This is a genomic window from Streptomyces sp. NPDC038135, assembly GCF_055601245.1.
In genome coordinates this window covers 57,672-169,712 of sequence record NZ_JBVJXS010000010.1, presented here as the reverse complement: position 1 = coordinate 169,712, position 112,041 = coordinate 57,672, and the positions used below count along the sequence as shown (strand labels likewise).

Here is a 112,041-nt window from a genome sequence, read left to right as displayed (position 1 = left end):
TTCCGCGAGCATCCGCTCGACTGAGGGCATGATCTCGTCGTCCATACCCCTGTCTATCAGTCGTAACATGTTCTAGGGCAACGGCTTTTCCGCACCAGCAGCGGCAGGGTGGCGCCGGTGCAGCAGAAGGGCTGTTCGACGGTGATGTTGGTGGTGGCAACGACTTACTGATGCGCAGCGGGGTCGGAATACAGCAAGTCGGCAAGGCCCACGTCCCAGACGCCTGCGACCACATCACACGGCGCGGAAACGGCGCCATGGGCGCGCGCCCATGGCGCACCATGCAGCACACACTGCTGCGCCGAGCGGGTGAAAAGCCGCCGCAGGCAGAACCCGTGACCGCAGGGAGTCCGTCGTGGCAGGCGTGGATGCCTTCAGCGACGTGCACGTGTCGGAGCCCGGTCTGGTTGTCGTGGACGTCGCAGCCGCCGACGACCAGACCGCTTTCGCCTTCCAACAAGCGCTCGCGTCGATATGGACGACCACCGCGGTGGAACGCACCAGCCGGGATTCCGGCCAACCCGGTGTACGGCTGCGCTGCTACCTGGACATGCGCCAGGCACCGAGCTAGAACGCCCCGATCGGGACCGCTCTCCTACCGGCCGAAAGTCACGGTGACGGGCATGTCGGAGCACCGACCGAGTCGGTCGACCAGGGTGTGGCGTCCGGTGGCGTCGACGGTCAGGCGCTTGTCGGCCACCCTTTCGACCGGTTCGACGCCGCCAACACCACGATCAACGCCGTAAATCCTCGTGGTCGTTGGTGTAAGCGGTCCAGAGGCGTAGGCGCCGCCCCCCCAGTCCCCCGGTCCACGCTGCGTAGGACTGCGTGCCGTCCTGCCATTCTGGCAGCGGAACCCCTTGAGCAGCCGGTCGTGTGGCGGACGTCCAGCGACCCGGGGGCCGGTTGCCTGGACAGTCCGCCTCGGACCTGAGCTCGACATGCTCCGGTGGAGATCCTCTTTGCGGAGGGCAGCAGATGCCCTGCAACCCGCTACCGATCCCGGTACCGGTCGCTTCCGTCTATCGGTACACGTACGCCGGAGCTGCGTCCCCGATCCCTGGAACGGCGCCGAGCGTGGCGGCGGCGCGCATGACGGGGCTGGGTAGGTGGCGCCGTCGATGCGGGCGAGCCCCGCGGGCGCGGCGATGGCGCTGGGGGCCGGGACGAGATGGGTTCGCGGGGCGACGGGCGGCGCGATGATTCCCGGCGCGTGCGGGAGTCTGTCTCTCGACACGGTCTTCTGGAAGGCGGCCTCATGACCACCCTGCACGACTTGCTCGAAGCCCACGTCGGTGCCGGAACGGTGCCAGGAGCGGTTGGCGTCGTGGCCCGGGGTGATCGGGTCGAGATCGCAGCCGTCGGTTCACAGGACGTCGGGGGCAGCGTTCCCATGGCGAGAGACTCCATCTTCAGGGTGGCTTCGATTACCAAGTCGGTCACCGCCGCCGCACTGCTGATCCTGGTGGAGGAGGGCAGAATCGCGCTGAACGACCCCATCAGGACGTGGCTGCCGGAGTTGGCAGAACCGATGGTCGTACGTACCCCGGCAAGCCCGGTGGACGACGTGGTGCCGGCCGCCCGGCCCATCTCGGTCTTCGACGTGCTGGCCTCCCAGGCAGGGTATGGATTCCCTTCCGACTTCACGCTGCCGGCGGTGCAAGAGTTGTTCACGGTGCAAAAGGACGGGCGGGTGCCGAGCAACTTCCCGCCGGCCGACAAGTGGATGACTGCTCTCGGCAGAGTCCCGCTCCTCTACCAGCCTGGCGACGCCTGGCTGTACGACACCTGCTCCGCGCTGCAGGGTGTGCTGATCTCGCGGGTCACCAGGCAGCCGCTGCCGGAATTTCTGGCGGAGAGGATCTTCCAGCCACTGGGCATGGTCGACACCGGTTTCGAGGTGCCGGCCGCCAAGCGGGGCCGATTCACCAGCTTCTACAGGCCGAGCGGCGACGGCAGCCTGGAGCTCGCCGACGGCCCGGACGGAGAGTGGAGCAGCCTGCCTGCGCTGCCTCTCGGCAACGGCGGCCTGGCCTCGACCGCCGAGGACTGGTTGGCCTTCTCCCGGATGCTGCTGGCCGACGGGGTGGCGGCCAACGGCCGACGAGTGCTGACGGCCGGCTCCGTACGCATGATGACCACCGACCACACGAATCCCGCCCAGCGCCACATCGGCCGGCTGTTCCTGGAGGGTCAGGGCTGGGGCTTCGGCGGCTCGGTCGACATCGCCCGGACCCACCCGTGGAATGTTCCCGGCCGCTACGGCTGGGTCGGTGGCACGGGCACAGCGGCGCACATCGTCCCAGACACGGGAGCAGTCACCATCCTGCTGACTCAGGTGGCAGCGACGGGTCCTGCACCAGCACCGGTGATCAGGCGGTTTTGGCGATACGCGTCGAACGCCTGACACGCCTCTCATACCCGTAACGCCGAGCTTCGTGTGGTGGACCCTTACGCCTTTCAAATCACCGAACAACTCCCCCTTGGCACGGACAGCTTCAACCTGGTGTTCTGCGGCTTCAGGGGGCTCAGCCGGGCGCCCCCTGCACCTTGCCGTCCCGCAGGCCCCACGCGTCCTGCGCCGCGGTGAGCGCCTGGTGTTCGCCGACAGCACCAGCTGTCATCCGGCTCATCGTCTGGTGACCTGCACAGCCTGATGAGCGCCGAGGTGCGGACCGCGCAGAGTGTGGCTGGACGAGTTTGGTCTGGCACCCACTAGGGAAGCGCGTCGGCATGACGAGGCACGAACTGACGCCGCCGCACGAGTCCATGACCGGCAGTGCCGCCCACGCCTGCGGGGTCGGCCTGCGCGAGGGGGGCCAGGTGTGGATGAGCGGTGGTCAGCGCGGCCGCGGAGCCGATCAGAACGGGCGCGCCGCTGTCGAGTGACCGCTGCACGAGGGAGCGGGCCGTGGCGTCGAGGACCTGCAGGGAGTTCTCACCGCGCTCGTCGTCGGAGCACGAGGCGTCGACGTTCGGCCGGTTCCCCTCCGACGAACCGCGCGCGTGGACGGGCGACCAGGCGGCGATCGTCGACTTGCTTGCGAGCCATCTACCGGCCACGGGCGGTAGGTCTCTCCCGGGTGGCTCCGTGGCGGAGCTCCTCGTGGGGCGGCCACGAGGGCCGTTGTCAGTGGCGATTGGCAAGATTGCGGCCATGAATGTCACTCCCGTCACTCCGCCACGGCCGATCGACGTTGTCGCGGTCTTTCCCCAACTGGCCCCGCTGGCCCGCACGGCGACCCGCCTGCACCCCCGCCCTGGGGCCCCGACGTGGCACGACAGCTCAATCGGCGGGCCGCTGCTGTGGCCCGCTGGGGAACCGTGGCCGCACTGCGAGGAATCGCATGTGGTGGACGGCATCAATCCAGCTCAATCCCCGGCGGATCTGCGGTTGGAACGACGGATCTTCGCCGCCTCGCACGGCCGGGACCTGACTCCGGAGGAACGGGAGACTCTGGAGCGGATCCGGCCCCCTCAGACATATCCGGTGAGGCTGGCGGTCCAGTCGTACGACGGTCCCATAGCGATGCTGCCCGTCGCGCAGCTGTACGTACGGGATGTGCCCGACCTGAGCCCGCCGGAGGGTAAGGACCTGCTGCAGGTTCTGTGGTGCCCCTTCGATCACCCGATCATGCCCAGGACCCTGCTCTTCTGGCGTTCCGCAGCCGCCGTCACCGACATCCTCGACACGCCCCCCGAGCCGCCCGCAGTGCAGTTCGACGGCTATCTACCGGAACCGTGCGTGCTCGAACCGGAGCAGATCACCGAGTACCCCGACCATCTGGAGCTGAGCGAAGAACTGCAGGAGCAGCTCAAGCAATGGAGTGTGCCGCAGGCTGCAGAGGAAGACATGGACCCGGACACGTACTACGACTGTGTGCTGTCCAACGCACCCGGCTGGAAGGTCGGCGGCTGGCCCGCTTGGAACTCCACCGACCCCAGCCCGCAGCCCTGCTCCGAGTGCGGCACCGGCATGCAGGTCCTGATGACCGTCGCCACGTTCGAGGAAGGGGACGACGCCGGGAACAGCTGGTCTCCGCACCCCCACCCAGGTGCGGGACCGTACCCGGGCCACCGCGGCTACAACGCGACCGGGGTCCAGATAGGCAGCGGCTACCGGCAGCATCTGTTCGTCTGCCCGGCAAAGCCCGAGCATCCGCACATCGAGTTGATGACGTAGCCCGTCCGCGGTGTGCAGCCGGAGCGTCACGGTGCAGGCATGCCGTGACGCAGGGCGTCGGCGAGGCTCAAGGTTCCGGACAGCCGACGGACTTTGTTGACCTGCAGGAACGTGACATCCGGCGTCCCTTAGGGTCCAGCCGTTCAGGTTCTTGTCGTCGAGCGGGTTGAAACAGCCTCACTCTGCTGCGGAAGCCCGGCACTCAGGCAAGTTTGCTCATCGAGTGCAGCTGCACAAACTTGTCAGCGACTATGCCCATCAAGATCAGATGATGTCGGCCGGCGAAGAACACGTGATGTGGGCCGCTATCTCCGCCTGCTCGACGGCGTTGCCCCAGTGCTCGCAAGATGTCGTCCGTGACGATGCCGTTGACATCGAACACCCGGCATCCAGCGTCGCAGGCGATGCCCCGAGGTCCCGGCCACCCCCGAACCGGCCAGCCGTTCGGTGTTCCTCAGGGCACCCAGGGAGACGACCGCCACCTGAACGTCGATCGCCGTGCCGTCGGACAGGTGAGCACGCCTGAGCCGACCGGAATCGTCGCCCTCCAGGGCCGTGACGCTGACGCCGCATCGGAGGTCGACGCCGTTCCTGCGCTGCATCCGGTCGGCGACCGCGCCGATCACACCACCGAGTGCGCCCACCAGGGGCGCCGGGCCGCGTTCGGCGACCGTGACATCGAGATTCAACTCGCGGCACGCGGAAGCGACTTCACAGCCGGTGAAGCCCGCGCCGATCACCAGTACTCGCGCGGAGCCGCTGGTCAATTTCCGTTTCAGGCGTGCGGAGTCGTCGCGGGTTCGCAGGACGAACACCCCGTCCAGCTCCGCCTGTTCAGGATGGAACCACGGGCGCGCCCTGGTTCCGGTGGCGATCAGCAAACGGTCGTAACCGACGGTGTCGCCGTTCGCCAGGCGTACCTGCTTGGCGTCCCTGTCCAGGCCCTCGGCGGGAACACCGAGACGCCATTGCGCATTGACGTCACGCCGCCGTGGGAGTTGTGTGTCCTCGGCCCGGGCTCGCCCGAGCAGCACTTGCTTGGACAGTGGAGGCCGGTCGTAGGGCTCGTACGGCTCGTCGCCGATCATGGTGAGTGATCCGGTGAAGCCCTGCTCGCGCAGGGTCTCCGCGGCACGCAGGCCCGCCAGGGACGCGCCCACGACGACGATCCGGCCGTCCCGGCGCAGGGCTGCGACGTCGGTGTCAGCCGACACGGGGCTGCACCCCCTTCGTCGGCTTGTCGGAGTAGTCGACGAGAATGGCCTGGACCGGGCAGGCGGCCGCGGCCTCTTCCACTCGGTCACGCAGCCCCTCGTCGAAACGGGGCGAGAACAGCAGCCCCTCGTCGCCGTGCAGGGCGAAGACGTCCGGGGCGAGGAAGACGCACTGCGCGTACGCCTGACACCGATTGAGATCGACGACAAGCCTCATTGGTAGCCCGCTCCCTGCGCGGCCCGCCGCAGTCGAAAGCCCGCAGCCGCCTGCGCTGGTCCATACGGTGGGTTGGCATGCCTCTACCTCAGAATCAACCCGTGCACAAACGCCTCGCAAGGCGAGCGGGCCGAGCGTCCCCGGACCTGCGCTTGGCCGGCGCCAGTGCCCTGGATCCTCAGCCAGAGGCGGTAGAGAGTCCCGGCATCCGCCGGCACGGCCCCGCAACGGCCCTGCGCCTCATCGTGGACGGTCCGCTACCAGGAATCTACCCGGCTCCTGGCGTAGCGTGATGGGTGGAACGTTGTGGCCACGAAGTGAAGAGGTGCGCTGCGGCGAGCAGTCGTGGTCACGGGGCTGAGTGTTGTCGCGGTCATCCGCAGTCCATGGTGGTCCGCGCGGCGACGCCGATGAAAGCTCGGGGCTGGCGATGCCGACGACGGCGACGCCTGTGAAGAACGGAAAGGCCGCTCATGTCTTCGACCATGCGCGCGCTCGTGGCGGTGAAGGCCGGTGAGCCCGCTGACGTCCTGCGGCTGGAATCTCGCTCCGTTCCCGCGCCGGGACCGGGTCAAGCACTGATTCGGGTGGACGTGACCCCGATCCATGCCAGCGATCTGCACGTGCTGCGCGGCCGCTACGGCTTCTCCCTCGACTTCCCCGCCGTCGGGGGCCACATGGAGTGCGTGGGCCGTGTCGCGGACCTGGGCGCGGACACCGAGGGACCGGCGATCGGCGAGCGGGTGGTGGTCGCCGCGATCCCGGCGGTACCCGGGCCCTCTCCGGTCGGCACCTGGCAGGAGTACCTAGTGGCCGACACGCGGAGACTTCTGCCGGTCCCTGACCTGCTCAGTGACTTCAGCGCCTGCCAGCTCGCGGTCAACCCGCTGACCGCGCTGCTCCTGGTCACGCGCGAACTCGACTGTGAGCCCGGCGAATGGCTGCTGCAGACGGCCGCGGGCTCCACCGTCGGCCGCCTAGTCATCCAGGTGTGCAGGCATCTCGGCATCCGCACCCTCAATGTCGTACGCCGACGCGCTGCCGTCGAAGAGATCAAAGCGGTCGGTGGTGACGCGGTCATCTGCACCGAGGACGAGGACCTACTGCGGCGGGTGGCCGAGACAGCGGGACCGGCCGGCGTGCGCAAGGCCCTCGACTGTGTAGCGGGTCCCGTGGGCGCCCAGGTGTCCCAGGCACTGGCCCCGGGAGGAGAAGTCATCGTCTACGGCGCCCTCTCCACCCATCGGCAGACGGACCCGGCTGCGCTGACGATCCCCCTCCAGGCGCGCTCGGTCATTTACGAGACCAAAACCGTCCGGGGTTTCTGGCTGAACCGCTGGTTCGGCGCCGCCTCACCCGATGTCGCGCTGCAGGCGCTGTCCCAGGTCCGCGATCTCGTCACCACCGAGGTGCTGACCATCCCGCAAGGCCGACCGTTCCCGCTCGAGCGCTTCACCGAAGCTGTCTCGCTCGCCGAGGCACCCGTACACGGCGCCAAGCCACTCTTCGTCCTCGACGACGGCTAGGGGAGGTAGGCAGCGGCCGTGCTGGTGCGGGCAACGCTGCCCAGCCGCGAGAAGCCTGCGCACGCCAAATCGTTCTCCATTTCGCATGGGGGCGAACCGGCCGCTCTGAGACTCTGGGGACGCGGTCGCCTACTGCGTGGTGTCCGCCGTCTACATGCTCCTCGCCGTTCTGGGATGCGTGCCAACGGTGTCGATCATGTTGGCCGCGGCCCTCCCGTCGAACACGGGGCACGGGTCCCGGCCAACGCAAGCAGTTCCGCACGCGTTCCATAGGCACGATGTTGCTGCCAGGCCGGGGGTCGGTATCCCGCGTGAGCGTGAGGCTCTGGGAGCCTGCACGGCCGAGAAGAGCGTGAAAAGGGCATATGCGTCTACGCGATATCCGTGGGGAGCGGCTCCCCGAGCACCGGCGCGGGCTGTCGGCTCTGGTGGTCTTCGTCTGTTACGTACGGGAGCGGCATGCCCGGGAGCTGAGCCGGTTGCGGTCGGTGGCCGAGATGGCGCAGCGAGCTTTGCTGCGGCCGCCACCCCGCCGGATCGGGCCGCTGCGGGTGGCCTGGCTGTATCTTGCCGCCGAGGACGAGGCTCAGATCGGAGGCGACCTGTTGGCCGTCGCCCGCGCTGATCATCCCTGCTGGGACTGCGCGCCCTCAGCGTAGGCAGCGATCGCACCGACCGGTTCACCTTCGAACCGGGTGACATGCTGCTGCTGTACACCGACGGCGTGATCGAAGCCCGCTCACCGACCGGCTCCTTTTACCCGCTCGCCGATCGGGTCGCTTCCTTTCAGGCATCAAGCCCGGATGCCCTGCTGCAGGAGATCCACCGCGACCTGCTCGTGCACACCGGCGAGCAGCTCACCGACGACGCAGCCTTCCTGATCATCGAACGCACCCCCTCACGCCATCCGCACCGGCCGCACCTCGTATCCCAGGCCGACGGATCACCATCGTTCTGACCGGCCACCCGCCACAATCTGGCACGCTCCGCGTGTGCGGCACTCGGGCCCTACTCGATCACCATTGCCTTCTCCAGGCCGGCATGCCGCAGGGTGCGCAGCACGGCGCGTCGCGCACCGCACACGGCGGCCGTTCCGGAGTGCTCTGTCACGGCCCGCAGCAGGGCGTAGACGCACGCCAGGTCGATGCCGGTCACCTTGTGCAGGTCCAGTACCCAGTGCTCTGCGGCGTGCAGGCGCGGATCAGCTAGTAGCGCTTCGAGGTCGCGGAGCAGGAGGGTGCTGATTTCCCCCGACAGGGTCACCTCGGCATGCCGGCCGTCGACTGCAGTGATCACCATGTCTGGTTGCGCGGAATGTGGTTCAGCTGTCACAGCGGCCTCCCGCACGGGTTCGGGTGCGTACATTCAGTCTGCAGATGCCGGGCCACAGGGCACATCCGCAACCATTGGACGGCGGTGGGGCACGGACGGTTGAGCGCCGCAGGCCCGGAGGTGCCGGCGACGGCCAACGGCGGCCTCCTACGAGCACGGCCGACTGCACCGCCTCGCTTGCACGCAAGACGCTCGACGGCCGATCTAGGCGCCCTTCCAGCACACCTTTCGTTCCGCAGCCTGCAGGGCAGGCCCCAGCACCACGCGCCCTGTCGCTACGGTCCGGAAGGCAGTCAGCGTGCCAGGACGACAGTGATCGGAGCATCCGCGCAGTTGCCGAGTTCCTCAGACAGTGCGCTTTGCTCGGCGATGTCGATGCTCAGGCCCCAGCGGGTCTTGTCGGCCCCAGTCGGTGACGTACCGGCAGCGAGCGGTATGCGGTGGCCGGCGGCAGCCAGGTGGTGGGATCCTGGTCCGCCTTGGACCGGTTCGAGCCGGCCGACACGGCGATCAGCGCGCGGGTCAGCCGCAGGAGTAGCCGGGTTCGTTCACAAGAACCCCGGGCTGTTCACTGGCTGACGCCGACAACGCCGTGAGGCGCCATGCACCACACTGCGACGGCAGTGCCCGCACCTCCGACCGCAATCCGAGGCCGGCTATTTGCCGGGCGTCGCAGCAGCTGAGGGCCGCCTGCTCCCTTCTTGTGCGCGGCACGGGGCCAAGAACGTGGTCAACGCCGACAGCACTCCTGGGGGCTTCCTCGGCCACCCATGCAGCTCATTGGATGAGGTCGGTGTGCGGATGATCGGGGGAAGCCGGGTCGATTGCTGTTCGGCGCCGAGCCCGCCAAGCGCCGCGACGGATACGCCAACTTCGCCCTCACCGAGCCGCCGCTCAAGCTCGTCCTCCTCGAGGGGCAGGCGGGCGAGGAGACCCGCCTGGACCACCTCGGCGTCGAGGTCGCCACCACTGAGGAGGTCACCGACTCCTCCACCCGGCTGAAATCAGGGCTGGCCACCTTCGAGCAGAACGTCACCTCCTGCTGCTACGCCCTGCAGGACAAGGTGTGGGTGACCGGATCTGGCAAGGAACCGTAGGAGATCTACGTCGTCAAGGCGAGTGCCGACACCCTCGGCAGGAGCGCCTACAGCACGCCGCAGGCATGCTGCCGGACCGCCGCTTGCTGCACGCCCGGCGACCAGGCCATCGACCCCTCCCACACCCCGGCCGAAGCGAAGGCCGCTGCCGGGTGTGCATGCGTCACCTGACCCACCGCATGGCGACCGGCCCAGCGGCGACGTCCCGGCTCCACGCTCCCACAGCCCAGGCGTCGCAGCGGGCCCGGGGATGAGGAGGGTCAGGCCCGCTGCATGCCGGACGTCTTTGGTGTTCGACGTCAGCGCAGTGCGATCGCGCCCGTGTGGACGGCGCGCATGGCACGCTCGATGGTCTCCCGGCTTTCGCCGACTGGAGCCACGTAGCCGATGACGTCTTGCGCGGCGCCTTCCCCGAGCACGCGGGTGATCACCCAGGTGGCGAGGTACTGGGACGCCAGGCAGCCGCCTGCTGTGGCGATGTTCCCCTCGGCGTGGAACGGCGCGTCCAGCACGGTCACGTCGCAGGCTTCGACAAAGGGTCGGCTCTTCACATCGGTGCAAGCCGGCATGCCGTCCAACAACCCCAGCCGGGCGAGCACGAGCGCGCCGGAGCATTGCGCACCGATGAGTTGTCGCGAAGGGTCAAGCGGCAACCGGGAGATCAACTGGTCGTCGGCGACCACGTCTCGTGTCTTCACGCCGCTGCCGATCAGCACCACCTCGGCTTCGGTCACAAATTCCATCGGGCGCTGTCCGGTCACCTCGACACCGTTCATCGACCTGACTACCGGTGTCGGGGTGGTGATGAAAGCTTCCAAGCCGTCCTTGCGACATCGGTTGATCAGCGCGGATGCGATGAAGCTGTCGAGTTCGTTGAACCCGTCGAAGGTGACCACGGCTACCTGCATCACGTCTCCTTCCAGTACGGCCCTGGCATGTGCATCCTTCCATGGCGCGCGTTTCCGAGGTGTGAGCCGGATCAGGGGCCGGCTCGGCGGATGACCATCGCATCTTTGTCGCACCGGGCTCCATCGGCCACAGCACAGCCGCCCGGCGAACATGTCATAGCGCTCTGGGGCCGCCGCGCTCCGCCAGGTCTTCCACGGCGAGCCACGCCCCATGCAGCGGCCCGGCACCGTAGACCGCGTCGACATCGCTGCGCAACGGACCCACAGTGCGCGGCGTCGCTCACGGAAGTCGGACGTCAGTTCATCGTGGCGGTGGTGTGGTGCGGTCGGTTCTGTATCAGCAGGGCCGAGGCGAGGGCCGCGCACAAGAACACGGCGGCGATGACGGTCATGCCGACATGGACGCCGGAGGTGAAGGCGTCGTCAATCGCGGCGGTCACGTTCGGCGGGACCGCTCGGTGGGCGCCGCTGCCGGTGGAGACGGCGTGCTCGACGGCGGGCCAGGCCGCGCGGGGGACGTGGTGGGCGCCGAGCCGTGCCGGCAGTTGGGACTGGAGTCGGCTGGCGAGGAGTGCGCCCAGCAGTGAGGAGCCGGTGACGGATCCGATCTGGCGGAAGGTGTTGACGGCTCCGGAAGCCATGCCGGCGCGCTCGTGCGAGACGCTGACCAAGGCGGCGGCGGTGCTCGGCGCGGCCACCATCCCGCTTGCGGCGCCGAAGAGCGCGTACAGCCACCACACCCGGGCATAGGGGGTGGTCGGATCCAGCGTGGTGAGTCCTGCTGCTGCTGCGGCGCCGAGGATGAAACCGAGGGTCAACGGGAGCTTGAAGCCGGTACGGCGGATCACGCGTCCGGTCGCGTAGGCGACGACGACGTAGACGCCGAAGAAGGCCAGCAGCCGCCATCCCACGTCCAGGGCGGACAGTCGCTGAACGCGCTCGTAGAAGAGCACCGACAGGATGGCCATGCCGGTGAAGCCGAACAGGGAGACCGCACCTACGAACATGACGGCGCTGAACGACGCCGACCGAAACAAGGTCATGTCCAGCATAGGGGTGCGGCCGGCGCGCTCGACGAGGACGAAACCGCTCAGAGCCGCGACCGCGATGATCAAGGCGGTGAGGATGCTGGGGCTGGTGTAACCGTCGTGTCCGCCTTCGATCAGGGCGTAGACGAGAGCGGCGATGCCCACGACGGCCAGGATCTGGCCGGGGATGTCGAGCTTGCCGTCGGGGCCGCGCGATTCGGTGACGAAGGCGGCGACGGCCATGGTGACCAGGGCGAGGACAGCGGTCGACAGAAAGACCGTGTTCCAGTGGAAGTGGTCCAGGAGGGTGCCCGCAATCAGGGGGCCGGCGGCCAGCCCGATGCCCGAGGAGGCCGCCCAGGCGGTGACGACTTCGGTGCGCCGGTGGGGGTCGGGGAATGCCGCTCCCAGGATGGCCAGGCTGTTGGGCAGGATGAGAGCGCCGCCGAGGCCGGAGACGAGCTGGCCGGCGATGACGCCTCCCGCTGAATGCGCGGCATAGACGGTGAGCGAGCCGACGATCATGATCGCGGCGCCGGTGAGGAAGGTGCGCTTGCGGCCGTAGAGATTGCCGACGGTGCCGGCGGACATCACCAGGCAGGCCACGAGCAAGGCGTACGCGGAGGGAATCCAGACCAGGCCGGTGGGAGTGACGTGCAGATCATCCTGGATGGCCGACATCGCTGACACCGATGCGGTGATCAGCAGGAAGGTCGTCATGGCGCCCAGGCACATCGCGATGAGCGTGACGGCGGCGGCGCGCCGGGAGAGCTGGTCCGAGGAGAGTCGGACATCGGTGTGCGGGTCGGTCGGCCGGAGTCGGCCCGGCGCGGGGGATGGAGTGGAGGTCACGGTGTCCTCGTCTCAGCCGAGCTGCGGGTACAGGGCGGCGACGCCACCGGAGAGGTCGGCCTGTACCTGACGGCTGCGGTCATCGACGACGATCTCGGCAGCCCCGGAGGCGATGCCGTCGACCGCAGCGCGGGCGACGTCCACCGGGTCGGTCTTGGGCTCGGTGACGTGGCGGGCCATGTCGGTGTCCATGTATCCGACGTGAAGTCCGGCCACGGTTATGCCCCGGGGTGCGAGCTGCTGTCGCAACGCGTTGGTCAGGCTCCACTCCGCGGACTTGGCTGCGGCGTAGGCGCCGACGGCGGGAAAGCTGATCCACGACAGCACGGAAAGGACATTGAGGACGGAGCCCCCGCCCTGGGCCTCCATCAGCGGGGCGAAAGCACGGATCATGCCGAGGGTGCCCAGGTAATGGGTCTCCATCTCCAGACGGACGGCGTCCCAGCTGCCGGTCAGGAGATCGGCGCCCGTGGAACTGCCCGCGTTGTTGATCAGCACGGTGATGTCACGGGCTTCCTTCGCCGCCGCGGCGACGGAGGCGGGGTCGGTGACATCGAGCCGTATCGCTTTCACGCCGGGCAGATCGATCTGATCCGGTCGGCGGGATGCCCCGTACACCGTGGCACTGCGCGCGACCAGTTCTTCGGCCAGTGCCCTGCCGAGCCCGCGGTTGGCCCCTGTGACCAGAACCCTTGATGTGCTGATGTCCATGATTCCTCCTCGGGAGGCACGCCTCTAGGCTGACTTACGCTTCCAAAAGTCAGCCTCGACGGTATAGGCTGGCTTCGCATAAGGCAAGCCAGGCGGAAGGTGGGGAAATGAAGGATCTGCTGAAGGAACGGGACGCCTGGTCCATGGCCAATTGCTCAATCGCCAGGGCTCTGGAGATCGTCGGAAACAGGACCGCGATGCTGATCATGCGTGAGGCGTTCCTCGGCACACGCCGGTTCGACGACTTCGCCAGGCGTGTGGGCATTGGAGAACCTGCCGCCGCGGCGCGCCTGAAAGAGCTGACCGCCGCAGGTCTCCTGGAGCGCGTCCCTTACCAGGAGCCCGGCCAGCGGACGCGGTACGCCTATCAACTGACGCAGAAGGGGCGGGACTTTCGGGCCGTCATCATGGCGCTGCGCCAGTGGGGCGACACCTGGGCCGCCGACGAACAGGGGCCCCCGGTGGTCGTACGCCACGAGAACTGCGGTGCGCCGGTGCATGCGGTGCTCCGCTGCGACAACGGCCACGACGTGCAACCTGGGGAGTCGTTCGTCGATGCCGGCCCGGGCCTCATTCGCGTCGCCCCGGAATGAGCGGCCTGCACACACCTACGGTGCCCACCAGCAGGCTGCGGAACGTGCACGTGCGCTCGAGCATCGTGCCGGTCATGCCGCAGCCGAAGGTGTCTGTCGGCGCTGCGAGCAGGACTGAGTCCAGCGGTTCCGCTTCAAGGACGACGGGATGTGCTTCCCGCTCTGCCCCGAGTGCGACTCGCTGCGGTGGTTCCACGAGACGGTCGGCGTCCCCGCACGCTTCCTCGATGATGTCGTCGCGGCGCGCCTCGGCATGAAGGGCAACTCGTGGGGCGATCCAGTCTGCGTCCCGACGTCATCGAGCCGGCACCCGGTCTCCAGCGCTGAGTTCCAAGAGCTATCGACCGAGCCGGGAACAGCCCGCGGGCCACGGTGACGGCAACCGGTCGCCTCGCATCACGAGTCGGCTGCTCGCCCAGCCGTTGACCCGGTCGCGCCCCGCCCGGGCCCGCCGGTGCGGGAGGTTCGGTGTTGTTCGCATGCCGGTCGGTGGCCGCGCGGCCGGTCAGTTCGGAAGTCGGGTCACGGTCCCCGTGCCGGCGGCACGGCCGTGGTGTCGGAAGGCGAAGGGCTGGCCTTCCTCGAGGGCGACGGGCCGTTCGAGGGCGGCCGTGACCATTCCCCTGTGCAGTGGTGGGAGTGCGTCCGTGTCGGGGGCCAGCATGACCGTCCCCCGGACTACGGCGGTACGGACGTGGAACTGCAGGCGCTCACCACTGCGTATCTCCGCGCCGCCGTGGTCCTCGGCCAGCAGTGCGATGTCCGCCGTGAAGCGAGCATAAGCTGCGACCGAGCCAGGCGCCGCCAGCACCTGTCCGCGTTCGATCGAGCCGGACGCCACGCCGGGCAGCAGCAGGCCCACATGCGTGTCCGCACCCGCCTCGTCGATACGTCGGTGGTGCACTTCGACGCCTCTGACGGGCAGAAGTGTGCCGCCGTCGAGGCCGACGGTCTCCACCATGTCGCCTTCACGGACCCGGCCGCGCTCGATCCGGCCCGTCAGCAAGACCATCCGGCCCTGATTGCGGTCGAAGACGTCTTCGACGCACATCAGGAACGGTTCACTTCCTGCCGTCATCAAGCCCCTCGTTACCCCCGCCACGACCGGGGACCGAAGTTAGCAGGACCGAGGCCGGGACAGGACCGCGGGGCGCTGCGTCCGGTTCTCCGCCACAGCGGCTGGCCTCCGGGGGAGCGGGCGAAAGCTGCTAGTCGTGGCTGTCCTGACTCCCGCCGCTTCGGTAAGTGGAAGCGGCGGGAGTCGCGAGCGGGCCGGCCGTGGGAAGCGGGCCGGCCGTGGGAAGCGGGCCGGCCGTGGGAAGCGGATCAGTCGTGGAACTGGTTCGCGGGCACCGGGAGCCCGTAGTGCTCACGCAGGGTGGTGCCTTCGTACTCCTCGCGGAACAACCCCTTGCCGCGCAGGATCGGCAGCACGCGCTCGACGAAGGCAGTCAGGCCCGAGGGGAGTGCGGGGGCCATGATGTTGAACCCGTCCGCGGCACCGCCCTCGAACCAGGCGATGATCGTGTCCGCCACCTGCTCGGGTGTGCCGACGAACTCGAAGTGGCCGCGTCCGCCCCCGAGCCGGGAGATGATCTGCCGGACCGTGAGCTTCTCGCGCACCGCGAGATCGATGATCAGGTCGGAACGGCTCTGCGAACCCTCCAGCTTCGGCCTCGCCAGAATGAACTCCGGCAGCGGCTGGTCGAGTTCGAGGACCGACGGCTCGGTCTCGAACACCGCGGCCAGCTGACGCAGCCCGTACTCAGGGACGCGCAGCTCGTCGAACTGCCGCGCAAGCGCCCGGGCCTCCTCCTCGGTCGAGCCGATGTACGGGACGATGCCCGGCAGGACGATGACACCGTCCGGGTCGCGCCCCGCGGCCCTGGTCCGTGCCTTGATGTCCGCGTAGAAGCCGGCCGCACGCTCGTACGTCGTGTGCGCGGTGAAGATCGCCTCGGCGTGCCGTGCCGCGAAGTCCTTGCCGTCCTCCGAGGAGCCGGCCTGGACCAGCAGCGGGTAACCCTGCGGCGGACGCTCGACGTTGAGCGGGCCGGCCACCTTGAAGTACCTGCCCTCATGGCTGAGCCGGTGCAGGCGTGCGGGGTCGGCGTAGCGTCCGGCGGCCTTGTCCGCGACGACGGCCTCGGACTCCCAGCTGTCCCACAGCGCCTTGGCGACCTTCAGGAACTCGTCGGCGCGGGCGTAGCGCTCGGCGTGGCCGGGGCGGTCGTCGAGGCCGAAGTTGGCCGCCTCGTCGGCCCCTGCCGAGGTGACTATGTTCCAGCCGGCCCGGCCGCCGCTGACGTGGTCGACGGACGCGAGTCGACGGGCGAGGTTGTACGGCTCGTTGTACGTCGAGGACACGGTCGCGATGAGGCCGATCCTGCTGGTCGCCTGGGACAGCGCGGTCAGCAGCGTCAGCGGTTCGAGCTGGCCCGGCGGCCGGAACTCACCGGTGCCGATGAGGGCCGGGCCGTCCGCGAGGAACAGCGAGTCGAACTTGGCGCTCTCCGCCAGTTGTGCCAGCTCGATCCAGTGCCGTAGGTCGAAGTCGGCCCGGGGATTGCTGTGCGGCAGCCGCCACGCCGCCTCGTGGTGGCCCGCTTCCATGAGGAAGGCGTTGAGGTGGAGCCTCCTCCGTCGCGCGCTCATGAGGTGACCTTCAGCTTCGAGCTGTCGTAACCGGCCGGCAGAAGGTTGTCGACGATCGATGGGACGTCGACCTTCTTGGTGATCTGCCCCGCCTCCAGGAAGGCGTCGGCGAGCTTCTGCTCCAGTTCGATGTCCGACTGCTCCACCGGAGTCACCCGGTTCGAGTAGGCGGCCAGGGACGCCTTGGCGTCATCCAGCGGGATGCCCTGCTCCTTCGACAGCGCCTGCGCGTATTCGTCGGGGTTCTTGACCGCCCAGGCGAACTCTCGCGACAGCCTCTTCAGGACGTCTGTAAGAGCCGCACGCTTGGTCTTGTCCTTCAGCGACGTGTCGCTCGCGACGTAGTAACTGCTCGTCTGGTCGATCGGCGGGAGGCCCTTCACCAGGATCCGCGCGCCGTTCTTGACCGCGATCGCCGACTGCGGGTTCCAGATCGACCAAGCGTCCACCTTCCCGGTGTTGAACGCCGTGGCGCCGGCCGCCGGGTCGAGGAAGACCAGCTTCACGTCCTTGGGGGTGAGACCGGCGCTCTTCAGCGCGTTCAAGGCCAGACCGTGGGCCGAACTGCCCTGCGGGACAGCGATCCTCTTGCCCTTGAGGTCGGCGGCCGTCTTCAGCTTCGAGCCCTTTGGCACGATGATGTTCTCGTTCGACTGGGTGGGTGTGAGCGAGCGGTTGACGGCCACGACCTTGAAGCCGTACTCCTTCGCGGCGCCGGTGATCGGCGGTACGTCGCCGACGCTGCCCAGGTCGATGCCGCCCGAGGCGGCGGCCTGCACAAGCGGCGGACCGTAGGTGAAGCGGGCGAACTTCACCTTGTAGGGCGCGTTGTCGAACACGCCGGTGACCTTCGCCAGTTCCTGGCTGCCGTCACCGCCGTTGTCGCCGATCGTGAAGGTGTACTTGCTCCACTCGGGGTGCTTGGCGTCACTCGCGTCGACGGCGTTGCTCAGCGGCGCGGCGGTGTCCGACGACGATCCTCCGCAGGCGACGAGGGTACTCGCCAGGGCGAGCGAGCCGACTGCGCCGATAAGTCTCGTGGTTCTCTTTCGCATGGGTGTGGTGCTTTCTGTGCTGGGTGAGGGTGTTCGGGGAGGTCAGTGCTGGCCGGCGAGGCCGAGGTCTTCCAGGAGCCGGGCGCGCAGTTCCTCGCGTGCGATGCCCGCCTCGCGGTCCGCGGCGGTGAGGTGCACCTCGTGCGAGGTGCCGATGCGGCCGTTGCTCATGACGACGATGCGGTCCGCCAGGGCGATCGCCTCGTCGACGTCGTGGGTGACCAGCAGCATGGCCGCCTGATGCTTGGTCCGCAGCGCGCGTACGAGGTCGTGCATGCGCAGCCGGGTGATCGCGTCGAGGGCGGCGAACGGTTCGTCGAGCAGGACGAGTTCGGGCTCGGAGACGAGCGCCCGCGCGAGTGAGACCCGCTGGGCCTCGCCGCCGGAGAGTTCCTTGGGCCACGCCTTCTCGCGGCCGGCGAGGCCGACCTCGGCCAGTACGTCGCGGGCCCGCTGCTCAGCGTCGTACCCGTGCAGGCCGAGCGTGACGTTGCGCAGTACCCGCTGCCAGGGCAGCAGCCGGTCGGCCTGGAAGACGATCGCACGCCGGGCCGGGACCTCCACGCGCCCGCCGTCGGGCCGGTCCAGTCCGGCGAGCAGCCGCAGCAGGGTGCTCTTGCCGCAGCCCGAAGGGCCGAGCAGGATCACCAACTCCTCGTCGGCGATGGTGAGGTCGAGGTGGTCGAGCACCACCCGGTCACCGAACTGCCGGACCACCTGTTCGACGACTGCCCCGGTCTGTCGACGGGGCTCTGTCGCGGTCGTGCTGCTCATGACGCCTCATAACTGGGTCGCCACCGCAGCAGCACCCGCTCGAGAGCCCGGACGAGCTGGTCGGCGAGCAGACCGAGGAGCGAGTAGATCACCAGCCCCACGAAGACCTGGTTGGTCTGGAGATAGGTCTGCCCCTGAGTGATGAGGAAGCCAAGTCCCGCGTCGGCGTTGACGGTTTCGGCGGCGACGAGACCCAGGACGCTGTATGCGAGGGAGAACCGGAGGCCCACCAGGAACCCTGGCAGGGCCCCGGGCACCAGCACGCGCGTCACCAGGCGCCAGGTGCCCGCGCCCGTCGTGCGCGCCATTTCGATCAGCCGCTGGTCGACGCCCCGTATCGCGGCGAACAGGTTGAGATACATCGGGACACCGGCGCCGAAGGAGATCAGCAGCACCTTCGTGAGCTCGTCGATGCCGAACCACACGATCATCAGCGGCAGCACCGCGAGGAGGGGGATCGTGTTCAGCACCTGTACCAAGCCGTTGAACAGGTACTCACCGCTGCGTAGCAGCCCGCCGAGCACCCCGCTGACGATGCCCACCGTCAGACCGATCGCGAGACCGATGCCGGCCCTTTGCAGCGAGATGGCCAAGTCCGGCCCGAGGACGCCCTGTTGCCAAAGATCGACGGCGGACCTCACGATCGACGTCGGCGCGGGGGCGTAGGTCTTCGCCAACACTCCGGCCCGGGCGAGGATCTCCCAGGCGATGAGGATCGCGACCGGAGTCGTGTAGATGCCCAGCGGCCAGCGCAGGCGCTCGCGGAGCGTACTGAGCGGCGTCCGGCGGCGGGCGTCGCGCGGCAGGAACACCTCGCGTTCCCGCGTGCCCGTCGTCCCGGCGTCCGGGACCTTGGTGACGGCCGGCGCCTTGAGGCCGAGATCGGTCATGCCGCCACCGCCAGCACGCTGCTGTAGTGCGAGGCATCGCCGATCAGTTGCTCGCTGCGGCGGCCGTCGACACCGGTCGGTACCTCTCCTGCGATCGTCACCCGGTTGAGGCGGCGCGGGTGGTCGTCGTGGTTGTCCACCGCGTAGTGCTGGGTGATCCGGTTGTCGAAGATCAGCAGCTGGTTCGGAGACCAGGTCCAGCTCAGGATGTTCTCCGGACGGGTCACATACGACTGGAGGATGCGCAGCAGATCTGCCGAGTCGCCGCTCGACAGGCCGACGATCCGCTTGGCGAAGCCACCGATGAACAGCCCGCGTTCGCCGGTGAGCGGATGGACTCGCACGACCGGGTGCTCGGTCTCGTAGGGCGTCGAGACGAAGGCCCGGTCGTACTCCTGTCGCTGCGCCGTCGTGGCTGCGGGGCGGGCGTAGTCGTGCTGGTTGGTGTGCACGACGCGCAGCGTGTCCGCGAGGGAGCGCAGCGGTTCGGGCAGGTCGCGGTAGGCCGCGGCGGCGTTGGCGATGAGCGTCTGGCCGCCGTAGGGCGTGGTCACGATGGACCGGAGCGTGGTGAGCTGCGGCGGGTTGACCACGAAGGTGACGTCCGTGTGCCACTCGTTGGCCTTGGACGTCGCGCTGTCGACGGCAAGGACATTCGTCGTGCCGTCGGCGGCCGGCACGTTCGGATGGGCGGTGGTGAGTTCGCCGAACCACCCGGCCACGCGCTCTTGGCCGGCGTTGTCGAGCTGCACGTCGTCGAACACGATCGCCTTGTGCTCGTTGAGGGCGTCTCGGAGCGTCGTGACTGTCGCGATGTCGGGTGGCGCCGCGAGGTCGACGCCGTCGACGACCGCGCCGATGCGGCCGGTGAGCTTTCGGATGGACGGAGGCATGAGGGGATCCCTCCCGGGCAGATGGGCACGCCAAGGGGTGCTGGAGAACGGGGAGTCGAGTGAAGGGGGTTGGGTACCGCGCAGGACTGATCGACCATGCGGAATACCGGACTGGGCCGGCCGGAGAGAGGACGCGTGGTCGCAGAAGGCGCGTGGTCGCAGGACCGCTACAGCCGCGATCTCAGCGGCCGCGTCGACGTGCGCGAACAGGCTCCCGGCTCATACGAGGGAGGTGGGAGGGAGGGGAGCCCTCAAAAGGTGGATACGACGATCCCTTGCCGCGTCAGCGACAACAAAACGCGCTGGAGACGTGCGCCAGGTCGATGTGGCGCCGCCGAGTGAGGTCCACGCGCGGGTTCATAAGACGGGAGTTCAGCAGAGGTCCACCACGTCGGTCAATAATTTTCCGGGCAGGTCTTGCATTGCGGACACGGCACCCCGGTGAGCGTCAGCGGGCGGCCGCAGAGCGGGCCGAGGCCGAGAACGTCAGCCGGGAGTTGCGGGCGGTGCGCCGGGGTGGGGTCATGCGGCCCAGGCGCTGCGCGAGGCGGCGGCGTTCGAATGAGCCTGGCCCACCGAGGCCCCACACAACGGCGAGGCCTCGGTACGGTCATCGCCTGCGTTTCGTCAGCACCGCGGATTGGGTGCCGCGCTGCCGTTGAGCGCTCGGAGGGTCAGCGTGGGGCGAGGAGCCGTCCCGCGTTCTGCAGGACGTACCGTGCCACGTTCGTGCCAAGCGTGATCCCTGCCTCGTCGGCCGACCGGGTGTGGATGCCGGAGAAGACCCGAGCGTCCACGTTCTCGTCCGCGAGCTGCTTCCAGGCGGTGTACGTCCTCGTCACCCCGGGCGCGGTGGGGCTGGTCAGGTCGAACGGGGCGGTACGCGGCCCGACCAGTGCCGACAGCACGGTCTGTGCGGCGCCCGCGTAGGTGTTGTGGCCGCTGGGGTAGTCCGGATGAGCGGGGGTGGTGTGCAGCGGCGTCCAGTCCGGGTCAGGGTCGATGGTGCCGGTGCGGATCGCGGTGACGGGACGCCAGCGTTCGTAGGTGTACTTGCTGTCGGAGGTGGCGATCTGTGTGTCCACCAGCGCCACGTGGAAGAGCGCGACCAGCCGCGCCTGCCCGGCGATCCCCTGGTCCGCGCGCGAGAGCGCCACCCGCAGCGGCTCGGTGTAGAGGGTGAGGGAGGAGCCCAGCCAGAAGGCGGCCGTCTCGGTCTGGCGGGCGCTGCGCACCGCGCTGTCCGCGGCACCGTACGCCCGCACCTCCGCGAGGTCGGCGGCGTAACGCCGGGAGTCGAGGGCGGGCGGCGGGCCGAGCCGGAACTGGTTCTGCGTTTTGAGCAGGAACGGCTTGGCGAGACGGTTGCCGTACTGGGCCGCCGGTGCGTAGTCGGGCGGCGTCGGCTGCCACACGCCCGGCGCCGCGGGCTTCACGGGATAGGGCGCGTTGACCGAGGCGGGATCCAGGCCGTCGCCCTCCCTCGACTTCAGGGCAAGATCGGCCTGCTTCTCCCCGGCTGCGACACCCCGCTCCTCAGCGGGGCCATCGGGGATCGCGTCGAGGGTCTCCCTGTACGTCGCGTCGAGCTGCTCCGCACGGCTCGGGACCAGTGTCACCAGCGCACGGTGTACGGCCCCGGCGAGCGCCGCCGGCTGATACACGCCGCGCTCGACGCCCGTGGGCACGCTCCGGGTGGCCCTGGCGGCCGCGAGCCAACTGATGGCCCACGTACGGCTGTTGGTGATCTGGGTGGATGCCCCGGCCGCCGCGACGGTCTCGGCGGTGGCGTCGTACCAGGCGAGGGACGTGGACGTACGGCCGGCAGCCGAGGCCTGGGGAACGGCGACGGACGCGGTCAACAGCGCCGCCGCACCCAGGACTACGAGGGCGGGCCGCATTCTGGTCGAACTCACGTGATCTCCTTCGGTTTTCGGTAGGGGTGAAAGAGCCGCTGAGGCATGAGGAGGGCGAGGTGCGACACCCGCGCCACGGGGAATCAGGTCGATTCCCTGGAACGGGGAACCGCGTCGGCGTGGCGCGCCTCCGCGGGTGCGGACAGGCGAGACGGCGGGACGGGGCGGCGCCTCGAGGACAGCAGCAGGGCCACGGCGAGCAGGCCCGCGCAGACACAGGAGGCCAGCGCATACCCCGACCGAGGTTGACCGTCTCCCGGGGGACCGGAAGCGGCGTGCAGATAGACCGCCGGGACGGCGCTGAGGCAGATGGCCGCCGCGATGCGCTGGGCCATCTGCAGGACGCCGCCGCCCACTCCCGCGGCCTCGGCCGGCGCGTGCTGCAGCACCTGGGTCTGGTTGGGCGAGACGGTGAGCCCTCCGGCGGTGCCGGACATCAGCTGCGTCCCCGCCAGTGTCATCGGCAGCGCCTCCGTCGGCGCGTAGAGCGCGACTGCCGCTCCCGTCAGAGCGGCACCGATGCCCAGGGTCAGTCCGACGGTCACCGTACGCGGTCCGATCCGTCGCACGAGCCGCCAGGCCAGGGCCGAGGAGACGCCCATCCCGACCGCCCCGGGGAGGGTGACCGCCGCCGTGAGCAGAGCGGACAGACCGAGGCCGCTTTGCAGGAAGACGGTGAGTACGAGGAACGCGGCCAGTGAGGAGCCGAACTGGGCCATGGCGACGGCTGTGCCCAGCATGTACGGCTTCGATGAGGTCAGCGCGGGGTGCACCAGCGGCTGACGGCCCCGCCGCACCCGCAGGCGCTGGTGCACGGCGAAAACGGCTGCCAGCACGCCCGCCGCGGTGCCCCACAGCAGTGTTTCTCCCCCGCCGTCCGGGGTGCGGATGAAGGGCACCATCAACGTCAGCGTGCAGCCGCAGAGCAGACCGAGGCCGAGGACGTCCAGCCGGGAGTTGTGGGCGGTGCGCCTGGGCGGGGGCAGCAGGCGGGCCGCGAGGATCAGGGTGAGCACCGCGCACGGAGTGCTCATCAACAGGCAGCACCGCCAGCCCTCCTCGGGGCCGAGTCCGGCGACGAGCCCACCGCCGAGTGGCGGGCCGAGGGCCGTGGCCACGCCGCCGGTGACCGCGTACAGGCCAAGCGCACGCCCGCGGGCCGGACCGTGGAAGACATCCTGCAGGGTGCCGAACACCTGCGAGTTGACGAGCCCAGCCGCAGCACCCTGGACCAGCCGGGCACCGATCAGGGTCTCCGGCTCATCTCCGGTCGCGGCCGTCACCCCGGCCAGGAGGAAGACCGCCACCCCGGCCATGAAGAGACGCTTGCGCCCGTGCAGGTCACCGAGGCTGCCACCGGGCACGAGGGCCAGGCCGAAGGCCAGCGAGTACCCGGCCACGATCCACTGGACGTCCGCCCCGGTGGCCCCGAGCGACTGGCGCATGCCGGGGATCGCGATGTTGAGCACAGCCTGGTCCAGCAGGGTCGTCGCGCCCGCCGCCATGCACACCAGCAGCACCCGTCGTGCGGCGCGGTCTTCTCCCGGGAGCACTACGCCCGCCGGGACGACCGCGGCAGGCCCAGGTGATCGCGCAGTGGGCGGCGCGTGCAGTAGGTGCGGAACCTGCTGCGGCGCCGCAGCCAGGGGATGACGCGCTCGGCGAAGGCGTCCAGGCTGCTCGCCCCTGCGTTCACCGGGTCGTCGGCCGCGCCGGTGCCACAGGCGATCGCGGCCAGGCCGGCGAGGACTGAGTCGGCGGCGAGCCGGAGGGCGGTGCTGCGGCGCATGGCGGACCGTGTTCCTCGGGTGCCGGCGACGGGGTTCATACGGCGGCTGCTCTCAGCCCTGCTTCGAGGTCGGCGATCAGGTCGTCGACGCCCTCGATCCCGACCGACAGCCGCACCAGGCCGGGGGTGGCCCCGGCCGCGGCCTGCTGACCGGCGTCCAGTTGGGCGTGGGTGGTGTGGGCGGGCTGGATGACGAGGCTGCGTACGTCGCCGATGTTCGCGAGATGGCTGAACAGCCTGACGCCCTCGACGAAACGCCGGCCCGCCTCCAGGCCACCGGCGAGTTCGAAGGCGAGGACCGCTCCGGCACCGCGCGGCAGATACCGCTTGGCCTGCGTCTGCCATGGGCTGGAGGGCAGGGAGGCGTAGTGCACCCGCGTCACCTGGGGCTGTTCCTCCAGCCATTCCGCGAGCGACTGGGTGTTGGAGACGTGCCGTTCGATGCGCAGGCTGAGCGTCTCCAGGCCCTGCAGGAGCAGGAAGCTGTTGAAGGGCGAGACGGCCGGTCCCAGATCCCGGACCAGGCGGGTACGCAGACGCAACAAGTAGGCGAGGCCGAGGTCGGAGAAGGAGTCCCAGAAGGACAGGCCGTTGTACGTCGGATCGGGGCGGGTCAGTCCCGGCCATCGATCGGGGTCGGCACCGAAGTCGAAGTGCCCGCCGTCCACGACGACCCCGCCGATACCGGTGCCGTGGCCGGAGAGGAACTTGGTGGTGGAGTGCACGACGATGTCGGCGCCGTGCTCGAACGGGCGCAGCAGGTAGGGCGTGAGCACGGTGTTGTCGACGACGAGCGGCACGCCGACCTCGTGGGCGATGCGGGCCACCGTCTCGATGTCGAGGACGTTGCCGCGTGGGTTGCCGATGGTCTCACCGAAGAACGCCTTCGTGGTGGGACGTACGGCCGTGTACCAGGCGCCCAGGTCGTCCGGGTCGTCGACGAAGGTGACATCGATGCCGAAGTCGGCGAAGGTGTGCTCCAAGAGGGTGCGGGCCCCGCCGTACAGGGACGACGAAGCGACGATGTGATCGCCTGCGCGTGCCAGGTTGAGCAGGGCGAGGCTCGTCGCGGCCTGGCCGCTGGCCACGGCGACCGCGGCCGACCCGCCCTCCAGGGAGGCGATCCTCTCCTCGGCCACCGCGGTGGTCGGGTTCGACAGCCGCGTGTAGGCGTGAGTGGTCAGGTCGGCCAGTTCGAAGGCCGCGGCGGCGTGCGCGGTGTCCCGGAAGACGTAGCTGGTGGCCTGGTGGATCGGCACCGCCCGGGCGCCGGTCGCGGGGTCGGGAACGGCGCCGGCATGCACCTGACGGGTCTCGAAGGCCCAGTTGCTCATGGGTTCTAGGCCTCCCGTTTCACCAGGACGTCGGACCACCAGCGCTCGGCGACCCGCGGATGCGAGCGGAGCCAGCCGACGACCGCGTTCTCCCCGAAGGCCGCGAGCAACGGGCTGTCCGGGTCGTCGGTCACGCCACGGCTCAACGCCGCTAGCTCCGGGGGAAGTTGCAGCGGCTGGACAACCGCGTCCAGGCGCGGACCGAGGAAGAAGGGGGTCGAGTAACGGTGAACACCGGGCAGCGAACTGACCACCCGGTGCTGAGTGGCCTTCAGATAGCCCTGGGTGGCGATCTCCAGCATCTCACCGATGTTGAACACGAACGCGCCGGGCACGGGTACCGCGTCGATCCACTCGCCGTCCTCGCGCTGCACCTGGAGCCCGCCGACCTCGTCCTGCTGCAACAGCGCGAGATAGCCGTAGTCCTTGTGCGCACCCACGCCCTGGTCTGTGCCCTCGGCGACGCGCGGCGGATAGTGCACGATCTTCACGTGCACGGCCGCCTCGTCGTCGAACCACTGGTCGAAGTAGCCCTCGTCCTGCCCGAGCGCCGCGGCGAGCGCCCGCAGCACCTCACGACTCACCCGCAGCGCCTCCGCCTGCCAGCGCAGCACGATGTCCCGCAGCTCCGGTAGGGCGGAGGGCCATTGGTTGGGGCCGATCAGGCGCAGATAGTCGGGATCGTCCGGGCCGGTCTCGAGCGCTGCCCGCTCCGGGCCGATGTCGATCTGCTCGCGCCAGTCGGCGCTGCCCCCCGTGTATTCGGTGCCGGTGCGCGTATAGCCGCGGAACTGCGGTGAGTTGAGGTTCTCGATCTCCAGCCGCTGCTCTTCCGGCAGCGCGAAGAAGCGGCGGGCCGCGCTCAGTACCTCTTCCCGCAGTGCCGCTGACACACCGTGCCCGGTGACGTAGAAGAAGCCCACCTCGTGGGCGGCGGAGCGGAGTTCGGCGAGGAGAGCGTCACGGTCCGCGTCCGGGGCGCGGAAGCGGGAGATGTCGATGACAGGCAAGGCTGTGGACTGGGCCATGGGAGATTCCTTCACGGCAAGGCCGACACGCGCGCTCCACAACTACGCCCTGAAAATGTCTAGTTGAGGGCGAAAGGAGGCAGCAGGCAGAAAGAGATGAACGAGATCGCGAGCCGTCGAATGGCGGTCAGCAACAGACCTGGTCGAACTGGTCGGCGCGGCGGCTCACCCAGAACGGGTCGAGCAGCACCGTGTGTGCCGTGCCAGTGGTCTCCATGGCCGGATCAAAGCACACTCGGAAAGATGAGTCCACCATGCGTCCCAGCGGGCGAGACGGCCCTGCGCCCATGGTCGACCTTGACATTCAGCGGGGTGGACGACATACGTTGAACGGGGAAGTTCCTGACAGGTGGAGGCTTCGATGCACGTACTGGGCACGGCACCGCGCGGTGCGTGCACTGGTGCGCGGCTGATCACCCGGCGGCATGTCGACTACTGCCGCACCTCCTCCGCCGTTTGTCCTTCCGTGCACGTCTGACCCCTGCCGGCTGTCTCGTCGTGGCCTGTGGCCGCGCGCGCTCGCGTTTTCGTGCTCCCGTGTTCCCGGAAGGAACCCCATTGTCCGGCTCTGCCCTGCACCTCGCCGTCGAGCTCGACGGCGACGGCGCCCACCCCGCGGCCTGGCGCCGCGCCGCCCACTCCCCCGATCAACTGCTCACGCCGCGCCGCGTGGCCCGGGTCGCGGCCATCGCCGAGAACGCCGGGTTCACCCTGATCACCCTGGACGACGGCGTGCTGCCGCCGAGCGCCGCACCGGATCCGGTGGGCCGGATCGGCGCAGTCGAGCGGGCGGCTTTCGTCGCGGCGTCCACGAGCACCATTGGGATCGCGCCGGTCGTCCCGGTCACGTATGCGGAGCCCTTCCACGTCTCCAGTCAGTTGGCGTCCCTGGACCACATATCCGCCGGTCGCGCCGGGTGGGTGGTGACGGAGGAGGAGCGTCCCGAGGCGGCCCGGGCCTGGGGGCGCCCGCTCGTCGCCGGCGCCGACGCGCGGGCCCGGGAGTCCCGTGACGGGATCGAGGTGGCCCGCGCCCTGTGGGACTCGTGGGAGGACGACGCGGTCGTCCGGTCCGTGGCCACCAGCCGCTACCTCGACCGCGAACGGCTCCACTACGTCGACTTCACCGGTGAGACGTATGCCGTCAAGGGCCCGGCCATCGTGCCGCGCCCGCCCCAGGGGCAGCTTGTCGTCCTGGGCCGTCCGGACCGGGTTCCCGACGCACAGCTCGACGTCGCGCTCGTCACAGGGCGCGACCTCGCGTCGGTCGCCACGGCCGCCGCAGCCGCCGGTACGCCCCGCGTCTTCGCGGAGGTCGAAGTGGCACTGGACACACCTGAGGCCACAGCCGCCGAACGCGTCGCAGATCTCGAACGACACGCGGAATGGACCGACCGGGGAAGGCTGCGGCACATCGGCCCCGCCAACCAACTCATTGCCTTGCTTAGTGAATTGGGCCGTCACGTCGACGGCGTACGGCTGCATCCGCTGGTGCTGGACGAGGACCTGTCCGTCCTCTCCCGCCTCGTCCTGCCGGACCTGTCCGAGCGGCGTCTTGTCGCCCGTCCGGTGCCCGGCACGTCCCTGCGCTCGACCCTGGGTCTGCAGCGCCCCGCCAACCGCTTCGCCACCGCCGCCGCGGCCGCCCCGGAGGACGCCCGATGACCCGCACCGACCCCCTCGACGTCCCCCGGCCCGAAGCCCAGCTCCACTTCGGGGTGTTCTTCCAGGGCGTCAACCACTGGACCATCTGGTCCGCCCCCGACAGCGGCTCCCAGATCGACCCAGCCTCCTTCCGCCGGGTCGCCCAGACCGCCGAACGCGGCCTGTTCGACGCCTTCTTTCTCGGTGAGGGGCTGCGGCTGCGTGAGGTCGACGGCAGGATCCACGACCTCGACGTGGCCGGACGGCCGGACGCCATCACCCAGCTCGCCGCGCTGGCCGCGGTCACCCGCCGCATCGGCCTGGTCTCCACGTCCAACTCCACCTTCAACGAACCCGCCGATCTGGCCCGCCGCCTGTCCGGTCTGGACCTGCTCTCCGAGGGCCGCGCCGGCTGGAACGTGGTGACCACGGACAACGCCTGGACCGGCGCGAACTTCCGCCGCGGCGGCTACCTCGACCACGCCGACCGCTACCGGCGCGCCGAGGAGTTCCTCACCCTGGCCCGCGCCCTCTGGGACGGCTGGGAGGACGGGGCAGTCGCCGACTCCATCGGCGCGCCCGCCTGGGCGGCGCCCGGCGCCGTACGCCAAGTGCGGCACAAGGGAACGCAGTTCGACCTCGACCTCGCTCCGACCCTGCCGCGCAGCGCCCAGGGTCATCCGGTGATCTTCCAGGCCGGTGACTCCGGTGAGGGGCGCGACTTCGCCGCCCGCAACGCCGACGTCATCTTCTCCGCGCACGGCACCGACTTCGACGACGCACTGGCCTTCGCCGACGACATCCGGCGCCGGCTGCGCGCGGTCGGGCGGCCCGAAGACGATCTGCGGATCCTGCCCGGCACCGAGATCATCATCGGCGCCACGGAGGAGGAGGCTCAGGAGAAGAAGCGCTGGGTCCGGCTCCAACAGGTCACCCATGCAACGGCCTTGGGGATCGCCGGGCTGCTGTGGGGCATCGACCTGTCGGACCACGACGCCGACGGCCCCTTGCCCAAGGAGGACCCGGTCGTCACCGAGAACGACGGCTCCTTCGGTGCTCGGCGCGTCGCCGACCCGCGTGCCGTCGTCGCGGAGTGGCGGGCGAAGGCGGAGGCGCACGGCTGGTCGCTGCGCGAGACCGTCATCGCGCTGGGCCCGCAGCGCGGGCACGTCGGCACTCCGTCCGGCCTCGCCGACAAGTTCGCCCACTATGTACGGCACGGCGCGGTCGACGGATTCAACGTCACGCCGTACCTCATCCCCGACGGCCTCGACGACATCGTCGACCTGCTCGTCCCGGAACTGCAGGAACGCGGGATCTACCGCACCGAATACACCGGCAACACCCTGCGCGAGAACCTCGGCCTGCGCGCACCCCTCACCCACCGGTCCGCACCGCGCCAGCGGCAGGCGGGCTGAACCTCCGGCCCGGCGCGACGAGAAGACGTTCGAGGCCGAGGTGCGCCGTCACGACGCGGGCGCCACCGAGGTCGTGTTCTCGGTCACCGAGATCGCGGGAGCAGCCGACCGCCGACGCACCTGGCGACTCCTCGGCGAACTGGCCGGCTGAGTACACCCGTCGGCCCGACAACCCCTTGCATCCCCTGCCCGAAGGCACCCCCGGCACAAAGGAGATTCCCCATATGACCACCGAGGCCACCACCACGGACCTCCACGCCTTCACCGAGACCTGGCTGGAGTGGTACCGCAGCCAGGATGCCCGGCTCGCCGCCCCGCACGGATTTCTGGCGGTCACCGGCCTGCACTGGCTCGACGACCGGCCCCAGCGCTTCCCGGACGCGCCCGGCTCGTGGCACACCGGCCCCGAAGGCGTCGTCGTGGACCTCGACGAGGGAGAGGAGCTGGTCGTCGACGGGACGCCGGTGCGCGGCCAGCACCGCTTCGGCGTGCTGCCCGAGCGCGGCGGCGTCGACGCCGTCTGGGGAGACGCCGTCATCGAGGTCGCCAAGCGCGGCGGCAACGACATCGTGCGCCCCCGGCACCCGGACGCGCCGCTGCGCACGGCTTTCACCGGCACGCCCGCCTACGCCCCCGATCCGCGCTGGGCCGTGCCTGGCCGCTACATCCCCTTCGACACACCGCGGCCGACCACCGTGGGCGCCGCGGTCGAAGGCCTTGAGCATGTGTACGACGCTCCGGGCAGGGTCGAGTTCGAGCTCGACGGGCGCCCGCTGTCGCTGACCGCATTTCCCGGCCCTGGTGCGGGACGGCTGTTGGTGCTGTTCACCGACGCGACCTCCGGGGTCACCACCTACGCCGCCAACCGGTCCCTGGCGCTCGATCCGCCCGCCGCCGACGGCACGGTCGTCCTGGACTTCAACCGCGCCGCGAACCTGCCGTGCGCCTACACGGACCTGGCCACCTGCCCGCTGCCCCCGGCCGAGAACCGGCTGCCCGTGGCGATCGAGGCCGGCCAGAAGATCCCCCGCGAGCGTGGAGGCTCCTGAGCCGGACGCACTCACGCCCCGACTCCCCTGACGGAGCGTCCTTTTGCGCCATTGACGCACGCCAAGACCGCTCCGTAGGATCACGAACGGCATTGAGTGTCAGCGTCAAGCCCTGGCTCGCTGACCGGCAACCCTCCCGCGCGGTGGGGTGCTCCAGGTGAAAGCCCGGCGGGATCACCGACGATCCCGCAAGCGCGTGGCCCCGTGACCGGGGCCGGATAGGCGGAGGACCGATATGCGGCACGGTGGTGACCTCAGCGCCCGTTTCGCCGGCGCCACCGTGTTCTCCCGGCTCTCGCGTCGGCGCCACATCGACCTCAAGCGCTCGACCAGCTGTCTCTGTCAGGCCTGACGGGTCTTCCCGCCCCAGGCCGCGGTACGACACCTGTCGTCGCCGCACCCGCCTGCGCCTGATCTCCGCCTGCCTTTGATCCTCCCTTTTCCCTCTGATCCCCGCCTGCACAGCGCCCCCTCGGCACCGGCGTCGCGCCGGCCGGGGCCGCATGCCCACGCACGGCCATGCCTCGTACGGCGTCCGTGCCTGGTGACACGAGTTGGAGAAGCCCTCCGTGACTGCACTTTCCCATGTCAGATCCTCCCGGTGGGCGGCACTGACCGCCCTTGTGACCACCAGTGTTCTGCTGAGCGCCTGCGGCTCCGGCGGCGGCGATTCCGGCAGCGGCGCCGGGCAGCCCAAGTCCGGCGGCACCCTGACCTTCGCGGTGGGTTCGGACGCCGGCTGCGTGGATCCGCAGCAGGTCGCCAGCAACGAGACCATCTACTCGGTGCGCCAGGTCGTGGACTCCCTGACGGACCAGGACCCCAAGACCGGCAAGATCGTGCCGTGGCTGGCGAAGAGCTGGGATGTCAGCTCCGACGCCACGACGTTCACGTTCCATCTGAGGTCGGGCGTCACCTTCAGCGACGGCTCGAAGCTGACCGCGCAGGTGGTCAAGGACAACTTCGACGCGGTGCCGAAGCTCGGCGCCCTGGGGACGCTCGCCGAGGGCTATCTGAGCGGCGTCAAGAGCACCACCGTGGTCGACCCGCTCACCGTGAAGGTGACCTTCAGCCAGCCCAACGCCCAGTTTCTTCAGGCCACTTCGACACACTCGCTGGGGATCGAGTCCTCGGCGAGCGTGAAGAAGACCCCGCAGCGGAAGTGCAGCGAGGGGGTGATCGGGTCCGGGCCCTTCGTGCTGAAGCAGTACGTGCAGAACCAGTCCCTCACCCTCGCCAAGCGCACCGGATACGCCTGGGGTTCCTCGCTGTGGTCCAGGAAGGGCGAGGCGTACCTGGACAAGCTGGTGTTCAAGGTGGTGCCGGAGGCGGGTGTGCGGGCCGGCAGCCTGCAGTCCGGCCAGGTCGACGCCGTCTCCAGCGTCGGCAAGGCCAACGAGGCGGCCCTCAAGGGCGGCCAGGTCACCCTCCAGCGACGGGCCAACCCCGGCGTCGTGTTCGGTCTCGGCCTCAACAACTCACGGCCGCTGCTCAAGGACGCCAAGGTGCGCCAGGCGATCCTGTACGCCGTTGACCGGCAGCAGATCGCCGACACCGTGTTTCCGACCGGCACCCGCCCGGCCACCAGCGTCCTCGCGCACACCACGCCCGACTACACCGACTTCGCCTCCGGCCTGACCTTCGACGCCGCCGCGGCCAAGTCCTCGCTGGACGGGGCCGGCTGGAAGACCGGCAGCGACGGCATCCGCGCCAAGGACGGCAAGAAGCTCAGCCTGACCATCAAGTGGTTCCCCAACGCGGCCACCAACCAGCCCGCGCTGGAGCTGATCCAGCAGCAGCTCAAGGCCGTCGGCGTCGAAGTGGTTCTCAAGCAGCTCCAGATCACGCAGTTCGCCCCGACCCTCCAGTCGGGTGACTACGACGCGGTGTGGGGCAACGTGACCCGTGCCGACCCCGACATCCTGCGCAGCTCCTTCTCCACCAAGCTGGCCAACTTCTACCGCCTGCCCGTCAGTTCCCTTGACACCGCCCTGTCCGACCAGGCCGCAACCGTCGATGGGGCCAAGCGCAGGCAACTGGTCACCCAGGCGCAGCGGTTGATCGTGCAGAACGCCCACTACGTGCCGGTGGTTGAGCTCCAGACCCAGTTGGGCGTGGCGAAGAAGGTGCACGACCTGAACTTCGACGCCTCCAGCCGGATCCAACTGCACGACACCTGGATCGGCTAGCGCATGCGCCGCTATGTGATCAAGCGGCTGGCCCAGGCGGTCGGGGTGCTGTGGGCGGCCTACACGGTCTCGTTCCTGGTGCTGGACTATCTGCCGGGCGACCCGGTCACGGCGATGGCCAGCGCTGGTATGGACTCGGGGCAGGTCGACCCGAAGCAGCTCGCCGCCCTGCGGCACGAGTACGGCTTCGACAAGCCGGTGCTGGTGCAGTACGCCGAGTACCTCGGCCGGGCGGTGCGCGGGGACTTCGGCGACTCGGTGTCCACCGGTCGGCCGGTGACCTCAACGCTGGCCGATGCGCTGCCGCAGACGCTGCAGCTGACCGGCGCGGCCCTTTTGCTCGCGGTGCTCCTCGGCGGCGGTCTGGCGGTGCTGGCGACCTACACCGCCCAGCGCTGGCTGCGGCAGCTGCTGCTGTCGCTGCCGCCGCTGGGGGTGTCCGTCCCGACGTTCTGGGTGGGGCTCCTGCTGGTCGAGTTGTTCTCGTTCCGGCTGCGCTGGTTCCCGGCGTTCGGCAACGACGGATTCAAGGGGCTGGTATTGCCGGCGCTTACGCTGGCGGTGCCGACGGGCGCGCAGGTCGCGCAGGTCCTCGCCAAAAGCCTGCTCACCTCGCTCGACCAGGCGTATGTGGAGACCGCGCGGGCCAAGGGCGCCGGGCGGTGGCGGGTTCATCTGCGGCATGCGCTGCGCAACGCGTCCCTGCCGGCCCTGACGGTCGTCGGCTTGCTGGTGGGGCAGCTGATCGCCGGTTCGGTCGTCGTCGAAACGGTGTTCTCCCGCGACGGCCTCGGCCGGGTCACCGCGGCGGCGGTCACGGCCCAGGACATCCCGCTGGTCCAGGGGGTGGTGGTCTTCGGTGCGCTGATCTTCGTGACGACGAACCTGGTCATCGACCTGGTCTATCCACTCCTGGACCCGCGGATCGTGGTGGCCTCGGGCAGAAGGGCGGTACTCACATGAGCCAGAGCCTTGTCGACGACCCCGCCGAAACAGCACTGGGACCGGCCCGCCCGGTCGAGGCGGGGCCGAAGCCTGATCCCGGGCGCCGCGTGGACGTACGACGGTTGCTGCGCTTCGTGGTACGCCGCCCGGGGCTGCTCCTGTCCGTGACCCTCCTCGTGCTGGTGGTGCTGGCCTCGTTCTGGCCGGATCTGTTCACCTCCCAGGACCCGCTGAAGGGTGTGCCGTCGCAGAACTTCCGTGCTCCGAGTGGCAGTCACTGGTTCGGCACCGACGAGTTGGGCCGCGACGTGTTCTCGCGGGTCGTCCACGGCGCCCAGCTGTCACTGAAGGCAACGCTGATCGCCGTGCTGGTCGCGTTCGTGGTCGGCGGGCTACTCGGGGTGGTCGCCGGCTTCGTGGGCCGCTGGGTGGACGACCTGCTCATGCGCTTCGTCGACGTACTCCTGTCCATCCCCGCCCTGTTCATGTCCCTGGCCCTGGTCACGGCTCTCGGCTACGGCACGGTGAAGGTGGCAGTCGCGGTCGGCATCGCCAGCGTCGCCGCGTTCGCGCGGGTGGCGCGCTCAGAGGTGCTGCGGGTGCGGCAGGCCGTCTTCGTCGAGGCCTCACGCGCCAGCGGAGCACGCTGGTACTCGGCACTGGGCCGCCATGTGCTGCCCAACGCGGCAGGCCCGGTGATCGTCCTGGCCACCCTCGACTTCGGCTCCTCCATCCTGGCCGTGTCGGCCCTGAGCTTCCTCGGCTACGGCGCTCCCCCGCCGGCTCCGGAATGGGGAACCTTGATCTCCGACGGCCGCAACTACCTCGCCAACGCCTGGTGGCTGACCGCACTGCCCGGGCTGGTGATCGCCGCGACCGTACTGGCCACCAACCGCATCGCCCGGGCGCTGGACGGCGAATGGTCCCGGCAGCGATGACCGACGAGCGTGAGAAAGGTGAGGACGTGACCACACCACTGCTGGAGATACGCGACCTGTCGGTGTCGTACCGCACCCGGGGCGGCACAGTCCAGGCCGTCCGCGGCGTCGACCTCGACGTGTGGCCGGGACAGGTGACCGCGGTGGTCGGCGAGTCCGGCTCCGGCAAAAGCACGACCGCGCACGCGATCACCCGGCTCCTGTCGGCGAACGGCAGCATCGACGCGGGCACCGTCCGCTTCGGCCGACACGACCTGGCCACCCTGTCGGAGGCGGAACTGCGCACCGTACGCGGGGCACGTATCGGACTGGTCCCCCAGGATCCGACGGTCTCCCTCAACCCCGTCAAGCGCATCGGCGACCAGGTCGCCGAAGTGCTGCGCATCCACGGTCTCGCAACCCGCCGCTCGGCCCCCGCAGAGGCGATCGCCGTCCTGGACCGGGCCGGACTGCCCGACGCGGCCACCCGCGCCCGGCAGTACCCGCACGAACTGTCCGGCGGCATGCGGCAACGCGCCCTGATCGCCATCGCCATCGCCGCGAAACCCGAGCTGATCATCGCCGACGAGCCCACCAGCGCGCTCGACGTCACCGTGCAGCAGGTCATCCTCGACCATCTCCAGCGCCTGACCGAGGAGTCCGGCACGGCGATCCTGCTCGTCACCCACGACCTCGGGGTCGCCGCCGACCGGGCCCAGCGCCTGGTAGTGATGTCCCAGGGCAAGGTCGTCGAGGCGGGCCCCACCCGCGACATCCTCGCCGACCCGCGGGACGACTACACCAGGCATCTGCTGACCAGCGCCCCCAGCCTGACCACCGCCCGGCCCCGCACACCAAGCCCCGCCGTCCCCAAGCCCGAGACGGCACCCCTGGTCGAGGTACGCAACCTGGTCAAGGAGTACAGGCTCCCCCGCACCAGCAACGGCCCCCGAACCCTGCGCGCCGTCGACGACGTCAGCTTCACCCTTCACCGGGGCCAGACCCTTGCTCTGGTCGGAGAGTCAGGGTCGGGCAAGTCAACCACCGCCCGCCTGATACTCCGCCTCGCCGACGCGACGTCCGGACGGATCCTCTTCGACGGCGTCGACGTCACCACCGCCAAGGGCGCCCAAGCCAGGCAACTTCGCCGCCGCGCCCAGCTTGTCTACCAGAACCCCTACGCCTCGCTCGACCCCCGGTTCTCCATCGGCGAGGTGATCACCGAACCGCTGCGCGCCTTCAAGATCGGCGACCGCGCCTCCCGGCTCGCCCTGGCCCGAGATCTGCTCGACCGGGTGGCACTTCCGGCCGCGACGCTGGAGCGCCGTCCGGCGGAACTGTCCGGCGGACAGCGGCAGCGCGTGGCCATCGCTCGTGCTCTCGCCCTCTCCCCCAACCTGGTGGTCTGCGACGAACCAGTCTCCGCGCTCGACGTGTCCGTGCAGGCCCAAGTCCTAGATCTGCTGGCCGAGTTGCAGGCCGGTACGGGAGTGGCGTACCTCTTCATCTCCCACGATCTGGCCGTCGTACGGCAGATCGCGCACCAGGTCGCCGTCATGCGGGCCGGCCGCCTCGTCGAGACGGGTCCGCCGGAAGAACTGTTCACCCGCCCCCGCCACGCATACACCCACGAACTACTCGCGGCCATTCCCGGCGGCCGCGTCCCCACCCTCGCCGCCGAGACCACCACGAGCTGAGGACCACGGTCGCATGAGCACTCCCACCATCACCTCATTGGCCTTTCTCACCCCGGGCAATTTCGCCGACGACGACCCGTACACCGGCCTGGAGGAGACACTCCGACTCTTCGAGTACGGTGAACGGCTCGGCTTCGACGGCGCCTGGATCCGCCAGCGCCACCTCGAACACGGCGTCGGCTCAGCTGCCGTATTCCTCACCGCGGCCGGCCAGCGCACCGAGCGGATCGAGCTGGGCACCGCGGTCATCCCTATCGGCTACGAAAGCCCGTTCCGTCTGGCCGAAGACCTGGCGCTTGCCGATGTGCTGTCCCGCGGCCGCCTCCAGGTCGGCTTCAGCACCGGCATGCCGCACGCCGACCTGCTCGGCGACCTCGTGTACGACGGCGACTGGCGCAGCTTCGACCTGTCATACGGCAGGATTGCCCGCCTCGTCGACAACCTGCGCGGGGACTATCTCGGCGACCCGCACACGGTCATCCGTTCGCCCGGCAACGTCCAGCGCCCGCGCCTGCAGCCTCACAACCCCGGCCTTGTGAAGCGGATCTGGTACGGCGGAGGCAGCCTGCGGTCGGTCCGATGGGCCGCTGAAAACCGTCTCAACCTGCTGTCCGGCAACATCGTCTCCGGCGAAGACACCGACGACTTCACCACGGCCCAGCTGAACCTGCTCCGCGAGTACCGGCACCGCCTGGACGACAACCGCCCGGCGGCGCGGGTGGCGCTGGGACGGGTGATCGTGCCGTTCGACAGCGCGGAAGGTGCCACCCGGGCCCGCTACCGGGACTACGCGGCCAGTCGGCACGAGCGCACGCTGAAACCGCAGACCCTGGGGGCGATGGGCCCGAAGCGATTCCTGTTCGCCCCGGACGTGGTCGGCACCGCGGAGCAGATCCTGGAACAGCTGACGACCGACCCCGTCCTCGCACAGGTGTCGGAGCTACGCCTGGAGCTGCCGTACGAGTTCCATCGTGAGGAGTACGAACAGATCCTGCACGACGTCCGGCACCTGATCGCCCCCGAGCTGGGCTGGCGCCCCGCTTCCTCGGCGCTTCAGCAGGCGGGCCAGTGAGCCCTGGTCCCGAGCGCCCGGTCCGGCTCCAGGCTCATGCCCGCGAGCCGCTCGCCGAGGCCCACCGTTTCCCGGGTATCGGGGCGTACGAACTGCTGGCCGCCAACACCCACTACGCCGTGGAACCGGAGGCGGCCGCCAACCGCTCGTTCCCCGACCTCGACCTCGCACCGCGCGACAACACCGGCAAGGCGCGCTTCAGCGGAGACGTCGAGATCCTGCGTTCGGTCGAGAGCGGGCGAAGGCGGCTGTTCTTCGAATGGGCCAACCGGGGCAGCAGTCGGGCCCTCGGGTACTTCTGCGATGCCTCACGCACCGACCGGCCACGCACGCTCACCGACGCCGGAAACGGCTGTTTGATGCGGCTCGGCTGCACGCCGAGGGCCAACACTGCCCGCATCGAATCTCGGGTCACTACCGAGGGGGGCCAGCGGTGACCTGGTTGACGGGATGCGCCAGCTTTTCCGCCGGTTTGTTGATTGCGGTGGTCACCGCGCCGGTAGGGGTCTCGGGGGCGGTGTTCCTGCTTCCCGTGCAGCTGAGTGTGCTAGGCGTGCCGAGTCCGGCGGTCACGCCCACCAACCTTCTCTACAACGTGACGGCCGGCCCCGGCGCGCTGATCCGCCACGCCAGGAGCGGCCGTCTCGGCGGACCACTCACCCGCCGACTGGCCCTGGGGACGCTGCCCGGCGTGGTCGCGGGCGCGGTGATCCGTGTATTCGTCGTGCCCGGTCCCGGTGTCTTCCGGGCCTTGGTCGCCGTACTCCTGCTGCCTCTGGGCCTGTGGCTGTGCCTGCGCACGATACGGCCATCCCGCACGGACACAACCCGGCCCGCCTCTTCCGGTCCGGCCCTCACCACGCTCGCCCTGGCAGTTGGCGTAGTCGGCGGGGTCTACGGCATAGGGGGCGGGTCCATACTCGGGCCGCTCCTGGTCGGTCTCGGCCTACCGGTCACCGTGGTGGCTCCGGCGGCGCTGGCTGCCACCTTCCTCACCTCCGTCGTCGGCACCATCACGTACGCGCTGCTGGCCCTGACCACCACCGGTCCGATCGCCCCGGACTGGCTGCTGGGCCTTGCCTGCGGACTGGGCGGCCTGCTCGGCGGCTACCTCGGCGCCCATCTGCAACCGCACCTGCCCGAGACCGCGCTGCGGCTCCTTCTGGGCGGGCTCGCCGCGACGGTCGGCCTCCTCTACACCGTTCAGGCTCTGGCCTGAAGCATCGGCTCTCAGACCGCCGAGGTCTACCCTGGTACCTGCGAGCACGCAGACTCACGGGCCGCCGACGGCTTCCAGGTCCGGATTGAGACACGTCGTCAAGACCTTCGCGCTGATCCAGCTTGAGGCCCGACTCCCCCCTTTGTGGAACCGGTCCGCGTGGGTCGGCGTCCTTCCATGAGTCCGCAAGATCGACTTCGCTGAAGGACGCATCCATGCCCGGTACGGCCGCCCGCTACCTCTATCTCACCCGTCACGGCGAGGCATCCCTGGACGAGAGTGAACTGACGGATGCGGGCCGCCGCCAGGCTGCCCTGCTGGGGGAGCGGCTGCGCGGGGTTCCGCTGGCGGCGATCCACCACGGGCCACTCGCCCGTGCCGAACAGACCGCCCGGCTGGTCGGCGAACGGCTCGACGGCGTCCGCGTGCAGCTCTCCGAAGCGGCTGGCGACTACATCCCGTACCTGCCGGCACGTGAGGAGCTGCCGCCCGAGACAGCTGACGCCATGCTCGGGTTCCTGGACCAGTTCCCAGCCCAGGAGCGCGAGGACGGACCCCGGCTCGCGGCGGCCGCGTTCGAGGAGTTCACCGGACCTGTCATCGGCGACGAGCCGCGCCACGAACTCGTCGTCACCCACAACTTCCTCGTCGCTTGGCTCGTCCGAGCCGCCCTCGACGCGCCCAAGTGGCGCTGGATGGGCATCAACCATGCCAACGCGGCACTGACCGTCATCCGCTACACACCCGGCCGCCCTCCGGCGATTCTCCTCTTCAACGACACCGGCCACCTCCCCGCCGAGCTCCGCTGGACCGGCTTCCCGCAGGAGCTCCACATCTGAGGCCTGTAGGTGCGGTCGGTGTTGATCCATAGAAAGACGGATCCGATCCTGTCGAGACTGCGTTGGCCTCGATGACACGCTCTCGGCCGTCCGTGCCCAGGACGGCGTCGAAGTTCGCATGCCCGTCGGTGATGCCGAACGTACGACCATGCCGTTCGCCGGTGCCCCGCATCCACTGGTGACGCCTTCTCAGGTGGCGTCCATCGCGCCACTCACCCGCTCTTCCCTCTCCCCCAGGCCTGCCGCTGATGCAACGTTGGCCGATGCGTCGGCACTGGGGGCGCGGCGGGCGCCGCCACGAACGGCGGCCAGGAGCCTGAGCGCCCTCGGCGGGGACTGTGTCGGGCGTGAGGACTTCAACCAGCGCGATCGCCTCTGTGGCGGCGAGTGGCTGGTCAGTGCACCAGCAGGTCGATCACGCCCGTCAGGTCCTCCTCGCCGCTGCCCTCGGCCAGGCGGCGACGCATCAGCTCGAAGTAGGGCCTGAGCAGTTCCGGGCTGACACCTTGCTGCTCGGCGGTGCTCAGGAAGGTCGGCGTGCCGGCCACCTGCATGGCGAGGTTGGAGACGACGCCCTTGGTGTAGTCGCCGCTGCGCAGCTGGTCGGCGGTGTGGTGAACTGCCGGGGTCATCGCGACGAGCCAGTCGGCGAGCAGCGGGGCGAGTGCCGTGGGGTCGATGTCCTCCTTGCGGATCAGGGCGAAGGCGTGCGCGGCCCCGGCGAACATCCCGTACATGGCGCTTAGCAGGGCCACGTCGTGCAGGGCCGCGAAGCCCGCGTCCCCGCCGACGTAGGTGGTGTCGGCCGGGACGGCCAGGGTTTCCTGGTGCCGCTCGAACAGCTCCCGCGAGCCGCTGTAGAAGACGTAGCCGCCGGCTTCCGGGACGCCGATCATCGGAGGGACAGCCATGATCCCGCCGTCCAGGTAGCGGGCGCCGCGCTCGCGGGCCCAATCGGCGCGGGCGCGGGCCTGGGCTGGGGTGCTGGTGGTCAGGTTGACCAGGTCCCGGCCCGCCAGGTCGGCGCCGGCCAGCACCTCCTCGACCGAGGCGTCGTCCAACAGGCAAACGATGATCAAGGTGTTCGCCGCGACCGCCTCAGCGGCGCTGTCCGCGACCCGTGCACCTTCGGTGGCGAGTGCCGCGGCGCGGGCCGGGGTGCGGTTCCAGACCGTGAGCGGGTGGCCGACGGCGAGCCAGGTTCGGGCCAGGACGGTGCCCATTGCGCCGAGGCCCAACAGCGTGACGGAAGTCTTCTCACCAGTGTTGTGTGTCATGCCGATTAGGCTGGTCACCGGCCCCGGGATGATCAAGTACGCACTTGGTAGTGGGTGGTTACCCCGGGATGAGCGAGCACGTCGGAAGGGTGGGGCATGACGACGCTGAACCGGCCGGGCGCACCAGACGGACACGTCTGCGGGATCGACACCGCGATGGAGGTGATCGGCGGCAAGTGGAAGGTGCTGATCCTCTGGGCGCTCCACGAGCACCCCTACCGCCGCTTCGGCGAGCTGCGCCGGCTGCTTCCCGGCATCACCGAGAAGGTGCTGGCCTCTCACCTACGGGAGCTGGAGGCGGACGGCGTCGTGCGCCGCGTCTCCTATGACGAGGTGCCGCCCCGTGTCGAGTACTCGCTGACCGAGGACGGCAGGCGCCTCAACGACGCACTCCAGCCGCTGGCCGCCTGGGGGCGCGAACGGCCGACCACTCGAGGGCTGGAGTTGTGAGTGTGCTGGACATAGCCAATCGTTGATGGGGCCGCGCCCAGCACGGTTGCCTCGTTCCATGCCCAGTGGCAGCCCACGTGAGCAGGCCTACCCCTAGAGCGTGTCTCTTTGATCGGTTGGTCAGTTGATCGGATGTGTCCGTCCGATTAGTGATCACTGATGCGATGTGGGACCGGATCGAGCCGCTGATGCCGGCCGATCCGGTCCGCGGTCGGCGGTCGGCGGTGGGCTGATCACCGCCGAACTCTGGAGGCCATCGCATGGAAGTACCGCACCTGCTCGCCCTGGCGGGACTTGCCCGAGGAGCAGAGGTACCCGCTGTCATCGCCTTCGCCCGCCGCCGCGCCGACGTCCTCTGGGCCCTGCTGCGGGACGACCGCCCCTTCACCACCAGCTCACCAGCCAGGACACCGGCCGCTCCAGCAGCTCGACTCGGTCATTAAGACTCCGCCGACCTCAGTGGGTCACTTCCGGACGGTCGCCACTAGGTAGCAGCTGTTTCTGAACCCTGATCATCTGGATGGGGGCACCGGAAGACGTATCGTGATGCCGTGAAGAGGCGGCGCTGGTGGTCTGTGGTCAGCTTGTGGGCTATGTGGTGGGCGGCTATCACCGCTGTATTTTGGCTCTTGGGCAAGGTGCTCGGTCAGTCAGCGAGCCTTGTGGGGTGCGCGGCGAGTGCTGTGCTGGTGATCGTCGTAGGTGAGATCGGTGACGGAATGCGGCGCCGCTTCTTGCCTCGCCGCGAGGTGGGCTGATCAGCCTGTGCAAGCTGGTCGGATCGGGGCGCTGCCGATGGTGGCACGCCGCCGCAGCGGTGGCCTCGGAGTGGATGGCGCGCTTGGGGTGAGGTGGGCCGGCCCGTCTGTGGGCCGTGCGGGGGTGCCCAACGACCACCAACGCTGACAACCGTCGACAGCGAAGTCGCAGGCCCCAGCGTTGATCGATAACACGGCCGCAGGTCAGAGACCCAACCCTTCACTTCTTCGGCTACTGGTCGCACACCGCGGCGTTTGACTCGCCCATTGAAACTCCCGGCCAAAGTCGCTACGCCGACCGCGTGCGCTACGCCGGAGGCTGCCCTTAAAGCGCGCCTTAACTGAGAGCCTGACGTCGAATCGGTGTGCGTAGGGTGCCTCCCATCCCGTACACCGTCGCCCCAGACAGAGCGGGGCCCTGAACCACCGCGGCTGCGGTCCCATTTGGGGGGGCCGCACGCCGTGCCGCGTGTGCGTTGGGATCGGCTGACTCAGTGGCCGCCGCCACCGCCACCACCGCGGCCGCCGTAGCCGCCGCCACCGTGGTCACCGCCGTAACCGCCGTGGTCACCGCCGGAGCCGCCGTTGTCGCAGTTGCCACCCCACCAGTCGTCGCAGTCGCTGCTGTAGCCGCCGTGGTCGTAGGAAGAGGTGGGCACGGCAGCGGTACTTGCCGCGCCTATCGCGGTGCCGCAGCCACAGCGTCCCCGTCCGTAACTGGCCCGGGGCGTGCTCCGCGTCGCCCACCAGCGCGAGTGCCATAGCGGCGGAGGCTCGCAAGGCCTGTGCGGCGGCCGGTTCGTCCGGGCGATACGGCCCGTGTCCTGCGAGGGCCCGCACGCTGGTCGCGGCGGCGGCTCTGGGAGCCAACAGCCGGTGGACGTCCGTCTCCCCGTCACACAGGATGCGCAGAACCTCGGTGTCCCCGGCGGCAACGCGTTCCCGCAGGTAAGCAAGGGCAGGCTGCTTTGGTGAGAGCAGAGCATCCCGCGCACGCCTGGCGGCCCCTCCGGTCAGTCAGCGACAGCTCCGACGTCTTTCGGCGTCTCGGCGTCGGCCTGGGAGTGGGTGCGCACCCTCATCCGGCTCGCCGACGCCAGCCCCGCCCTGCGCAAGGTCTGGGCCGAGGTCTGCCAGGCGGAGGAGGGTGCACTCGCGGAGATCCTGGCCCACCGGCTGTCCACGTACGCGGGGCGGGCGGCGACCGCCGGGGAGGCCGGCAGCTCTGGTGGGACAAGCCGTACCGGTGTCTACGAGGACACCCACGACAACGTTTCCCACCCGGACTCGACCTCGGGCCCGGACCTGGACCCGAGCCCGCCCCCGGACCCGAGCCCGGACCCTGCGGCCCCCGCCGCCGCCCCCGTCCCTCCCCGTCTGCGCTTCGCTGCGGCGGTCGCGGGGGCGGCGATCCGGGTCGCCGTCGAGTCCTGGGCCGCCACCACCGAGCCGCCCACGGGCGCCGGCGGCCCGGCCACGCTGGCCCTGCACAACCTCGACGCGCTGGCCCACTTCACCTGGGAGGAGGCGAACTAGCCCCGGTCGGCGGCCGGTTGCTCCCACGCGCCCGCGCGGCACAGCCGGTCGTCCCGCCCAGGCGACTCACCCGGCCGTGCCCGTACCGCGCGCGGCTCACTTGGCAGTACCGCCCGCGCGGCTCACCCCGCCGTGCCCGGTCCCGCCCGCGCGGCTCAGCCGGTCGCCCAGTTCCCGCGCGCAGTCCGCCAGTTCGGCCGGCGACCGTACGGTGAACTCGCAGCCCACCATGGCCAGGCGCACAGCCAGCCACTCCGGCTGGTCCCCGCCCGCGCCGCGCAGCACGCACCCGCCCTCCCCGTCCGCCTCCGGTGCGCCGAGCCATTCCGGCAGCCGCGCCGACACCGTCTCCACGGGGGCGGCGAACCGGACCTCGTACTCGTACCGGTCGTGCCGCTGCCCGATGGACCGGCGCAGGTACTCCGCCGCGCCGCCCTCCGGCAGTTCCCGCGGCGCGAACCGCATCCCGGTGGCCAACGGCTCCCGCACCCGGTCGACCCGGAACGTGCGCCAGTCCTCCCGGTCGAGGTCGTAGGCGACGAGGTACCACCGGCGCCCGGTCGAGACGAGCCGGTGCGGCTCGGTCAGCCGCCGGGTCTCACCGCCCTCCTTGTCGCGATAGGCGAAGCGCAGCCGCTCCCGGCCCGCCACCGTCGACGCCATCACGGTCAGCGTCTCCGGTGCGATGCTCGCCCCGTCCCCGCTGGTCAGCGGGGTCGTCGCGGCCTGCAGTGTGGAGACCCGGTGGCGCAGCCGGGCCGGCAGCACCTGCTCCAGCTTCGCCAGCGCCCGCACGGATGCCTCGTCCACGCCCGCCACCGCGTGCCCGGCGCCGGCCCGCAGGCCGACGGCGATCGCCACCGCCTCCTCGTCGTCGAGCACCAGCGGGGGCATCGCCTTGCCCGCGACCAGCCGGTACCCGCCGTCCGCGCCCATCGTGGCCTGCACCGGGTAGCCCAGCTCCCGCAGCCGGTCGATGTCCCGCCGGACGGTACGGCGGGACACCCCTAGCCGGTCGGCGAGCTCGCCGCCGGGCCACTCACGCGGGGTCTGGAGGAGGGAGAGCAGCTGGAGAAGCCGGGCCGGGGTGTCCGTCGTCATGCCTTCGAGGATGCCGCACCACTAGGACACGATCTGACCTACTGGGGTCCTAGCTTGGACGCATGACCTCCACGGAACCAACCCTCAGCACACAGCAGGCACCGGGCGACCGCCGCCGCTGGTTCGCGCTCGCGATCATCATGGCGGCGGCCTTCATGGACCTCGTCGACGTCACGATCGTCAACATCGCGATCCCCTCGATCCAGCGGGACGCGGACGCGTCCCGCTGCCAGATCCAGTGGATAACCGCGGGGTACGCCCTCGCTTTCGCCGCCGGCCTGATCACCGGTGGCCGTCTCGGCGACATCCACGGCCGCCGCCGGCTGTTCCTCGTCGGTATCGGCGGCTTCACCCTGGCTTCGGCGCTGTGCGGGTTCGCCGCGAATCCGGAGATGCTGGTCGCCTCCCGCCTCCTCCAGGGCGGCATGGCGGCGATGATGGTCCCGCAGGTCCTGTCGATCGTGCACGCCACCTTCCCCGCCCACGAACGCGGCAAGGTATTCGGGCTGTTCGGCGCGATCGTCGGCCTCGGCGCGGTATCCGGGCCGCTGCTCGGCGCGCTGCTGACGGAGTGGAACCTGTTCGGTCTGGAGTGGCGGCCCATCTTCCTGATCAACCTGCCGGTCGGCGTCGTCGCCTTCCTGCTCGGCCGCCGCTACATCACCGAGTCCCGCGCGCCGAGGGCGCTGAAGCTGGACCTGGTCGGCGTCGCCCTGGTGACCCTCGGCCTGCTGATGCTGCTCTACCCGCTCACCCGCGGCCGTGAGCTGGGCTGGCCGCTGTGGGGCCACCTGTGCATGGCGGGCGCGCTGGTGGTCTTCGCGGTGCTGGTGGCCTACGAGCGGCGCAAGGCCGCCCGCGACGGCTCCCCGCTGATCGAGCTGTCGCTGTTCAAGGTCAAGAGCTTCGCCGCCGGCGTCGCCGTGCAGACCGTCTTCGGTGTCGCGCTCGGCATCTTCTTCCTGGTCTGGACGCTGTACATGCAGATCGGTCTCGGCTGGAGCCCGCTGCGGGCCGGCCTGACCGGTGTGCCGTTCTCGCTCGCGGTGTCCACGGCGGCCGGGATGTCGGTGCAGAAGCTGGTCCCGCGGTTCGGCCGCAAGGTGCTCCAGGCGGGCGCGCTGGTGATGGCGGCGGGTGTCCTCCTCTACATCTGGGAGGCCCACCGGTACGGTCTCGCCATCGCCTCCTGGCAGATGGCCCTCCCGCTGGTCGTCATGGGGGCCGGCATGGGGCTGATCGTCGCCCCGCTGACGGACGCGGTGCTCTCGGAGGTCCCGCGCGAGCATGCCGGATCGGCGTCCGGTCTCATCAACACCGTGCAGCAGATGGGCAACGCGCTCGGCCTCGGGCTGGTGTCCGTGGTGTTCTTCGGGGTGATCGGCGACCGGCTGACGCGCGCCCAGGTGGGGCCGGCCTTCGCGCACGCCTTCCAGAACGCGCTGTGGTGGGTCGCCGGGATCATGAGCGTGATCTTCCTGCTGATGTCCGCCCTCCCGAAGCGTCCGGCGCAGCACGTGGAGGGTGCGCCGGACGACGGGCTCCCGGCGACCGAGCGGGAGCCCGAACTGGTGGGCTGAGACCGGCAGGCAGGACGAGGGTCCGGCACCGCACAGGTGCCGGGCCCTCCGCCGTCCGGGCCGTTACGGCGAACGATGGGGACGGTGCCGGGCCGGGCACCAAGGGACGCAACGGTGGCCGCGTGGCTGCCTGGTCGGCGGGCACATGGCCAGCGGTGTTCGGGCGCCAGGGGGGTGGTGCCGGGCGGCGCGCCGCGGTAGGGGTTTTGCGCGGCGTGGCCCGGTTGTTGCCGGTCGCCCTCCGTGCCAGAGAGGGGTCCGGGGCGTTCAGCGGCTGGGTGTGACGTCGTGGATGGCGGTGTAAGTGGCGCATGCCCGCTCCCCCGGCTCGGGCAGCGGCGCGTCCGGCCCGGCACGAGGGCGGGGCCGGGCCGGACGCGGTGGTCGCCCCGTTGGTCAGGCGTCCAGGGCGGCGTTCAGGGTGTGCAGGAGCTCCTTGGCGCGCTCGTGGCGCTGATCGGGCAGCGCACCGGCCCAGATTGCGTTTTCGAGCAGGTAGATGACAGGGCTCGGGTGCTGGGTTCGGTGACGTCGAGGAGTGGGGACTGAAGGGGGGTGGCCTCGTCAGTGAGGGTGATCCGGGCACCGGGCAGGCTGCCGTACTCGCCGCCCCAGACACGGAAGTTCCTCCGGGCGACCGCCTCCGTTCCCCACCAGCCGCGCAGAACCAGGCGACCGTCACAGGTGAACAGCAGGTAGTAGTGGTCGGGGCTGGTCATGCCAGGCGGATCCCTCTACGCTGTCCGGGCTCCCGGACGATCGCGTGCTTCGTCTCCAGCTCGCCCAGCTGGTAGTGCACCGAGGCGCGGCTCCGCAGGCCCGCGGCCGCCCGGATCTGCGTGATCGTCGGAGCTTCGCCATGGGTGGCGATGTGCTCACGGATCAAGCGCAGGATCCTTTCCTGGGTGTCGGTGAGGTAGCCGACGCGATGCGTAATGCTAATCAGAGCGCGTGTTCGCGAGGCGGAGCAGCGTCGGGGCAAGGAGATGCGCTCAACCACCTCGCGGACGGGTTCACGGGTTTTGCCGCCCTCGCTGACGCGGGCCTGTGCTGTTCGCACTTCCTGTGCCCGGCGGCGGCGCACCGGACTGCAGTCCGAGCGACCCGCGTTGCTGTCGTGGGGGCGCTGGTGGAGGAAGGCGCTGAGGGCCTGGTCGAAGTTCCGGAAAGACGGGCCGTCTGGCCGCGGCCCGGGAGCTGCTGATGCCGCTGCCGGAGCGTCCACCGCCCAGGTCGGGTTCATCTCCCGCCTGGGGGTCCCTGAGGCGCCGAGTTCCCCACCGTCCGAGCTGTCGGTATTCGAGGTCGAACTACCGGACCGCTGCATCGGCGTGCACCCCGGCAAGACATGCTGTCTGGTTCTCCCAGAGTGACGGCCGGATACGTCCGTGCCATCTGAACTGCCCCGAGGATCAACCCCGAAGCGCGCTGTGGAGTCCTCACGGTGAGGGTCGCGACCAGGCGGCCGAACGCTGAAAGGTGGCCGCATGAGAACTGAACCCCGTCTTCACCTGATGGTCCCTGACGACTTCGATGATTCCGACGCCGACTCCCAAGTGCACCCTATGGCGCGAAAGATGTTCTTCGGGTCGGCTATGGCGGAGCCCTTCGCGGAAGCCGCCGCATGGGTCGCGGCACACGATGTCCGGATCATCGACACGGCGTGGGAGAACGCCCCCGCCGGGGAAACCTTCTCGTGCGTGCTGAGCGTGTACTTCACCTTCGAGGACGACGGCAGAGACTGGGTGGGGGTAGCGGAGCATCCTGGCCGAGCACGCCCCGCGTCTGCTACTGCCGGACCGGTCGGCCGGCGAGCGGTGGCCGACGGCGCCGCCATTCGTCGAGCAAGCGGATCGTAGTGGCCATGGTCCTGACCACCGATCCCGTCAGGGACGAAACTAGCGATCAGCTCTGCTGACGCCGAGCGACCCACTGATGGGGGGACGAGGGCCGCTCAACATCCGTCATTGTGACCGCAGCCCCTGCGCCTGGCATGCCGAGACAGATGCTCAGGCGTGTACAGACGAACGTGCTCAGTCGTGGGACCGGGAGGACACGTCTGCGGCCGTGGGTGTGTCCGCGAGCGTCCATGACTCGACGGCGGTCCGTACCTGGTGCTCGCGGGCGTAGGCTTTCAGGGATGCGGATAGGCGAGTTGTCCAAGCGCACGGGCGTGAGTCCGCGCTCATTGCGGTACTACGAAGAGCAGGGCCTGCTGACCAGCTCACGCTCCGACGCGGGGCAGCGTCACTTTTCCGATGGTGCGGTCCAGCGCGTGTCACTCATCCGGCAGTTGTTCGACGCGGGTATGTCCAGCCGGGTGATCGCGACTGTGCTGCCGTGCGTGGATGTCCCGGGTGACCTGGGCGTCGCCGAGGAGACGTTCACGGCGATGATGCGCGAGCGCGACCGGATCGACGCCGACATCGCGCACCTGATCGAGACCCGGGACGCACTCGACGTGCTGATCGGGGCCAACAGCCGACACCGGGCGGAGCTGTCCGCGGCCCCGGAACCGGTGGCACAGTCGGCTTGACGCTGTGATCTGCGTCTCATCCCGTTGCCCCTCACATCGATGTCAGGGGTGAGGATGGCGACAACGCCCGGAATCACCGGGTCGGTCGTACGAGAGGCGGCGGAAGATGGGGCAGGCGTGGGGTTTCGGCAAGTACGGCGGGCCCGAAGTGCAGGAGTTCTTTGATCGTCCCGATCCCGTCCCAGGTCGCGACGAGGTGCTGATCCACGTCGACGTCGCCGGTGTGAATCCCCTCGACCACCTGCTGCGCTCGGGTCTGGTCGACGGGCTCGACGGCGGGCGTCCGTTTCCCCGCGTGCTGGGCATGGAGGCAGCCGGCACCGTTCTCGCACGGGGCGAGGACGTCAGCGGGCTCGAGGTGGGTGACGCGGTCTTCGGTTTCGCACTCACCGGTGGCGGCACCTACGCCGAGACGACGGTGCTGTCCGCGCCGAACACCGCGCGCATCCCGGAGGGTCTGTCCGCGACCGTGGCGGCGACGCTGCCAGTGGCCGGGACGACCGCGGTGGACGTGCTCGACCAGCTCGGCCTCCCGGCCGGTGCCACGGTCCTGGTCAACGGGGTCGGGGGCGGGGTCGGCCTCGCCGTCGCCCGTCTGGCTGTCGGGCGCGAACTGCGGGTCATCGGCACCGGGAGTACCGCCAAACGCGAGCACGCCGAGGCCATCGGGGTGCGGTTCATCGACTACACCGCCGAGGACGTCGCCGCCGCGGCACGCGAGTGGGTTCCGGACGGCTTCAACGGGATCGTCGACCTGGCCGGTGGCACCTCGCTGCGGACGGTCGCTCCGCTGGCCCAGGACCACCGCAACGTCATCTCTGTGGGTGATATGTCTGTGCCCGATCTCGGTGGGCGTTTCGTCGAGCGTCGCGTCGACCGCGAGAACCTGCAGCGGTCGGCCCGGCTGGCCCTCGACGGACTCCTCGCACCCGTCATCACCGCGGTCCATCCGCTCTCCGACGCCCCGGCCGCCCTCGCCACCGTCGAGAACGGTCACAGCTCGGGCAAGGTCGTCATCAAGGTGGCATGAGAAGTAGTGAGGAACGCCCGCGTGCTGACCGGGAGTTCGGCGGTCGCCCGGCTCACTTCTTCTTCACGCCCTCATTCCAGATCAGCTTGGCGATATTCGGCTTCACGGCCGTGGTGATGACGCCCATGGCTGTCCGGACGTAGCGCCGTTCCTTCAGCTCGCGCAGCATGCTCGCGGCGAGGTCGGCGCGGGCGGTGAAGACGCCGTCGGCGCTGGTCTCGGCGGTGTGGTATTCGGTGACGACGGGGTTCTCGAACAGGCCCGAGGGTCGCACGAGGGTCCAGTCGAGGCTGCTCTGACGGATCACGTCCTCCATGCGGCGCATGTCCTCGTGAAGGGTGCGGCCCAGGCGCCGGTTCACCAGCGGGTCGAGCACATGGTTGAAGAAGTGCGCGCCGGTGGGACGCCAGTTCGGGTCGGCGATGCTGGAGCTGACAGCGAGAAGTCGCTTGATGCCGTGGCGGGTCATAGCCCCGGTGATGGCCGTGGCGCTCGCCGAGTACGTGGTGATGGTCTCCTTGCTGAAGCGTGCGCCCAGCGCGGATAGGACGGCGTCCGTCCCGCCGAGCGCGGCATCGACGGCCACCGGGTCGGTGGCGTCGGCGACGGCTACGGTGAGGCCGGGCCGCGCGGGCAGGGAGCCGGGGCGGCGGGTCACGGCAACGACCTGGTGGCCGGCGGCGAGGGCCTGCTCGGTGAGGTGGCGGCCGGTCGGTCCATTGGCGCCGAAGACTGCGATACGCATGATGTCGGGTCATCCCTTCGTGTGCTTCCCGGAACGCCCTTGACTGTGCTGATCACGAAGCACAAGCTCAACGTTGATGAATAACGCCGCCCTCGCACCCGCCCGCACCCGAGGCCGCCCTCGCGGCAACCCGCCGACCCGCCAGGTGATCGTCTCGGCGGCCCGCGGGTTGTTCCTGGAGCACGGGTATCGGCGCACCACCGTGCGTGCGGTGGCCAAGGCGGCCGGGGTCGATCCGGCGCTGATCGCCTACCACTTCGGCTCAAAGAAGGGCCTGTTCGCAGAGGTGATGCAGTTCCAGTGCGCCAACGCACTGGCAGTGGACGACGTCCTCGGCGGCGACCCGGCCACCCTCCCCGACCGCCTGATCGACGCGGTCACGGATCTATGGGAGGACGACGACTTCCAGGAGCTCACCACCCGGGGCGACGAGGCCGCCGAAGTGATCCGCGAATACCTGGAACACGAGCTGCTGACCCGGCTTGTTGAATTTCTCGGTGGCCGGGACGCGACCGCCCGCGCCACAGCCGTGGTGACAATCCTCGGCGGCCTCATCTACACCCGCTACCTCAACCCGTTACCGACCCCCGCCGCCCTCACCCCGTCCGAGACCCGCCACATCCTTACCCCGGCACTGCGCACAGCTCTGGCCCCGAGGCTGCGCACCCCGACGACCGCCAGAGCAGGCCGTCGAGGCTCACCGACGCCCGTTGGAGGCGCTGTCCGGCATTGACCACCTCTGCACCTACGATGCGGGGGCTGCAGCTGGTCCGTGCTGCGTGCCTCCTTCACGTTCTGACCCGTGGCGTCCGTGAAGCGGACATATCGCGTACATATCCTGGTCTGAGTGCGCGGTGCGGCAAATGCGGCCCGGCCGGATCAACGGGCCCGAGACCGTAGTCCAGTGCCTCGTCGGCCTTCGCCGAACGCTCCACGCTCACCGGCGAACTCCTCGCGGGGTGCGGCGGCGGCCGCCGCACCCCGCAGCCGTGCCGAGGCCTCAGGGCATCATCTCGTACGCCCCGGACAGTGCCTCGACGCGCTGCCAGACGCGCTCCGAACGCGCCTCGTCGACCGCCGGGCGCCGGACAGCACCGAGTGCCCAGAGCTGCTGCTCCTCGGTCGCGGAGTCCTTGCCGTGCAACTCGACAGCGTGCGCGGAGAAGTCACGTACGAGGACGGCGAACAGTTCGTCGAGGACGTCCTCCTCGACGCCGGCCAGGGCCGCCTGCTCCAGGACCAGCTGCCCGTGGACGACGAGCGCGAAGAGCTGCCCGACGGCGAGGAGGAGGTCGAGGTCCCGGCTCTGCTCCTCGCCGGGAGCGGCCGTGCGTACGAACTCGCACAGCGCATCGGCCTGTTCACGGAACCGGGCAACGTTGGGCAGGTGTGCATAGGTGTCGAAGGCCGCCCGCCAGTCGTGGAAGCGCACCGAGCCGAGGCCGCGGGCCGGGCCCTGGCGGAAGAGGAAACCGTCGTCGGCCGCGTCGAGGCGGGTCGGGACGGGCTCGTAGGCGACCGGGTCGAGGAGGTGGTTCCGCATGAACTTGAGGATCAGAGCCAGGTTGACGTGGACGGTGCCCTCCAGCTTCGGCAGGCTGCGGATCTCGACGGCGGCCTGGGCGAAGTAGTTGTCCCTCTCGAAGCCCTTGGCGGCGATGACGTCCCACATCAGGTCGATGACCTTCTCGCCCTCGGTGGTCACCTTCATCTTCGTCATCGGGTTGAAGAGAAGGTAGCGGCGGTCGTCGGGGCCCGCGGTGCGGAAGTAGTCGACGGCGCGGTCGCTGAACAGCTTCATGCCGACGAGCCGGACGTACGCGTCGGCCAGCTCGCGCCGCACGTGCGGGAAGGCGGTGACGGGGCGGCCGTAGAGGATGCGATTCCGCGCGTGGGTGACGGCCTCGTACATGGCGTGCTCGCAGATGCCTATCGAGGCGGTGCACAGGTTGAACTTGCCTACGTTGACGCTGTTCAGGGCGGCGTCGAAGGCTGCTCGGCCGGTGTGCAGGACGTCTCCCGGAGCTACGGGGTAGTCCTCGAGGCGGAACTCGCTGACGTACTTCGAGGAATCGACGACGTTCTTGACCAGGTGGTAAGCCGGGTGGCGGCTGTCGGCGGCGAAGAAGACGTAGCCGTCGGGGCCCTCGACATCGGTGCGGCGTCCGAAGACGGAGACGAGCCCGGCGGCATTGCCGTTGCCGATGTAGTACTTGGAGCCGGTGGCCCGGAAGCCGCCCCTGCCGTCCGGTTCCAGGAGCATGTCGGTGGAGTAGATGTCGGCGCCGTGGGCCTTCTCGGACAGGCCGAAGGCGAAGACCTCCCCCTGGGAGAGCAGTTCGGCGGCGCGGGCGCGGACGGCGGGGTTGTCGCTCTGCCAGACGGGGCCGAGGCCGAGGATGGTGACCTGCCAGGCGTACCAGTAATCGAGGCCGTAGAAGCCGAGGATTTCGTTGAGGGCGGCGATGCGGGCGGTGTCCCAGCGCTTGTCGCCCTCGCCCTTTGCGGCGGCGGACGCAGGGGTGAGGAAAGTCGCGAAGAGGCCCTCCTTGGCGGCGAAAGCGAGGAAGTCACCGAGCCAGGCGCGGGTCCGGTAGTCCTCGATCAGCCGGCGCTTGCCTCGCTCTTCGAACCAGTCGACGGTGGCGCGCAGCAGCCTGCGGGTCTCGGGGTCGAAGTGCGCGGGGTCGTAAGTGCGCGGGTTGAAGAGCAGCGCGTCGGTCACGGGTGCCGCCTTTCGGCTGGGATGGATGAGGGTGGGTCCGGGCACGGTCACGGTCCGGTGAGTGCCTGCTCGGCCGGTCAGTGATCGTCGAAGCGGGCGAGTGTGGCGAGGACGTCGTCGAGCCAGGCGATCATCATGCGTTCGTACGCGATGCCGCCGCGCAGTACGACGTGCTGGAGTTCCCGTTCGGCGTCGGGCGGACCGTCCGCCGGGGGTTCTCCGAAGTCGCGGGTCTCGCCCGCGAGGTAGTGGGCGAGGCGGTCGGTGTGTGCCTGCCGGTGACGCTCGACCTCGTTGATCAGGGCGGCCGGATCGTCGAAGGCGGCGCCCCGGATCTTCACCGCCAGGTCGTGCCGCACGCTCTCCGGCTCGGTCGGTTCGCTCAGCCACGCAGCGAGCGCTTCCCGTCCGGGCGGGGCGACGGAGTATTCCTTTTTGTCGGGACGACCGTGTTGCGGGACGTCCCGGACGTCGATCCAGCGGTCGCTCTCCATCCGCTTGAGCACGCGGTAGATCTGCTGGTGGGTGGCGGTCCAGAAGTACCCGATGGACCGCTCGAACCGCCGGGCCAGCTCATAGCCGGAACCCGGCTTCTCCAGCAGGGAGACGAGGATCGCGTGCTCGAGCGCCATGCGCACGATCCTGCTATGCACCTCGTTGCATAGCAACGCTGCCCCTATGAGACACGGCTCACCCGGGGCGGGTCACGCAAATCGTTGCCGACGGCAGCGCGCCGAGGCCGGGAGAAATCCGACGGGGCATGATCGGCGGCCGCGGGCGTGATCGGCTGCCGCGGTGTCGTCGCTGGAGAACAGTGACAGAAGGCGACCGCGGTCACGGCCTTCTCATCATCCACGGCCTCGCAGGCAAGTCAGGAATGGTCGTCGAGCGCGGAGTGAAGGTAGGTCTAGCCGACCTTCCCGGTGCCCGGACCGGTGCGCTTGGAGGCCCGTGCGGCCTCGGTCCCCCCCGTGCATGCGCCAGCCGCCGCCGGCGGGGATGCGTCCGAGTTTCTCGATATCGAAGTGGACCAGGTCGCGGGGGCTCTCGTGCTCGTACAGGATGACCTCGCGCAATTGCTCGCCGGTCGACGGGTCTAGGTCGCGCAGCCGGTTGAGTCCTCGCCGGACGAGGATGCGGTGCACGGTGCCGGGCGCCATGGTGACGCCGTGCAGCCGCTTCCGGTCGACAGCGAGTCGGGCGGGCCTGTGCTTGGTCTGCCGCCGCAACGCCTCCGTAGGCAGACGGCCGCCGGTCCCACCGCCGACGTTCGTCCCTGACAACCCCCGACTTTCGTAGGGGGGACGATTCACAGGGACGCGTGCGTCCTTAGACGTCATCTCAATTGGTGGCTGATGACGTGGATAGTCGCTGGCAGGCGCGCTGTGGGGATAGTTGAATGTCGCCGTGAGCGACTACTGGACACCCGCGCATCAAGCGGTCGAGCAGGGGGATGCAGAGGCCCTGGCTCGGTTGCTGGCCGCTGGTTCCGATCCGGACGAGGTCTTCGGCAACATGACCCTGCTGACGCACGCAATCGACGCCGAGGGTGATGGCTCCCTTCAGAGCGGGCAGCCGTTGACTGTGCACACCACGGCCGTGTTGCTGGCCTTTGGGGCTGATCCAGAGCTCGCAGACCCAGACGGTCGCACCCCCATGGACATGACCGATCACTATGGCCACGACCTGGCCGTGAAGCTGCTGCAGGCCCACATCAGCAGACGAGCCGCCGATAACAGATGAGGGTGCAGGCGATGCTGGTGAAGGCGAGGAAGTGCTCGGCCTTGCGCTCATAGCGGCGGTGGAGGCGGCGGCAGCCGGCGAGCCAGGACATGGTGCGCTCGTGGTCCAACGGTGGCGGCAGAGCCGCTGCGAGGTCTCGGTCCCCTTGCGGGCGATGCGGTGCTTGACGCCACGCCCTCGTAACCATCGGCGCAGCTGAGAATAGTCGTAGCCCTTGTCTGCGTGGAGCTTGTCCGGCCCGCGGCGCCGCCGCCCGCGGCGGGAACGGACCGGAGGTATGCCCTTCACCAGCGGGATCAATGCCTGGCTGTCGTGCACGTTCGCACCCGAGATTCCGACGGACAGGGGCAGGCCCGTGCGATCGGTGATCAAATGGATCTTCGATCCGTACTTACCCCGGTCGGCAGGATTCGGGCCTGTCAGACCCCCCTTTTCCGGGCCCGCATGTTCACCGAGTCGATCGCGCAGCGGGACCAGTCCAACTCGCCGCGGGAGCCGAGCTCGTCGAGGACCAGACGGTGGAGCTTGGCCCACACCCTGGCCTTCGACCACTCGGTAAAACGGCGGTGAGCCGTCGCCCCCGAGAGACCGAACGACGCAGCGGGCAACTGCTGCCACGTGCAGCCCGACGTGGCCACGAACACGATCGCAGCCAGCACCTCACGGTCGCCATGCCGGCGACGTCCACCGCCCTGAGGCCGAGAAGGCGCCTCCGGCACCACCCGTTGGAACAACTCCCACAGTTCGTCCGACACCAGCCGGTCAACGATCCCCACCACGAACCACAGCCTACCGAGGCAACCAAATGAGATGACTTCTTAGTGTCGAAGGCACATACAACTGGAGCACCTGACACGACCCTGTCCTCGCGCAACGCAACGCCGAGGGCTGGATGTTCCTCCTCGAAGCCGCCCGCGACCTGCGCAGCATCGGTGCCGTCGCCCCAAGGCCTGCGCTGGCACCGGCATCCAAGCCGTCCACCCCGACCAGTAGCCGCTGGCCGCAGATGGCGGCCATGTGCGCTGTCACCGCTGCTGCGGGACAGACGGCTCTGGGCGCATGCCCACGGGCGGTGACTTGGGGCGGCCGGCACCAGTGCGATCCGCCATCACCGCAGCGGACCTGGACCGACCTGCAGCGCTCCATCCCGATGGGTTCGTCAGCCGAAACCGGTCAGGCCGGTGAGCGGTCCCAGAGCAATGATCCGGCACGATACCGCCTCGGCTACGGGCCCGTCAGGAAGCGGAACTGCGTAGAGGTGACCGCCGAGGTCAGAGACGTAGGCGAGTCCAGCCTCGCTGTCGACGGCCAAGCCGATGGCCTCGTCGAATCCATTGGCTAGTATCTCGGGTGTTTCGGATGGCGTACCCGCCGATGGCACGTGTGCCCGGTTGAGTGTGTTGCCGGATGGGGGTGCGCCGCGGTCGGTCCAGTACAGGCGATCGCCCTCCAAATGCAGGTCGATCGGCTCGGGCAATCCACTCCAGAGCACTTCGACGTCGGTGCGGCTCTCGGCGGTCTCACCGGCCGGTAGTTGGAGGCCGGCCCGGAGGATCTGCCCCTGACCGCCCTTGGGCGGGCCCTTTTGTGTCCAGTACAGATGGCCGGCGCCGGCATCCACGGCGACACCGACGCATTCGCCCATGATCCCCGTGTCGGCGGGGGTCACCACCAAGTCGGTCAGGTCGCTGCCGTCGGTGCGGACCCGGCTGATCCGATGCCCTTCCCGGTCAGCCCAGTACAGGGTGCCGGCCCGGTCTGAGGTGAGTTGTTTACCGGTGATGATCGTGCCGGGTGGCACCACGTCCCACTGTGTACCGCTGTCCATGTCCAGCGCGTGCAGACCACCGTTGCGGCGGGAGAAATCCTGTCCGCCCTCACCGGGGGTGTCAGGGTCTTGAATGGGTGCCCCCATGGTGGTCCAGTAGACGATCCCGGCGTCCATGACGATGCCGTCAGGGGCAACACCCGTCGTCTCGACCAAGACGCGTGCCTGTCCGTCGGGCAGACTCACCTGCAACACCTGTCCAGCCGCCACTTGGAGCGCCAGCAGTGCCTTCCACACTGTCGAAGTCCTTTCGCGTGCCGCGTGGTGGTCGAGTTCACTCCTGCGGGTCTTGGAGGGCGGAAGGCTGCTGCCATCCCAGCGGCCCAAGAGCGGCACGAGTGCGTACGTCCCGCAGGGCAACCAGTCGCTCGTAGGCCGACTCTCCCGTGCCGTAGGCGGACTCGACGGCCTCAAGGACGTCATTCATCCGGGCGGGATCCGGCTCGCCGATCTCAAATGTCATCTGGGAGCCGACATGCGTCACCAGATGTCGCATTCCTGCAGGGCCGCCGCCCAGACTTCCGCTCTGGAACGGTCCGATGGTCGCGTAGCGCAGTCCCAGTGAGGCGCGGACCAGGTCATCGAGGTCCGCCACGTCGATCACACCCTGCTGCACCAGATAGGTGCATTGATCATTGAAGACCTTCTGCAGCCGGTTGCCGACGAACCCCGGAATCTCTCGTTTCAGCCGGATGGGCAGTTTGTCCAGCGCACGGTAGATCTCGACCGCCCGCTCCACCGTGCGCGCGGACGTCCGGGGGCCAGGCACCACTTCCACAAGCGGCATCAACTCCGGCGGGTTGAACGGGTGGCCGATCACGATTCGGTCAGCCGCCGGGTTCCCGTCCGCGATGGCCGAGGGGAGCAGCGAAGAAGAGGACGAGGCGAGCACCACGTCATCACCTGTGTGCGCGGCAAGGGTCGCGAACATCTGCTCTTTGATCTTGATCCGCTCCGGTCCGGCCTCCTGCACGAAGTCCACTCCATCCGCGGCAAGGGCCAGATCCGGACCCAGGGTGACCGGCAGTCCACTCAAGTATTGGTCGGCTACGTCCTTCAGGTCCGGCCGCGGGTCACTGATCCGAACCTCCCAACCCGCCGCAGCGAAGAGTCGGGCCCACGAGACACCGATCACTCCGGCGCCGACGATGGTCACGACTGCCATAACGAACCACTCCCAAAGAACACATACAGACAGACAGATACGAGCACCGACAGGCGCGTGCCGCGGCAGGCGGACTTGCGGAAAGTCGAGGTCAGTGTGCGGATCGCCACGCGGGCTCGTCCGCCCCCATAGGACTGAGAACGGTGGCGAAGTGGCCTTGCCGCAAGGAGGTGAACTCCACCTGGTCGGTCATCCCCTGGTAGGTGCCTAGTGGGGTTTGCGCGGTGAACAGGTCCGGGTCGATCAGCGAGTGCTCCGGCGTGGAGCCCGCTGTTTCGTGCGTAAACTCGCGGTCGAAGACACCCAGGGACGTCAGCCACAGGCAGGTCTTGGTCAGCGAAACCCGGACCCGGTAGGAGCCGCCCTCGACCGCCCGCCGCCGCAGCGCCGCCAGCGTGCCGATCGTGCCTAGCCAGCCCACCACGTTGTCGACGATGGGCAACATCGGAGGCTGCTTCGGGTGCTCCAGAGTGCCCTCGAGCGCGAAGATCCCCGACACGCACGCGCCGATCTCATCGAACCCGGGACGCGACTTCCACGGACCTGACGGACCGTGCATCTGCACCTCGGTCTGAATCAAACCGGGGTGACGCACACACAGTTCCTCCGCTGCCAACTCCTGCTGAGCCAGATAACCAGGGTGTCGGTTCGAGAAGAACACGTCGGCATCCACGAGCAGCCCGTCGAGACGCAGCCTGTCCGGGCCGGATTCATCAAGGTAGGCCGAGCGCATACCCACCTGCGTGTCCCAGTAGAAGGACTCGATCTCGACATTGTCGGGGCGCCAGATGTTCAGCACATCAGCACCGAAGGAGGCGAGGTCACGCCCGATGCCCGCACCCGCAATGACATGACTCAAGCCCAAGGCCCTCACACCGTCCAACGGTTGCCGCGCCCCGGTTGCGAACGGCGCCGGTGCACTGTCCGCGAGTTTCTCGACATCGATCAACGGGAGGTCGGCAAGCACCTCGGTGTACTGCGCCTCGACGAGGAACTCCTCCAGCGAGCGTACTTTTGCCAGAACGATGCCCGCTTCCGCCGCAGCTTCCTCGAGCCCATCCGCGTCCCACGTGGCGATGGCCGCGTTCACCGCCTCGGAGCTGTCCGGACAATTCAGCAGGGCGAGTGCCTTGCTGCGCAGGCCGGGATAGACGTTCAGCGGAACGACGCTCCGCCCGTCCCTCGTACGACGGAAGAACGGCATGTCGATGAACGGGTTGCGCTTGTTCCATTTGTTCGACGGCGGCCGCCCGTTGACCAGTTCCCATCTGGCGTCGGCGAACCCGGCGAACCGCCGGAAGGCCTTGCGGACATCGATCGTGATGTCTTGCGGCTCTCCGCCCCGGTCCCGCCAGATCGCGGACGCCGCCACCCCCTTGCCCGCCAGTGTCAGGGCAGCAGCCGACCCGAACCGGAACCGGGCCGGCACGAGAGGGTCGACCCCCGCGATGATCGCGACCGCCCCTCCGCAGTCATCCGCTGTCAACCCTGCTTCGTGCAAAACTTCGCCTAGATGCGCTTCAAAATCGAAGGCGTCCGAGGAGATAGGGTGCTCCACCGCTTCACGGAGGCGTTCGGTCAGATTCATTGCTGCACCTTCTACCCAAGAGAAGATTCGACTGCAATGGGTCAGCTGCCCCTGCCGCATACCGCCCAGGATCCTCGGCGTAACGCTGGTGTGGAAAGCATCAACGTATGCGGCGTCCAAGGCGCTCACGGTTGAGTGAACAGCCCGCCCCGTGTCCGCGACGATGCTCTGCGCGGTGCGTTCGGCGATGCCGAAGGGACTGATGCCGGGTTCGCGTGCGGGCGTGGCTAGGATCCCCACGGATTAGGGCGATCATCAGCCATAATCGGCCTTTGCGTCGTAAACCTTGTGATGCGGTCAGCAGCCATGGGCGCGCCCGCCGCCGGCCGGCCCGTGGGCTTCCCGCGATGAGGACCGCACGGGCCCCGCAGCACGATCTGTTGACCTCTCTTCCACCTGCGCCCGCGCACCGGATGCACCACAGAGTGCTTCTTGCCGACACCGTCGTCCACGGCAAACGAGCGGCCGGTCACCCTGCCCATAGGTCGCGCACCCGTTTGAGGGGAGCCGGATCACTTCGATTCGCGCCGAAGGGGCCCGCGGGCAGTTCGGCCCACACGGTCTTGCCGTCTTCGTGATACCGGGTGCCCCAATTTTGGGCGAGGCTGGTCACGATGAAAAGACCGCGCCCCGTCTCGTCGACCGTTCGGGCGTGTCGCACGTGCGGTGCGCTCATGGCCGCGTCCGTGACTTCGCAGGTCAGAACCCTGTCGAGTATCAAGCGCATGCTCAGCGGTGGCTCTCCATAGCGAACAGCGTTGCCTACCAGTTCACTGGCCAGCAGCTCCGTGGTGTAGGCGGTCTCGTCGTCGACGCGCCAGCGCTCCATTTGGTCTCGGACGGTTGCACGGGCCATGGGTGCCGCTTCCGTGTCGGCGGGCAGGTCGCGCTCATGCACGCTGTGCGGTGGTATCCGCTTCGTCCGAGCCAGCAGCAGCAAGGCCTCGTCGTGGGAGTTCCCCGCTTGCAGGGCATAGGTCATGACGTCGCACAGCTCCCTCAGGTCGCGCCCGGCGTCGCGCTCCAAAACACCCCGCAAGAGGCCCGCCGGAGCCAGAATGTGGTCCGCCAGCGATGACGTCTCCATAGCGAGGACGCTGCCGTCAGGCAGAGGCACCGTTGCGGTGGCGAAGGGCGCGTCGTCCGAACCCGCCAGAAGTGGTGCCTCTGGAGTGGCGAGGACGCGCGAGGAGCCGTGGGGGTCGACGAGCAAGGGCTCGGGCAGCCCGGCGCGAGCGATCGTGCAGGTAAGGCCGACGGGGTCGTAAATGGCGATCACGCACCGGGCGGTCAGCGGCTCGTGTTGCAGAGGATCCCCGACCGGGAGCCAGGCGCGCTCGGCGGCGAGGCGGACGACCGTGTCGTTCAGCCGTGCCATCAACTCGTCTGCGCCCAGGTCCAGCGCGGCCAGCGAGTAGAGCGCCGTGCGCAATTGGCCCATCGCGGTCGTGGCGGCGATACCGTGTCCGGCGACGTCTCCAACGATGAGCGCGGTCCTCGCGCTCGGGAGTGGGATGGCGTCGTACCAGGCTCCCCCGCCCTCTGGCCCGGTGAGAAACAGCGGCGAGATCTCCACTGTTGACAGGTTGGCGGGCCGCTGCGGAAGCGATCTGCGCTGTACCGTCGCCGCGATCGCTCGCTCGCGGGCGTAGCGGCGGGCGTTGTCGATGCACAGGACAGTGTGGGCACAGATGTCGGTCGCCAGTGCGATGTCGTCCTCGGCGAAGGGGTCTTCTCCCTCGTGCCGGTAGAAGCTGACCACGCCAAACACCTCGCCGCGCAGCTCCAAGGGGACCACGAGGAGGGAGTGCACGGCGGAGAGACGGATGGCCTCGGCACGGTGCGGGTCGGCGGCGAGCCACGGGCTGGTCTCGTCGACGGGGACCAGGCGCGGCCGGAGGTCGGCGAGAACCCGGGTGAACGGGGTGCCATAAGGCAGATGCCGGATGTCGCCGACTGGATGTGCCGACACCACTCCCCTGAAGGCGGCCCTGCGCAAGGGTACGTCCGGATCCACAGGGGCCAGTGGAGGATCTTCGCCGCGCACGACGGCGTCGACGACCTCCACCACGACGATCCCGGTGAAGGTCGGTGCGACCGCGTCGACGAACTCTCCGCAGACGGCGATGACGTCCAGCCGCCGCCCCACCCGTTCACGGACGGCGCCGAGGATGTCCACTCCCCGGCGCGTGCGCTCGCGCTCCGTGACGTCGACGACTGAGGCCAGCAGCCCCAGAATCTCTCCGCCGTCGTTCTCCAGGCGCATCGTTGTCACGGAGTAGACACGCCGAGTGCGCCCGCCTTCTGCCGCACCGCCGCGAATGAGCCGGTTTGTCACCGGCACTCCTGTGTGGAGGACCTCACGCGCGGTCGCCTCCTCCGCCTCAGGATGCTCCAGATCCAACACATCGACGAAGCGTCTGCCGATTACATGCTCAACGGGAGTTTCCCGCATGGTGGACGTGCCCGTGCTCACGGTGACCACGCGCAACTGGTCGTCGAGCACGTGCAGCCCGACGGTCTGCTGGGCGAAGGCGGCCCTGAGCACCGCGTAGTCGGCTTGGGATGGAGTGTCGTCATCCCCGGTAAGCACCTCGAACGTCGTGTGCCCGTCGCAAAGTTTGGGTCGAATCCGCACGGAGGGCCAAGGAGCGGAACGAAGGCCACCGTTCTGGCCCGGGCCGGAGGAATCGGACAGGAGGGTGCCCACGGCACGGCCGAGGGCATCTCCCGGTGATTTGTGCAGGAGATCTTCGGCGAGCCGAGTCCACTCGACGACGTGACCGTGTTCGTCGACACACATAAGAACGCCGCTACGGGTCATGGGCACATACCTCCTGTGCGGTCCATGCCACCATGCATCTTCCTGGGTGCTCCCACGACTGCCTCTCCCCGCCGCTGGGGCGCTCAGGACGGCGGACAAGTCGCGCTCCTATGCGCGGTGCGAGGTCAGACCGACCATGCTCGTGGGGTCGACTATCCGGTCGAAGTCCTCTGCACTGACGTATCCGGTGGCCAGCGCGGCCTCGCGGAGGGTCGTCCCTTCGTCGTTCGCCTTGTGGGCGATGGCGGACGCCTTGTCGTAGCCGATCGCGGGTGAGAGCGCGGTGACCAGCATGAGCGACCGCTCCACGTACTCCCCGACCCTGTCATGGTCGAGTTCGACACCCTCCATGCAGAACTCCCGGAACTTCTGGCAGGCGTCGGCGAGGATGCCCGTCATGTGCAGGAAGTTGTTGATGATGACCGGACGCATGGCGTTCAGTTCGAAGTTGCCCTGCGAGCCCGCGAAGGCGATGGCCTGATCCTCCGAGAGCACCTGGATACACACCATCACCATGGCTTCACACTGAGTCGGATTGACCTTGCCGGGCATGATCGAGGAGCCCGGCTCATTGGCCGGCAGGACGAGTTCACCCAGGCCGCAACGGGGCCCGGACGCCAGCCAGCGAACGTCGTTGGCGATCTTCATCAGCGGCACGGCCAGCGCGCGTACGCCGGCGGATGCCCCCACCATGGCGTCGAGTCCGCCCTGGGCGGCGAACTTGTTCCGCGCGGTGACGAAAGAGTAACCGGTGTTGCGGGCGATTTCGTCCGCGACCTGGTCGGCGAAGCCCTCCGGCGCGTTCAGGCCGGTGCCGACCGCGGTGCCGCCCATGGCGATCTCCAGCAGTCCCTCGGCGGCCCGCACTGCGCGGTGACACGCCTGCTCCAGCTGGGTCGCGTAGCCGGACCATTCCTCACCCACGGTCAGGGGGACGGCGTCTTCCAGGTGGGTCCGGCCGATCTTCACGACCTCGCGCCAGCGTTCCGCCTTGTGCGCGATGGTCTGCTGGAGCGCGCGCACGCTGGGCAGCAGGGCCTCGTGAACCGCCTTGACGGCGGCGATGTGCATCGCGGTGGGGAAGGTGTCGTTGGAGGACTGACCCATGTTGACGTGGTCGTTGGGATGCACCGGCGTCTTGCTGCCGAGTTCGCCGCCCACGAGTTGGATCGCGCGATTGCTGATGACCTCGTTGGTGTTCATGTTGGACTGCGTGCCCGAGCCCGTCTGCCAGACGTAGAGCGGGAAATGGTCGTCCAGGTCACCTGCGATGACTTCGTCGGCCACCCGCTCGATAAGACCGGCCTTCCAGGCCGGCATCCGCCCGGCGCGGCCATTGACGATCGCTGCAGCGCGCTTCACCTGGCCGTAGGCGTGGTAGACGGCCTTCGGCATGTGGTCGTCGCCGATGGAGAAGTGGATCAGAGAGCGCTGTGTCTGGGCGCCCCAATAGCGGTCCGCAGGTACGTCGACGGCGCCCATGGAGTCCGTCTCGCGGCGCGTGCCGCCGGCGTCGAGTCCGATGGGCACGTCGTGGATCTCCGGCGTGGTGCCGTTGTTGTCACGGGAGGTCATGGGGTCACACCCTCCGCGTGTGGGTAATCGGGTTCCCACATCCGGTCGCGAACGGCGCGTCGCGGGTCATTGGGGCGATGTGTGGCGACGCCTTCGGCCATGGCCGCTTCAACGACGGCGGTGGCGGTGCGGGCGGACGACTCCCACAGGTCCTCGACGGGCGGCAGCAGTGCGGCCCCGGGTTCGGCAGGATCGACCTGATCGGCTACAGCCTGGGCGGCTGCGCGCAGCATGCCACCGGTCACCCGTTCCGCTCCCGCGACGATGGTGCCGAGACCGAGCCCGGGATAGAGCAAGGCGTTGTTGGCCTGGCCGATGCGGTAGGTGACACCCTGGTACTCGACGGGGTCGACCGGGATGCCCGTAGCCACCAGGGCCTTGCCGCCGGTCCAAGAGATGATGTCGGCTGGCATGGCCTCGATCTGCGAGGTCGGGTTGGACAGTGGCAGGACGATCGGCCGCTCCGTGCCAGCCGCCATCGCTTCTACGACGTCCCGGGTGAAGGCACCGGACACGGTGGAGGTACCCAGCAGTATGGTGGGCGCGACCCGGCGTACTGTCTCCAGCAGTGAGATGCCGTCGTCATCCGCGGCCCAGTCGTCCACTTCGGAGGGGTCGCGGGCGTAACGCCGCTGGAAGTCGCGCAGGTCGGGCATGTCACTGGTGAGCAGGCCCTGTCGGTCGATCAGCCAGATCCGCGAGACGGCATCCTGTTCGCCGGCGCCGTCGCGGACCATGGCATCGCGAAGCTGGTCGGCGATCCCCACTCCGGCGGAGCCGGAACCGAAGACCACCAACTTCTGCTCGCGCATCGGAACGCCGCTCACCTTCACGGCGGAGAGGGCGGCGGCCAGGCTGATGGCCCCGGTGCCCTGGACGTCATCATTGAAGATGCGATACCGGTCGCGGTACTTCTCCAGAATGCGGCGGGCGTTGCCCGGACCGAAGTCCTCGAAGTGCAGGAGGGCGCTGGGGAAGCGGGTGGAGGCGGTACGCAGGTACTGCTCGATGAAGGCGTCGTACTTCTCGCCGCGCACGCGGGGGAAGCGGTTGCCCAGATAGAGAGGGTCCTGTAGCAGCGACTCGCGGTCCGTGCCGACGTCCAGGGAAACGGCTATCACTCGGCTCGGGTCGATGCCGGCGGCGGCAGTGTAGACGGCCAGCTTCCCGACGGCTATCTGAACGCCGCCCACCCCCCAGTCACCGATGCCGAGGATCTCCTCGGCATCGGAGCAGACGATCAGGTCGACATCACCCGGGGCGAAACCAAGCGTGTCGAACGCCCGGTCCATGTCATCGGGACGGTCGATCGACAGGAACAGCCCGCGAGGGCTTCGGTACTCGTTGGAGTACTGCTCGATGGCCTCACCGACCGTAGGGTCGTAGACGATGGGCAGCAGTTCGGCCAGGTGGTCACGAAGGACCTTGAAGTAGAGGGTTTCGTTCCGGTCGTGCAGCTCCTCCAGGTAGACGTTCTTGGCGAGATTGTCGCCCTGGGCCTCCATCTGCCAGAACGCGCGGCCGGCCTGCTGTTCCAGGGTGAGTACCGCGGCCGGCAGGCGGCCCGTCAGGCCTAGCGCGTCGCGTTCGTCCTGCGTGAACGCCACACCGTGGTTCAGGAGCGGGTTCGTGAGGAAGTCAGGGATGGTCGGTGTGGTCTCACTGCTGTGTGCCATGGCGGACTCCTTGTGTGATCGCCGCTGAGTCCAGGAACGAGCGGGCCAACCGCACCACACCGACCACACCACCCGTCGAGGCGGTCAGGATGGAATGGTGAATCCAGCCGCTCAGGATGAAAAGGGCGCCAGCGACCGTGCTCAGCGTCGAGGCGAGGCTCCCGCACAGAACCGCTCCGCGGACGAGGATCGCTCCGAAGGCCACGGAGACCTGGCTCCGCAAGCCGTTGGTCGACATCGTGGTGATGTGGGTGCCCTGGGTGCAGATGCGACGTGTTTCGTCGGCGAAGCCCAGGCAGCCGAAGGCGAGGAAGATGCCGCCACACACTCCGGCGCCGTGCCGGTGCACGGACGTGCACTTGTGCTCTGCCGGGAACTCGTCGTACGGCTTCATGTCTGACCCTTTCGGAGCCAAGACCCCGCCCCTCATCAGAACGACGGCGACCATTCACATAGCCACCGGCAATCGTTCTTCCGCTCCAAGGCCTCTATCGGTTGCGTACGGCCACGAGCCGTTCCGGTGATCTGTACCGAGCAGGTGGAGGATCCATGTCCGTCTGCGGATCTGGCACAGCCCCGTCCGCATCGCGCTCTCCCTGTGTCTGCTGAAGACGTCGAGATGGTGGCGGCTGGCCACATCTGGCCGGCCACTTGTGAGCGATCAGCAAGGATTCTGAGGTGCGCGGTGGTGGGCCGGCTCGCTTCCTTGAACGAGGCGGTTCCGTTCTGCACACCGACCGGGACGGCCCGGGAGAGACGGCACCCACGTGCACGGTCTGTGACGAGGCAAGCCATCGGCAGCAGCAGGCTTGGTCATCACCGCGGCCGTAGCTGTCCGCACCCGTCGGTTGTCAGGGCGGCTGTCGGGCAAGGCCCATACGGCGTAGGCCAAGCTCAGCAGTTCGATCAGCCCCCAGATGGAGAATGCCCATCCGACGGGCACGATCGGGGGTTCTCCTGACCGATCCGGTGTGGTCAGCTGTGTCCCGGACGCCTGGCTGAAGATCGAGCTGATCACCTGTCCAACGGCAAGGACGACCAGCGCGCGTCGCCACGCCCTTGCATTGCGGACCGTGACGTGCAGTGATTCCTGCAAGGCGCGCATGGCATCTCCCTTGATTGGACGTGGTCCGCCGACCGATCCCCTGTGGGAATTTCCTCTGGCTGCCGATGAACACGGTGCTCGTCGCCACCCGAGAGACGACCCGCAACGGTCACCGACTGTGCGTGCTGCCCCCGCGAGAGCAGTGTTCCCCCAAAAGACGTGGAAGGGCCGTACGTCCGGGCAGCACAGCGTTGCGAGACGTGCCGTCGAACCCGCGCCGCGCCGCGGCCGGTTGTCACGGCCTGCTGTAGTGCTTCATGGTAGGAGGACGTGCGAAGTGCCCTGCGCGCATTGTCCGAGCCGATCTACCTGCACGGGGAGGCCGACTCCTGTACAGGATGGATCGGAGCCCGCCCTCCACCGGTCGGCAACGTACGTGACCGGGATCCCTGGTTGCTGGCCGCGGAAATGGGCGAGAGGAGCGAGGTCTCGACGATGGATTAAGTTCGGCCTTCAGCTTCGCTCGTCAGCAAGACCGGCCCGCCTGGATCTCCAAGCCCGGCGGTCACAACGGGCCGCTGCCGAGGAGACGCCGCCCGGGTCGCCGTCCGAAGACCCCTGCGCTCTGGCCGGGCTCGGGTAACCCCTTCTGCGCAAGAGGCCGGATAACCATGAGCAACGATTCATCACCAAGCGCCACAGGTGGGCCGATCATGCTGATCAAACCGGCCCAGGGGCGCACCCTGCGACTCGCCGTAGTGCTGTTGGTGGCGGCGTCTGGCGGCGTGGAGGCGACCTCCTTTCTCGGCCTCGGCCATGTCTTCGCCGGAGTCATGACCAGCAATCTTGCGCTGCTCGGTATGGCCGCCGGACGCGGCGAGCCGCTCGACATCACCGCGGCCTTGTTGGCACTGGGCGGCTTCGGCGCGGGCACGGCGCTCGTCGCCTGGTACACCCGCGCTTCGGTGACGTCGGCCATGCACTGGCCTCGTCGTGTGCTGGTCGTCCTCGCCGCTGAGGCGGTGCTGCTGGCCGCAGGCGCCCTGGTATGGGGACTCACGGGTGGCCGGCCCGGCGAGGCGCTCCGGAACATCCTGCAGTGCGGTGCCGCGCTCGCCATGGGCGCGCAGTCCGCGGCGATGGTCGCCGCCGGTAAGGCCGCCGCCCCCACCACTTACCTGACCGGCACCTTGGCCGCTTACATCGTCAAAGGCATAGGCACCGGGAGCCCGGGCCTGTGGGTCCCCTTGCGTTTCGCCGCGCTCGTCGCCGGTGCGGCCCTCTGCGCCGTCATGCTGGACGGGGCTCGCCCCTGGGCCCTGTTGCCATCGGTTGTCTTCGTCATGTGTGCCCTGGCCGTGGCCTGCCTGTCGGACACCCGCTCTCTTTCCAGCGCTGGCTACTCCTCCTGACCCTTCGCACCGCCGGCATCGCTGGTGTGTACTGGCAGGCTGCGCGACACGGTGGACCGCTGAAGGGCCGTTACGTCGTCCGGTGCAGTACGACCATGGTGCTCGCGCAGTCACCGTCCGGAAGAGCCGGTACCGGTAGGCCGTAGCCCATCAGCGTGGCCCCGGACCATTCGGCACCGGTGTCCTCGTCGCGGTACCGGGCGTCGGGGTCCAGGCCGCGCAGCCGCAGTGGAGGGCAGGCCGACCCGAAGGAGGCGCTGGACCGCCAGACGAGCACCGCGGCACGGTGGGCGTCGGAGTCGGTGTACTGGACGACCGTCAGCACCCCCTCGCCCGGAACCAACAACCGGTCCTGGCGGCCGTGCTGCACCAGCGGACGGATTTCCTTGTACCGCTGGACCAGCCGGGCCGCCTCCTCGATGTCCGGCGCGGTCCACCGGGTCAGGTCGCCACCGATGCCGAGGACCCCCGCCATGGCGGAGTGGAAACGAAAGGCGAGTGGGACCGACCGCCCTGTCAGTGGATTGGGGCTGTCGGTCACCCAGGCGGACATGACTCCCGCCGGGTACACCTGGCTGAAGCCGTGCTGGATGGCCAGCCGGTCCACGGCGTCGGTGTTGTCCGAGGTCCAGACCTGGTCGGTGCGGCGGAGTAGGCCCAGATCCGCTCGTCCGCCGCCGCCCGCGCACGCCTCGACGCGCAGCGCGGGGAAGGCGGCTCGCAGCCGGTCGAGCAGCAGATACACCCCCCGGGCATGCTCGATGTACACCCGCCGGGAGGGCCGGCCGCCGTGCCCGCCGGCTTCCGTGAACGAGCGGTTGAAGTCCCACTTGAGAAAGTCCACGCCGTTGTCGGCGACCAGAGTGTGGAGCCACCTGTATGCCCAGTCGGTCACCTCCGGCCGGGAGAAGTCCAGAACCAGCTGGTTGCGCAGCTTTGTCGCGTTGCGGTCAGGCAGATGCAGCACCCAGTCGGGGTGCGCGCGGAACAGGTCGCTGTCGGCGTTGACCATCTCCGGCTCCACCCACACGCCGAACGACATGCCCAGCCGGTGCACCTCCTCGGACAGCGGCCGCAGTCCGCGCGGGAACCGTCGCGGGTGCGGAGTCCAGTCGCCGAGCCCCGCGCGGTCGTCGTCTCGGGCGCCGAACCAGCCGTCGTCGACCACGAACAGTTCCACGCCCAGGGACGCGGCACGGCGAGCCAGCGCGAGCTGGTTGTCCTCGTCTACCTCGAAGGAGGTGGCCTCCCACGAGTTGTAGAGCACCGGCCGGAGCTCGTCCGGGTGAGGCAGGATGTGCCGCCGTACGTAAGTGTGGAAGGCACGGCTGACGTCGCCGAAGCCGCCCGTGGCATACACCGCCACGCTGATCGGGGTGACGTACCGCTGGCCGGGTGCCAAGGGGATCTCGACGCCCTCGTGTCCCTCCGAGGCGACGACACCGGCACGGCGGGCCGCCGTGCGTTGGATCGTCAGACGCCAACTGCCGCTGGTGGCGAGCGCCGTGGCCCATACCTCGCCGTGTTCCTCATCGGCGTGACCGGCGTCGAGCACGGCCCACGGGTTGGCGTGGTGGCCGGTGTGGCCGCGCCGGCTGGTCAGCGTGGTCTCCCCAACTCCCAGTGCCGTCCGCTCCAGACGGCTCTCCGCGGACCAACCGCCATGGACGCAGGACAGCCGCCAGCCGGATCGCTGAGGCAGCGGCCAGTGGGCGGAGGAATACCGCGTCAGGTGCAGCGGCTCCTCGTTCGCTTCGCCAGTGTGGATGAGTTCTGTCCAACGTTCGAGTACGTCCCCGCCAGACGGCACCCGGTAGTGCAGCTCCCAGGCCAAGGGCCGGGACCGGTCCCGCAGTGCGACCACGAGGTGGTTGCCGTCGGTGATCCGCACGTCATCGACGCGGGGTTCGAGGGGGCTGCTGCCGTCGGCGAACCGGACCTCCAGGGCCGGGACGCCGAACCGGGCACCGCCTTCGACGGGGTACTCCTCCACTCCGTCGAGGCGCCCTTCGAAACTGTCGTCGTGGCCTGCCCACACCGGCAGCGCCGCCGCGTCGGTCGGCGGTACGGGAGCCCCCCAGTGGACGTGACGAACGGTGCCCCCTGCACGGTCCACGCGCAGCACGTAGCAGGAGGCGTGGGTTCGCAGCACCACCGTGCCGCTGCGTTCGTCGAACTCCACGCTCGCGGGAAGTGCTTGGGAGGACACGGGGGCGGCCATGGCTGGCACTCCTTGACGGGTGGGGACAGGGCGGGCGCGGTGTACGACGGCGCGCGGTTCAGGAACGCGGTTCGACGGAGCTCTCCCGGAGGACGGCCACGCCTCCCGCGGGGATCTCCGTGAAGCAGCCGTCACCGGCGGCGTCGAGCAGGCGGGCTCCCTCGACCAGGACCTTGGCGGGATCCTCGCCGTGATTGATGAGAAAGAGGTAGGAGCCGTCCGTGCTCGATCGGCGGACCGCCTCGACCCCGTCGGGCACGTCGGCGACGGGCCGCAGCCCGGCCTCCTCGCCGAGTCGCCGGACGAGCTCCTGCAGCGTCGCTCCTGACGCGCGGGTGGCCACGTACCAGCTCGTGCCCGCGCCGTAGGTGTGCCGGGTCAGCGCGGCGCCGCCTGCAGCCGGGCCGCCGTCGGAGCCGTCCGCGAAGCGCAGCACCGGTGCGCAGCCGCGCGGCTCGACGCGTTCGGCCCACTGCACAGCCGTCGAGCCGTCGCTGAGGGAGACGGTGTCACCGGGGCGCAGCGGCAAGTATTCGTCGATCCGTAGTCCGAGCACCTCGCGCAGCGCGCCTGGGTAGCCGCCGAGGTGGACTCGGTCATGGGCGTCGACGACTCCGCTGAAGCAGCCGACGGCGAGGTGCCCGCCGTTGCGCACATACGCGGTGAGGGCGTCGGCGTGCTCGTCGGCCAACAAGTAGAGATTGGGCGCGACGACGGCCTTGTACGACGTGAGGTCGGCTCCGGGCGCGACCACGTCGCAGGTGATGTTCAGCCGCCATAGGGCCTCGTACCAGTCACGGACCAACTCGAGGTAGCGCATGGGCCCGCAGGGGCGGGCGTCCAGTTCGAGCGCCCACCAGTTGTGCCAGTCGAAGAGCAGCGCGACGTCCGCTGCGACCCGGGTCCCCATCACCTCGCCAAGGGCGGCCAGGTCCGCCCCGAGACCGCACACCTCCTTCCAGATTCGGGTGTCCGTGCCGCCGTGCGGGAGCATCGCGGAGTGCCACTTCTCGGCGCCCGCCCGGGACTGCCGCCACTGGAAGAACATGATGCCGTCGGCGCCGCGGGCCAGGTGCGTGAGGCTGTTGCGGCGCATCTCTTCGGGCCGCTTGGCCACATTGACGGGCTGCCAGTTGACGGCTGAGGTTGAGTGCTCCATGAGTAGCCACGGGCTTCCGGCGGCCATTCCCCGCGCGAGGTCGGCGTTCAACGCCAGGTCTATGTGGCCGTCCGGGTCGGCCGCAGGGAGGTAGTGGTCCAGGGAGATGAGGTCGCAGTCCGCAGCGAAGGAGTAGGCGTCCGCCTTCTTCTCCAGCGTGCCCAGGTGATTGGTGGTCAGCGGTATGCCGGGCGCGAGGCGCCGCAGCAGGGCAGCCTCGGCACGGTGGCGTGCCAGGAGTTCGTCGGAGGAGAAGCGGCGGTAGTCGAGGTCCTGACCCGGGTTGCGGAAGGCGGTCGTGTCCCGCGGGGGTTCGATCTCCTCCCAGTCACCGTAGCGCTGCCCCCAGAAGTCGGTGCCCCACACCTCGTTGAGGGTGTCCAGGGTGGTGTAGCGCTCCTGCAGCCACCGGCGGAACGCGGCGGCGCTGGTGTCGCAGTAGCACAGGGCGTTGTGGTTCCCGAACTCGTTGTGCACGTGCCACAGGACGACGGCGGGATGGCTCGCGTACCGCTCGGCCAGTGCGGCGACCAGGGCGTCGGCGGCCTCGGCGTAGGCGGGGTGGCTCGGACAGAAGGCCTGGCGGCTGCCGTGGGCGAGCCGGGTGCCGGAGGAGGTGACCGGCAGGGCGTCCGGGTGCAGATGCGTGAACCACGGGGGCGGGGCCGCGGTCGCGGTGGCGAGGTCCACGGCGACGCCGTTGGCGTGGAGCAGGTCGAGCACCTCGTCCAGCAGCCCGAAGTCGTAAGCGCCGGGGCGCGGTTGGATGCGCGACCAGGAGAAGACGCCGACGGTGACGAAGTTGACGCCCGCTTCCCGCATGAGGCGGACGTCCTCCTGCCATACATGCCTCGGCCACTGCTCCGGGTTGTAGTCCCCGCCGTAGGCGATGGAGCCCAGCTTGCGGGTGAGCGCGGTCAGGGGATGGACGGTCGGTGGTTGGGCCGGGGTGTGGGTCACGACTTCACCGCCCCTGCGGCGAGTCCGGCTCGCCAGTAGCGCTGCAGGAGAAGGAAGGTGAGCACGATGGGTACGACCGAGATCAGGGCGCCCACGATGGTCAGGGTCTGGAGCTGGGGCAGCCGGCTGGTCTGCGACTGCCACGTGAACAGGCCGAGGGTGACGGGGTAGAGGTCGTCGTCCTGGAGCATGACCAGGGGCAGCAGGAAGTTGTTCCAGATGACGACGAACTGGAACAGGAACACGGTCACCAGTGCCGGAGACATCAGGCGCAGGGCGATGGTGCGGAAGATGCGCAGTTCGCCGGCGCCGTCCATACGGGCCGCCTCGAGCACCTCGTCCGGCACCGACGCCGTGGCGAAGATCCGGGCGAGGTAGACGCCGAAGGGGCTCACGATGCTGGGCAGGAACACCGACCAGAAGGTGTTGGTGGCGTTCACCTGGGCGAACAGCAGGAACAGCGGCAGGGCGAGGGCGCTCGCGGGCACCAGGACCCCGCCGAGAACGACGGAGAACACCGCCTCACGCCCCCGGAACTCGTACTTGGCCAGGGCGTACCCGGCCGCGGCGGCCAGCGCGGTGGCGACCGCCGCGCCCGCTCCGGCGTAGAGCAGGCTGTTGAGCAGCCAGCGGACGAAGACGCCGTCCTGCTGCGCGAACAGCGCGGCGAGGTTGTCACCGAGGTGCCAGTGGGCGGGCAGCAGTCCGGGGGTGGAGACGAGGTCGCCCTGGCTCTTGGTCGAGGAGACGAGCAGCCAGTAGACCGGCAGCAGCATGTAGCAGGCGGCCAGGACCATGAAGGCCAACGCGGCCACCACGGAGAGCCGCCCGGGCGCGCCCCGGCCCCGCTTGGTAGTGGCGTGGGCCCCTTCGACGCGGGTGAGGACGCTCATCCCTGCCTCCTGGAGGTCAGGCGCAGAAACGCGAACGACAGCAGAAAGGTCACGATGGCGAGCAGGACCGAAAGGGCGGCCGCCTCGCTGTAGTTGTCGCCCGACGCCAGCGAGTAGGCCGCCAGGTTGGGCGTGTAGGTACTGGTCACGCTGGTGGAGATGGTCCGGAAGACCTGGGGCTCGGTGAACAGCTGGAAAGTGCCGATGATCGAGAACACCCCAGTGAGCACGAGTGCCGGGCGGATCATCGGAATTTTGATCCGGGTGACGATCGTCCAGCCGCCCGCTCCGTCGACGCGGGCCGCCTCGCCGATGTCGGCCGGGAGGGCCTGCAGGGCCGAGTAGAGGATGAGCATGTTGTAACCGGTGTACGTCCAGGTGACCACGTTGCCGATGGAGAACAGGATGAGATGGGAGCCCAGCAGGTCGACCTGTGCGCCTGCCGACCTCAGCAGTCTCACGATCGGTGAGAGCCGGGGGTCGTAGAGGAAGGCCCACATCACTGCCGCGACGACGCCGGGAATGCCGTACGGGACGAAGTACACCAGGCGGAAGAAGCGCCTGAGCCGGGCCACAGTCGAGTCCAGCAGCAGGGCCAGGACCAGCGCGAGCAGCAGCATCACGGGTATCTGCACCAGTGCGAACACGCCGACGCGCACGACGCTGTCGCCGAAGAAGGGCTCGTGTACGACGTCGGCGTACTGCTCGAAGCCGGCGAACACCGAGTGGGTGTGTCCGAAGGTGCCGCCCGTGCGCTCGGTCTTGTGCAGGCTCTGCCAGAAGGCGTAGGCGACCGGCAGCAGGGTGAACAGGACGAACGGGATGAGGAAGGGCAGGAGGAAGGCGTAGGGGGCGAGGGCCTGGCGCGCGGGTCTCCGGCGTGCCTTGGGTGGGGCGGTTGTGGTGGTCACGAGAGGGCCTTCGGCAGGGTGGGTGCCGCCCCCGCCGCGGTGGGGGCGGCGGGGACGCTCTGGGGGTGGACGACCGGGTCAGCCGGTCACGTCGAGGGACTGCTTGCGCAGCGACTCCACGCTCTGGGACTGGGTCTGCTTCAGCACGTTGGTGAGCGTGCCCTTGCCGCCTACGGCTCCCGCAGTGCCGTCGCTGATGAAGCGGTACGTGTCGGTCATCGTCGGCCCCCAGGTGAAGTTGTTGTCCACGTTGTCCGATGCCTTGGCGAAGACGTCGAAGATGTGCTGCCTGCCGTAGAAGTCGACCGGCTGCTTCAGTGCCGGGAGGTTCAGGCCCCCCTTCGCCGCCGGGTAGAGGCCGCCCTCGCGGTTGAGGATCTCGAGTGCCTTGGGGTCACTGTTGAGCCACAGCGCGAACCGGGCCGCCTCGGCGGGGTGCTTGCTGCCGGAGAGCACGGCCGTGGTCGAGCCGCCCCAGTTGCCGGCCTGCTGGTCGCCCGGGTGCCACTGCGGCATGGGGGCCACCGCCCACTTGCCCGCGGTGGACTTGGCGTTGTCGCGGATGGTGCTGTAGCCCCAGGCCGCACTGATCCAGGTGACGACCTCGCCGTCGTTCCAGGACTTGTACAGCGCGGGCGAGAAGCCCTGCAGGTCGGTGGCGACGAGCTTGTCGTCGATCAGCTTCTGCCAGTAGTCGGCGACCTGCCGGCTCTCGGGCCGGTCGACCGTGACCTTCCAGGAGTCGCCGCTGCGCTGAAACATGGTGGCCTTGTTCTGCCACAGCAGGCCGGTGAACCAGTTCGGGTCGGTCTGCGAGTAGTGGGTGATGTACTTGCCGGCCTTCTTCAGCTTGACCGCGTCGGCCGCGTACTCGTCCCACGTCGTGGGGGCCTTGAGGCCGAGCTTGTCGAAGATGTCCTTGCGGTAGAACAGGGCCATCGGGCCGGTGTCCTGGGGGACGGCCCAGATGCCGTCCTTGCCGCCTGCTCCGAAGCCGACCTGCGACCACGTCCAGTCGACGAACTTGCTCTGGGCGGCGTCCACTCCGGGGCACTTGGCGATGTCGCGCAGCCCGTCCTTGAGACGGAAACTCGCCAGTGAGTCGTACTCGATCTGGCCGAGATCGGGGGCCTTGCCGGCTTTCAGGGCGTTGGACATGTTCTGGTAGGTGCCCGCGTTGCCGGCCGGGGTGGTCTTCAGCTTGACCTGCACGTCGGGGTTCTCGCTGTTCCACAGGTCCACGGCCTTCTGCATGCCAGGGACCCACGACCAGTACTGCAGTGTCACCTTGCCGGAGGACGGCTTGCAGGACGAGCCTGCCGCGGCGTCGCCCTCTTCGCCACCGCTGCCGCAGCCGGTCGCCATGGCGAGTGCCATGACCGCCGCACCGATCATGCAGCGCCTGATCAGTGACCGTCTGATCAGGGATGAAGTGCGCTCGCCTATCGCCATGAGGTTGCTCCTTGCACCGGTTATCCCGCTCCGACAAGCAATGGCGGCAACCTTCACAACGGGAATCCCCAGAAGTCAACAGGCCGAACGAAGTTTTTCCCTAACGAGTCCACTTCGAGACGCACGTCCAGGACGCCTTACGATCCCTCAAATGTATCCTGAGCTGCTCTTTCACCGGGTCGGTGAGCATGCGTCGCGACTATCTCTCGTCAGGCGCAATCGATTACGCTACGGTGTTCGCCGGGCCACGGCGGTGTGGTGTCGGGGTGGGTGGGACGCCTCGGTAGGCGCGCGACGCCTCAGACCGAGGCCCGTGCGACGAACTCGGCCTTCACACGGACGGTCTTAGGTACGCGGCGCCCGTCGAAACGCTCCTTGAGCAACTGTGCGGCCGCGCGGCCGACGTCCTCCGCGGGATAGCGGATCGTCGTCAACTGCGGTCGCACCAACGAGGCGAAGGAGGCGTCGTCGTGACCCACGAGCGCAACGTCGCCGGGTACGTCGATGCCGAGCTCACGCGCCTTGTCCAGGGCGCCGACCGCGATCACGTCGTTGGAGCAGAACACCGCGTCCGGCGGGTAGCGCCGGCTCATCAGCTCGGCGAACCCGGCGGCCCCCGCCTCCCGGGTGTGCTCGCCGCGCACCACAAGCACTCGCGGCAGGGAGGTGCCGAACTGGCGGGAGAGCGCTCGCAGAAGCTCCAGACGGGGGTCGCCGCCGGTAGCGTCCCGAGGCCCGGCGATCACTGCTATGCGGCGACGTTTCGCGGCGGTCACCCTTTCCAACGCCTGCCGGGTCGCGGTCCGCGCGTCCGGCGTGACCTGGTCGACCGCCCCAAAATGCACATCGGCGCTCACCACGGTAGGGATGTCGGCCCTCGCCAGGGTGTCCAGATCCTTGGGCAGCAGACGGAACGGAGTGATCACCACCCCGGCGAAGCGCTGCTGCACGGCCTCCGCCAGCAGCGCCCGCTCCTCCTCACGGTCGGCTCGGGTGTTGCAGACGACGACGTGCATACCCAGGCCGCGGAGTTCCTCCTGCAGCGTGGCAGCGAGTTGCGCGAAGAACGGGTTGGCGATGTCGGGAACGATCAGCGCCACCAGGCTCGAGCGGCCGGTCCTCAGGCTGCGCGCCGCGGTGTTCACGGCGAACCCCAGGTCGGCGATGGCGGCCTCCACCGCCGCACGCGTCACCGGGGAGACGGGCCGCTTGCCGGACAGGACGTAGGAAACCGTAGCGGTCGACACGCCGGCGGCCCGCGCGACGTCCGCCATGGTGACCTGCTCTCGCACTGCTCACGCTCCTTCCGCGCCGTCACCCTACTTCACCGGCGGCGACGGCATGGAAGCGCTCTCTCCGAATCTCGAGGGCAAGGCGGCGCATGACCAGGCAAGTGGACTATTCGTAGGTCGGAACCGACGCCGGCGAGGCCCGTCGCACCTGGCGACCCGCCACCTGGCGGCATCGGCGGCCTGAGCCCTGGTGCGCAATCGCCGCCCCACCGGGGCCCGGGCCTTCGACGCCTTTCCGCGTCTCCAGTTCGGCTCTAGCTGCGGTCGATGCGAGTCACCCCAGCCACGGTCTTCTGCCCGACCTCGACCGCGACCTCCACGCCCTCGGGCAGGTAGAGGTCGACACGCGAGCCGAAGCGGATCAGACCGATGCGGTCGCCCTGCTCGACCTTCGTGCCCTCGGGGATGTACGGCACGATGCGGCGGGCCACCGCGCCGGCGATCTGGATCATCTCGATGTCGCCGAGTTCGGTGTCGAAATGCCAGACTACGCGCTCGTTGTTCTCGCTCTCCTTGTTGAACGCGGGAACGAAGCCGCCGGGGATGTGCTCGACCGACGTCACGGTGCCGGCGAGCGGCGCGCGGTTCACGTGCACGTTGAGCGGGCTCATGAAGATCGGGACGCGGGTGCGGCCGTCCTTCCAGGGCATGATGCTCTGCACCACGCCGTCGGCGGGCGAGATGACCCGGCCGGGGGCGATCTCGCGCTCGGGGTCGCGGAAGAACCACAGCATGCCCGCCGCGAGCGCGGTGGCGGGCACGGCGACGGCCTTGGCCGCGCCCGAGCGGCGGGCGCGGACCAGGCTGAGGGCTGCGGTGGCGACGGTCGGGAGAAGCCACGGCGATGCACCGCGCGCGAGACGTACCGGACGAGCATCGGCGGAATAGGGCATTGGGACTCCATCAACAGGACGGGCGGGCATGCACCCATCCTGCCGTCCTAGCGAGAGGCCGGAAGTACACCTTTTTGAGGGTTCGGGCAGCCGGCACCGGGTGGAGACGGGCGGACCAACTGATACTGCGGCGGTACGTCGACCTCCACCCGACGTAGTACAGCTCGCGCCTGTGATCCGCTGACGGCCCTGTCGGCGAAACAGCACAGGCCGTCGCTCGACTGTGCCGAGTTCGGCCGGTCAGGCATCGAAGTCGCCGGTGACGTCACTCACGGGGTCACACCCACGCTCCCAGCACGAGTCCTGGCCTGCAGCGTGTGCTCACGACGGAACCGAGGTCGTGGGCCGAGGCTTCTGGATGCACCACCACCCCTACGGCCCCCGACCACAACCCTATTCGTAGGTGGACAAGGCCAGTCCGAGACCGAAGAACGTGGGGGCCCATTCCCCGACGAAGATGCCCCATCGGTCGGCGCGCTCCTCACCCTTCTTCTCCACCTGCAGGGAGGCGGCCCAGGAGATGACGGACAGGCCGATTGAGACGAATGCGGCGGTGTAGGCATGCTCCGCTCGGATGCCGGACTCGTGCAGCTTCTTGACGAGCATCGCAGGTTCGCTCCCTGCCTCAGCCGAAGTGACAGTTCAGCCTCACCGCGGCCGGTGGGAATCGGCGAGGGGTGGGGGACCATTTGGCCCACTCGTGCACACGGCGTCGTCTGGTGCTGGTAGGCCGCGCCGCGCGCCCTGCGCCCGGCCACGGGGGTGATCACAAGCCGGAGGTTCGCTCGGCGGCAGCAGCTCCGAGGTGGGCGGGTGACTGGCGGCCGCGTAGGATCTCGGCGGCCTCGCGTCGCGGGTTGCTGGTGCTCAACCGGCGTAACGTCCACGAACGATGCTCTTCCCGGAATGATCGGGCTTGCCGTTGTAGGGCTGCACGGAAACGTCGACGATCGAGTACTCCCTGAGGTCGATGTTCTCCGGGACGGGCAGGGTTGCCTTTCCATCGGGGGCCAAGACCCCCACCGACACGAGTTTCGTGTGGGAGCGGTCCATGAGCCACACCTCGAAGTAGCCCGGGGTCGTGGGAAGCCCCTTGACCTGTATGGTCAAGCTGCGGTGAGCCCCCGTCCCGCGGAGGCTAGCGTAGCCGGTCGACGAGGGTCGCAGAGAGTCGAGCGCTCTGGTGTGGGCGACGGCCGCCGTGCTGTCCCCGCGAGTGACCCACCACGTGACCACGCTCCCCGCCGTGGCGCCGAGCAGGGCCGCGCACACAGCCAGAACGACACTGAAGCGCGCTCGGCGCGAAAGCAGCGGTCGACGCGCTGCTCTTGAGGCGGGAGCACTGTGCTCGGCAGCAGAGCCGATGCGTCCTTCCTTGTCGGCGGTGACCGCATGACGCCCTTCGCCGACGGCGTCGACAGCGCCGTCAGGCGCCTGGCCGAGGGCGAGTTCGGTTGCGATCTCGGTCCACAGTTCCGCCGGCGGCTGGAGGAGTCCGATGTCCTCGGGCTCTGGCACCCGAGCCGCCGTGACGACGCTTCGAAGCGCTTCAAGTTCACTGCGACAGGCCAGGCAGGTCTGCAGGTGGAGGTCGCCGCTGTCCGAAGGGAGCTCTCCGAGCGCCATCAGGGCCAGCTTCTCCTCATCAGTGTGCTTCACCGTCCACCTCCAGTCGATGCTTCAAGCGCATCATCCCGCGCCGTGTATGACTCTTGACCGTTCCCAGCGGCATGCCCGTCCGCTCGGCTATCTGCGACTGGCTCAAGTCGTCGTAGAACGCCAGTCGTAGCACGGTCTGTTGAGGTGCGGGCAACTGGCCCAGCTCATCCATGATGAGGATGTGGTCGACTATCGCATCCGCCGTCGCAGCGGAATTCGCCTCGTCGTCAGGGAACGCGACCTCGGCGACAGCCTCATGGTTCCGTAGATTCCGCGACCGCCGCTCCAGCGCGTCAGCGATCTTCTTGTACGTGATACCCACGAGCCATGTCTTGAGCGCGCCCCGGTCAGGATCGAAGCCCTTACGGCCCCTCCACGCTCCGACGAACACCTGCTGCGTGACATCCTTGGCCTCTTCAGAATCACCGAGCTTACGGAAGGCCATGGTGAAGAGCAGAGCTCCCCAGCGTCGGTAAGCCTCGGTCAGACATGCCTCATCTCCATCGGTGAACCCTTGAGCCAGCAGATCATCGGACAATGGTCTGGTCACCGGCGCCACCTTAGCCGCCAGTACCTCAGATCCGGCCCAGAGCGCCGTCATCGGTCAGCTCCTCCCGCATCGACCATCAGATCGTTTCTGTAACCCCTCACCTCGGCGGAGTGCGGGCGCGTGCACGCCATTGGCGACAACGCCGCCCCGTGCGGACCACACGAGCTCGCTGCCCCCGAGCGGTTCTTGGCGGCCTCCCGCTGTCCTGCAGATATGGCCCCGTCTATCACCGCTGCCGCTCCCCGGGCAGGTGAGCAGCGCCACCAACCCTTTCGGTTAGGTGTCGCGGATTGCTCGACTTGACTCAACTCCCCCACGCTCAAGTCAGAAGTCCGGCAGGACGCTCCGGCGGTGGCTCGACCCGATGACGCAGAGCGGCATCGCGGCTCCGACCGTGTCCAACGATGCGGCGACGCCCCTGTGTGGCAGAAATACACGATCGCTATCCGTTGAGAGCGCCATGGCCCGAGCCTGCTCATGAAACACCGCCATTTTCGCCATGAGGAAGAAGGGTGCTGCTGCATCGTGAGTTGCCGACCCCGGGCGGCACGTCGTCAGGTCCGGAGGCTGGTTGGACCCCGTGGCGTGCCGTGCCAGCGTCCATGACGGTTTCTCTTCCAGCCTGCGCTCCATTGGATGAGTCAAGGAGAGATTCCGTCCCCGGGCCCGTTTCGGTTGCAGATCTTCGAGCGATCAAGACAGAACGGGGACTTCAGTGCTCCAGGCCACAACAGAACCTGGAGATGAGGTACGAGGCGGACCAACCTTCCCCACGCGCAAAGTGCTGGGCTGTCGGCTGCATCCACTCCCGCGGCTGCGGCGGAATGCGTCCTCGTCATCTGCTTCACCCGGTACAACACGGCTCAGGAGTGAACTGCCATGACCCGCAACGCACTTGTCCCCGCTGTGTCTGCACTCGCGGCTCTGGTGATCGCAGCGCCCACCGCCTCCGCAACGCCCCACACCGTTCACATCAGGGGCGGCCACACCGCCGTGACGGTGGCTCCGGCGATCGCCACGGCGCTGCTGTCGAACGGGATCGCCCCGATTGTCACCCGTCCCGGCAAGCCCAGTCTCACCACGGTCGGTGGCCAGCCCACACTGAAGGCCACCTACCCGGTGACCGGCGGTTCGTTGACCACCAGCCCCCTCGGCGGAAAGATCAGGCACAGCGGTGGGCTGAAGTTCACCAACGTCTTCAACGGCCGCTCTCTGGAGGTCAAGAACTTCACTATCGACCTCACCAAGGCGCGGCTGACCGGCCTCGTCGCCGGCACCAAGACCCGTGTGCCCGTCTTCAAGCTCGACCTGACAACCGCCCACGTCCATCTCGGCAATCACAAGGCCGACGCCAGCAACGTCACCCTCAAGCTCACCAAGGAAGCAGCCGGCGCCCTCAACACCAGTCTCAGGACCAAGGTCTTCAGCACCGGCCTGACCGTCGGAACTGCGGGCACGCAGCCCACCTTCTGACCCACCCCCAGCAACACCAGCAGGCGGTGCCTTCACCATCAGGCACCGCCTGCACCACTCCGTCAGCCGGAAGCCCACATCCCCTTCACAGGCACCACGGGGGCGGGACGGTCCGTCCCGCCCCGTCCTCGGCGCGGGTGACGGCCCGGTTTGTCTTCCGGTCAGCGCCCGAGCGGCGTACGGGCAAAGGAGACGGAGGCCGCCTCACCCTCTGCTGCCGCGGCGTGGCTTCTGGCTTCAGCATCGGCCCATTCTCAAGGAGCCGGCGGTATGCACCGTCTCAGCCGTCGTCGTCGGGCCTGCGGTCATGCCTGCGAAGGGTGACACGGGTGCTTCATATCCGGTTGCTTGATCATTTGCGTGATCACTCGCGAGCTCTCGTATCGTGACGATCGCTTTGCATGTAGCACTGTCCCGCGGCACAGTCGACTCACTGGACGTCCCCCTCCCGGTGCCGCACGCCAACGAGGCGGGGCTTCCGCACGACCGCTGTCCCCCCGGAAAGCTGAGGCCATGGCCCTCGATCTGAACACTCTGCGAGCCCACTTCCCCTCCCTCGACACCGGCCTCGCCTTCTTCGACGGCCCCGGCGGGACCCAGACCCCCCGCCCCGTCGCCGACGCCATCACCACCACCATGACCGGCCCCCTCTCCAACCGGGGCGTCACCAGCCCGTCCGAACTGAACGCCGAGCACACGGTGATGGCCTTCCGGGCCGCCTACGCCGACCTGCTGAACATGCCCGCCGACGGTATCGTCCACGGCCGCAGCGCCACCCAGCTGACCTACGACTTCTCCCGTCACCTAGCCAAGGACTGGAAGAGCGGCGACGAGATCGTCCTCAGCCGTCTGGACCACGACTGCAACGTCCGCCCCTGGATCCAGGCCGCCGAGCGCGCCGGCGCCGGCGTGAAGGTTCGATGGATCGAGATCGATCCCGACACCACGGACCTCGACCTATGTTCCTTCCAGCGGGCACTCTCGACGCGAACCCGTCTGGTCGCACTCACCGCGGCTTCGAACGTGCTGGGCACCAAGCCGCCCGTCCGGCAGATCGCCGACTTGGCGCACGAGGCCGGCGCCCTCGTGTACGTGGACGGCGTTCACTACGCCGCCCACCACCTCGTCGACGTGCCCGCCCTGGGCGCGGACCTGTTCGTCTGCTCCCCCTACAAGTTCCTGGGACCACACTGCGGTGTGCTCGCTGGCTCCCCGGAACTCCTGGAGACGATCCGGCCCGACAAACTCCTTCCGTCATCCGACGCGGTGCCCGAGCGCTTCGAGTTCGGCACCCTTCCCTACGAGATCCTGGCGGGCGCCACCGCCGCCGTGGACTTCCTCACCGCCCTCGACCCTGGCACCCGGACGACGCGTCGAGAGCGGCTCACACACTCGCTGGGCTCCCTGCACGAGCACGAGCAGGCCCTGAGCACCAGGCTGGGAGAGGGCCTTCGAGCCCTGGGAGCTGCCGTGACCGTGCACAGCAGGGCGGCCGACCGCACCCCGACCCTGCTGATGAGCTTCGACGGCCGTGACGCCCGCGAAGCCCAGACACACCTGGCCGCCCGCGGCGTGGTGGCTCCCGCGGGTTCGTTCTACGCCTACGAGCCCTTCAACGCCCTCAAACTCGAAGACCCCGCACTGCGAGCCGGCCTCGCGCCGTACAACACCACCAACGACGTGGACCGGCTCCTCGAGGGCCTGTCCACGTTCATCTAATCTACGGCCTGTCAATCCTGAACGGTCTTGATGACGGCTTCACCGTCAAGATCATCGGCTGACTGACCTCGGGTTGGGAGCGGCTGGCCTGCTCCCAACCCGACGGTGTGCCACGAGCCGACAGGCCAAGACTGCACGATGTAATGCTCCACTCCCTCGATGCTCGCCTTGCTGTCCGCCAGAGCCCTGACTGCGGCGCGGCCCGAGGAGTTGACCCGTACGCGCCACACCGCGCCTGTTTCCGCGAGTGGTCCTGCGCTGGCGGAGATCCGTCCCACACCTCGACTTTCCGCGCGAACGGCCTAGACGCGGCCGTGCGGCGCGATCGCGTGTCGTGCCGGCCGGATGAAGCCGTTTCGATTGCGGGACCACGTGCTTCGCCGGAATCCACGGCTAGTCATAATGGACTTGAACGCGCCCCAACGTCACCTTTTACAGTCGACTGCGTGGAAGACACACAGCCCGACAGCGGAGCCGCTTGGCGAGTCGGCCAACTGGCCAATCTGACCGGTGTGACCGTTCGAACCCTGCGGCACTATGACCAGACTGGCCTGCTGCACCCCTCAACACAGACCGCCGGCGGGCACCGCCTCTACGATCATGCCAACGTGGTCAGGCTCTACCGCATCCTCGCGCTGCGCCGTCTACGATTCACCCTGGCCGAGATCCGCTCACTCCTGGACGACCCGGACTGGGACCTCGCATCCATGGTCGCCCGCCACGCCGCGGAGACTGACCGAGACCTCGCTGCCGCTGCAAGGCTGAGTACGCATCTGCGAGCCATCAACAGTGAGATCGCTCGCTCCGGAGCCGCCTCCCCCGAACATTTGTTCACAATCATGGAGGAGATGACGATGCTGGACACCCCGATCCGCAGTACCACGACGCTGCTGGTCTACGAGCATCTGAACGACGCGCACGCCTATCTGACCGACACCTTCGGACTGACCGCAGGGCCGCTGGAACTCGGCCCCGGCGGGCGAGCCGTGCACGCTGAGGTGTTCGCCGGGGACCAGGCGATCTGGCTGCACCCCAGCGGTGACGGCTACCGTTCTCCCCGGGAGCTCGGCGGTGTGAGCAGCATGGTCGTCATCGGTGTCGACGATGCCGATGCCCACCACGCCTACGTGTTGGAGCACGGGGCCGACATCCTCAATGCGCCGGTGGACCAGTCCTACGGCGTGCGCGAATACAGCGCGCGCGACCTGGAGGGCCACCTTTGGTACATCCACAGCCCGCTGGGCTGATCTGGTCACTGAGACTGTCGCACGACGGCTGGCGCTGGTTCTTCCTGACTTCTCGAACAAGACCACTGCGGGCTCGACCGACGGCGGCCAGCGGAGCCGGCCGCCGGCTTGGCCGGGGTGTTCGCCGTCGATCCCTTCCTCTGACACCCCGGTGATCCTGACACGCCCGAACTCCCTTACACAGTGCACTCAGCACGCCACGAGCGGCGCCGTCATGTGGCCGGTTCCACGAACGGCCAGTCTGTGGTCGGCAGCCGTCCTCACCCGGGTCCAGGCCGAGCAGGGTCTGCCCGTCTCGCAGCGTGCGATGGACCTCGCCCAGTCGGTTGTCAGTGGGCTGGTCACCAACGCCTGCAAGTACGTTCCCGGACCGGTCCTGCTGGACCTGCGCATCCTCGGCGGCCTGGTGGAGATCGTAGTGTGGGGCTCTGACCCCGGTCCTGCCGATCGCCCGGGCCGCGGATGCCGGCCGGGTCGGCCAGCACGGGGTGAAGATACCGCCAGCGCAGTGTTGGCCGACAGCCACGGCTGTAGTGCCTCAAGTTTTCCGGATGCCGAAACCCGAGCCCCTGACGCCCCTACATCACAGTTGCGTGAAAGCCTGGAGCGTCAGCCGCGCAGGCGTGTGGCGATGTCGGCCAAGTGGCGTCCCTGGTAATGGGCCGCTGCCAAGGTGCTTCCGTCAGGACCCTCACCGCCTCCACTGGGCCAGCTCGTGCCGTACGGATTGCCGCCGGCAGCGAACAGCAGTGGGTCCGTGTATCCCGGCGGCACGATGATGCAGCCCCAATGGTAAAAGGCATTGTTGAGGGAGAGAATGGTCGACTCCTGGCCGCCGTGGCGGTTCATGGCCGAAGTGAAGCTGGTTACGGGCTTGTTGTGGAAGACGCCCGCCTGCCACTGCTTGCCCGTTTGGTCGATGAACTGCTTGAGCTGCGCCGAGACGTTACCGAAGCGCGTGGGCGTACCGAACGCGTATGCCGTGGCCCACTCCAAGTCCTCAATAGTCGCTTCAGGCACCTGATCCTTTGTGGCGTCGACGTGGGCTCGCCATGCAGGATTCGAGTTGATCGCGTCGTCGGGTGCCAGCTCGGCAACCCGGCGCAGACGGACTTCGGCGTCTGTGGCAGCAGCCCCTTCTGCAACCGACTGAGCTAGCTGATGGACGTTCCCAGTAGCGCTGTAGTAGATCACTGCGACCCGAACACTCATAACAGGCTCCCTCCGGTCGAGCCCAACTCTTCTGATGCAAACGCCAGATCGCTGCCAACACACCGAACGCAGGCGATGGCAGCCCCCCAAGGGAGTAACGTACTGAATAGGACGAGGGATCGGCGAATGGGGCGCCGACGCACCGGAATCCGTGGAAGACAACGGCTTCGATACATTCGTCATCCCAGCTCTATCAGACGACAGGCCGGGTGAGGTCCGGTGGCCCAGATGCACTATCGGGGCATCGTTGACCCGCGCTGGCAGGACACTCAGCTGCGTTCCATAGAGGCGAGGCCCTCGGCGAAGGCATCGCGGCGCTGATGCGGGCCGCAGGCCAAATCCACAATCAACCAGGTCGAGGAGGTCTAGGCCGAAGGGGAATCCTGTGGCCCTCTCTCGGACCTCTGTCACACCCACTCGTCCTGCCCCCGTTCAGTGAGGGCGTCCAGGGCGGCGCCCTTTGGGCTGAGCAGGTTCTGGCAGGGGGGCAGGGCGTTTGACGGGACGTGTCTGCGGTCTGTCACGGAATACTGTCAGTGCCTCTCCGTAGTGCAGTAGTGTCAGCGATTCCCCGTCGGTCAGTGAGTAGACAGCCTGCGAGTGGTCGATCGACACCCGTAGGCACTGGTGTTGCACATGCACCGAAAACGTCAGGCGGGCGAGCCTCTCGGGCAATCTGGGAGCGAAGTGCAGAGTGCCGTCGCCGTAGCGCATGCCCCCGAAGCCGGCGACCAGTGCGATCCATGAGCCGGCCAGGGATGCGATGTGCAAGCCGTCGCGGGTGTTGTTCTCCAGATCGTCGAGGTCCATCAGCGCGGCCTCGCCGAGGTAGTCGTAGGCAAGGCGCAGATGGCCGACCTCGGCGGCCATAACAGCCTGGACGCACGCCGAGAGAGAGGAATCACGGACGGTGAGCGGCTCGTAGTAGGCGAACGAGCGGGCCTTTTGGTCGTCATCGAAAGCATCCGTTCGCAGGTACATGGCCAGTACGAGATCCGCTTGCTTGACCACCTGTTTTCGGTACAGCTCGAAGTAGGGGAAATGCAGCATCAGTGGATAGTCTTCAGGTCCGGTGGCGGAGAAGTCCCACCTTGCTTGGCGGGTGAAGCCGGCTGACTGCTCATGGATGCCGAGCTGAGCGTTGTAGGGGATGGCCATCGCATGGGCGGCGTCTCGCCAGGCGGCGATTTCTTCCTGCTCCGCGCCGAGGGCTGCGGCCTGTTGGCCGTGGCGTTCGGCAACGTCGGCGGCTGCCAGCAGGTTCTTCTGGGCCATGAGGTTGGTGTACACGTTGTCGTTCCCCACTGCGCTGTACTCGTCGGGGCCGGTGACGCCGTCTATGTGGAAACGACCGTGCGAGTCATGGTGACCGAGCGAGAGCCAGAGCCGCGCCGTTTCCACCAGCAACTCCACGCACGTGTCGCGTTCGAATTCCTGGTCGTTGGTGACTGAGACGTAGCACACCGCAGCATGGGCGACATCGGCATTGATGTGAAAAGCGGCGGTTCCGGCTGGCCAGTAACCTGAGCACTCCGATCCGTCGATGGTGCGCCAGGGGAATGCCGCACCCCTCAGACCGAATTGACGGGCACGTGCGCGCGCCGCGGGGAGGGTGTCCTGGCGCCAGCGCAGGGCCTCGGCGACGCAGGCAGGGTGGACAAAAGTGAGCAATGGGAGGACGAATATCTCGGTGTCCCAGAACCCATGTCCGTCGTATCCGGAACCGGTCAATCCTTTGGCCGGTACCGCACGTTGCTCGGCCCTGGCGGCGGCCTGAAGCACATGGTAGAGGGCAAAGCGGACAGCCTGCTGGATTTCCGTGTCGCCTTCGATCTCCACGTCCGCGTGTCTCCAGAAGTCGTCCAGGAATGCGCGCTGTTGGTCGACCAGACCCTGCCAGCCGGTGTTTCGAGCGCTGGCGAGGGCGGCCTCCACCTGGTCTCGCAGCGCAGGCAGGGATCGAGCCGCCGACCAGCCATAGGAGACGAACTTCTCGAGACGGAGCGTTTCGCCGTCCTTCAGTTCGGTGATGACCGTGAAGCGGCCCACGTCGACCGCGCTCTCCGACGAGGTACAGAGGTCTGACGGCCCGCTCACGTTGTGGTCGGCGGCGGCCGCGATCCGCAGATCGGTGTCGACTGTGCGATGGATCAGACGCAACCGTGCTTCCTGAGCGGCGTTTTCCTCTGCTCGTAGTGGGTGCTCCAAAGCAGCCGCGACCCGCGGATCGCCGGTGAGAGTGGGTAGCTGCTCATTGGCGATGAGTTCGGACTGGATGACGAGGCTTACCGGGCCGTCGAGTGGTTCCACCTCGTAGGCGATGGCAGCGACGGCCCGCTGGGTGAAAGAGACCAGACGAGTGGAGCGCACTCTGACGGTCCTGCCGGCGGGCGAGGTCCACTCGCAGGTGCGATGCAGCAGTCCGGCGCGCAAATCCAAAATCCGCTCGTGCATGCGTATCCGACCGTAACGAAGGTCAAACGGCTCGTCCTCGACCAAAAGTCGGATGAGCTTGCCGTTGGTGACGTTGATGACCGTCTGGCCGGACTCGGGAAACCCATAACCGGCCTCGGCGTACGGCAGCGGGTGTCGTTCATGGACACCGTTGAGATAGCAGCCGGGCAGGCCGTGGGGTTCGCCCTCGTCGAGGTTGCCACGCCAGCCCACATGACCGTTGGACAGAGCGAAGATGGATTCACTCTGGGCCAGCACGTCCCAGTGCAGCGCCGTTTCACGTACCTGCCATGGCTCCACCTCGTAGGCAGAATGATTGATCACGGCCTGCCCCTCAACAGTTCGGCAAGATCCTCGACGACGATGTCGGCACCGTGGCGACTCAGCGCTTCTGCTTGACCGACGCGGTCGACGCCGATCACGTAGCCGAAGTGACCGGACCGCCCGGCGTCCATACCTGCCAGCGCGTCCTCGAAGACTGCCGCTGTCTCAGGCTCCACACCGAGGTCCTGGGCAGCCGCGAGGAAGGTGGCGGGATGCGGCTTGCCCGGAAGACGGCGTTGCGCGGCGACGATGCCATCGATCCGCACGTCGAACTGATCGTGCATACCAACCGAGAGGAGGATGTCGCGGCAGTTGGCACTGGAAGACACCACGGCCGTGGACAATCCGCCCGCCCGCACCGCCTCGACGTAGCGGCGGGAACCGGGATAGGCCTCTATCCCCTCGGTGCGGATCTTTTGCAGCAGGAGCTCATTTTTGCGTCTACCGAGCCCGTGCACGGTGTCGGCCTCGGGCTCTTCGTTGTCCGAGCCCTCAGGAAGCGCGATGCCACGCGAGGCCAAAAACGTTCTCACCCCGTCGGCGCGGGGGCGACCGTCCACATATTCGTCGTAGTCGTTCACCGGGTCGAAGGCGCGGAAGCCGGGACCGTCATGGCGCCGCAGGAAGTCGTCGAAGGTCTCTTGCCACGCTGCAGCATGCACGACCGCCGTCTTCGTCAGCACCCCGTCGAGGTCGAAGAGACAGGCCCGGACGACGTCCGGGAGGCCCAAGTCATCCCTGCCCACACCACCAGTCTCCCGTCCGGTACGTGCCGCGCAAGTTGACTGGTGTGGGTCTGTGCCGATCGTCACCGCGTCGCCGTCCTCCGCGCACGAACCGGGAAGTCTGCCCCCTCACCGAGTCTCCCCCGCAGCTGTCACGAGCCTGATCGGCCAGACGCGCCGCCCGGCACGCCCGCCGTGTGCGATGCTCCGCCGGTGTGCGGGTGTGGGGCTGACCTGCTACTGGCCACCCGTTGAGGAAGCCGTGGCGATCCCGTACAGCCAGGGGCGGGCGTGCGGGATGGCCGGGTCGTAGCGCCGCCGCCGCGCCGCCGCTGGAAGGCGATCACGAAGGTCTCCGCCATCAGGTCGTCTGTGTCGGAGCCGAGGCGCCGGGCGATGTAGCGGTGGATGTCGTCGGCGTAGCGGTCGAAGATCACGGCGAACGCGTCGGGCGTCTCCCAGAACCGTTCGATGACCGAGCCGTCGCACCCGCCGCTCGCGGCCGTCGCCGGGACGGTCGCGGCGCCGTTGTCTCGCATCGGGGTCACGTTCCACCTCTGTGGTTCATGCACGTCCTTGGGAATCGGGTCGTGGTGTCGTGGTCACCCGTCTCCTGCAAGTGATCTGCGTCATGACGCTGTTGATCGCACGACTCCAGCGGCGAGCCGGTAGCTCGCCGTAGTACCGCTGGCGGCAGGACGTGAGGGACCTTGTATCCGACCGGCGCTGGGTGTCGGCCGTGCGGCGCATCAGCTTGTGCAGTCGGCCCGACTGCCTAGGGGCGAGGTGCGATGCCTTTGAGGATGATGTCGACCGTGTCGGCGATGGTGGGCAAGGACGGGAGGAGATTCTGATCGGGGGCCATGGGCGGGTTCAAAGCCATGCCGAACAGCAGGGCCAGCAGGACGACAGCGCTGTGGTCGGCGTCGGCATCGGCACGCAAGCGGCCGAGTTTCTGTTCGGCGCGTAGGTACTCGGCGAGACGTCCCGGTGGGCCCGGCAGCGCACCGGGGGGCGGTGCGACGCGAGCGAGTTCGGGGTCGGTGAGGATGGCCAGTTCGAGGGGCAGGATGTCGGCGCGCAGGGTGGCGAGCTGAGTGAGGCAGTCGGTGAGGTTGGCGGCGACCGTGTGGGTGCCGGCGCGGGCGGGCAGCGTGTCTATCCAGTCGACGACGTGCTTGTTCTGCTGCAGTACGGCTTCGGCGAAGAGAGTGGCCTTGTCGGGGAAGTGCCGGTAGAGGGTGCCTTCGGCGACGCCGGCCGCCTGTGCGATGGCACGCGTGGTGGTTTTGGCGTAGCCGACCTCACTCACGAGCCGGATGGTGGTGTCGACGAGCTTGGTCCGGGTGGCGTCGCCGCGTGCGCTCATGGCGTCTTCCCCTTCAAGGCGTGCGGGCTGCGGTCAGTCGGTGATGTCGCGGCGCTTGAACACGGTGAGCGCGACACCCAAGCCTAGAAGGGTGTAGAGGGCTCCGAGCGCCAGGGCGGTGCCGTAGGGGATGACGCTGGTGCCGCCCTGGGCCAGCGCACTGAGGGTTGCTCCGGGTGTCCAGTCCGCGATGGCGTCGAGGGCAGCGGTGATGACCGCCTCGACGACCAGGACGTAACCGACGCCGACCGAGATCGAGACGGCCGCGGAGCGGGTGACCAGCGCCAGCACGAGTCCGATGACACCCCAAACGAGCAGCGTGACGAACAGGTTGAACCACGCCCCGGCCAGGGTCGGCAGGACGTCCTGGCCCCACGCGGAGACATCCAGTTCCGCGCTCCGGGCCGCCATGGGGGCGATGATCAGGTTGGCGATGAGCGCCACCGTCGTGACGGCGGCCGTCCACAGCGCCAGTGCCCCGACCTTGCCGAGCAGTAGCTTGACGCGGTCGGGCTGGGCGGAGGCGGTCAGCCGGATCAGGCCGCTGCTGTAGTCGCCGGCCGTCACGATCGCCCAGAACGACAGGGCGACCACTCCGTACATGCTGGCAGCCGAGGACAGACCCGCGGTGATGCCGTCGGCTGCCTGCCACTGGTCGAGCGTCGGGAACGACACCCCGGGGCCGCCTGGTGGTTGCGCGTTGGACGAGCCGACGACCTGCGCCATCACCATGTTGATCATGACGGTGAACAGGATCGTCAGGCCGAACCAGCCGAGAACGACACCCTTTCGGCGGGTCCGGAGGAGTTCGCTGCGCACCGTGTTGATCATGACGCCTTCCGTTCCGCGGCCGCCGCGCGGTCCGCAGTGAGGTCCTGGTCGCTGCTGCCGGTCATCTGCAGGAAGATCTCCTCCAGGCTGCCGCGCACCGGGGTCATCGACGTGAGGGTGATGCCGCCGCGGGCGGCGCATCGGTTCAGCTCGGCACCCTGGCGTTCGTCCGCTGTCACGCTGAGGCGGCCACTGGCGGTGTGCTCGACCTGCCAGCCGTCGGCAGACAGCAGTGCGAGCAGGGACGAGGTGTCCCGTTCGTGTTCGGCCGTGATCTCGATGCGCTGTTTCGTGCGGGCGAGCAGGTCGGTGACGGGTCCGGAGTAGACGAGGTGGCCAAAACGGATGACGACCAGGAAGTCACAGACCGTCTCGATTTCAGCCAGAAGGTGCGAGGAGACAATGACCGTCCGGCCCGCCTCGGCCAAATCTGCGAGCAGCCCGCGGATTTCGACGATGCCCGACGGGTCGAGACCGTTGGTGGGCTCGTCGAGGATCAGCAGTTTCGGATCGGGCAGCAGGGCCGCGGCGATTCCCAGACGCTGCTTCATACCCAACGAGAACTGCTTGACCGGCTCGGCGTCCCGGCCGGTCAGACCGACGATCTGGAGTACGTCCTCCACCCGCGAGGCAGGCAGGCCCCGAAGCCTAGCCAGCGACATGAGGTTCGCCCTGGCCGACAGACCGGGCATGAACGCTGGGCTTTCCACCAGAGCCCCGACCCGGCTCAGATAGCGGCCGGGCGTGCTGATCGGCTCGTCCAGCACCTCTGCCGTTCCCGACGTCGGCGCGATCAAGCCGAGCAACATACGGATCAGAGTCGACTTTCCCGACCCGTTCGGGCCCACCAGGCCGATCACGCCCGCCCGCGGCAGTTCCAGCGTCAGCCCGTCCAGAGCCGTGACATCACCGAAACGGCGGGTCAGCCCAGCCGTCCTGATCACACTCATCGTTCCTCCAAAGCGTGTGAGCACTCACTCACATAGTGGGTTGGAGGAGTCCTGCTGTCAATGCGGCCGAGCCGCAGCAGGTGGTCGGGCCCACTACCTGCTGCGGAAGTTTGGCCGCGAGGCGCACCCGCCCAGAGCCACGGGACGGTGGGAGTGCGGGATCTGCTGCCGGTACCGGGATGGCGGGCGGGCCGAAACGGGCTCCCGTGCGCCTTGGGCGCAGTCCCGCCCTATCCCCACGCGTGCACTTCCCGTACGCGCTCTCCACGGGAAGTGCACGCGGTCCGACTGCCCTGCTCCTCACCCCGCAGCGCCGACGAGCACCGCATCGACAAACTCAAGCAGTGGTGCGTGCTTGGCCACTCGATATGACAAGACAGCGACCATCTACCTCGCCGACTTTTTATAGCCCGCCATTGTCATAAGTAGCGGCTGATCGCCGAGCAGATGTGCTGCGGCCTGCTCTGACGGGCATAAAGATCCAGCACTCAGCGAAGCCGAATCAGGGAGGGCATTCTGTGACCTCGGACCACCCAGCCCCGCCGGCCACTGCCGAACAGGCCCTCGACATCGTCCGCAGCCGCTTCGCCGAGCCCGGACTGCCCGACGGCTCGCCCGCCGAACTCCGCGTCGAGGAGTTCGATGCTGCTGGTGATCGGACTGACCGGCTGATCGCCGGGCCGGTTACGCCTTGAGGAGCTCGAGGATGACGGGGTTGAGGACGTCCGGGTGGACGCAGCATGCCGTGCGGCTAACCCCTCGTAGGTCTCCAAGGTCGCGTTCCGCAGGATCTCCGCGCTCTTCGGACCTGCGTCCGCGTAGGGCACGACCTGGTCGTCAGTACCGTGCATGACGAGCACCGTGACATCGATCTTCTCCAGATCCTCGGTGAAGTCCGTCTCGGCGAACGCCTTGATGCACTCGTAGTGCGCGTTCGCGGCGCCCATCATGGCGGATCTGCGGAGCCCGGAGTCCCAGCGGGACGAGTCGCTGCGAGCCGTGGCTGCGGCGTGCCGCAACCAGTAGGCGGCGGAAGCCGTGCAGCCAGGCGATCGTTCTCTCGACGACGTACCGGAAGATGCCCAGGCCGGAAGCATGTTCCTCGCCTCGCTCGGCGATCACCGGGCGGATGCCACGCTGCCACAGCAGGCGCCGGTACTTGTCGTGGTCGTAGCCACGGTCGGCCAGGAGGGCGTCGGGTCTGCGCCGGGGCCGGCCGACGACGCCTGCCACAGCCGGAACGCTGTCGACCAGTGGCAGCAACTGCGTGACACCGTTGCGGTTTCCGCCGGTCAGCGACACCGCGAGCGGGATGCCCTGGGCGTCGGTGATGACATGGTGCTTACTGCCCGGCCGTGCGCGGTCGACCGGGCTGGGTCCGCTTTTGGGCCCCGGCGAGCTGCCCGCACGTGCGAGGAGTCGATCACCGCCCGCGACCAGTCCAGCTTGTTCGCCGCCCGCAGCTTCTTCAGCAGCACCAGATGCAGCTGGTCCGACACCCCGGCCTCGTTCCACGCGGCCAGGCGCCGCCAGCAGGTCATGCCCGAGCCGAAGCCCAGCTCCTGCGGCAGGTACTCCCACTGGATGCCGGTGTGCAGCACGAACAAGATCCCGCACAACGCCTGCCGGTCCGGCACCCGTGGTCTGCCCTCGACCAGCTTCGGGCCAGGCTTGGGCAGCAACGGCTCGATCAGCGACCACAGTTCGTCCGAGACGATCCATGGCCGCGCCTCCCTCTTCCCCACAACAGGACCAACGAGCAACCGAGCTGACAGTCACATGATCAACGGCTTCTGTTAGGACCTCTTAAGCTGCTGCATCCCGTCATGCAGGGCTGAGCAGGGAAGGATCTTGACCTCTGGTCCGCGCCATGGAACGGGAAGAGTGGATGCTTCGCTTGATTCAGCGGTCACAGCAGCCAGCCGCGTGCCCCTGCAAGTGAGTCGGAGAGCTCCGACCACACGGTGCAGACGGTCAGGCGACAGCTTCCCGTGCCCCGGTCCGCGTGGAACGCGACGCCGAGCCTGGCTCTCGATCGGTGAGTTCATGGCGACGTATCACCCCACCATGATCCAACAGTAGACGATCTTTGAAGACGGACCCTGAGGCGGCCGAGCGCATAAATCGTATGTCGCGCCGGGCTCCCCCTTGTCTCCGACGGCACGGCACCCATACGCTCACCACCCGTACCGACTGGCCGGTATGCTCTGTGCAAACGTCAGTGCCCGCCGATGCCGGCCTGCCGACCGTGCCGGCCGCCGATCCAACGCGACCGTCGAAGGAGCCGCCGGAGTTGAGCAGAATCAACGGCCAGGTGCGCCTGGCCGCACGTCCGGTGGGAGAGCCGCGACCCACCGGCTGGCAGCACGCCGAGGAGGCGATCCTGTTGCGCCTGTTCCGTGGTAACCACGGCGAGCTCGTGCTGAAGATCGCGGACCGACCGGCCTGAGGGGGAGAAACAAGATGAAAGCACTGACCTACCATGGCCGTCACGACATCCGCTACGGGGATGTCTCCGACCCGGCCGTCACCAGCCCCACCGACGCGGTGGTGCAGGTGACAGCGGCCGGCATCTGCGGCAGCGACCTGCACATCTTCCGCGGCAACCCGTTCAGTCCGGAACTGGGCTACACGCCGGGGCACGAGTGCGTCGGGGTAGTTGTCGAGGCCGGCGGCCAGGTGACCCGCTTCAGGCCCGGCGACCGAGTTCTGGTGCCCGCCTCTGTCGGCTGTGACCAGTGCCGGTCGTGCGCGGCCGGGTTCACCGCCCGGTGCGAGCGCGCCACGTCCAGCACTGACCTCTGCTACGGAGTGAGTCCGCAGCTCCCGGGCAGCCAGGCCCAGGCCCTGACGGTGCCATACGCCGACGTCAATCTGATGCACTTGCCCGAGGGCATCTCCGACGAGGCCGCCGTCGCCCTGACGGACAACGCCCCCACGGCCTGGTACGGCTGCCGCCGAGCCCGCATCCAGCCCGGCGAGACCGTCCTGGTCATCGGCCTCGGCCCGGTCGGCCTCATGGCCGCCCAGTCCGCCTTCGCGATGGGCGCCGCGCGGGTGCTGGGCGCAGACCTGGTCGCGGAGCGCCGCGCCTTCGCCGCCACCCTGGGTGTCGAGCCGGTCGAGGGCGAGCACGCGCGGACAGCCATACGGGACATGACCGACGGACGCGGGCCGGACGCCGTGGTGGAGGCCGTGGGTTCGGACGCCACCATCGAGCTCGCCCTCAAGGCCGTCCGGCAGGCCGGCCGGGTCAGCGTCATCGGAGTCAGCCAGAGCAAGGCCTTCCCCTTCCATATGGGACTTGCGCAAATCAAGGAACTGGAGTTCGCCATCGGGCTGTGCTCTGTGCACTACGAACTCCCTACTCTGATCGCCCTCACCCGTGCCGGCCGGATCAAGCCAGAGGTCTTGGTCTCCCACCGCTTCCCCCTCTCCGAAGGCCCGGCGGCGTACGAACTGTTCGCAGGACGCTCCGACGGCGTCCGCAAGATCCTTCTCGACCCCACCCGCTGACCCTCCTGCGCGGGGCCGCCTCGTCCGATCCCCTGCGGCAGGCCCTGGCACGGGTGCGCCGTTCCGGCGTGGACGTGACCAGGGCACCCGCGGTCTTTCCTCTTACGAGCGTGCGCTGGGCGCACTTCAAGACCGTGCAGCAGACGCTGCTGGCGCTATCGGTCGAAACACCCCGCATCATGAGCGCGAACGTTCCGCAGGACGACTGGTCGCCGCTGGGCGAGATGGCCGTTCCCGAGCAGGGGGTAGGGCGCACTCTCCCAGAACGATTGCGTGGTTGCGGTAGTCCGTCTGGCATATGCGGGCGGGGCAGCCGCGGTCATGCGACGGCGATGGCACGACTCCGCCGCGCCCCTGAAGGAGGCAGGCCGTCGACCGAGCCGAGCCGACGCCGCTACAGCCGCTCCCAGGGCCCCACCGTGCGGGCGGGTTCGCCACTTGGGAGGGCCCGCCGCTACGCGTGGTCACGCTCCGGGAAGAGCACGTGAGCGGCGTCGAGAATCCGTTGCCGGGTCGCTTGTCGCCCTGCCGCGATCCCAGTGCGGTCGGCGCTGGCGGCGGGACGCGGCTGAGCCGGCTCATCCGAGTAGTTGCGCGCTGCTGACCGGTTCGCGCCGCTGCTGTCCATTGATGCGGTGCCGTTCGATGGACGAACGCCGGTACACCTCCTGCCGCACCCGCTGGATCTCGCCGACAGGCCGGTGCTCTTCGCGTGAGCGCCACGGTGTGATCGACGTGGCGTCGGCGGCCGCCACGTTCTCGTCCCCGCCGATGTCCTGGCGCGGGAGGGCCACACGGGCGACGGTCACCCACGGGGACAGTTCCTGGGGCCACTTCACGGAGGTGTTGTCCACCGGCATGTGGGCCAGATCGGTGTTGAGCTGCACCTGAAGTTCGAAGGAGTGATCCCGTTCCGCGGCCTCGGCGACGAGTGTGTGGCGGAACGCCTCATTGTCCGCGCGCACGTCCACGATTTCGTGCGTCAGGGAGGCCACGGACTCGGTCGTGGGCACGGTCCGGATCTTGGCGATGTGGTCGCCGTACCGGAAGGCGCCCATGCTGTTGTAGGTGTACGACAGCAGGTTTCTGCGCGGGACGGTGGTGAACGACAGCATGGCGAACAGTTCGTCCCACAGCCAGCTGTCGGGATCGATGAGCGTGCCCCGGCGGGTCAGAAACTCCGCCATCCAGGTCTTGCGGCGGGCTGGGTTCACCAGGGCCTCCGGCAGCTCCGCGAACAGGTCCTCGATGACCATGTAGTCGTAGGCGGTGTTCGCGAAGAAGACATCGTTGTTGATCAAGTTGAGGTCAAAAGTACCGCTGTCCGGTTCGTCGTCCAGCAGTGAGGGGCCGGGGACCCCGAACAGCTTGATGCCCATCCCACACGCCGCGCCCAGCTGATGGTCGGGGCGCTGATGGCCAAGGCCGTTGGAGTAGCGGACGACGGCGTCGTACACGGCGGGTCGGGCGAAGATGCCCTGACCGTAGAAACCGCGGTTGTCACCGACCGTGACCGTGGCCTTGAGGAGGCCGTAGGTTTTTCCGTGGGCCGTGCGGACGGCGCGGCCGACGACCTCGCGCTCGACCGAGGTGCGGGTGCGCTGCGCCACCTGTGCCACCACCGCATCCAACTCCTGCTGGTACGTCTGACGTTCGGCGGGGCGGTAATCCTCGTAGCGGACGGGATCCATGGTGTTGCCTCCCTGTGCTGTGGTATCGACTTCAGACGGTAGCCAGCAATTAAATTGTGCACAACATAACCGCCTGTGGTGAATCACACGTCGGCGAGCACCACCACGTCGGGAGCACCCACACCCCAGGGGCCATGCATACGATGCTTGAAGGCGGACCGCGCGGCCGCCCAAGCGGCATCTAAAGCAGCGGCTGGAACAGATGCGGGCCGAGGGGACGAAGTTCCGTCCGTCGACCGGCGGTCGGGCGGGACGTCCCGGCGGACGAGTTCACGAACGAGAGCACTGCTCCGTCGTCCTCGGCCTCGATCGTGGCCCTCGGGATCCAGTCCTGCGCGCCCCACCAGGCACGCGTATACGAGCCGCAGTTCTCGGCCCAGTCAACGAGCGGCAGCGAGCGCGGAGCCGGGTGTCCGGCCGGATGCACCAGGGAGTAGCTCTCTTCGAACAGTCCGCTCGCCACCAGCCCCGCTGGCAGCTGCGCTCCGTCCAAGGTGGCAATGGCGAGATCCGACCGACCGTCGGCCACCTCGCCCGCCGTGCCGCGCCCGACCTCGCGGACGATCCATACCGGCTAGACATGGCCGCCGCCCAGGGCTACGCCACCATCAACTTCGAGGACACCGACGTACGCTCGGCACTGCTCGAACTCACCGGCGGCCGGGGCTCCGACAAGTGCATCGACGCGGTCGGCCTGGAGGCCACACACGGTGCGTCCCACATCCACCTCTACGACCGCGCCAAGCAGGCGGTCCGCTCCGAGACCGACCGGCCACACGCCCTGCGCCAGGCCATCCTGTCCTGCCGCAGCGGAGGCGTGGTGTCCGTCATCGGCGTCTACGGCGGACTGCTCGACAAGTTCCCGGCAGGCGCCCGGATGAACAGGTCCCTGACTATGCGCACCGGGCAGTGCCACGTGCACAAGTACATGAAACCGCTGCTGAGCCTCATCGAACAGGGCAGGGTCGACCCCACCCGGGTCATCACCCACCGGCTGCCCCTGACCGAGGCACCGGCCGGCTACGACCTGTTCAAGAACAAGAAGGACCACTGCGAGAAAGTCGTCCTCAAGCCGTAAGGGACACACCCGTGAACTGCCGCACCACGTCTCGCCGACGCCGGCTTGCGCTGGTCGGACGTGGACCCGGACCACTTCGACGAACGGCAGCAGAGGGACCAGAACCCTGCGGGCGCGCACACAGCCACGCAGACGACAAGCCATTTGCACGGCCGCCGATGAGTTGTGGTGTGCCGGACGGTCCAAGTCGGCACACCCAACAAAGGGGGAGCCCGATGGGCAGGACGCACTTGCACACGAGGACTGACATCGCCCGCCGCATGTTCGAGCTCCTGGAGCCGATCTGTCTGGTCACCTACTGCGCCGACGAGTGCAACGAGGAACTGGCCGCACTCGGCCATCGCACCTACTGGGACGGCTACTTCGCCAGCCGTGCGGCGCCACTGGGACGGGTGTCGGCCCAAGTCGTGCACGCAGCCTTCTACAACTTCGGCGACGGGGAAACCGCACGGCACATCCCAAGCGCCTGGGAGACGATCCCGCCCGAGGCCTCCCTCGCCGCTCGGGAGCGGGGCAGCGCGGCCTCCCTACGGCGCATCCTCGGCGACGCGCTGGCCGGCTCCCCAGGCCTGGCGCGCGCCGCAGACCTCACCACCAAGGCCGCGACGAACGCCCCCACCGAAGGCAGGGTGATGTACGCGGGCATGCGCACCCTTCAGGTACCCGGCGACCCCGTCGCCCGGCTGTGGCATTCCGCGACCATGCTGCGCGAGCACCGCGGCGACGGGCACATCGCCGCCCTCGTCGGCGCGCGCATCGGCGGCACCGAGGCCCACGTGCTCTCAGCTCTGGAACAGGGCATCCACCCTCCAGAGGCGTTCGGGCGCATCCATCACCTGCCGAAAGAACGTCTGTCCGCGGTCATGGACGGCATGCGCGAACGCGGACTCATCGACACCGACGGCCGCTTCACCGACGCCGGCCGCGCGACCAAACAGCGCATCGAAACCCTCACCGACGAACTCGCCACCCCGCCATACGACGCCCTGTCCCCCGCCGAACTCGACGAACTGATCACCGAGCTTGAACCCATCACTGCGACCCTGGTGGCCACAGGCTCGCAGTGACACGCAGAAAGAAATTGCCTTGGACCTACATGATCAGGAAAGGCACAGGACACCGACGACCCCACGGAGGACGCGGCGGTCATAGCCTGGGATCGGGTCGTACGACGGGTTCCGCGGCTCGCGCCACACCCGCCCCTTCCGCATAGCCCACCTCCACAGCCGGTTGGCGGCACCCTTCCACGACCCAGTGCACTCGGGCAGATCCATCGTCATGGTTCAGGTGTGGGCTCAGTGGCTTGAGGAAAGCCCAGCTGGTCGAGCAGCGTTGCTGAGCGACCGGCGCACCCGGCGGCGCGTCAGCCGGGGGGGGGGAGCCCGCCACGCGCGCCGGAGCCAGGTCGCCGCTACAGCTGCTTCAGTCGTTCCACGATCTCCCGCAGCAGCTGCGGATCGGCTGCCGGGCCGGTGGCCTGGACGCGGCGGGGCCGGTCGATGCGGACCAGTCCCGCCTCGGCCAGGTCGCCGAGCAGGACACGGACGACGGTCAGGGGCAGGTCGGCGTCCGCGGCCAGCTCGGCCACGGGGCGTGGGCCGCGGCGGATCCGGCCGAGCAGGGACGCGCGGGCATGGTCGAGCTCCGGCTGTGCCGCGTCGTCCGGCTCCACTGCGGTGACCTGGGACAACAGGTCGACGGCATGCCGGTCCGAGGGCCGGGTGCGGCCCCGGGTCACGGTGTAGGGGCGCACCATCGACCCGGTCTCGTCCTCGTACCAGTGCTCGTCGCTCACCGCGGGATCAGGGGGTCGAGCGGGTGCCGGCGTCCAGGTGACGGCCGAGGCGGCGGACGAGCAGGGCCATCTCGTGGGCGAGCTGTCCGACGTCGGTCCGCGCCTCGCTCAGCACGGCGAGGCGGCTGCCGTGGCCGGCCGGGGTGATGAAGAGGTAGGCGTCCTCCAGCATGACCATGGTCTGCCGCACCTCTCCCGCCTCGAACCGCTCCCCCGCGGAACGGGCCAGGCCGTGGAAACCGGAGCAGACGGCGGCCAGGTGTTCGAGGTCCCGCCGGCGCATGCCCTCCGAGCTGCTCAGGGGGAGGCCGTCGGCGGTGAGCAGCACGGCCTGGCGGACGTGGTCGGTGCGGGCCACGAGGTCGTCCAGCAGCCAGCCGAGGTCCGTGCCGGGCGCGCCGGCGGGTGGGGCCGGGGTCTCGGGGGTGTGGTCGTCACCGTGCATCGTCGGTGTCCGTCCCTTCGTTTGCTTGGGCGGGCGAGTCCTCTGGGGTGCCCGTCGCCGGCAGGCCTCTGCGGCCGCGATCCCGGCCCCGCTGGAAGGCGCCGAAGATCGCCCGCATCTCTTCGGGGTCGATTCCTCGGTCCGGTGCCGGGTCAGGGGGCGGCGGCTCCTCCCGCAGCTCCCGCACGAGCGAGGCCTGGCGGGTGCGGGTGGGCAGGGCGGGGGTGTCGTGCGGCTCGGGGGCGGCCTCGGGCGTGCTCCGCCCCCTCGACGGCAGCTCCGTCACTGGTGCGACGTTTTCCGAGCGCTGCGTCCGGCGCAGCACCTCGGCGCCGGCCCCGGGCCCCGCGGCCGCCGGTTCCACGTCGGCCAGCACCTCCTCCGGGAGCAGCACCACCGCGGTCGTACCGCCGTACGGCGAATCCCGCAGGTTCACCTCGATGCCGTGCCGGGCGGAGAGGCGGCCGACGACGTACAGGCCGAGCCGGTCGTGCCGGGTGGGGTCGAAGGCGTCGGGGTCGGTGAGGGTGCGGTGGGCCTGGGCGCGCTGCTCGGCGTCGAGGCCGAGGCCGCGGTCGTCGATCTCCAGGACGAAGCCGTTGCCGACCCGCCCCGGGCGCAACGTGACCTGGGTGTGCGGCGGCGAGAACATCGTGGCGTTCTCCAGCAGTTCGGCGAGGAGATGCGCGATGTCGGCGACCGCGTCCGCCACGACGCCGGTCTCGGGCATCGGCGGGACCACCACGCGCGTGTAGTCCTCGATCTCGCTCACCGCCGAGGCGACGACGTCCGCCACCGGCACGGGCCTGCGCCAGCGGCGCCCGGGTGCCGCGCCGGAGAGGACGATGAGGCTCTCGGCGTGCCGGCGCATACGGGTCGTCAGGTGGTCGATGCGGAACAGCTGGTGCAGGACGTCCGGGTCGTCGGTACGCCGCTCCAGGGTGTCGACCAGCTTCAACTGCCGGTGCACCAGCGCCTGGTTGCGCCGGGCGATGTTGAGCAGCACCGCGAACAGCCCCCTGCGCAGGGTGGCCTGCTTGACGGCGGCCTCCACGGCGGCGAGCCGGGCGGTGTTGAACGACCGGCCGACCTGCCCGATCTCGTCGTCCCTGACCTCGTCGGCGGCGAGCGGCGGCGCCTCGGCGAGCGCGTCCACCTCCTCGCCGGCGCTCAAGCGCCGCATGACGTCCGGCAGTTTCCGGGAGGCGAGCACGTCCGCCGCGTCTCGCAGGATCTCCAGGCGGCGTGAGATGCGCCGCGCGCCGCGCACCGCGAACCACAGCGACAGCGCAACCGCGGCCAGCCCGACCGCACCGACGACGGCGGCCTGGGTCAGCTCGCGGTAGGCGAAGGCACGGCCGCGCGCGGCGGAGTTCTCGGCGGAGCGGGTGCACAGCTGCATGTAGCGCTTGACGGCCCGGTCGGTGGTGGACCGCCAGGTGTCCGCGGCGACGGCCTCTCCCGCCCGCCCGGCACCGGCCCGCAGCAGCGCGTTTTCGCCCCGCATCAGCGAGCGGTGCAGGTCATCGCGCTGGAACTGCTCGAACAACCCGCGTGAGTCGGCGGGCAGGTCCGGCACGTACGTCCGCTCGAAGACACGCCGGTCCTCGATGGTCGCGGTCAGGGCGTCGTACTGCCGGTCGGTCAGGGTCCCGGCCGCCCGCGCCCCGGCGACCAGGGCGTCCTCCCGGGACACGAACTCCCGTACCCGTACCAGCTCGATGACGACCTGTGCCTCGCGGGCGAGCTGTCCGGCCTGGAGCGCGGTGAGCGTGGACTGCACGTCGAAGCCGGGTTCGACCAGGGCGCTGTACTCGTCCACCGCCCGGTCCCAGGTGATGTCCCTGGACAACACGCGCTCGCGCAGCCCTTCCAGGTTCCCGGTGGCGCTGACCACGGCGTCCAGGGCCTGCCGCTGCCGGTCCGTGAGCCGGCCGCCGTCCCCGTCCCGGACAGCGTGCCGCATGGCGTCGACGGCCCGGTCCGTACGGCGCTGCTGTCCGAGCAGGTCGCCGCCGGCGGCCGTGTCGAGGCGGGCACCCAGATAGGCGGCGGACATCCGGCGCTCGATCTGGATCTGCCCGATCGCGGTGTCCACGGGCGTGCCGAAGTCCTCGTACACCCCCTGGAGCCTGACCAGCGCGCGCAGTTCGGCCGTGACCGACACCATGGCGAAGCTCCACAAGGCCATCAGGGCGACGGCCGGGGCAAGGGCGAGCGCCACGATCCGCGCGCGGACGGTGGTGGGACGGCCGACGGGCCAGCGCATGGGATACCTGCCGGTGTTACCAGTCAGTAGAAAGTTCGGCACAACCTACGGCATCACCACCTGGATCGCAATGGTGACCTGCCGTAACCCAGGGCCACTTCCGGGGCGCCGCTCTCCGGGGTTGCCCGAAGGTCGTGACGACCGCCGCGTGGCCCGAAGGGCAGTCGTTGCCCGACTCGTCGAGCCACGGTCGCGGGGTGCCGGTGACCAGGGTCCGCGCGTCCCGCACGGTCAGGCCCCGGTGCAGGACGAAGTCGATCCGATCCTGCGGTTCGGGCCGTCCGCTGCCGTACTGGTGGACGGGGCGGACCGGCGACCAGGTGTGTCCCGGCCCGGACGCCGGGTCGGGGTGGGCCTCGGGGTAGGAGTCGGCGAAGCCCGTGTCCTCGGCGGCCTTCGTGGCCGGCCACTTCACAGCGGGCCGGCGGTTCCACACCAGCACGATCGGCGCCTTGACGAGTTGGTGCATGCAGTGGCTCGGTCAGGGGCCGCTCTCGTGAGCGTTGTCAGCCAGCGACCGCGGTTCCCTGCTGTTTCCCGACCCAACTTGCATGGGACGGGCATGCCGACTGACCCTCCCTAGACTGCAAGCAGCCCGGCGAGCACCACAGCCCCCGCCGCAGAGAAGACCCGCTGCTTCCTCCAGCCTGCCCCCGAAGCCCGGCGGTTCAGTTCCCACGTGAACACCAGACCGCCACCAAGACCCAGCGCGCTCCGCAGCAGGAAAACAGTCGTGTGCACAGGGAGCCTCCAGGGACCTTCGAACGGAGGGCAAGGCCGTCCCTGGTGGTGGTCGCGTGGATGGCCAGCCCCGGTCTGGAAGCTCTAACTCTCTCGATGCGGACACGCCCGGGTCGCCGACGCGCGCCGCGAGTTCCACCGCCAGCTCTCCGCGAAACCAAGCGGTCGCCGTGGAAGACCTGGCAGTGAAAGGACTCGCCCGCACGCGTCTGGCCAAGTCCGTCCACGACACCGGATGGGCGGCGTTCGTGACCATGCTGGAGTACAAGGCCGCCCGGTACGGGCGCACCTTCGTGCGCATCGGCCGGTTCCAGCCGACCTCCCAGGTGTGCTCGCGGTGCGGCGTCCAGGACGGCCCCAAGCCCCTGCACGTCCGAGAGTGGACCTGCCGTACATGCGGGGCCGTCCTGGACCGGGACATCAACGCGGCGGTCAACGTCGCCAAGGCGGCCGGAGAGGCCGTGACAGCCCGTGGAGCGCAGGTAAGACGGGGACCGCCCCCGCACAGCGCGGCGAAGCGGGAGACCCACCCGGAACCGCACCCGACAACGGTACGGCAGACGGGAATCGCCCTGCTTGAGGCGGGCGACGATGTCAATTAGCGTTCCCGACGGGGGGTCGGGGTCGGTCCGGTCGCGGGGTCGGGTCGGCAGTCGGCACAGTCCCTGCGATTTTCGCGCCGGAGCGCCCCGCGGCGCGTGGCTGCGGGGCGCCTTGTGGGGCTAGTCGACCTTCTGCCCGTCGTACATACCGCCCTTACAGGTGTTGTCCGTCAGATCGGCCGTTCCGCCGCCCTGCGTGCACTGAGAAGGGGTGACGTCAGACGGGGCACCCTGTGCGGCGGTGGCGGTGGCGGCGCCTGTGAGGCCGAGTCCAGCGAGGGCGGCCGTGGCGATGGCAGCGGCGAGTATTCGTCGAATGCGCATTCGATTTCCCTTTCACGGATTGCCTCGGTTGGGGGCACTAGCCAGCTTGATCTTCACCCATGTGGGTGGCACGTCATGTTGCTCCATTCGGGTGACAGGGCTAGTCGAAGATGAGGGGAACTCCGTCACCGCTCCCCCGACCCTGTTCGGCTCCCGGGGCGCCGTGCAGTGGGCCTGCCGGCCGACCCCCGCGAACCAGTGGCTGCCGGACGCCGAGGAGCTGATCCCGCCGCTGGCCTACACGTGCGGCCGGGATCGCGCGGCTGATCGCTGAAGGCGCCGTCGGCTGGAGCTGGACCCCATCAGAGGGCGGAGCCTTCGGCCCGCAGCTCCCGCACCAGAGCGCGCACGACGGCGGAGCCGGCGAGCTCCGGGGTGGTCACATAGCCGACACGGCGCGTGGGGCGCTCCGGACCGAGATCGGTGATCTCGATCGAGTCCGTTGCTCCGATCAGGGAGAGCGCGGGCATAATCGCCATTCCGTACCCCCCGCTCACGAACGAGAGCACTGCTCCGTCGTCCTCGGCCTCGATCGTGGCCCTCGGGATCCAGTCCTGCGCGCCCCACCAGGCACGCGTGTACGAGCCGCAGTTCTCGGCCCAGTCGACGAGCGGCAGCGAGCGCGGAGCCGGGTGTCCGGCCGGATGCACCAGGGAGTAGCTCTATTCGAACAGTCCGCTCGCCACCAGCCCCGCTGGCAGCTGCGCTCCGTCCAAGGTGGCAATGGCGAGATCCGACCGCCCGTCGGCCACCTCGCCCGCCGTGCCGCGCCCGACCTCGCGGACGATCCGCACCTGCGGCTCGATCCCGGGATACCTCGCGCGCAGCCGCTGCACGACCGGCGGCAGCAGGTGCAACGCGGTGCTGCGGAAGGCCGCGATCCGCAGCGGGCCCTCCAGCCCCTGCGTCGCCTCGGACTGGGCGGCTTGCCGCGCCTCGGCGACGAGCACGTCCAACAGCCGCAGAGTACGGCGTGCATGCGTCACAGCCCTCTCCCCCGCCGGAGTGGGTTTCGCACCGCTGCGGCCGCGTTCGAACAGGACGGCGCCGATCTTGCGCTCGCTGCCGCGCACCGAGTGGGAGACCGCGGACTGTGTCAGGCCGAGTGCGTCGGCCCCGGCCGAGAAGCCGCCGGCGTCCGCGACCGCCACCAGAATGCGCAGTTCCTGCGGCGCGAGATCGGTGTCGGTCATGCGGGCCACAGGGCGCTCACCTCAAGGTATGAGAACTGCTCATGGAACGGGGCGTCACATGAGCCCAACCGCCTGCCCGAGGGCTCCATTCCCGTCTTACGGTCCCGTCATGACCGAGAACGCGATCACCGTCCAGCAGACCGCCCGCCCCCACGGTTTTCCCACCACCAAGGACTTCGCCTTCGTCGAGTCCGCGATTCCCGATCCTGCGGTCGGCACCGCGCTCGTGGAGAACCTCTATTGGTCCGTCGACCCGTACCACCGCGAGATGATGGACGACGTGCCCGGCGGCTTCGCGCTCCACACACCGCTCGAGGGCCGGACCCTCGGGCGCATCGTCGCCTCGCGGACGCCGAAGCTACCCGAGGGCGAGATCGTCTTCCACCGGCAGGGCTGGCGCACGCACTCCGTGGTCCGACACGAGGAGATCCGTAAACTCCCCCGCTTCGACGGGGTTCCCCTGACGGCGTACCTGAGCGTCCTCGGCGGCACCGGACTGACCGCCTACGTGGCCCTCACCCGCATCGCCCGGCTCCGCGCGGGCGACGACCTCTTCGTCTCCGCCGCAGCCGGCGGCGTCGGTACGGCCACTGGCAGGTTCGCCCGGCTGCTGGGCGCCGGCCGACTCGTGGGCAGCGCGGGCTCGGCGGCCAAGGTCGAGCACCTGACCCGGGAGGTGGGCTACGACGCAGCGTTCAACTACCATGACGGCCAAGCCGCTGAACTGCTCGCCAAGGCCGCACCGGACGGCATCGACGTCTTCGTCGACAACGTCGGCGGCGAGCAACTGGCCGCCGGGGTGGGCGCACTGCGCGAGTTCGGGCGCATCGTCCGGATCGGCACCATCAGCCGCTACAACAACCCTTACGCGCCCCCGCCGCACTTCAACTACTCGGACATCGTGGAGAAGAGCCTCCGTATGGAGGGCTTCCTGGTCAGCAACTACCGCGGCCTGCAGGACGAGCTGTACGAGTTCGCAGTCCCCCACCTGCAGAGTGGCCGACTGACGCTGGATCAGACGGTGGTGGACGGGTTCGAGCACATCGTGGCCGCATTCCTGGGCATGCTGCACGGCAAGAACACCGGAAAGATCATCGTGCGGGACCACGCGTAGGCCTCGCCCGGCCGTCGCGCGCGGCACGACGCGCATGGCTGCTCCTCCGACGGCGGCGGCGACCGCGACGGCGGGTCAGGAAGACGGCTGCGCACAGAACCCGGCAACCCCCTCAGCCAACGGGCCGGTGGTGAGCCCTTCGGCGGGCACCAGCACCGGTCACATCGCCGCGGTCGGCGAGGGCGTAGACGCACGCTGTGTCCCTGAGCCTGTCCCCGCTCCGATCACCTCAGACGCCTACGCCGAGGTGGTCCTGGCACCCGTCACGCTCACGTTCGGCATCGGCAACATGCCGCTGAGGACAGCCGCAGGTCTCGGGTGGGGCGTACCGACCGCCTACGACCTGATCAACACCGCCGCGCGCGTGCGGCCCGGCGAAAAACGTGCTGTCCACGCCGCTGCCGGCTCAGTCGGTACGCTCGCCGCCCAGTTCGCCGACTGGCTGGAGCAGGTCGGCACAGCCGCGAGCTGCTGCGCGGCCATCGCCCAAAACCCTGCTCAAACATCAGATCGAGCAGACCGCCGAGATGCGGTTGGAAGGGAGAGCGGGCGCTCTTGGCGGCTGCCTGGGAAGGGGTCCACGGCCGAACGGTGCTGGCGGAGCAGACAGAAAAGACCGGCACGGCTGCTGTTGAGGAGCTGCCGTTAAACCAGTGGCGCCGCGTGGACGAGCCTCATAACTTGTGCGCTCGTGACTGATGATCCGCAGATGCGCCCGAATCGACAGGATCTCGGCCGAGTGTTCAACGAAGTGCCCGAGCTCTACGACCGGGTCCGGCCGGGATACCCTGACGAACTGTTCGTGGACCTTGTCACCGTCACTGGCATGGACGAAAGGTCGTCGGTGCTGGAGGTGGGCTGCGGTACCGGCCAGGCGACGCGCTCGCTGGCAGCGTTCGGGTGCTCGGTGACCGCCATCGAGCCGGGCGCGGACATGGCCGCACTCGCTCGCCAGCGGATCGCCGCCTTCGGCAACGTCGAAGTCGAAACGTCGATGTTTGAGGAGTGGGACGACCGCGGTCGACGCTTCGATGTCCTTGTGGCTGCGTCGTCGTGGCACTGGGTCGACCCGTCGATCGGCTGGCAGCGAGCGCACGATGTGCTCCGCCCCGCAGGCTGGATGGCACTGCTCGGCAACGTCGTCGTCCGCCGAGTTGGAGAGCCGGAGGTGTACGCCGAGACCGCCGATCTCCACGAGCGGTTCTGCCCCGGGAACCCCGGCTGGGGTCACCCTCCCCTGGAGGACGACGTGCGCACCACCGACGAGGGCTGGGGTCTGGTCGACGACCCCGGAGGATTGTTCGGCCCAACGATCGTGCGCTGGTACCCGACCGTGCAGTGGTTCAACGGGGACGGCTTTGCCGATCACCTTCGCTCGTTGTCGCTGTACCGGAGGCTCGACCGCGACGTCCGTGAGCCCCTGCTCGATGCAATCGCCGAGCGCATCCGCACGCGGATGGGCGATCGAGCATCCCGCCGTTACCTGAGCGTGCTCCGCGTCGGAGAGCGCGCCGAGTGAGCCCAGCGGTGAAGGACCTGCCGGCACCGCTCGACCGCCGTGCTGTACGACGAGGGCGGGGCGGACAGGGGCACCAGCTGAGCGCGCGGCAGCCGGAGCGCGCCCCCGCTTCCGAGTCCGGTCACCGGTCCAGTCGCTACGGTGGCTCCGCCCTTCCGGCACTGCCCGCCGATGCCGCCGACCGAGCTGTCCAGCACTGGGAAGGCGACCTGATGGTCGGCGAGAGGAACGGCTCCGCCATCGGCACCCGGGTCGAACGCAGCACCCACTACCTGATGCTCGTGCACCTCCCACGCAACGACGGCGCCGCTGCTCCGCAACGCGCTCACCGAGCCCGTCCAGCCCCTCCCGCCTCCCCGATGCGGTCGCTGACCTGGGACCAGGGCATCGAGATCCTGGACGCCATCGCCACCGAACTCAGCAACCGCCCACGCAAAGCGCTCGGCTGGGAGACCCCGGCCGAGCGCCTGCACAGTCTGCTCGCGGCTTGATCGACTCGCCGCGGTGTTGCTACGCCCCCTGAAATTCGCTCACGCCGGTGGGGCCTCACTGCTCGTTCGGCTCAGACCTGTCCGTAAGTCAGGCGGAGAGGGGGGAGCGCCGAGCGTTGCGGAAGCCGGCTCGACGGGCCGGCCAGGGGCGCAGATGCGGCGGTAGGGCGGGTGCGGCAGGTGAAGCCGAGTTGGGTCATCGCCCTGAGGACTTCGCCGGTGCTGAAATCGCGGCGGTCCTGGCGGGTGATGACCTGGCCGACCTGCTTGGCGGGGTAGTGGCGTCGTCCGATGATGACGAACTCACCGGTAGCCGGCTCAGGTGTGACGCCCTTCATCGATCCCACCACGCTGCTCTTGGTCAGGTCGAACGGGAAGCGGGCGATGACACAGCGCATGATGCCTCCAGGAAGAAGTGAGGGCGAGGGCCGGGTAGGGGCAAGGGTGGTTCAGCGGGAGAGGGCGACGACGTACAGGGCGCTGTCGTGTCCCTCCGCCACGGGCGGGGTTCCGAGCCGGCGGCAGCGCATCGCACGCTCGGCTTCGGCCCCCGTGGCCGGCGGCGAGACGAAGGGCCCGATGACGTCAGCGATGTCACGCAGGCGGATCCGGTCCGTGTACGCGGAACCGTCACGAACGGCCATGAGCCCGGCCCGGGTGACCAGGCCGGTGTGCGAGCCGTCCTCGTCGCAGACGACCAGATGACCTGTACGGGCGGCGGCCATCACGGACAGTGCCACCTCCACGGTCATGTCCTCCCAGACCTGCGGTCCGGCCGCGTCCATGGTGTCGGCCACCGTGTGCGCGGGGTGGGCGCTCGCCGGGCGCAACTGCGTCTGGTTCAGCGTCAAAGGGTGCCTCCTGCGGAGTTGGGCCGGCTTCCTGATCACCACGGTTCTATGCCGCCGCACCGGCGGTGGACTGCCGTACGGGCGCGCGGCGGGCCGCCGGGACGGGGCGGCGTCGGCCGCGTGAGGTGGCGCCGCGCTTCTTGGGGCGTTGCACCACCGGTGCGGTGATGACGACCGGGATGCCGGAGGGGGCCTGGGCGCCGGTGATGCGGTGCAGGGCCTCTTCGCCGACGCGGACCTGGGTGGTCTGCGGGACGATGCCGGCCGCTGCCATGAGGCGGGTCATGCCGCGGCGCTGGTTGGGGGTGACCAGGGTGACGACGCTGCCGGACTCTCCTGCGCGGGCGGTACGGCCACCGCGGTGGAGGTAGTCCTTGTGGTCGGTCGGCGGGTCGACATTGACGACGAGGTCGAGGTTGTCGACGTGGATGCCACGCGCCGCGACGTTGGTCGCTACCAGCACGCTGACGTGTCCGGTCTTGAACTGGGCCAGCGTGCGGGTGCGCTGTGGCTGTGACTTCCCGCCGTGCAGGGCGGCGGCCCGTACCCCGCTGTTCAGGAGGTGCTCGGTGAGGCCGTCGACGGCGTGCTTGGTGTCGAGGAACATGATCACGCGGCCGTCGCGTGCGGCGATCTGGGTGGTTGCCGCGTGCTTGTCGGCGCCGTGAACGTGGAGCACGTGGTGCTCCATCGTCGTGACCGCGCCGGCCGAGGGGTCGACGGAGTGCACGACCGGGTCGCTGAGGTAGCGGCGCACGAGCAGGTCGACGTTCCGGTCGAGAGTGGCGGAGAACAGCATGCGCTGGCCTTCGGGGCGGACCTGGTCGAGGAGGGCGGTGACCTGCGGCATGAAGCCCATGTCGGCCATCTGGTCGGCCTCGTCGAGGACGGTGACGGAAACCTGGTCCAGCCGGCAGTCGCCGCGGTCGATGAGATCTTTCAGACGTCCCGGTGTGGCGACGACGACCTCGGCGCCACCGCGCATCGCGCTCACCTGCCGGCCGATCGGCATTCCGCCCACCACCGTGGCGAGCCGCAGCCTCACGGAGCGGGCGTACGGGGCGAGCGCGTCGGTGACCTGCTGCGCCAGCTCACGCGTGGGTACGAGGATCAGCCCCAGCGGCTGCCTGGCCTCGGCGCGCTGCCCTGCGGTACGGGCCAGCAACGCCAACCCGAAAGCGAGGGTCTTGCCGGAACCGGTGCGGCCACGGCCCAGCACGTCGCGGCCGGCGAGGGAGTTCGGCAGGGTCGCGGCCTGGATCGGGAAGGGTACGGTCACGCCTTGCGAGCTGAGCGCGCCCAGCAGCGCCCGGGGCATGTCGAGATCGGCGAAGCCCTCTGCGGCGGGGAGCGCGGGAGTGATCGTCCTGGGCAGCGCGAACTCCCCCTGGGCCGCGGCGGGCCGGCGGCCGTAACCACCGGAACGGCTCGGCCCGGCGGAGCGGCTCCTGGCCGACGAACCGAATCGGCTGGCACCCCTTCCGGATTCGGTACTGCCGTTACGGGTGCGGGTGAAGCGGTCGTTCGTGCGTGTGCGGTTCATGCGGAACCTTCCTCGACGCGGCACATATCAAGGAATTCCCGCAGCGATCAGCAGCACAGAGAATTGCAAGAATGGACCGGTGGAATGCGAAAGCGAATCTGACCGACGAAAAATTTGTGCGGGCAGAGGAGCTGGAGTGAGTGGCGCGAAGCGGACGCAATGTTCGGGAGTCCACCGCGATGAAGCCGTGAAGGGATGCGCAGGGATGCGTGCACCCCTGAAGGATGCTCCGTAAGGAGTACGTCTACCGGTTTCCTGGTGGGCGTCCGCAGGCGAAACCACTGCGGGAAAATGCGCGTAGCTGGGGCCCGCACCCCGAAGGACGCGGGCCCCAGCTACGAGTACGCGACAGTCAGCGTCAGGCGAGAACGATGTTCTCGGCCGTCGGGCCCTTCTGGCCCTGCGCGATGTCGAAGGTCACCTTCTGGCCCTCCTGCAGCTCGCGGAAGCCCTGGGCGGCAATGTTCGAGTAGTGGGCGAACACATCGGCGCCGCCGCCGTCCTGCTCGATGAAGCCGAAGCCCTTTTCCGCGTTGAACCACTTCACGGTACCAGCAGCCATGTCATTTCTCCTTCGGGGCAGTGCATCGGGATCCGCACTGCGCGGACCTCGTGTCGCCGCGATGATCACCCCGTCCGGAAAAAGAACCGGATAACAAAAGCGCCTCCGGTGGCACAGATACCGACCCGAGGGCACTTGAAGTTTTGGGAACCACAACTGCAACCGACATCGACAGTAGCACGCCGCAGCGGCCTGTGTACGGTGAAGAATCCCACTCCGCCTAATGCGATTGGAAATCTGTCTGCCCGTTCCGTTGAAATCTCAGCTCGCGAGCACAGATATTGACCCAGCCGGGCGTAGCGTTTCGGGAAGTTTTGGGGGCGCCCAGCGTAAGAGGTGCTCCTCCAAGGGACGGTGCAGGGGAGCGTGGGGGTCAGGGTGGCACCGGCAAGCGTCACGTCTCCGGCGCTACTCTCCGCTTCGCGGGCACCTCGG

98 protein-coding genes, 14 pseudogenes and 1 riboswitch (1 of these 113 cut by a window edge) are annotated in these 112,041 nt (G+C 68.8%); of the genes and pseudogenes, 46 read left to right on the top strand and 66 right to left on the bottom strand.

Annotated elements, in window-relative coordinates; genetic code table 11:
- A protein-coding gene (locus tag ACZ7JA_RS28045) for a nuclear transport factor 2 family protein (RefSeq protein WP_351667073.1) crosses the window boundary here: on the bottom strand, window positions 1-45 show its 5' portion. Its footprint begins 435 nt before the window's first position; only the first 45 of its 480 coding nucleotides appear in the window; it begins with the start codon at window positions 43-45; the stop codon falls past the left edge of the window.
- 310 nt (window positions 46-355) lie between these two features.
- Here ACZ7JA_RS28045 and ACZ7JA_RS28040 point away from each other — a divergent pair, with 310 nt between their 5' ends.
- Complete coding sequence (locus ACZ7JA_RS28040; RefSeq protein WP_351667075.1) at window positions 356-571, top strand: DUF6207 family protein; 216 nt, start codon at window positions 356-358, stop codon at window positions 569-571.
- A 687-nt stretch (window positions 572-1,258) separates the two neighbouring features.
- Window positions 1,259-2,407 (top strand): serine hydrolase domain-containing protein, encoded by a 1,149-nt coding sequence (locus tag ACZ7JA_RS28035; protein ID WP_470811089.1) that lies wholly within the window; start codon window positions 1,259-1,261, stop codon window positions 2,405-2,407.
- Window positions 2,408-2,715: 308 nt separating this feature from the next.
- Here ACZ7JA_RS28035 and ACZ7JA_RS28030 read toward each other — a convergent pair whose 3' ends face one another.
- Window positions 2,716-3,063 (bottom strand): hypothetical protein, encoded by a 348-nt coding sequence (locus ACZ7JA_RS28030; protein WP_470811087.1) that lies wholly within the window; start codon window positions 3,061-3,063, stop codon window positions 2,716-2,718.
- Window positions 3,064-3,133: 70 nt separating this feature from the next.
- On the opposite strand from ACZ7JA_RS28030, the gene ACZ7JA_RS28025 reads away from it, so the two are divergent.
- Window positions 3,134-4,183 carry a hypothetical protein gene (locus tag ACZ7JA_RS28025; protein WP_351667081.1) on the top strand — a complete coding sequence of 350 codons (1,050 nt, stop codon included), beginning with the start codon at window positions 3,134-3,136 and terminating at the stop codon, window positions 4,181-4,183.
- Window positions 4,184-4,462: 279 nt separating this feature from the next.
- Here the strand turns inward: ACZ7JA_RS28025 and ACZ7JA_RS28020 are convergent.
- Both ACZ7JA_RS28020 and ACZ7JA_RS28015 read right to left on the bottom strand, forming a co-directional pair.
- A pseudogene (locus ACZ7JA_RS28020) lies at window positions 4,463-5,397 on the bottom strand (NAD(P)/FAD-dependent oxidoreductase); the annotation flags it as partial.
- Window positions 5,387-5,614, bottom strand: a complete 228-nt coding sequence (locus ACZ7JA_RS28015; RefSeq protein WP_351667085.1) for a ferredoxin — start codon at window positions 5,612-5,614, stop codon at window positions 5,387-5,389. The gene ACZ7JA_RS28015 and the pseudogene ACZ7JA_RS28020, both read right to left, overlap by 11 nt.
- A 497-nt stretch (window positions 5,615-6,111) precedes the next feature.
- On the opposite strand from ACZ7JA_RS28015, the gene ACZ7JA_RS28010 reads away from it, so the two are divergent.
- From ACZ7JA_RS28010 to ACZ7JA_RS28000, 3 genes are all read left to right on the top strand, one after another.
- Complete coding sequence (locus ACZ7JA_RS28010) at window positions 6,112-7,140, top strand: zinc-dependent alcohol dehydrogenase family protein (RefSeq protein WP_470811085.1); 1,029 nt, start codon at window positions 6,112-6,114, stop codon at window positions 7,138-7,140.
- A gap of 365 nt (window positions 7,141-7,505) precedes the next feature.
- Window positions 7,506-7,799 (top strand): hypothetical protein, encoded by a 294-nt coding sequence (locus ACZ7JA_RS28005; protein ID WP_470811083.1) that lies wholly within the window; start codon window positions 7,506-7,508, stop codon window positions 7,797-7,799.
- Between the two features lie 41 nt (window positions 7,800-7,840).
- Window positions 7,841-8,098, top strand: a complete 258-nt coding sequence (locus ACZ7JA_RS28000) for a SpoIIE family protein phosphatase (RefSeq protein WP_389298539.1) — start codon at window positions 7,841-7,843, stop codon at window positions 8,096-8,098.
- A 50-nt stretch (window positions 8,099-8,148) separates the two neighbouring features.
- On the opposite strand, the gene ACZ7JA_RS27995 is transcribed toward ACZ7JA_RS28000, so the two are convergent.
- Window positions 8,149-8,439 carry an STAS domain-containing protein gene (locus ACZ7JA_RS27995; protein WP_470811081.1) on the bottom strand — a complete coding sequence of 97 codons (291 nt, stop codon included), beginning with the start codon at window positions 8,437-8,439 and terminating at the stop codon, window positions 8,149-8,151.
- Window positions 8,440-9,299: 860 nt separating this feature from the next.
- Between ACZ7JA_RS27995 and ACZ7JA_RS27990 the strand changes: the two are divergent.
- A pseudogene (locus tag ACZ7JA_RS27990) lies at window positions 9,300-9,740 on the top strand (ArsI/CadI family heavy metal resistance metalloenzyme); the annotation flags it as partial.
- A gap of 128 nt (window positions 9,741-9,868) precedes the next feature.
- Here the strand turns inward: ACZ7JA_RS27990 and ACZ7JA_RS27985 are convergent.
- From ACZ7JA_RS27985 to ACZ7JA_RS27975, 3 genes are all read right to left on the bottom strand, one after another.
- Complete coding sequence (locus tag ACZ7JA_RS27985) at window positions 9,869-10,477, bottom strand: type 1 glutamine amidotransferase family protein (protein WP_389298536.1); 609 nt, start codon at window positions 10,475-10,477, stop codon at window positions 9,869-9,871.
- Between the two features lie 296 nt (window positions 10,478-10,773).
- On the bottom strand, window positions 10,774-12,357 hold the full coding sequence (locus ACZ7JA_RS27980; protein ID WP_470811079.1) for an MFS transporter: 1,584 nt from the start codon (window positions 12,355-12,357) through the stop codon (window positions 10,774-10,776).
- Between the two features lie 12 nt (window positions 12,358-12,369).
- Window positions 12,370-13,068 carry an SDR family oxidoreductase gene (locus tag ACZ7JA_RS27975; RefSeq protein ID WP_470811077.1) on the bottom strand — a complete coding sequence of 233 codons (699 nt, stop codon included), beginning with the start codon at window positions 13,066-13,068 and terminating at the stop codon, window positions 12,370-12,372.
- 107 nt (window positions 13,069-13,175) lie between these two features.
- On the opposite strand from ACZ7JA_RS27975, the gene ACZ7JA_RS27970 reads away from it, so the two are divergent.
- A complete protein-coding gene (locus tag ACZ7JA_RS27970; RefSeq protein ID WP_389298530.1) occupies window positions 13,176-13,661 on the top strand; it encodes a winged helix-turn-helix transcriptional regulator in 486 nt (161 codons plus the stop codon).
- Between the two features lie 505 nt (window positions 13,662-14,166).
- Here ACZ7JA_RS27970 and ACZ7JA_RS27965 read toward each other — a convergent pair.
- The 11 genes from ACZ7JA_RS27965 to ACZ7JA_RS27915 form a co-directional block, all read right to left on the bottom strand.
- Window positions 14,167-14,739: an EF-Tu C-terminal domain-related protein gene (locus ACZ7JA_RS27965; protein WP_470811075.1), complete on the bottom strand. Its 573-nt coding sequence runs from the start codon at window positions 14,737-14,739 to the stop codon at window positions 14,167-14,169.
- Window positions 14,740-14,987: 248 nt separating this feature from the next.
- Complete coding sequence (locus ACZ7JA_RS27960) at window positions 14,988-16,316, bottom strand: LLM class flavin-dependent oxidoreductase (protein WP_470811073.1); 1,329 nt, start codon at window positions 16,314-16,316, stop codon at window positions 14,988-14,990.
- A complete protein-coding gene (locus ACZ7JA_RS27955; RefSeq protein WP_389298521.1) occupies window positions 16,313-17,371 on the bottom strand; it encodes an ABC transporter substrate-binding protein in 1,059 nt (352 codons plus the stop codon). The genes ACZ7JA_RS27960 and ACZ7JA_RS27955 overlap by 4 nt, the downstream gene beginning before the upstream one ends.
- Window positions 17,372-17,413: 42 nt before the next feature.
- Window positions 17,414-18,145: an ABC transporter ATP-binding protein gene (locus ACZ7JA_RS27950; RefSeq protein WP_470811071.1), complete on the bottom strand. Its 732-nt coding sequence runs from the start codon at window positions 18,143-18,145 to the stop codon at window positions 17,414-17,416.
- On the bottom strand, window positions 18,142-19,035 hold the full coding sequence (locus ACZ7JA_RS27945; RefSeq protein ID WP_470811069.1) for an ABC transporter permease: 894 nt from the start codon (window positions 19,033-19,035) through the stop codon (window positions 18,142-18,144). Before ACZ7JA_RS27945 ends, ACZ7JA_RS27950 begins: the two co-directional genes overlap by 4 nt.
- Window positions 19,032-19,928: a TauD/TfdA dioxygenase family protein gene (locus tag ACZ7JA_RS27940; protein ID WP_470811067.1), complete on the bottom strand. Its 897-nt coding sequence runs from the start codon at window positions 19,926-19,928 to the stop codon at window positions 19,032-19,034. The genes ACZ7JA_RS27945 and ACZ7JA_RS27940 overlap by 4 nt, the downstream gene beginning before the upstream one ends.
- A 674-nt stretch (window positions 19,929-20,602) precedes the next feature.
- Entirely contained in the window at window positions 20,603-21,844 is a 1,242-nt protein-coding gene (locus ACZ7JA_RS27935; RefSeq protein WP_470811065.1) for a vanadium-dependent haloperoxidase, read from the bottom strand.
- 83 nt (window positions 21,845-21,927) lie between these two features.
- On the bottom strand, window positions 21,928-23,397 hold the full coding sequence (locus tag ACZ7JA_RS27930) for an MFS transporter (protein ID WP_470811063.1): 1,470 nt from the start codon (window positions 23,395-23,397) through the stop codon (window positions 21,928-21,930).
- Window positions 23,397-23,633, bottom strand: coding sequence for a hypothetical protein (locus tag ACZ7JA_RS27925; RefSeq protein WP_470811061.1), 237 nt, complete (start codon window positions 23,631-23,633; stop codon window positions 23,397-23,399). The genes ACZ7JA_RS27930 and ACZ7JA_RS27925 overlap by 1 nt, the downstream gene beginning before the upstream one ends.
- A 35-nt stretch (window positions 23,634-23,668) precedes the next feature.
- Entirely contained in the window at window positions 23,669-24,967 is a 1,299-nt protein-coding gene (locus ACZ7JA_RS27920; RefSeq protein WP_470811059.1) for an O-acetylhomoserine aminocarboxypropyltransferase/cysteine synthase family protein, read from the bottom strand.
- Between the two features lie 5 nt (window positions 24,968-24,972).
- Entirely contained in the window at window positions 24,973-25,995 is a 1,023-nt protein-coding gene (locus tag ACZ7JA_RS27915; RefSeq protein ID WP_470811057.1) for an isopenicillin N synthase family dioxygenase, read from the bottom strand.
- A gap of 558 nt (window positions 25,996-26,553) precedes the next feature.
- On the opposite strand from ACZ7JA_RS27915, the gene ACZ7JA_RS27910 reads away from it, so the two are divergent.
- The 13 genes and pseudogenes from ACZ7JA_RS27910 to ACZ7JA_RS27850 all read left to right on the top strand — a co-directional run bounded on the left by ACZ7JA_RS27910 (window position 26,554) and on the right by ACZ7JA_RS27850 (window position 38,984).
- Window positions 26,554-27,660 (top strand): LLM class flavin-dependent oxidoreductase, encoded by a 1,107-nt coding sequence (locus tag ACZ7JA_RS27910; RefSeq protein WP_470811055.1) that lies wholly within the window; start codon window positions 26,554-26,556, stop codon window positions 27,658-27,660.
- The gene (locus ACZ7JA_RS27905) at window positions 27,657-29,057 is read left to right on the top strand and encodes an NtaA/DmoA family FMN-dependent monooxygenase (RefSeq protein WP_470811053.1); all 1,401 of its coding nucleotides are present in this window, start codon (window positions 27,657-27,659) and stop codon (window positions 29,055-29,057) included. The genes ACZ7JA_RS27910 and ACZ7JA_RS27905 overlap by 4 nt, the downstream gene beginning before the upstream one ends.
- A 16-nt stretch (window positions 29,058-29,073) precedes the next feature.
- Window positions 29,074-29,208, top strand: a pseudogene (locus ACZ7JA_RS27900) (LLM class F420-dependent oxidoreductase); the annotation flags it as partial.
- 73 nt (window positions 29,209-29,281) lie between these two features.
- Window positions 29,282-30,106, top strand: coding sequence for a DUF1684 domain-containing protein (locus ACZ7JA_RS27895; protein ID WP_351667131.1), 825 nt, complete (start codon window positions 29,282-29,284; stop codon window positions 30,104-30,106).
- 88 nt (window positions 30,107-30,194) lie between these two features.
- Window positions 30,195-30,307: riboswitch (SAM riboswitch) on the top strand.
- A 34-nt stretch (window positions 30,308-30,341) separates the two neighbouring features.
- Window positions 30,342-30,458: a putative leader peptide gene (locus ACZ7JA_RS27890; protein WP_023551189.1), complete on the top strand. Its 117-nt coding sequence runs from the start codon at window positions 30,342-30,344 to the stop codon at window positions 30,456-30,458.
- Between the two features lie 271 nt (window positions 30,459-30,729).
- The gene (locus tag ACZ7JA_RS27885; RefSeq protein WP_470811050.1) at window positions 30,730-32,295 is read left to right on the top strand and encodes an ABC transporter substrate-binding protein; all 1,566 of its coding nucleotides are present in this window, start codon (window positions 30,730-30,732) and stop codon (window positions 32,293-32,295) included.
- Window positions 32,296-32,298: 3 nt separating this feature from the next.
- The gene (locus ACZ7JA_RS27880) at window positions 32,299-33,258 is read left to right on the top strand and encodes an ABC transporter permease (RefSeq protein WP_403677670.1); all 960 of its coding nucleotides are present in this window, start codon (window positions 32,299-32,301) and stop codon (window positions 33,256-33,258) included.
- A complete protein-coding gene (locus ACZ7JA_RS27875) occupies window positions 33,255-34,178 on the top strand; it encodes an ABC transporter permease (protein ID WP_351667137.1) in 924 nt (307 codons plus the stop codon). The genes ACZ7JA_RS27880 and ACZ7JA_RS27875 overlap by 4 nt, the downstream gene beginning before the upstream one ends.
- Window positions 34,160-35,854 carry a dipeptide ABC transporter ATP-binding protein gene (locus ACZ7JA_RS27870; protein ID WP_470811048.1) on the top strand — a complete coding sequence of 565 codons (1,695 nt, stop codon included), beginning with the start codon at window positions 34,160-34,162 and terminating at the stop codon, window positions 35,852-35,854. Before ACZ7JA_RS27875 ends, ACZ7JA_RS27870 begins: the two co-directional genes overlap by 19 nt.
- 13 nt (window positions 35,855-35,867) lie before the next feature.
- Entirely contained in the window at window positions 35,868-36,926 is a 1,059-nt protein-coding gene (locus tag ACZ7JA_RS27865; protein ID WP_470811046.1) for an LLM class flavin-dependent oxidoreductase, read from the top strand.
- Window positions 36,923-37,363: a hypothetical protein gene (locus ACZ7JA_RS27860; protein WP_470811044.1), complete on the top strand. Its 441-nt coding sequence runs from the start codon at window positions 36,923-36,925 to the stop codon at window positions 37,361-37,363. Before ACZ7JA_RS27865 ends, ACZ7JA_RS27860 begins: the two co-directional genes overlap by 4 nt.
- Window positions 37,360-38,145, top strand: coding sequence for a TSUP family transporter (locus ACZ7JA_RS27855; protein WP_470811042.1), 786 nt, complete (start codon window positions 37,360-37,362; stop codon window positions 38,143-38,145). Before ACZ7JA_RS27860 ends, ACZ7JA_RS27855 begins: the two co-directional genes overlap by 4 nt.
- 215 nt (window positions 38,146-38,360) lie before the next feature.
- Window positions 38,361-38,984 (top strand): histidine phosphatase family protein, encoded by a 624-nt coding sequence (locus ACZ7JA_RS27850; protein ID WP_389451555.1) that lies wholly within the window; start codon window positions 38,361-38,363, stop codon window positions 38,982-38,984.
- 395 nt (window positions 38,985-39,379) lie between these two features.
- On the opposite strand, the gene ACZ7JA_RS27845 is transcribed toward ACZ7JA_RS27850, so the two are convergent.
- Window positions 39,380-40,261, bottom strand: a complete 882-nt coding sequence (locus tag ACZ7JA_RS27845; RefSeq protein WP_470811040.1) for an NAD(P)-dependent oxidoreductase — start codon at window positions 40,259-40,261, stop codon at window positions 39,380-39,382.
- Between the two features lie 96 nt (window positions 40,262-40,357).
- Between ACZ7JA_RS27845 and ACZ7JA_RS27840 the strand changes: the two genes are divergently transcribed.
- The 3 genes and pseudogenes from ACZ7JA_RS27840 (at window position 40,358) to ACZ7JA_RS27830 (ending at window position 41,154) form a co-directional block, all read left to right on the top strand.
- Entirely contained in the window at window positions 40,358-40,711 is a 354-nt protein-coding gene (locus tag ACZ7JA_RS27840) for a winged helix-turn-helix transcriptional regulator (protein WP_351667151.1), read from the top strand.
- 134 nt (window positions 40,712-40,845) lie between these two features.
- Window positions 40,846-41,017, top strand: a pseudogene (locus tag ACZ7JA_RS27835) (transposase); the annotation flags it as partial.
- Entirely contained in the window at window positions 40,972-41,154 is a 183-nt protein-coding gene (locus ACZ7JA_RS27830; protein WP_450750544.1) for a hypothetical protein, read from the top strand. The pseudogene ACZ7JA_RS27835 and the gene ACZ7JA_RS27830, both read left to right, overlap by 46 nt.
- Before the next feature lie 806 nt (window positions 41,155-41,960).
- On the opposite strand, the gene ACZ7JA_RS27825 is transcribed toward ACZ7JA_RS27830, so the two are convergent.
- On the bottom strand, window positions 41,961-42,128 hold the full coding sequence (locus ACZ7JA_RS27825) for a hypothetical protein (protein WP_470811038.1): 168 nt from the start codon (window positions 42,126-42,128) through the stop codon (window positions 41,961-41,963).
- Between the two features lie 409 nt (window positions 42,129-42,537).
- Between ACZ7JA_RS27825 and ACZ7JA_RS27820 the strand changes: the two genes are divergently transcribed.
- A complete protein-coding gene (locus ACZ7JA_RS27820) occupies window positions 42,538-43,005 on the top strand; it encodes a hypothetical protein (RefSeq protein WP_470811036.1) in 468 nt (155 codons plus the stop codon).
- Window positions 43,006-43,101: 96 nt separating this feature from the next.
- Here ACZ7JA_RS27820 and ACZ7JA_RS27815 read toward each other — a convergent pair whose 3' ends face one another.
- Window positions 43,102-44,106 carry a helix-turn-helix transcriptional regulator gene (locus ACZ7JA_RS27815; protein ID WP_351667157.1) on the bottom strand — a complete coding sequence of 335 codons (1,005 nt, stop codon included), beginning with the start codon at window positions 44,104-44,106 and terminating at the stop codon, window positions 43,102-43,104.
- Between the two features lie 62 nt (window positions 44,107-44,168).
- On the opposite strand from ACZ7JA_RS27815, the gene ACZ7JA_RS27810 reads away from it, so the two are divergent.
- Window positions 44,169-45,686, top strand: coding sequence for an MFS transporter (locus ACZ7JA_RS27810; RefSeq protein ID WP_470811033.1), 1,518 nt, complete (start codon window positions 44,169-44,171; stop codon window positions 45,684-45,686).
- A gap of 416 nt (window positions 45,687-46,102) precedes the next feature.
- Here ACZ7JA_RS27810 and ACZ7JA_RS27805 read toward each other — a convergent pair whose 3' ends face one another.
- On the bottom strand, window positions 46,103-46,405 hold the full coding sequence (locus tag ACZ7JA_RS27805; protein ID WP_470811031.1) for a hypothetical protein: 303 nt from the start codon (window positions 46,403-46,405) through the stop codon (window positions 46,103-46,105).
- The gene (locus tag ACZ7JA_RS27800) at window positions 46,402-46,746 is read right to left on the bottom strand and encodes a LexA family protein (RefSeq protein ID WP_470811029.1); all 345 of its coding nucleotides are present in this window, start codon (window positions 46,744-46,746) and stop codon (window positions 46,402-46,404) included. The genes ACZ7JA_RS27805 and ACZ7JA_RS27800 overlap by 4 nt, the downstream gene beginning before the upstream one ends.
- A 427-nt stretch (window positions 46,747-47,173) precedes the next feature.
- Here ACZ7JA_RS27800 and ACZ7JA_RS27795 point away from each other — a divergent pair, with 427 nt between their 5' ends.
- The 3 genes from ACZ7JA_RS27795 to ACZ7JA_RS27785 all read left to right on the top strand — a co-directional run bounded on the left by ACZ7JA_RS27795 (window position 47,174) and on the right by ACZ7JA_RS27785 (window position 49,252).
- Entirely contained in the window at window positions 47,174-47,545 is a 372-nt protein-coding gene (locus ACZ7JA_RS27795) for a hypothetical protein (protein ID WP_389451572.1), read from the top strand.
- Window positions 47,546-47,826: 281 nt separating this feature from the next.
- Entirely contained in the window at window positions 47,827-48,222 is a 396-nt protein-coding gene (locus tag ACZ7JA_RS27790) for a MerR family transcriptional regulator (protein ID WP_351667164.1), read from the top strand.
- Window positions 48,223-48,328: 106 nt separating this feature from the next.
- Window positions 48,329-49,252 carry an NADP-dependent oxidoreductase gene (locus tag ACZ7JA_RS27785; protein ID WP_470811027.1) on the top strand — a complete coding sequence of 308 codons (924 nt, stop codon included), beginning with the start codon at window positions 48,329-48,331 and terminating at the stop codon, window positions 49,250-49,252.
- A gap of 52 nt (window positions 49,253-49,304) precedes the next feature.
- Here ACZ7JA_RS27785 and ACZ7JA_RS27780 read toward each other — a convergent pair whose 3' ends face one another.
- The gene (locus tag ACZ7JA_RS27780; RefSeq protein WP_351667167.1) at window positions 49,305-49,997 is read right to left on the bottom strand and encodes an NAD(P)-dependent oxidoreductase; all 693 of its coding nucleotides are present in this window, start codon (window positions 49,995-49,997) and stop codon (window positions 49,305-49,307) included.
- 76 nt (window positions 49,998-50,073) lie between these two features.
- Here ACZ7JA_RS27780 and ACZ7JA_RS27775 point away from each other — a divergent pair, with 76 nt between their 5' ends.
- Window positions 50,074-50,730 (top strand): TetR/AcrR family transcriptional regulator, encoded by a 657-nt coding sequence (locus ACZ7JA_RS27775; RefSeq protein ID WP_470811024.1) that lies wholly within the window; start codon window positions 50,074-50,076, stop codon window positions 50,728-50,730.
- A gap of 267 nt (window positions 50,731-50,997) precedes the next feature.
- Here the strand turns inward: ACZ7JA_RS27775 and ACZ7JA_RS27770 are convergent, their stop codons facing one another.
- A complete protein-coding gene (locus ACZ7JA_RS27770) occupies window positions 50,998-52,722 on the bottom strand; it encodes an acyl-CoA dehydrogenase family protein (protein WP_470811022.1) in 1,725 nt (574 codons plus the stop codon).
- Between the two features lie 77 nt (window positions 52,723-52,799).
- Window positions 52,800-53,354, bottom strand: coding sequence for a PadR family transcriptional regulator (locus tag ACZ7JA_RS27765; RefSeq protein ID WP_470811020.1), 555 nt, complete (start codon window positions 53,352-53,354; stop codon window positions 52,800-52,802).
- A 775-nt stretch (window positions 53,355-54,129) separates the two neighbouring features.
- Here ACZ7JA_RS27765 and ACZ7JA_RS27760 point away from each other — a divergent pair.
- A complete protein-coding gene (locus ACZ7JA_RS27760; RefSeq protein ID WP_389451580.1) occupies window positions 54,130-54,465 on the top strand; it encodes an ankyrin repeat domain-containing protein in 336 nt (111 codons plus the stop codon).
- On the opposite strand, the pseudogene ACZ7JA_RS27755 reads toward ACZ7JA_RS27760, so the two are convergent.
- The 8 genes and pseudogenes from ACZ7JA_RS27755 to ACZ7JA_RS27720 form a co-directional block, all read right to left on the bottom strand.
- Window positions 54,437-55,235, bottom strand: a pseudogene (locus ACZ7JA_RS27755) (IS5 family transposase). The gene ACZ7JA_RS27760 and the pseudogene ACZ7JA_RS27755 sit on opposite strands and share 29 nt — an antisense overlap.
- A gap of 389 nt (window positions 55,236-55,624) precedes the next feature.
- A complete protein-coding gene (locus ACZ7JA_RS27750) occupies window positions 55,625-56,530 on the bottom strand; it encodes a hypothetical protein (RefSeq protein ID WP_470811018.1) in 906 nt (301 codons plus the stop codon).
- A gap of 37 nt (window positions 56,531-56,567) precedes the next feature.
- Complete coding sequence (locus ACZ7JA_RS27745; protein ID WP_470811016.1) at window positions 56,568-57,458, bottom strand: 3-hydroxyacyl-CoA dehydrogenase NAD-binding domain-containing protein; 891 nt, start codon at window positions 57,456-57,458, stop codon at window positions 56,568-56,570.
- A 91-nt stretch (window positions 57,459-57,549) separates the two neighbouring features.
- Window positions 57,550-59,046: a CoA transferase gene (locus ACZ7JA_RS27740; RefSeq protein WP_351673465.1), complete on the bottom strand. Its 1,497-nt coding sequence runs from the start codon at window positions 59,044-59,046 to the stop codon at window positions 57,550-57,552.
- A 469-nt stretch (window positions 59,047-59,515) separates the two neighbouring features.
- Window positions 59,516-61,870, bottom strand: coding sequence for a SpoIIE family protein phosphatase (locus tag ACZ7JA_RS27735; RefSeq protein WP_470811014.1), 2,355 nt, complete (start codon window positions 61,868-61,870; stop codon window positions 59,516-59,518).
- Window positions 61,871-61,978: 108 nt separating this feature from the next.
- A complete protein-coding gene (fumC, locus tag ACZ7JA_RS27730) occupies window positions 61,979-63,445 on the bottom strand; it encodes a class II fumarate hydratase (RefSeq protein ID WP_470811012.1) in 1,467 nt (488 codons plus the stop codon).
- On the bottom strand, window positions 63,442-65,121 hold the full coding sequence (locus ACZ7JA_RS27725; RefSeq protein WP_470811010.1) for an NAD-dependent malic enzyme: 1,680 nt from the start codon (window positions 65,119-65,121) through the stop codon (window positions 63,442-63,444). The genes fumC and ACZ7JA_RS27725 overlap by 4 nt, the downstream gene beginning before the upstream one ends.
- Window positions 65,105-65,515: a hypothetical protein gene (locus ACZ7JA_RS27720; protein ID WP_351673457.1), complete on the bottom strand. Its 411-nt coding sequence runs from the start codon at window positions 65,513-65,515 to the stop codon at window positions 65,105-65,107. Before ACZ7JA_RS27720 ends, ACZ7JA_RS27725 begins: the two co-directional genes overlap by 17 nt.
- 1,364 nt (window positions 65,516-66,879) lie before the next feature.
- Here ACZ7JA_RS27720 and ACZ7JA_RS27715 point away from each other — a divergent pair.
- Complete coding sequence (locus ACZ7JA_RS27715; RefSeq protein ID WP_450743397.1) at window positions 66,880-67,578, top strand: DUF1275 family protein; 699 nt, start codon at window positions 66,880-66,882, stop codon at window positions 67,576-67,578.
- A gap of 70 nt (window positions 67,579-67,648) precedes the next feature.
- Here the strand turns inward: ACZ7JA_RS27715 and ACZ7JA_RS27710 are convergent, their stop codons facing one another.
- The 10 genes from ACZ7JA_RS27710 to ACZ7JA_RS27665 form a co-directional block, all read right to left on the bottom strand.
- Window positions 67,649-69,799 carry an alpha-galactosidase gene (locus tag ACZ7JA_RS27710; RefSeq protein ID WP_470811008.1) on the bottom strand — a complete coding sequence of 717 codons (2,151 nt, stop codon included), beginning with the start codon at window positions 69,797-69,799 and terminating at the stop codon, window positions 67,649-67,651.
- A 58-nt stretch (window positions 69,800-69,857) separates the two neighbouring features.
- Window positions 69,858-71,918 (bottom strand): beta-galactosidase, encoded by a 2,061-nt coding sequence (locus ACZ7JA_RS27705; RefSeq protein ID WP_450743395.1) that lies wholly within the window; start codon window positions 71,916-71,918, stop codon window positions 69,858-69,860.
- A complete protein-coding gene (locus ACZ7JA_RS27700) occupies window positions 71,915-72,811 on the bottom strand; it encodes a carbohydrate ABC transporter permease (protein WP_351673448.1) in 897 nt (298 codons plus the stop codon). The genes ACZ7JA_RS27705 and ACZ7JA_RS27700 overlap by 4 nt, the downstream gene beginning before the upstream one ends.
- Window positions 72,808-73,722 carry a carbohydrate ABC transporter permease gene (locus tag ACZ7JA_RS27695; protein WP_351673446.1) on the bottom strand — a complete coding sequence of 305 codons (915 nt, stop codon included), beginning with the start codon at window positions 73,720-73,722 and terminating at the stop codon, window positions 72,808-72,810. The genes ACZ7JA_RS27700 and ACZ7JA_RS27695 overlap by 4 nt, the downstream gene beginning before the upstream one ends.
- A 78-nt stretch (window positions 73,723-73,800) precedes the next feature.
- Window positions 73,801-75,174 carry an ABC transporter substrate-binding protein gene (locus tag ACZ7JA_RS27690; RefSeq protein ID WP_351673444.1) on the bottom strand — a complete coding sequence of 458 codons (1,374 nt, stop codon included), beginning with the start codon at window positions 75,172-75,174 and terminating at the stop codon, window positions 73,801-73,803.
- Between the two features lie 299 nt (window positions 75,175-75,473).
- Complete coding sequence (locus ACZ7JA_RS27685; protein WP_389298447.1) at window positions 75,474-76,466, bottom strand: LacI family DNA-binding transcriptional regulator; 993 nt, start codon at window positions 76,464-76,466, stop codon at window positions 75,474-75,476.
- A gap of 254 nt (window positions 76,467-76,720) precedes the next feature.
- A complete protein-coding gene (locus ACZ7JA_RS27680) occupies window positions 76,721-77,359 on the bottom strand; it encodes a phosphatidylserine decarboxylase (protein WP_470811342.1) in 639 nt (212 codons plus the stop codon).
- Window positions 77,360-77,752: 393 nt separating this feature from the next.
- A complete protein-coding gene (locus ACZ7JA_RS27675; RefSeq protein WP_351669514.1) occupies window positions 77,753-77,965 on the bottom strand; it encodes a hypothetical protein in 213 nt (70 codons plus the stop codon).
- 261 nt (window positions 77,966-78,226) lie between these two features.
- Complete coding sequence (locus ACZ7JA_RS27670) at window positions 78,227-79,018, bottom strand: anti-sigma factor (protein WP_389298443.1); 792 nt, start codon at window positions 79,016-79,018, stop codon at window positions 78,227-78,229.
- The gene (locus ACZ7JA_RS27665; protein ID WP_351669510.1) at window positions 79,005-79,619 is read right to left on the bottom strand and encodes an RNA polymerase sigma factor; all 615 of its coding nucleotides are present in this window, start codon (window positions 79,617-79,619) and stop codon (window positions 79,005-79,007) included. Before ACZ7JA_RS27665 ends, ACZ7JA_RS27670 begins: the two co-directional genes overlap by 14 nt.
- Before the next feature lie 828 nt (window positions 79,620-80,447).
- Here ACZ7JA_RS27665 and ACZ7JA_RS27660 point away from each other — a divergent pair.
- The 4 genes and pseudogenes from ACZ7JA_RS27660 to ACZ7JA_RS27645 all read left to right on the top strand — a co-directional run.
- Complete coding sequence (locus ACZ7JA_RS27660) at window positions 80,448-81,041, top strand: hypothetical protein (protein WP_470811004.1); 594 nt, start codon at window positions 80,448-80,450, stop codon at window positions 81,039-81,041.
- A gap of 513 nt (window positions 81,042-81,554) precedes the next feature.
- The gene (locus ACZ7JA_RS27655; RefSeq protein ID WP_470811002.1) at window positions 81,555-82,760 is read left to right on the top strand and encodes a cysteine desulfurase-like protein; all 1,206 of its coding nucleotides are present in this window, start codon (window positions 81,555-81,557) and stop codon (window positions 82,758-82,760) included.
- 446 nt (window positions 82,761-83,206) lie between these two features.
- On the top strand, window positions 83,207-84,007 hold the full coding sequence (locus ACZ7JA_RS27650; protein WP_470811000.1) for a MerR family transcriptional regulator: 801 nt from the start codon (window positions 83,207-83,209) through the stop codon (window positions 84,005-84,007).
- Window positions 84,008-84,221: 214 nt separating this feature from the next.
- Window positions 84,222-84,504, top strand: a pseudogene (locus ACZ7JA_RS27645) (hypothetical protein); the annotation flags it as partial.
- A 112-nt stretch (window positions 84,505-84,616) separates the two neighbouring features.
- Here ACZ7JA_RS27645 and wrbA read toward each other — a convergent pair.
- The 7 genes from wrbA to ACZ7JA_RS27610 all read right to left on the bottom strand — a co-directional run bounded on the left by wrbA (window position 84,617) and on the right by ACZ7JA_RS27610 (window position 91,872).
- Window positions 84,617-85,219 (bottom strand): NAD(P)H:quinone oxidoreductase, encoded by a 603-nt coding sequence (gene wrbA, locus ACZ7JA_RS27640; RefSeq protein WP_470810998.1) that lies wholly within the window; start codon window positions 85,217-85,219, stop codon window positions 84,617-84,619.
- A 432-nt stretch (window positions 85,220-85,651) separates the two neighbouring features.
- Entirely contained in the window at window positions 85,652-87,997 is a 2,346-nt protein-coding gene (locus ACZ7JA_RS27635; protein ID WP_470810996.1) for a glycoside hydrolase family 65 protein, read from the bottom strand.
- Window positions 87,994-88,743, bottom strand: coding sequence for a beta-phosphoglucomutase family hydrolase (locus ACZ7JA_RS27630; protein ID WP_470810994.1), 750 nt, complete (start codon window positions 88,741-88,743; stop codon window positions 87,994-87,996). Before ACZ7JA_RS27630 ends, ACZ7JA_RS27635 begins: the two co-directional genes overlap by 4 nt.
- A 131-nt stretch (window positions 88,744-88,874) precedes the next feature.
- Window positions 88,875-89,261, bottom strand: a complete 387-nt coding sequence (locus ACZ7JA_RS27625) for an RNA polymerase sigma factor (protein ID WP_470810992.1) — start codon at window positions 89,259-89,261, stop codon at window positions 88,875-88,877.
- A 236-nt stretch (window positions 89,262-89,497) separates the two neighbouring features.
- Complete coding sequence (locus tag ACZ7JA_RS27620; RefSeq protein WP_351669498.1) at window positions 89,498-90,091, bottom strand: TetR/AcrR family transcriptional regulator; 594 nt, start codon at window positions 90,089-90,091, stop codon at window positions 89,498-89,500.
- 33 nt (window positions 90,092-90,124) lie between these two features.
- Complete coding sequence (locus ACZ7JA_RS27615) at window positions 90,125-90,922, bottom strand: hypothetical protein (RefSeq protein WP_351669496.1); 798 nt, start codon at window positions 90,920-90,922, stop codon at window positions 90,125-90,127.
- Window positions 90,919-91,872 carry an ABC transporter ATP-binding protein gene (locus ACZ7JA_RS27610; protein WP_351669494.1) on the bottom strand — a complete coding sequence of 318 codons (954 nt, stop codon included), beginning with the start codon at window positions 91,870-91,872 and terminating at the stop codon, window positions 90,919-90,921. Before ACZ7JA_RS27610 ends, ACZ7JA_RS27615 begins: the two co-directional genes overlap by 4 nt.
- A gap of 518 nt (window positions 91,873-92,390) precedes the next feature.
- Between ACZ7JA_RS27610 and ACZ7JA_RS27605 the strand changes: the two genes are divergently transcribed.
- Window positions 92,391-92,567 carry a hypothetical protein gene (locus ACZ7JA_RS27605; RefSeq protein ID WP_470810989.1) on the top strand — a complete coding sequence of 59 codons (177 nt, stop codon included), beginning with the start codon at window positions 92,391-92,393 and terminating at the stop codon, window positions 92,565-92,567.
- On the opposite strand, the pseudogene ACZ7JA_RS27600 reads toward ACZ7JA_RS27605, so the two are convergent.
- A pseudogene (locus ACZ7JA_RS27600) lies at window positions 92,557-92,822 on the bottom strand (alpha/beta fold hydrolase); the annotation flags it as partial. The gene ACZ7JA_RS27605 and the pseudogene ACZ7JA_RS27600 overlap by 11 nt on opposite strands.
- 67 nt (window positions 92,823-92,889) lie before the next feature.
- A pseudogene (locus tag ACZ7JA_RS27595) lies at window positions 92,890-93,617 on the bottom strand (IS5 family transposase); the annotation flags it as partial.
- Between the two features lie 548 nt (window positions 93,618-94,165).
- On the opposite strand from ACZ7JA_RS27595, the gene ACZ7JA_RS27590 reads away from it, so the two are divergent.
- Entirely contained in the window at window positions 94,166-94,321 is a 156-nt protein-coding gene (locus ACZ7JA_RS27590; protein ID WP_470810987.1) for a hypothetical protein, read from the top strand.
- Between the two features lie 14 nt (window positions 94,322-94,335).
- Window positions 94,336-95,388 (top strand): alcohol dehydrogenase catalytic domain-containing protein, encoded by a 1,053-nt coding sequence (locus ACZ7JA_RS27585; RefSeq protein WP_351669488.1) that lies wholly within the window; start codon window positions 94,336-94,338, stop codon window positions 95,386-95,388.
- A 578-nt stretch (window positions 95,389-95,966) separates the two neighbouring features.
- On the opposite strand, the gene ACZ7JA_RS27580 is transcribed toward ACZ7JA_RS27585, so the two are convergent.
- Together ACZ7JA_RS27580 and ACZ7JA_RS27575 are read right to left on the bottom strand one after the other, a co-directional pair.
- Window positions 95,967-97,079, bottom strand: a complete 1,113-nt coding sequence (locus tag ACZ7JA_RS27580) for a catalase family protein (RefSeq protein WP_351669486.1) — start codon at window positions 97,077-97,079, stop codon at window positions 95,967-95,969.
- A gap of 256 nt (window positions 97,080-97,335) precedes the next feature.
- Window positions 97,336-97,650, bottom strand: a pseudogene (locus ACZ7JA_RS27575) (LysR family transcriptional regulator); the annotation flags it as partial.
- Between the two features lie 9 nt (window positions 97,651-97,659).
- Here ACZ7JA_RS27575 and ACZ7JA_RS27570 point away from each other — a divergent pair.
- Window positions 97,660-98,157 (top strand): MDR/zinc-dependent alcohol dehydrogenase-like family protein, encoded by a 498-nt coding sequence (locus ACZ7JA_RS27570; RefSeq protein WP_470810985.1) that lies wholly within the window; start codon window positions 97,660-97,662, stop codon window positions 98,155-98,157.
- Between the two features lie 260 nt (window positions 98,158-98,417).
- Complete coding sequence (locus tag ACZ7JA_RS27565) at window positions 98,418-99,224, top strand: SCO6745 family protein (RefSeq protein WP_470810983.1); 807 nt, start codon at window positions 98,418-98,420, stop codon at window positions 99,222-99,224.
- Window positions 99,225-99,568: 344 nt separating this feature from the next.
- On the opposite strand, the gene ACZ7JA_RS27560 is transcribed toward ACZ7JA_RS27565, so the two are convergent.
- The 4 genes and pseudogenes from ACZ7JA_RS27560 to ACZ7JA_RS27545 all read right to left on the bottom strand — a co-directional run.
- Window positions 99,569-99,952 carry a DUF742 domain-containing protein gene (locus ACZ7JA_RS27560; protein ID WP_351669480.1) on the bottom strand — a complete coding sequence of 128 codons (384 nt, stop codon included), beginning with the start codon at window positions 99,950-99,952 and terminating at the stop codon, window positions 99,569-99,571.
- 7 nt (window positions 99,953-99,959) lie between these two features.
- Window positions 99,960-100,397 carry a roadblock/LC7 domain-containing protein gene (locus tag ACZ7JA_RS27555; RefSeq protein WP_351669478.1) on the bottom strand — a complete coding sequence of 146 codons (438 nt, stop codon included), beginning with the start codon at window positions 100,395-100,397 and terminating at the stop codon, window positions 99,960-99,962.
- Window positions 100,387-102,666, bottom strand: coding sequence for a sensor histidine kinase (locus ACZ7JA_RS27550; RefSeq protein WP_470810980.1), 2,280 nt, complete (start codon window positions 102,664-102,666; stop codon window positions 100,387-100,389). The genes ACZ7JA_RS27555 and ACZ7JA_RS27550 overlap by 11 nt, the downstream gene beginning before the upstream one ends.
- A gap of 16 nt (window positions 102,667-102,682) precedes the next feature.
- Window positions 102,683-103,114, bottom strand: a pseudogene (locus ACZ7JA_RS27545) (hypothetical protein); the annotation flags it as partial.
- Window positions 103,115-103,510: 396 nt separating this feature from the next.
- On the opposite strand from ACZ7JA_RS27545, the pseudogene ACZ7JA_RS27540 reads away from it, so the two are divergent.
- A pseudogene (locus tag ACZ7JA_RS27540) lies at window positions 103,511-104,009 on the top strand (RNA-guided endonuclease InsQ/TnpB family protein); the annotation flags it as partial.
- A gap of 120 nt (window positions 104,010-104,129) precedes the next feature.
- Here the strand turns inward: ACZ7JA_RS27540 and ACZ7JA_RS27535 are convergent.
- Window positions 104,130-104,333, bottom strand: coding sequence for a hypothetical protein (locus ACZ7JA_RS27535; protein WP_351669474.1), 204 nt, complete (start codon window positions 104,331-104,333; stop codon window positions 104,130-104,132).
- 112 nt (window positions 104,334-104,445) lie between these two features.
- Here ACZ7JA_RS27535 and ACZ7JA_RS27530 point away from each other — a divergent pair.
- Window positions 104,446-104,607, top strand: a pseudogene (locus ACZ7JA_RS27530) (bifunctional DNA primase/polymerase); the annotation flags it as partial.
- A gap of 28 nt (window positions 104,608-104,635) precedes the next feature.
- Here ACZ7JA_RS27530 and ACZ7JA_RS27525 read toward each other — a convergent pair.
- Window positions 104,636-105,526 (bottom strand): annotated as a pseudogene (locus tag ACZ7JA_RS27525) (LysR family transcriptional regulator).
- A 109-nt stretch (window positions 105,527-105,635) separates the two neighbouring features.
- On the opposite strand from ACZ7JA_RS27525, the gene ACZ7JA_RS27520 reads away from it, so the two are divergent.
- The 3 genes and pseudogenes from ACZ7JA_RS27520 to ACZ7JA_RS27510 all read left to right on the top strand — a co-directional run.
- Window positions 105,636-106,640: an NADP-dependent oxidoreductase gene (locus ACZ7JA_RS27520; RefSeq protein ID WP_470810976.1), complete on the top strand. Its 1,005-nt coding sequence runs from the start codon at window positions 105,636-105,638 to the stop codon at window positions 106,638-106,640.
- A gap of 691 nt (window positions 106,641-107,331) precedes the next feature.
- Window positions 107,332-108,159 carry a class I SAM-dependent methyltransferase gene (locus tag ACZ7JA_RS27515; protein ID WP_470810974.1) on the top strand — a complete coding sequence of 276 codons (828 nt, stop codon included), beginning with the start codon at window positions 107,332-107,334 and terminating at the stop codon, window positions 108,157-108,159.
- 164 nt (window positions 108,160-108,323) lie between these two features.
- Window positions 108,324-108,650 (top strand): annotated as a pseudogene (locus ACZ7JA_RS27510) (transposase); the annotation flags it as partial.
- A gap of 71 nt (window positions 108,651-108,721) precedes the next feature.
- Here the strand turns inward: ACZ7JA_RS27510 and ACZ7JA_RS27505 are convergent.
- The 4 genes from ACZ7JA_RS27505 to ACZ7JA_RS27490 form a co-directional block, all read right to left on the bottom strand.
- Window positions 108,722-109,048, bottom strand: coding sequence for an SCO5918 family protein (locus ACZ7JA_RS27505; RefSeq protein WP_470810972.1), 327 nt, complete (start codon window positions 109,046-109,048; stop codon window positions 108,722-108,724).
- Window positions 109,049-109,099: 51 nt separating this feature from the next.
- Window positions 109,100-109,501: a CBS domain-containing protein gene (locus ACZ7JA_RS27500; protein ID WP_470810970.1), complete on the bottom strand. Its 402-nt coding sequence runs from the start codon at window positions 109,499-109,501 to the stop codon at window positions 109,100-109,102.
- Between the two features lie 46 nt (window positions 109,502-109,547).
- Window positions 109,548-111,044: a DEAD/DEAH box helicase gene (locus tag ACZ7JA_RS27495; protein WP_470810968.1), complete on the bottom strand. Its 1,497-nt coding sequence runs from the start codon at window positions 111,042-111,044 to the stop codon at window positions 109,548-109,550.
- 358 nt (window positions 111,045-111,402) lie between these two features.
- A complete protein-coding gene (locus ACZ7JA_RS27490; protein WP_210867802.1) occupies window positions 111,403-111,606 on the bottom strand; it encodes a cold-shock protein in 204 nt (67 codons plus the stop codon).
- Between the last annotated feature and the right edge of the window lie 435 nt (window positions 111,607-112,041).

What these genes read in the sequence shown, in the direction of transcription:
- ACZ7JA_RS27625 (WP_470810992.1), bottom strand. Translation starts at nt 89,261, where the DNA reads ATGCGAGACAACGGCGCCGCGACCGTCCCGGCGACGGCCGCGAGCGGC.
- ACZ7JA_RS27745 (WP_470811016.1), bottom strand. Translation starts at nt 57,458, where the DNA reads ATGGCAGTCGTGACCATCGTCGGCGCCGGAGTGATCGGTGTCTCGTGG.
- ACZ7JA_RS27845 (WP_470811040.1), bottom strand. Translation starts at nt 40,261, where the DNA reads ATGACACACAACACTGGTGAGAAGACTTCCGTCACGCTGTTGGGCCTC.
- ACZ7JA_RS27690 (WP_351673444.1), bottom strand. Translation starts at nt 75,174, where the DNA reads ATGGCGATAGGCGAGCGCACTTCATCCCTGATCAGACGGTCACTGATC.
- ACZ7JA_RS27890 (WP_023551189.1), top strand. Translation starts at nt 30,342, where the DNA reads ATGCGGCACGGTGGTGACCTCAGCGCCCGTTTCGCCGGCGCCACCGTG.
- ACZ7JA_RS27950 (WP_470811071.1), bottom strand. Translation starts at nt 18,145, where the DNA reads ATGAGCAGCACGACCGCGACAGAGCCCCGTCGACAGACCGGGGCAGTC.
- ACZ7JA_RS28035 (WP_470811089.1), top strand. Translation starts at nt 1,259, where the DNA reads ATGACCACCCTGCACGACTTGCTCGAAGCCCACGTCGGTGCCGGAACG.
- ACZ7JA_RS27655 (WP_470811002.1), top strand. Translation starts at nt 81,555, where the DNA reads ATGGCCCTCGATCTGAACACTCTGCGAGCCCACTTCCCCTCCCTCGAC.
- ACZ7JA_RS27620 (WP_351669498.1), bottom strand. Translation starts at nt 90,091, where the DNA reads ATGAGCGCACGCGGCGACGCCACCCGGACCAAGCTCGTCGACACCACC.
- ACZ7JA_RS27490 (WP_210867802.1), bottom strand. Translation starts at nt 111,606, where the DNA reads ATGGCTGCTGGTACCGTGAAGTGGTTCAACGCGGAAAAGGGCTTCGGC.
- ACZ7JA_RS27720 (WP_351673457.1), bottom strand. Translation starts at nt 65,515, where the DNA reads ATGAAGCCGTACGACGAGTTCCCGGCAGAGCACAAGTGCACGTCCGTG.
- ACZ7JA_RS27920 (WP_470811059.1), bottom strand. Translation starts at nt 24,967, where the DNA reads ATGAGCAACTGGGCCTTCGAGACCCGTCAGGTGCATGCCGGCGCCGTT.
- ACZ7JA_RS27815 (WP_351667157.1), bottom strand. Translation starts at nt 44,106, where the DNA reads ATGACGACGGACACCCCGGCCCGGCTTCTCCAGCTGCTCTCCCTCCTC.
- ACZ7JA_RS27895 (WP_351667131.1), top strand. Translation starts at nt 29,282, where the DNA reads ATGACCACCGAGGCCACCACCACGGACCTCCACGCCTTCACCGAGACC.
- ACZ7JA_RS27870 (WP_470811048.1), top strand. Translation starts at nt 34,160, where the DNA reads ATGGTCCCGGCAGCGATGACCGACGAGCGTGAGAAAGGTGAGGACGTG.
- ACZ7JA_RS27580 (WP_351669486.1), bottom strand. Translation starts at nt 97,079, where the DNA reads ATGGATCCCGTCCGCTACGAGGATTACCGCCCCGCCGAACGTCAGACG.
- ACZ7JA_RS27780 (WP_351667167.1), bottom strand. Translation starts at nt 49,997, where the DNA reads ATGCGTATCGCAGTCTTCGGCGCCAATGGACCGACCGGCCGCCACCTC.
- ACZ7JA_RS27795 (WP_389451572.1), top strand. Translation starts at nt 47,174, where the DNA reads ATGAGAACTGAACCCCGTCTTCACCTGATGGTCCCTGACGACTTCGAT.
- ACZ7JA_RS27715 (WP_450743397.1), top strand. Translation starts at nt 66,880, where the DNA reads ATGCTGATCAAACCGGCCCAGGGGCGCACCCTGCGACTCGCCGTAGTG.
- ACZ7JA_RS27945 (WP_470811069.1), bottom strand. Translation starts at nt 19,035, where the DNA reads ATGACCGATCTCGGCCTCAAGGCGCCGGCCGTCACCAAGGTCCCGGAC.
- ACZ7JA_RS27955 (WP_389298521.1), bottom strand. Translation starts at nt 17,371, where the DNA reads ATGCGAAAGAGAACCACGAGACTTATCGGCGCAGTCGGCTCGCTCGCC.
- ACZ7JA_RS27585 (WP_351669488.1), top strand. Translation starts at nt 94,336, where the DNA reads ATGAAAGCACTGACCTACCATGGCCGTCACGACATCCGCTACGGGGAT.
- ACZ7JA_RS27495 (WP_470810968.1), bottom strand. Translation starts at nt 111,044, where the DNA reads ATGAACCGCACACGCACGAACGACCGCTTCACCCGCACCCGTAACGGC.
- ACZ7JA_RS27830 (WP_450750544.1), top strand. Translation starts at nt 40,972, where the DNA reads ATGGAAGTACCGCACCTGCTCGCCCTGGCGGGACTTGCCCGAGGAGCA.
- ACZ7JA_RS27675 (WP_351669514.1), bottom strand. Translation starts at nt 77,965, where the DNA reads ATGCTCGTCAAGAAGCTGCACGAGTCCGGCATCCGAGCGGAGCATGCC.
- ACZ7JA_RS27875 (WP_351667137.1), top strand. Translation starts at nt 33,255, where the DNA reads ATGAGCCAGAGCCTTGTCGACGACCCCGCCGAAACAGCACTGGGACCG.
- ACZ7JA_RS27785 (WP_470811027.1), top strand. Translation starts at nt 48,329, where the DNA reads ATGGGGCAGGCGTGGGGTTTCGGCAAGTACGGCGGGCCCGAAGTGCAG.
- ACZ7JA_RS27570 (WP_470810985.1), top strand. Translation starts at nt 97,660, where the DNA reads ATGGCCGCCGCCCAGGGCTACGCCACCATCAACTTCGAGGACACCGAC.
- ACZ7JA_RS27805 (WP_470811031.1), bottom strand. Translation starts at nt 46,405, where the DNA reads ATGACCAGCCCCGACCACTACTACCTGCTGTTCACCTGTGACGGTCGC.
- ACZ7JA_RS27615 (WP_351669496.1), bottom strand. Translation starts at nt 90,922, where the DNA reads ATGATCAACACGGTGCGCAGCGAACTCCTCCGGACCCGCCGAAAGGGT.
- ACZ7JA_RS27940 (WP_470811067.1), bottom strand. Translation starts at nt 19,928, where the DNA reads ATGCCTCCGTCCATCCGAAAGCTCACCGGCCGCATCGGCGCGGTCGTC.
- ACZ7JA_RS27925 (WP_470811061.1), bottom strand. Translation starts at nt 23,633, where the DNA reads ATGCGCCGCAGCACCGCCCTCCGGCTCGCCGCCGACTCAGTCCTCGCC.
- ACZ7JA_RS27550 (WP_470810980.1), bottom strand. Translation starts at nt 102,666, where the DNA reads ATGCGCTGGCCCGTCGGCCGTCCCACCACCGTCCGCGCGCGGATCGTG.
- ACZ7JA_RS27975 (WP_470811077.1), bottom strand. Translation starts at nt 13,068, where the DNA reads ATGGACATCAGCACATCAAGGGTTCTGGTCACAGGGGCCAACCGCGGG.
- ACZ7JA_RS27505 (WP_470810972.1), bottom strand. Translation starts at nt 109,048, where the DNA reads ATGCGCTGTGTCATCGCCCGCTTCCCGTTCGACCTGACCAAGAGCAGC.
- ACZ7JA_RS28015 (WP_351667085.1), bottom strand. Translation starts at nt 5,614, where the DNA reads ATGAGGCTTGTCGTCGATCTCAATCGGTGTCAGGCGTACGCGCAGTGC.
- ACZ7JA_RS27710 (WP_470811008.1), bottom strand. Translation starts at nt 69,799, where the DNA reads ATGGCCGCCCCCGTGTCCTCCCAAGCACTTCCCGCGAGCGTGGAGTTC.
- ACZ7JA_RS27790 (WP_351667164.1), top strand. Translation starts at nt 47,827, where the DNA reads ATGCGGATAGGCGAGTTGTCCAAGCGCACGGGCGTGAGTCCGCGCTCA.
- ACZ7JA_RS27970 (WP_389298530.1), top strand. Translation starts at nt 13,176, where the DNA reads ATGAAGGATCTGCTGAAGGAACGGGACGCCTGGTCCATGGCCAATTGC.
- ACZ7JA_RS28000 (WP_389298539.1), top strand. Translation starts at nt 7,841, where the DNA reads ATGCTGCTGCTGTACACCGACGGCGTGATCGAAGCCCGCTCACCGACC.
- ACZ7JA_RS27735 (WP_470811014.1), bottom strand. Translation starts at nt 61,870, where the DNA reads ATGACCCGTAGCGGCGTTCTTATGTGTGTCGACGAACACGGTCACGTC.
- ACZ7JA_RS27520 (WP_470810976.1), top strand. Translation starts at nt 105,636, where the DNA reads ATGACCGAGAACGCGATCACCGTCCAGCAGACCGCCCGCCCCCACGGT.
- ACZ7JA_RS27865 (WP_470811046.1), top strand. Translation starts at nt 35,868, where the DNA reads ATGAGCACTCCCACCATCACCTCATTGGCCTTTCTCACCCCGGGCAAT.
- ACZ7JA_RS27610 (WP_351669494.1), bottom strand. Translation starts at nt 91,872, where the DNA reads ATGAGTGTGATCAGGACGGCTGGGCTGACCCGCCGTTTCGGTGATGTC.
- ACZ7JA_RS27915 (WP_470811057.1), bottom strand. Translation starts at nt 25,995, where the DNA reads ATGGCCCAGTCCACAGCCTTGCCTGTCATCGACATCTCCCGCTTCCGC.
- ACZ7JA_RS27680 (WP_470811342.1), bottom strand. Translation starts at nt 77,359, where the DNA reads ATGCCCTATTCCGCCGATGCTCGTCCGGTACGTCTCGCGCGCGGTGCA.
- ACZ7JA_RS27660 (WP_470811004.1), top strand. Translation starts at nt 80,448, where the DNA reads ATGACCCGCAACGCACTTGTCCCCGCTGTGTCTGCACTCGCGGCTCTG.
- ACZ7JA_RS27665 (WP_351669510.1), bottom strand. Translation starts at nt 79,619, where the DNA reads ATGACGGCGCTCTGGGCCGGATCTGAGGTACTGGCGGCTAAGGTGGCG.
- ACZ7JA_RS27740 (WP_351673465.1), bottom strand. Translation starts at nt 59,046, where the DNA reads ATGAATCTGACCGAACGCCTCCGTGAAGCGGTGGAGCACCCTATCTCC.
- ACZ7JA_RS27985 (WP_389298536.1), bottom strand. Translation starts at nt 10,477, where the DNA reads ATGCAGGTAGCCGTGGTCACCTTCGACGGGTTCAACGAACTCGACAGC.
- ACZ7JA_RS27810 (WP_470811033.1), top strand. Translation starts at nt 44,169, where the DNA reads ATGACCTCCACGGAACCAACCCTCAGCACACAGCAGGCACCGGGCGAC.
- ACZ7JA_RS27880 (WP_403677670.1), top strand. Translation starts at nt 32,299, where the DNA reads ATGCGCCGCTATGTGATCAAGCGGCTGGCCCAGGCGGTCGGGGTGCTG.
- ACZ7JA_RS27960 (WP_470811073.1), bottom strand. Translation starts at nt 16,316, where the DNA reads ATGAGCGCGCGACGGAGGAGGCTCCACCTCAACGCCTTCCTCATGGAA.
- ACZ7JA_RS28005 (WP_470811083.1), top strand. Translation starts at nt 7,506, where the DNA reads ATGCGTCTACGCGATATCCGTGGGGAGCGGCTCCCCGAGCACCGGCGC.
- ACZ7JA_RS27995 (WP_470811081.1), bottom strand. Translation starts at nt 8,439, where the DNA reads ATGGTGATCACTGCAGTCGACGGCCGGCATGCCGAGGTGACCCTGTCG.
- wrbA (WP_470810998.1), bottom strand. Translation starts at nt 85,219, where the DNA reads ATGAGTGTTCGGGTCGCAGTGATCTACTACAGCGCTACTGGGAACGTC.
- ACZ7JA_RS27765 (WP_470811020.1), bottom strand. Translation starts at nt 53,354, where the DNA reads ATGGCGCTCGAGCACGCGATCCTCGTCTCCCTGCTGGAGAAGCCGGGT.
- fumC (WP_470811012.1), bottom strand. Translation starts at nt 63,445, where the DNA reads ATGACCTCCCGTGACAACAACGGCACCACGCCGGAGATCCACGACGTG.
- ACZ7JA_RS27850 (WP_389451555.1), top strand. Translation starts at nt 38,361, where the DNA reads ATGCCCGGTACGGCCGCCCGCTACCTCTATCTCACCCGTCACGGCGAG.
- ACZ7JA_RS27840 (WP_351667151.1), top strand. Translation starts at nt 40,358, where the DNA reads ATGACGACGCTGAACCGGCCGGGCGCACCAGACGGACACGTCTGCGGG.
- ACZ7JA_RS27535 (WP_351669474.1), bottom strand. Translation starts at nt 104,333, where the DNA reads ATGCGCATTCGACGAATACTCGCCGCTGCCATCGCCACGGCCGCCCTC.
- ACZ7JA_RS27700 (WP_351673448.1), bottom strand. Translation starts at nt 72,811, where the DNA reads ATGAGCGTCCTCACCCGCGTCGAAGGGGCCCACGCCACTACCAAGCGG.
- ACZ7JA_RS27905 (WP_470811053.1), top strand. Translation starts at nt 27,657, where the DNA reads ATGACCCGCACCGACCCCCTCGACGTCCCCCGGCCCGAAGCCCAGCTC.
- ACZ7JA_RS27775 (WP_470811024.1), top strand. Translation starts at nt 50,074, where the DNA reads ATGAATAACGCCGCCCTCGCACCCGCCCGCACCCGAGGCCGCCCTCGC.
- ACZ7JA_RS27555 (WP_351669478.1), bottom strand. Translation starts at nt 100,397, where the DNA reads ATGCACGGTGACGACCACACCCCCGAGACCCCGGCCCCACCCGCCGGC.
- ACZ7JA_RS27725 (WP_470811010.1), bottom strand. Translation starts at nt 65,121, where the DNA reads ATGGCACACAGCAGTGAGACCACACCGACCATCCCTGACTTCCTCACG.
- ACZ7JA_RS27965 (WP_470811075.1), bottom strand. Translation starts at nt 14,739, where the DNA reads ATGACGGCAGGAAGTGAACCGTTCCTGATGTGCGTCGAAGACGTCTTC.
- ACZ7JA_RS27565 (WP_470810983.1), top strand. Translation starts at nt 98,418, where the DNA reads ATGTTCGAGCTCCTGGAGCCGATCTGTCTGGTCACCTACTGCGCCGAC.